General features: G+C 69.2%; 99 protein-coding genes, 1 tRNA gene and 1 pseudogene. 73 read left to right on the plus strand and 28 right to left on the minus strand.

Annotated elements, in window-relative coordinates; genetic code table 11:
* Window positions 1–127: 127 nt before the first annotated feature.
* Window positions 128–454 carry a hypothetical protein gene (locus ACWDA7_RS13645; protein ID WP_450604296.1) on the minus strand — a complete coding sequence of 109 codons (327 nt, stop codon included), beginning with the start codon at window positions 452–454 and terminating at the stop codon, window positions 128–130.
* 336 nt (window positions 455–790) lie between these two features.
* On the opposite strand from ACWDA7_RS13645, the gene ACWDA7_RS13650 reads away from it, so the two are divergent.
* The 5 genes from ACWDA7_RS13650 to rbsD all read left to right on the plus strand — a co-directional run bounded on the left by ACWDA7_RS13650 (window position 791) and on the right by rbsD (window position 6,769).
* Window positions 791–1,888 (plus strand): LacI family DNA-binding transcriptional regulator, encoded by a 1,098-nt coding sequence (locus ACWDA7_RS13650; RefSeq protein ID WP_450604298.1) that lies wholly within the window; start codon window positions 791–793, stop codon window positions 1,886–1,888.
* Window positions 1,885–3,414: a sugar ABC transporter ATP-binding protein gene (locus ACWDA7_RS13655; RefSeq protein ID WP_450604300.1), complete on the plus strand. Its 1,530-nt coding sequence runs from the start codon at window positions 1,885–1,887 to the stop codon at window positions 3,412–3,414. Before ACWDA7_RS13650 ends, ACWDA7_RS13655 begins: the two co-directional genes overlap by 4 nt.
* On the plus strand, window positions 3,404–5,353 hold the full coding sequence (locus ACWDA7_RS13660; RefSeq protein ID WP_359391482.1) for an ABC transporter permease/substrate-binding protein: 1,950 nt from the start codon (window positions 3,404–3,406) through the stop codon (window positions 5,351–5,353). The genes ACWDA7_RS13655 and ACWDA7_RS13660 overlap by 11 nt, the downstream gene beginning before the upstream one ends.
* A 130-nt stretch (window positions 5,354–5,483) precedes the next feature.
* A complete protein-coding gene (locus ACWDA7_RS13665) occupies window positions 5,484–6,383 on the plus strand; it encodes a ribokinase (RefSeq protein ID WP_450604302.1) in 900 nt (299 codons plus the stop codon).
* Window positions 6,380–6,769, plus strand: a complete 390-nt coding sequence (gene rbsD, locus ACWDA7_RS13670; RefSeq protein ID WP_450604303.1) for a D-ribose pyranase — start codon at window positions 6,380–6,382, stop codon at window positions 6,767–6,769. Before ACWDA7_RS13665 ends, rbsD begins: the two co-directional genes overlap by 4 nt.
* Window positions 6,770–7,098: 329 nt before the next feature.
* On the opposite strand, the gene ACWDA7_RS13675 is transcribed toward rbsD, so the two are convergent.
* Genes ACWDA7_RS13675 through ACWDA7_RS13685 form a run of 3 tightly spaced genes read right to left on the minus strand, consistent with a single transcriptional unit; the run spans window position 7,099 to window position 10,231 of the window.
* Window positions 7,099–7,935, minus strand: coding sequence for a sugar phosphate isomerase/epimerase family protein (locus tag ACWDA7_RS13675; RefSeq protein WP_450604305.1), 837 nt, complete (start codon window positions 7,933–7,935; stop codon window positions 7,099–7,101).
* On the minus strand, window positions 7,932–9,083 hold the full coding sequence (locus ACWDA7_RS13680; RefSeq protein WP_450604306.1) for a dihydrodipicolinate synthase family protein: 1,152 nt from the start codon (window positions 9,081–9,083) through the stop codon (window positions 7,932–7,934). Before ACWDA7_RS13680 ends, ACWDA7_RS13675 begins: the two co-directional genes overlap by 4 nt.
* On the minus strand, window positions 9,080–10,231 hold the full coding sequence (locus tag ACWDA7_RS13685; protein WP_450604307.1) for a Gfo/Idh/MocA family protein: 1,152 nt from the start codon (window positions 10,229–10,231) through the stop codon (window positions 9,080–9,082). The genes ACWDA7_RS13680 and ACWDA7_RS13685 overlap by 4 nt, the downstream gene beginning before the upstream one ends.
* Window positions 10,232–10,649: 418 nt before the next feature.
* On the opposite strand from ACWDA7_RS13685, the gene ACWDA7_RS13690 reads away from it, so the two are divergent.
* From ACWDA7_RS13690 to ACWDA7_RS13705, 4 genes are all read left to right on the plus strand, one after another.
* Window positions 10,650–11,690: a LacI family DNA-binding transcriptional regulator gene (locus tag ACWDA7_RS13690; protein ID WP_450604308.1), complete on the plus strand. Its 1,041-nt coding sequence runs from the start codon at window positions 10,650–10,652 to the stop codon at window positions 11,688–11,690.
* Window positions 11,691–11,862: 172 nt separating this feature from the next.
* Complete coding sequence (locus tag ACWDA7_RS13695; RefSeq protein ID WP_450604310.1) at window positions 11,863–12,798, plus strand: GNAT family N-acetyltransferase; 936 nt, start codon at window positions 11,863–11,865, stop codon at window positions 12,796–12,798.
* A gap of 44 nt (window positions 12,799–12,842) precedes the next feature.
* Window positions 12,843–13,643 (plus strand): sugar phosphate isomerase/epimerase family protein, encoded by an 801-nt coding sequence (locus ACWDA7_RS13700; protein WP_450604312.1) that lies wholly within the window; start codon window positions 12,843–12,845, stop codon window positions 13,641–13,643.
* A gap of 91 nt (window positions 13,644–13,734) precedes the next feature.
* Window positions 13,735–15,018 (plus strand): MFS transporter, encoded by a 1,284-nt coding sequence (locus ACWDA7_RS13705; protein ID WP_450604313.1) that lies wholly within the window; start codon window positions 13,735–13,737, stop codon window positions 15,016–15,018.
* A gap of 149 nt (window positions 15,019–15,167) precedes the next feature.
* Here the strand turns inward: ACWDA7_RS13705 and ACWDA7_RS13710 are convergent.
* Window positions 15,168–15,491 (minus strand): annotated as a pseudogene (locus ACWDA7_RS13710) (ATP-binding protein); the annotation flags it as partial.
* On the opposite strand from ACWDA7_RS13710, the gene ACWDA7_RS13715 reads away from it, so the two are divergent.
* On the plus strand, window positions 15,490–15,633 hold the full coding sequence (locus ACWDA7_RS13715) for a hypothetical protein (RefSeq protein ID WP_450604314.1): 144 nt from the start codon (window positions 15,490–15,492) through the stop codon (window positions 15,631–15,633). The pseudogene ACWDA7_RS13710 and the gene ACWDA7_RS13715 sit on opposite strands and share 2 nt — an antisense overlap.
* Window positions 15,630–15,845, plus strand: coding sequence for a DUF397 domain-containing protein (locus ACWDA7_RS13720; RefSeq protein ID WP_450604316.1), 216 nt, complete (start codon window positions 15,630–15,632; stop codon window positions 15,843–15,845). The genes ACWDA7_RS13715 and ACWDA7_RS13720 overlap by 4 nt, the downstream gene beginning before the upstream one ends.
* On the opposite strand, the gene ACWDA7_RS13725 is transcribed toward ACWDA7_RS13720, so the two are convergent.
* Window positions 15,746–16,393 (minus strand): GNAT family N-acetyltransferase, encoded by a 648-nt coding sequence (locus ACWDA7_RS13725; protein ID WP_450604318.1) that lies wholly within the window; start codon window positions 16,391–16,393, stop codon window positions 15,746–15,748. The two genes, ACWDA7_RS13720 and ACWDA7_RS13725, sit on opposite strands and share 100 nt — an antisense overlap.
* A 427-nt stretch (window positions 16,394–16,820) precedes the next feature.
* Here ACWDA7_RS13725 and ACWDA7_RS13730 point away from each other — a divergent pair, with 427 nt between their 5' ends.
* Window positions 16,821–18,647: a glycoside hydrolase family 3 protein gene (locus ACWDA7_RS13730; protein ID WP_450604320.1), complete on the plus strand. Its 1,827-nt coding sequence runs from the start codon at window positions 16,821–16,823 to the stop codon at window positions 18,645–18,647.
* 135 nt (window positions 18,648–18,782) lie between these two features.
* On the plus strand, window positions 18,783–19,367 hold the full coding sequence (locus ACWDA7_RS13735; protein ID WP_450604322.1) for a hypothetical protein: 585 nt from the start codon (window positions 18,783–18,785) through the stop codon (window positions 19,365–19,367).
* 25 nt (window positions 19,368–19,392) lie between these two features.
* On the opposite strand, the gene ACWDA7_RS13740 is transcribed toward ACWDA7_RS13735, so the two are convergent.
* The 5 genes from ACWDA7_RS13740 to ACWDA7_RS13760 all read right to left on the minus strand — a co-directional run bounded on the left by ACWDA7_RS13740 (window position 19,393) and on the right by ACWDA7_RS13760 (window position 27,358).
* On the minus strand, window positions 19,393–20,814 hold the full coding sequence (locus tag ACWDA7_RS13740) for a S28 family serine protease (RefSeq protein ID WP_450604323.1): 1,422 nt from the start codon (window positions 20,812–20,814) through the stop codon (window positions 19,393–19,395).
* Between the two features lie 120 nt (window positions 20,815–20,934).
* Window positions 20,935–21,321, minus strand: coding sequence for a hypothetical protein (locus ACWDA7_RS13745; RefSeq protein WP_450604325.1), 387 nt, complete (start codon window positions 21,319–21,321; stop codon window positions 20,935–20,937).
* 158 nt (window positions 21,322–21,479) lie between these two features.
* A complete protein-coding gene (locus ACWDA7_RS13750; RefSeq protein WP_450604326.1) occupies window positions 21,480–25,211 on the minus strand; it encodes an ABC transporter ATP-binding protein in 3,732 nt (1,243 codons plus the stop codon).
* Between the two features lie 116 nt (window positions 25,212–25,327).
* Complete coding sequence (locus ACWDA7_RS13755) at window positions 25,328–26,371, minus strand: esterase-like activity of phytase family protein (RefSeq protein WP_450604328.1); 1,044 nt, start codon at window positions 26,369–26,371, stop codon at window positions 25,328–25,330.
* A 66-nt stretch (window positions 26,372–26,437) separates the two neighbouring features.
* A complete protein-coding gene (locus tag ACWDA7_RS13760) occupies window positions 26,438–27,358 on the minus strand; it encodes a serine hydrolase (protein WP_450604329.1) in 921 nt (306 codons plus the stop codon).
* A gap of 230 nt (window positions 27,359–27,588) precedes the next feature.
* Between ACWDA7_RS13760 and ACWDA7_RS13765 the strand changes: the two genes are divergently transcribed.
* A complete protein-coding gene (locus tag ACWDA7_RS13765) occupies window positions 27,589–28,209 on the plus strand; it encodes a DUF7691 family protein (protein WP_450604331.1) in 621 nt (206 codons plus the stop codon).
* A gap of 82 nt (window positions 28,210–28,291) precedes the next feature.
* Here the strand turns inward: ACWDA7_RS13765 and ACWDA7_RS13770 are convergent, their stop codons facing one another.
* From ACWDA7_RS13770 to ACWDA7_RS13780, 3 genes are all read right to left on the minus strand, one after another.
* The gene (locus ACWDA7_RS13770; protein WP_450604332.1) at window positions 28,292–29,977 is read right to left on the minus strand and encodes a thiamine pyrophosphate-binding protein; all 1,686 of its coding nucleotides are present in this window, start codon (window positions 29,975–29,977) and stop codon (window positions 28,292–28,294) included.
* Window positions 29,974–30,978 (minus strand): agmatinase, encoded by a 1,005-nt coding sequence (speB, locus tag ACWDA7_RS13775; protein ID WP_432928042.1) that lies wholly within the window; start codon window positions 30,976–30,978, stop codon window positions 29,974–29,976. Before speB ends, ACWDA7_RS13770 begins: the two co-directional genes overlap by 4 nt.
* 105 nt (window positions 30,979–31,083) lie before the next feature.
* A complete protein-coding gene (locus tag ACWDA7_RS13780; protein WP_450604334.1) occupies window positions 31,084–32,544 on the minus strand; it encodes a sodium:solute symporter in 1,461 nt (486 codons plus the stop codon).
* A gap of 195 nt (window positions 32,545–32,739) precedes the next feature.
* Between ACWDA7_RS13780 and ACWDA7_RS13785 the strand changes: the two genes are divergently transcribed.
* Both ACWDA7_RS13785 and ACWDA7_RS13790 read left to right on the plus strand, forming a co-directional pair.
* Window positions 32,740–34,368 carry a PucR family transcriptional regulator ligand-binding domain-containing protein gene (locus ACWDA7_RS13785; protein ID WP_450604335.1) on the plus strand — a complete coding sequence of 543 codons (1,629 nt, stop codon included), beginning with the start codon at window positions 32,740–32,742 and terminating at the stop codon, window positions 34,366–34,368.
* Between the two features lie 66 nt (window positions 34,369–34,434).
* Window positions 34,435–35,223, plus strand: coding sequence for a phosphatase (locus ACWDA7_RS13790; RefSeq protein ID WP_450604337.1), 789 nt, complete (start codon window positions 34,435–34,437; stop codon window positions 35,221–35,223).
* Between the two features lie 177 nt (window positions 35,224–35,400).
* Here the strand turns inward: ACWDA7_RS13790 and ACWDA7_RS13795 are convergent, their stop codons facing one another.
* The 3 genes from ACWDA7_RS13795 to ACWDA7_RS13805 all read right to left on the minus strand — a co-directional run bounded on the left by ACWDA7_RS13795 (window position 35,401) and on the right by ACWDA7_RS13805 (window position 38,190).
* Entirely contained in the window at window positions 35,401–36,267 is an 867-nt protein-coding gene (locus ACWDA7_RS13795; RefSeq protein WP_450604338.1) for an acyl-CoA thioesterase, read from the minus strand.
* A gap of 35 nt (window positions 36,268–36,302) precedes the next feature.
* A complete protein-coding gene (locus ACWDA7_RS13800; RefSeq protein ID WP_432939184.1) occupies window positions 36,303–37,460 on the minus strand; it encodes an acyl-CoA dehydrogenase family protein in 1,158 nt (385 codons plus the stop codon).
* A 121-nt stretch (window positions 37,461–37,581) separates the two neighbouring features.
* On the minus strand, window positions 37,582–38,190 hold the full coding sequence (locus tag ACWDA7_RS13805; protein WP_450604340.1) for an SACE_7040 family transcriptional regulator: 609 nt from the start codon (window positions 38,188–38,190) through the stop codon (window positions 37,582–37,584).
* A gap of 86 nt (window positions 38,191–38,276) precedes the next feature.
* Between ACWDA7_RS13805 and ACWDA7_RS13810 the strand changes: the two genes are divergently transcribed.
* From ACWDA7_RS13810 to ACWDA7_RS13855, 10 genes are all read left to right on the plus strand, one after another.
* Window positions 38,277–39,893 (plus strand): carboxyl transferase domain-containing protein, encoded by a 1,617-nt coding sequence (locus tag ACWDA7_RS13810; protein ID WP_450604341.1) that lies wholly within the window; start codon window positions 38,277–38,279, stop codon window positions 39,891–39,893.
* A 9-nt stretch (window positions 39,894–39,902) separates the two neighbouring features.
* Window positions 39,903–41,852, plus strand: coding sequence for an acetyl/propionyl/methylcrotonyl-CoA carboxylase subunit alpha (locus ACWDA7_RS13815; protein ID WP_450604343.1), 1,950 nt, complete (start codon window positions 39,903–39,905; stop codon window positions 41,850–41,852).
* On the plus strand, window positions 41,849–42,787 hold the full coding sequence (locus ACWDA7_RS13820; protein ID WP_450604344.1) for a hydroxymethylglutaryl-CoA lyase: 939 nt from the start codon (window positions 41,849–41,851) through the stop codon (window positions 42,785–42,787). The genes ACWDA7_RS13815 and ACWDA7_RS13820 overlap by 4 nt, the downstream gene beginning before the upstream one ends.
* Window positions 42,788–42,792: 5 nt before the next feature.
* Window positions 42,793–43,953, plus strand: a complete 1,161-nt coding sequence (locus tag ACWDA7_RS13825) for an acyl-CoA dehydrogenase family protein (protein ID WP_450604346.1) — start codon at window positions 42,793–42,795, stop codon at window positions 43,951–43,953.
* A 345-nt stretch (window positions 43,954–44,298) separates the two neighbouring features.
* On the plus strand, window positions 44,299–45,348 hold the full coding sequence (locus tag ACWDA7_RS13830) for an ABC transporter substrate-binding protein (RefSeq protein ID WP_450604348.1): 1,050 nt from the start codon (window positions 44,299–44,301) through the stop codon (window positions 45,346–45,348).
* A 37-nt stretch (window positions 45,349–45,385) separates the two neighbouring features.
* Window positions 45,386–46,228: a siderophore-interacting protein gene (locus ACWDA7_RS13835; RefSeq protein WP_450604349.1), complete on the plus strand. Its 843-nt coding sequence runs from the start codon at window positions 45,386–45,388 to the stop codon at window positions 46,226–46,228.
* Window positions 46,229–46,361: 133 nt separating this feature from the next.
* Window positions 46,362–47,822: a lysine decarboxylase DesA gene (gene desA, locus ACWDA7_RS13840; RefSeq protein ID WP_450604351.1), complete on the plus strand. Its 1,461-nt coding sequence runs from the start codon at window positions 46,362–46,364 to the stop codon at window positions 47,820–47,822.
* The gene (locus ACWDA7_RS13845; protein WP_450604353.1) at window positions 47,806–49,083 is read left to right on the plus strand and encodes a lysine N(6)-hydroxylase/L-ornithine N(5)-oxygenase family protein; all 1,278 of its coding nucleotides are present in this window, start codon (window positions 47,806–47,808) and stop codon (window positions 49,081–49,083) included. The genes desA and ACWDA7_RS13845 overlap by 17 nt, the downstream gene beginning before the upstream one ends.
* Window positions 49,080–49,622 (plus strand): GNAT family N-acetyltransferase, encoded by a 543-nt coding sequence (locus ACWDA7_RS13850; RefSeq protein WP_450604354.1) that lies wholly within the window; start codon window positions 49,080–49,082, stop codon window positions 49,620–49,622. Before ACWDA7_RS13845 ends, ACWDA7_RS13850 begins: the two co-directional genes overlap by 4 nt.
* The gene (locus tag ACWDA7_RS13855) at window positions 49,619–51,391 is read left to right on the plus strand and encodes an IucA/IucC family protein (RefSeq protein WP_450604355.1); all 1,773 of its coding nucleotides are present in this window, start codon (window positions 49,619–49,621) and stop codon (window positions 51,389–51,391) included. Before ACWDA7_RS13850 ends, ACWDA7_RS13855 begins: the two co-directional genes overlap by 4 nt.
* A gap of 66 nt (window positions 51,392–51,457) precedes the next feature.
* Here ACWDA7_RS13855 and ACWDA7_RS13860 read toward each other — a convergent pair whose 3' ends face one another.
* Together ACWDA7_RS13860 and ACWDA7_RS13865 are read right to left on the minus strand one after the other, a co-directional pair.
* Entirely contained in the window at window positions 51,458–53,002 is a 1,545-nt protein-coding gene (locus ACWDA7_RS13860; RefSeq protein ID WP_450604356.1) for a beta-N-acetylhexosaminidase, read from the minus strand.
* Window positions 53,003–53,305: 303 nt separating this feature from the next.
* Entirely contained in the window at window positions 53,306–54,871 is a 1,566-nt protein-coding gene (locus tag ACWDA7_RS13865) for a fibronectin type III domain-containing protein (RefSeq protein WP_450604357.1), read from the minus strand.
* 166 nt (window positions 54,872–55,037) lie between these two features.
* On the opposite strand from ACWDA7_RS13865, the gene ACWDA7_RS13870 reads away from it, so the two are divergent.
* Entirely contained in the window at window positions 55,038–55,295 is a 258-nt protein-coding gene (locus ACWDA7_RS13870; RefSeq protein WP_450604359.1) for a hypothetical protein, read from the plus strand.
* Between the two features lie 52 nt (window positions 55,296–55,347).
* A complete protein-coding gene (gene glmS / locus ACWDA7_RS13875; protein ID WP_450604360.1) occupies window positions 55,348–57,165 on the plus strand; it encodes a glutamine--fructose-6-phosphate transaminase (isomerizing) in 1,818 nt (605 codons plus the stop codon).
* A 147-nt stretch (window positions 57,166–57,312) separates the two neighbouring features.
* On the opposite strand, the gene ACWDA7_RS13880 is transcribed toward glmS, so the two are convergent.
* Together ACWDA7_RS13880 and ACWDA7_RS13885 are read right to left on the minus strand one after the other, a co-directional pair.
* Window positions 57,313–57,879, minus strand: a complete 567-nt coding sequence (locus tag ACWDA7_RS13880; RefSeq protein ID WP_450604361.1) for a GPR1/FUN34/YaaH family transporter — start codon at window positions 57,877–57,879, stop codon at window positions 57,313–57,315.
* 265 nt (window positions 57,880–58,144) lie between these two features.
* The gene (locus tag ACWDA7_RS13885) at window positions 58,145–58,672 is read right to left on the minus strand and encodes a universal stress protein (protein ID WP_450604362.1); all 528 of its coding nucleotides are present in this window, start codon (window positions 58,670–58,672) and stop codon (window positions 58,145–58,147) included.
* Between the two features lie 359 nt (window positions 58,673–59,031).
* Here ACWDA7_RS13885 and ACWDA7_RS13890 point away from each other — a divergent pair, with 359 nt between their 5' ends.
* The 5 genes from ACWDA7_RS13890 to ACWDA7_RS13910 all read left to right on the plus strand — a co-directional run bounded on the left by ACWDA7_RS13890 (window position 59,032) and on the right by ACWDA7_RS13910 (window position 63,365).
* Window positions 59,032–59,352 (plus strand): hypothetical protein, encoded by a 321-nt coding sequence (locus ACWDA7_RS13890; protein WP_450604364.1) that lies wholly within the window; start codon window positions 59,032–59,034, stop codon window positions 59,350–59,352.
* Between the two features lie 379 nt (window positions 59,353–59,731).
* Window positions 59,732–60,964 carry a helix-turn-helix domain-containing protein gene (locus ACWDA7_RS13895; protein ID WP_450604365.1) on the plus strand — a complete coding sequence of 411 codons (1,233 nt, stop codon included), beginning with the start codon at window positions 59,732–59,734 and terminating at the stop codon, window positions 60,962–60,964.
* A gap of 239 nt (window positions 60,965–61,203) precedes the next feature.
* Entirely contained in the window at window positions 61,204–61,806 is a 603-nt protein-coding gene (gene orn / locus ACWDA7_RS13900) for an oligoribonuclease (RefSeq protein WP_359391528.1), read from the plus strand.
* Between the two features lie 126 nt (window positions 61,807–61,932).
* Window positions 61,933–62,005: transfer RNA gene (locus tag ACWDA7_RS13905), tRNA-His, on the plus strand.
* Between the two features lie 112 nt (window positions 62,006–62,117).
* Window positions 62,118–63,365, plus strand: coding sequence for a tyrosine-type recombinase/integrase (locus tag ACWDA7_RS13910; RefSeq protein WP_450604366.1), 1,248 nt, complete (start codon window positions 62,118–62,120; stop codon window positions 63,363–63,365).
* Between the two features lie 59 nt (window positions 63,366–63,424).
* Here ACWDA7_RS13910 and ACWDA7_RS13915 read toward each other — a convergent pair whose 3' ends face one another.
* The 3 genes from ACWDA7_RS13915 to ACWDA7_RS13925 form a co-directional block, all read right to left on the minus strand.
* Window positions 63,425–63,697 (minus strand): helix-turn-helix domain-containing protein, encoded by a 273-nt coding sequence (locus ACWDA7_RS13915; protein ID WP_450604367.1) that lies wholly within the window; start codon window positions 63,695–63,697, stop codon window positions 63,425–63,427.
* A gap of 87 nt (window positions 63,698–63,784) precedes the next feature.
* Window positions 63,785–64,387 (minus strand): hypothetical protein, encoded by a 603-nt coding sequence (locus ACWDA7_RS13920; RefSeq protein ID WP_450604369.1) that lies wholly within the window; start codon window positions 64,385–64,387, stop codon window positions 63,785–63,787.
* A 195-nt stretch (window positions 64,388–64,582) separates the two neighbouring features.
* On the minus strand, window positions 64,583–64,828 hold the full coding sequence (locus ACWDA7_RS13925) for a hypothetical protein (protein WP_361824255.1): 246 nt from the start codon (window positions 64,826–64,828) through the stop codon (window positions 64,583–64,585).
* Between the two features lie 62 nt (window positions 64,829–64,890).
* Between ACWDA7_RS13925 and ACWDA7_RS13930 the strand changes: the two genes are divergently transcribed.
* Window positions 64,891–65,607, plus strand: a complete 717-nt coding sequence (locus ACWDA7_RS13930; RefSeq protein ID WP_450604371.1) for a TIGR02391 family protein — start codon at window positions 64,891–64,893, stop codon at window positions 65,605–65,607.
* Between the two features lie 246 nt (window positions 65,608–65,853).
* Here ACWDA7_RS13930 and ACWDA7_RS13935 read toward each other — a convergent pair whose 3' ends face one another.
* Window positions 65,854–67,083, minus strand: a complete 1,230-nt coding sequence (locus ACWDA7_RS13935) for a hypothetical protein (RefSeq protein WP_450604372.1) — start codon at window positions 67,081–67,083, stop codon at window positions 65,854–65,856.
* A 438-nt stretch (window positions 67,084–67,521) separates the two neighbouring features.
* On the opposite strand from ACWDA7_RS13935, the gene ACWDA7_RS13940 reads away from it, so the two are divergent.
* Genes ACWDA7_RS13940 through ACWDA7_RS13975 form a run of 8 tightly spaced genes read left to right on the plus strand, consistent with a single transcriptional unit; the run spans window position 67,522 to window position 71,300 of the window.
* Complete coding sequence (locus ACWDA7_RS13940) at window positions 67,522–68,583, plus strand: hypothetical protein (protein WP_450604373.1); 1,062 nt, start codon at window positions 67,522–67,524, stop codon at window positions 68,581–68,583.
* Window positions 68,583–68,834 carry a hypothetical protein gene (locus ACWDA7_RS13945; RefSeq protein ID WP_450604374.1) on the plus strand — a complete coding sequence of 84 codons (252 nt, stop codon included), beginning with the start codon at window positions 68,583–68,585 and terminating at the stop codon, window positions 68,832–68,834. The genes ACWDA7_RS13940 and ACWDA7_RS13945 overlap by 1 nt, the downstream gene beginning before the upstream one ends.
* Window positions 68,831–69,076 carry a hypothetical protein gene (locus ACWDA7_RS13950; protein ID WP_450604376.1) on the plus strand — a complete coding sequence of 82 codons (246 nt, stop codon included), beginning with the start codon at window positions 68,831–68,833 and terminating at the stop codon, window positions 69,074–69,076. Before ACWDA7_RS13945 ends, ACWDA7_RS13950 begins: the two co-directional genes overlap by 4 nt.
* The gene (locus ACWDA7_RS13955) at window positions 69,076–69,450 is read left to right on the plus strand and encodes a hypothetical protein (protein WP_450604377.1); all 375 of its coding nucleotides are present in this window, start codon (window positions 69,076–69,078) and stop codon (window positions 69,448–69,450) included. Before ACWDA7_RS13950 ends, ACWDA7_RS13955 begins: the two co-directional genes overlap by 1 nt.
* A complete protein-coding gene (locus ACWDA7_RS13960) occupies window positions 69,450–69,581 on the plus strand; it encodes a hypothetical protein (RefSeq protein WP_450604378.1) in 132 nt (43 codons plus the stop codon). The genes ACWDA7_RS13955 and ACWDA7_RS13960 overlap by 1 nt, the downstream gene beginning before the upstream one ends.
* The gene (locus ACWDA7_RS13965; RefSeq protein WP_450604379.1) at window positions 69,578–69,916 is read left to right on the plus strand and encodes a ribbon-helix-helix domain-containing protein; all 339 of its coding nucleotides are present in this window, start codon (window positions 69,578–69,580) and stop codon (window positions 69,914–69,916) included. The genes ACWDA7_RS13960 and ACWDA7_RS13965 overlap by 4 nt, the downstream gene beginning before the upstream one ends.
* Before the next feature lie 13 nt (window positions 69,917–69,929).
* Window positions 69,930–70,589, plus strand: a complete 660-nt coding sequence (locus ACWDA7_RS13970; RefSeq protein ID WP_450604381.1) for a hypothetical protein — start codon at window positions 69,930–69,932, stop codon at window positions 70,587–70,589.
* Between the two features lie 6 nt (window positions 70,590–70,595).
* Entirely contained in the window at window positions 70,596–71,300 is a 705-nt protein-coding gene (locus ACWDA7_RS13975; RefSeq protein WP_450604383.1) for a hypothetical protein, read from the plus strand.
* 83 nt (window positions 71,301–71,383) lie between these two features.
* On the opposite strand, the gene ACWDA7_RS13980 is transcribed toward ACWDA7_RS13975, so the two are convergent.
* Window positions 71,384–71,605: a hypothetical protein gene (locus ACWDA7_RS13980; protein WP_450604384.1), complete on the minus strand. Its 222-nt coding sequence runs from the start codon at window positions 71,603–71,605 to the stop codon at window positions 71,384–71,386.
* A gap of 460 nt (window positions 71,606–72,065) precedes the next feature.
* On the opposite strand from ACWDA7_RS13980, the gene ACWDA7_RS13985 reads away from it, so the two are divergent.
* The 5 genes from ACWDA7_RS13985 (at window position 72,066) to ACWDA7_RS14005 (ending at window position 74,446) form a co-directional block, all read left to right on the plus strand.
* Window positions 72,066–72,629, plus strand: a complete 564-nt coding sequence (locus ACWDA7_RS13985; RefSeq protein WP_450604385.1) for a hypothetical protein — start codon at window positions 72,066–72,068, stop codon at window positions 72,627–72,629.
* A gap of 66 nt (window positions 72,630–72,695) precedes the next feature.
* Window positions 72,696–73,253, plus strand: a complete 558-nt coding sequence (locus ACWDA7_RS13990) for a hypothetical protein (protein ID WP_450604386.1) — start codon at window positions 72,696–72,698, stop codon at window positions 73,251–73,253.
* Between the two features lie 63 nt (window positions 73,254–73,316).
* Window positions 73,317–73,823, plus strand: coding sequence for a hypothetical protein (locus ACWDA7_RS13995; RefSeq protein WP_450604387.1), 507 nt, complete (start codon window positions 73,317–73,319; stop codon window positions 73,821–73,823).
* 132 nt (window positions 73,824–73,955) lie between these two features.
* Entirely contained in the window at window positions 73,956–74,168 is a 213-nt protein-coding gene (locus tag ACWDA7_RS14000; protein ID WP_450604388.1) for a helix-turn-helix domain-containing protein, read from the plus strand.
* A 74-nt stretch (window positions 74,169–74,242) separates the two neighbouring features.
* The gene (locus tag ACWDA7_RS14005) at window positions 74,243–74,446 is read left to right on the plus strand and encodes a hypothetical protein (RefSeq protein WP_450604389.1); all 204 of its coding nucleotides are present in this window, start codon (window positions 74,243–74,245) and stop codon (window positions 74,444–74,446) included.
* Between the two features lie 43 nt (window positions 74,447–74,489).
* Here the strand turns inward: ACWDA7_RS14005 and ACWDA7_RS14010 are convergent, their stop codons facing one another.
* The gene (locus tag ACWDA7_RS14010) at window positions 74,490–74,831 is read right to left on the minus strand and encodes a hypothetical protein (protein WP_450604390.1); all 342 of its coding nucleotides are present in this window, start codon (window positions 74,829–74,831) and stop codon (window positions 74,490–74,492) included.
* 218 nt (window positions 74,832–75,049) lie between these two features.
* Between ACWDA7_RS14010 and ACWDA7_RS14015 the strand changes: the two genes are divergently transcribed.
* Window positions 75,050–75,277, plus strand: a complete 228-nt coding sequence (locus tag ACWDA7_RS14015) for a hypothetical protein (protein WP_450604392.1) — start codon at window positions 75,050–75,052, stop codon at window positions 75,275–75,277.
* Between the two features lie 14 nt (window positions 75,278–75,291).
* On the opposite strand, the gene ACWDA7_RS14020 is transcribed toward ACWDA7_RS14015, so the two are convergent.
* The gene (locus tag ACWDA7_RS14020; RefSeq protein WP_450604393.1) at window positions 75,292–75,702 is read right to left on the minus strand and encodes a hypothetical protein; all 411 of its coding nucleotides are present in this window, start codon (window positions 75,700–75,702) and stop codon (window positions 75,292–75,294) included.
* A gap of 136 nt (window positions 75,703–75,838) precedes the next feature.
* Between ACWDA7_RS14020 and ACWDA7_RS14025 the strand changes: the two genes are divergently transcribed.
* The 25 genes from ACWDA7_RS14025 to ACWDA7_RS14145 all read left to right on the plus strand — a co-directional run bounded on the left by ACWDA7_RS14025 (window position 75,839) and on the right by ACWDA7_RS14145 (window position 97,455).
* On the plus strand, window positions 75,839–76,357 hold the full coding sequence (locus ACWDA7_RS14025) for a hypothetical protein (RefSeq protein WP_450604394.1): 519 nt from the start codon (window positions 75,839–75,841) through the stop codon (window positions 76,355–76,357).
* Entirely contained in the window at window positions 76,335–77,621 is a 1,287-nt protein-coding gene (locus ACWDA7_RS14030) for a PBSX family phage terminase large subunit (RefSeq protein ID WP_450604395.1), read from the plus strand. Before ACWDA7_RS14025 ends, ACWDA7_RS14030 begins: the two co-directional genes overlap by 23 nt.
* Window position 77,622: 1 nt before the next feature.
* The gene (locus ACWDA7_RS14035) at window positions 77,623–79,221 is read left to right on the plus strand and encodes a phage portal protein (protein ID WP_450604396.1); all 1,599 of its coding nucleotides are present in this window, start codon (window positions 77,623–77,625) and stop codon (window positions 79,219–79,221) included.
* Between the two features lie 79 nt (window positions 79,222–79,300).
* Entirely contained in the window at window positions 79,301–79,954 is a 654-nt protein-coding gene (locus tag ACWDA7_RS14040) for a hypothetical protein (RefSeq protein WP_450604397.1), read from the plus strand.
* A gap of 22 nt (window positions 79,955–79,976) precedes the next feature.
* Window positions 79,977–80,813 carry a phage major capsid protein gene (locus ACWDA7_RS14045; protein ID WP_450604399.1) on the plus strand — a complete coding sequence of 279 codons (837 nt, stop codon included), beginning with the start codon at window positions 79,977–79,979 and terminating at the stop codon, window positions 80,811–80,813.
* 12 nt (window positions 80,814–80,825) lie between these two features.
* Window positions 80,826–81,191 (plus strand): hypothetical protein, encoded by a 366-nt coding sequence (locus ACWDA7_RS14050; RefSeq protein ID WP_450604400.1) that lies wholly within the window; start codon window positions 80,826–80,828, stop codon window positions 81,189–81,191.
* A complete protein-coding gene (locus tag ACWDA7_RS14055; protein WP_450604402.1) occupies window positions 81,191–81,517 on the plus strand; it encodes a hypothetical protein in 327 nt (108 codons plus the stop codon). Before ACWDA7_RS14050 ends, ACWDA7_RS14055 begins: the two co-directional genes overlap by 1 nt.
* A gap of 15 nt (window positions 81,518–81,532) precedes the next feature.
* Window positions 81,533–81,868 (plus strand): hypothetical protein, encoded by a 336-nt coding sequence (locus ACWDA7_RS14060; RefSeq protein WP_450604403.1) that lies wholly within the window; start codon window positions 81,533–81,535, stop codon window positions 81,866–81,868.
* Between the two features lie 16 nt (window positions 81,869–81,884).
* Window positions 81,885–82,286 (plus strand): hypothetical protein, encoded by a 402-nt coding sequence (locus ACWDA7_RS14065; RefSeq protein WP_450604404.1) that lies wholly within the window; start codon window positions 81,885–81,887, stop codon window positions 82,284–82,286.
* A gap of 3 nt (window positions 82,287–82,289) precedes the next feature.
* Window positions 82,290–82,631, plus strand: coding sequence for a hypothetical protein (locus tag ACWDA7_RS14070; protein ID WP_450604405.1), 342 nt, complete (start codon window positions 82,290–82,292; stop codon window positions 82,629–82,631).
* Entirely contained in the window at window positions 82,631–82,921 is a 291-nt protein-coding gene (locus tag ACWDA7_RS14075; protein ID WP_450604406.1) for an HK97 gp10 family phage protein, read from the plus strand. The genes ACWDA7_RS14070 and ACWDA7_RS14075 overlap by 1 nt, the downstream gene beginning before the upstream one ends.
* Before the next feature lie 3 nt (window positions 82,922–82,924).
* Window positions 82,925–83,179, plus strand: coding sequence for a hypothetical protein (locus tag ACWDA7_RS14080; protein WP_450604407.1), 255 nt, complete (start codon window positions 82,925–82,927; stop codon window positions 83,177–83,179).
* 15 nt (window positions 83,180–83,194) lie between these two features.
* Entirely contained in the window at window positions 83,195–83,623 is a 429-nt protein-coding gene (locus tag ACWDA7_RS14085; RefSeq protein ID WP_450604408.1) for a hypothetical protein, read from the plus strand.
* A 101-nt stretch (window positions 83,624–83,724) separates the two neighbouring features.
* Window positions 83,725–84,300: a phage tail tube protein gene (locus ACWDA7_RS14090; RefSeq protein ID WP_450604409.1), complete on the plus strand. Its 576-nt coding sequence runs from the start codon at window positions 83,725–83,727 to the stop codon at window positions 84,298–84,300.
* Between the two features lie 122 nt (window positions 84,301–84,422).
* Window positions 84,423–84,824: a hypothetical protein gene (locus ACWDA7_RS14095; protein WP_450604410.1), complete on the plus strand. Its 402-nt coding sequence runs from the start codon at window positions 84,423–84,425 to the stop codon at window positions 84,822–84,824.
* Entirely contained in the window at window positions 84,821–85,360 is a 540-nt protein-coding gene (locus ACWDA7_RS14100; protein ID WP_450604411.1) for a hypothetical protein, read from the plus strand. The genes ACWDA7_RS14095 and ACWDA7_RS14100 overlap by 4 nt, the downstream gene beginning before the upstream one ends.
* A 12-nt stretch (window positions 85,361–85,372) precedes the next feature.
* Window positions 85,373–88,903, plus strand: coding sequence for a hypothetical protein (locus tag ACWDA7_RS14105; protein WP_450604412.1), 3,531 nt, complete (start codon window positions 85,373–85,375; stop codon window positions 88,901–88,903).
* Window positions 88,904–88,918: 15 nt separating this feature from the next.
* Window positions 88,919–89,857, plus strand: coding sequence for a phage distal tail protein (locus ACWDA7_RS14110; RefSeq protein WP_450604413.1), 939 nt, complete (start codon window positions 88,919–88,921; stop codon window positions 89,855–89,857).
* Between the two features lie 9 nt (window positions 89,858–89,866).
* A complete protein-coding gene (locus ACWDA7_RS14115; RefSeq protein WP_450604414.1) occupies window positions 89,867–91,042 on the plus strand; it encodes a siphovirus ReqiPepy6 Gp37-like family protein in 1,176 nt (391 codons plus the stop codon).
* A 13-nt stretch (window positions 91,043–91,055) separates the two neighbouring features.
* Window positions 91,056–92,081: a hypothetical protein gene (locus ACWDA7_RS14120; protein WP_450604416.1), complete on the plus strand. Its 1,026-nt coding sequence runs from the start codon at window positions 91,056–91,058 to the stop codon at window positions 92,079–92,081.
* Between the two features lie 28 nt (window positions 92,082–92,109).
* Entirely contained in the window at window positions 92,110–93,798 is a 1,689-nt protein-coding gene (locus ACWDA7_RS14125) for a polysaccharide deacetylase family protein (RefSeq protein WP_450604417.1), read from the plus strand.
* Window positions 93,799–93,807: 9 nt separating this feature from the next.
* Window positions 93,808–95,226, plus strand: coding sequence for a hypothetical protein (locus ACWDA7_RS14130; protein ID WP_450604418.1), 1,419 nt, complete (start codon window positions 93,808–93,810; stop codon window positions 95,224–95,226).
* Between the two features lie 32 nt (window positions 95,227–95,258).
* Window positions 95,259–95,444, plus strand: coding sequence for a hypothetical protein (locus ACWDA7_RS14135; protein ID WP_450604419.1), 186 nt, complete (start codon window positions 95,259–95,261; stop codon window positions 95,442–95,444).
* Window positions 95,445–95,547: 103 nt separating this feature from the next.
* Window positions 95,548–96,510 (plus strand): hypothetical protein, encoded by a 963-nt coding sequence (locus ACWDA7_RS14140; RefSeq protein ID WP_450604420.1) that lies wholly within the window; start codon window positions 95,548–95,550, stop codon window positions 96,508–96,510.
* Window positions 96,511–96,594: 84 nt separating this feature from the next.
* Window positions 96,595–97,455 (plus strand): hypothetical protein, encoded by an 861-nt coding sequence (locus tag ACWDA7_RS14145; RefSeq protein WP_450604421.1) that lies wholly within the window; start codon window positions 96,595–96,597, stop codon window positions 97,453–97,455.
* The last annotated feature ends 17 nt before the right edge of the window (window positions 97,456–97,472 follow it).

Genomic DNA, 97,472 nt, shown 5'->3' on the forward strand with positions numbered 1-97,472 from the left:
GGATATTGCCCTGCGCATCCGCCGACGCACCCGTGTCATACGACCGACGATCCGCACCCGAACCCGCCATCCCACACCACTCCCCGTAAGAAGACCTCAGCCCAACAACCGTGCGTCACATAGAACTTCAGCGGAACCGCGCCCCGTCGAAGTTCGCCGCGCCCATCTGACGCCGCGCGTTCTCACCCTGCTCCTGGTCACCCGAAGCGAACGCCGAGTCCATCCCCGACTGACCACCCAGGATCGCCGCCAGCGAACCATTCAGCTCCTGAGCGATACCATCCGCCCGCCCCTTGAACTGATCGAACACCGCACGCCCCGCACCGTTGAACTTCCCCTCCAACGGCTGCGCCGCCTGCACCAACTGACGGATCAACGACCCCAGATCCTCGCTCGACCCACGCGAGCCCTTCATCAGCGTCGACAGGGTCTGCGCCCCCATGTCGAACTTCATCGTGCCTCCCCCTGCGGTGAGTTGGTCCCACCGAACGATTCTCCAGTCACCATGTTCACGTCCAGGCGTCGCACTCGCAACCACCTGACGTCACAGCCCCGCTACAGAGGACGGACCGCCTCACAGGCCACGCGGGGCGGCGCCACGCCCCCATCAAGCCCCAACGGACGCGGACATGAGACCTGGATCACATGGGTCACAATCCGGTCTCGGCGTCGTTCACACCCTTGATTCACCTCCATGTAATCGATTCCAATCCTTCATGTCAGTCATGGAAACGATTCCACGGACTCACAAATGCACCCATAACGGATCCACAAGGAGGTGGTCCAGGCGATGGCGAGCATCAAGGACGTCGCCGCCGAGGCGGGCGTTTCCGTCGCCACGGTGTCGCGCGTCCTCAACGACCACCCATCGGTCAGCGCCGACGCGCGCACCCGCGTGCTGGCCGCCGTCGAGACGCTGGGCTACCGCCCGAACGCCGTCGCCCGGTCCCTGCGCACCGACCAGACTCGCACCCTCGGCCTGGTCATCAGCGACGTACTGAACCCCTACTTCACCCACCTGGCCCGCTCCGTCGAGGAGGAGGCCCGCGCGCTCGGCTACAGCGTGATCATCGGCAACGCCGACGAGCGGCCCGATCTCCAGGACCACCATGTGCGGACCCTGCTGGACCGGCGGATCGACGGACTGCTCGTCTCGCCGACCGACGGCGGCTCGCCGCTCATGCTGGACGCCGCGCGGAGCGGCACACCCATGGTCTTCGTCGACCGCTGGATCCCGGGCGTCGACGTACCCGTGGTGCGGTCCGACGGAGGCGCCGCCGTCCACGATCTCGTCGCCCATCTGCACGGGCTCGGGCACCGCAGGCTCGCGATCATCACGGGGCCCGCGGCGACCACGACCGGCCAGGAGCGCGTCGAGGCCTTCCGGCGGGCCATGGGCGCGTACGGGCTTCCCCTGCCGGACGACTACATCGGCCAGGGCGACTTCCAGGCCGAGAGCGGGCGCCGGGCCACCGAGCGGTTCCTCGACCTGGAGGAGCCGCCCGAGGTCGTGTTCGCCGCGGACAACCTGATGGCGCTCGGCGCGCTGGACGCCATCCGGGCGCGCGGGCTGCGGGTCCCGGACGACATCGCGCTCGCCGCGTTCGACGACATCCCGTGGTTCGTGCACACCGCACCGCCGATCACCGCGATCGCCCAGCCCACGGGCGAACTGGGGCACGCCGCCGTGCGCGCGCTGGTCGACCGCATCGAGGGGCGGCCACCGGAGTCCGTCACGCTCCCCGCGCGACTCGTCGTACGCCGCTCGTGCGGCGAGCCCGCTCCCCAGGGGCAGCCCCGGCCGCCCGCCCTCCCAGGGCAATCCGCTCCGCAAGAGCCGCCGGCTCGCACGGAGCCGTCCCCCGCAACGAACAGGAGCCAGTCGTGAGCAACGCGGACGAGTTGCTGCGCATCGAAGGCATACGCAAGACCTTCCCCGGTGTGGTCGCGCTCGACAGCGTCGACTTCGATCTGCGCCGGGGCGAGGTACATGCGCTGCTCGGTGAGAACGGTGCGGGCAAGAGCACCCTCATCAAGATGCTCTCCGGCGCCTACCGCCCCGATGCCGGGCGGATCCTGGTCGGCGGCGAGGAGGTGCGCATCCACGGCGCGCAGGACTCCGAGCGCCTCGGGATCGCCACCATCTACCAGGAGTTCAACCTCGTTCCCGATCTGACCGTCGCCGAGAACATCTTCCTCGGGCGCCAGCCGCGCCGGCTCGGGATGATCGACCGGAAGAAGATGGAGGCCGACGCCGCCGAGCTCCTCGAACGCGTCGGCGTGCAGGTGTCCCCGCGCGCCCGGGTGCGTGAACTCGGCATCGCACGGCTCCAGATGGTCGAGATCGCCAAGGCACTGAGCCTGAACGCGCGCGTGCTCATCATGGACGAACCGACGGCCGTGCTCACCTCCGAGGAGGTCGAGAAGCTCTTCGCCATCGTGCGCACACTGCGCGAGGACGGCGTCGGGATCGTGTTCATCACCCATCACCTGGAGGAGATCGCCGCCCTCGGAGACCGGGTGACCGTGATCCGCGACGGCAAGAGCGTCGGGCAGGTACCGGCCTCCACGCCCGAGGACGAGCTCGTACGCCTCATGGTGGGGCGGTCGATCGAGCAGCAGTACCCGCGTGAACGGCTCCAGGCGGGCACCGCGTTGCTCACCGTCGAGGGGCTCACCCGGGACGGGGTCTTCCACGATGTGTCCTTCGAGGTGCGGGCCGGTGAGGTCGTCGGCATCGCGGGGCTCGTCGGCGCCGGCCGTACGGAGGTCGTGCGGGCCGTGTTCGGTGCCGATCCGTATGACAAGGGCACCGTGCGCGTCGCGGGTGCGGATGTGCGGCGGCACGACGTGAACGCCGCGATGGCGGCCGGGATCGGTCTGGTGCCCGAGGACCGCAAGGGCCAGGGACTCGTCCTCGACGCGTCCGTCGAGGAGAACCTGGGGCTTGTGACCATGCGGGCCGCGACCCACGGCGGGCTCGTCGACCGCAGGGGACAGCGGGTCGCCGCGGCCGGGGTCGCCGAGCAGCTCGGTGTGCGGATGGCCGGGCTCGCCCAGCACGTACGCACGCTCTCCGGCGGCAACCAGCAGAAGGTCGTCATCGGCAAGTGGCTGCTTGCCAACACCAAGGTGCTCATCCTCGACGAGCCGACACGCGGTATCGACGTCGGCGCCAAGGTCGAGATCTACCAGCTGATCAACGAACTGACGGCCGCGGGCGCCGCCGTCCTGATGATCTCCAGCGATCTGCCCGAGGTGCTCGGCATGAGCGACCGGGTCCTGGTGATGGCCCAGGGCCGGATCGCGGGCGAACTGACCGCCGACGAGGCGACCCAGGACTCCGTCATGGCGCTCGCCGTCTCCACACCCACCACATCTGTCAACGGAACGGAGGCCACCCGTGGCCACTGACACGCTCAAGGGCCGAGCGGGCGCCGGTGGCGCCACGGGGGTCCGCCGTCTCCTGCTCGACAACGGCGCGCTGACCGCGCTGATCGTCCTCGTCATCGCGATGTCGGCGCTGTCCGGCGACTTCCTGACGACGGACAACCTGCTCAACATCGGCGTCCAGGCGGCGGTGACCGCCATCCTCGCCTTCGGCGTCACCTTCGTGATCGTCGCGGCGGGCATCGACCTGTCGGTGGGTTCGGTCGCCGCGCTGTCGGCCACGGTCCTCGCCTGGAGCGCAACATCGGCGGGGATACCGGTCGCGATAGCCGTGCTGCTCGCGATCGCCACGGGCCTCGCCTGCGGTCTCGTCAACGGCATCCTGATCTCGTTCGGGAAGCTGCCGCCGTTCATCGCGACGCTCGCCATGCTGTCGGTGGGCCGCGGTCTGTCGCTGGTCATCTCGCAGGGCTCCCCGATCGCCTTCCCCGCCTCCGTCTCCCACCTGGGCGACACGCTCGGCGGCTGGCTGCCGGTGCCGGTCCTGGTCATGGTCATCATGGGGCTGCTGACGGCGTTCGTGCTGGGCCGTACGTACATCGGGCGCTCGATGTACGCGATCGGCGGCAACGAGGAGGCGGCGCGTCTGTCGGGTCTCCGAGTGAAGAGGCAGAAGCTCGCGATCTACGCGCTGTCGGGTCTGTTCGCCGCCGCCGCGGGCATCGTGCTCGCCTCGCGTCTGTCGTCGGCGCAGCCGCAGGCCGCCAACGGCTACGAGCTGGACGCGATCGCCGCGGTCGTCATCGGCGGCGCCTCCCTCGCGGGCGGCACCGGCAAGGCGTCCGGCACGCTGATCGGCGCGCTGATCCTGGCGGTGCTGCGCAACGGCCTGAACCTCCTTTCGGTGTCGGCCTTCTGGCAGCAGGTCGTCATCGGTGTCGTGATCGCCCTGGCGGTGCTGTTGGACACCGTGCGGCGCAAGGCGGGGGCCACCCCCGTGGCGGCCGGTACGACGTCCCCGGGCGGCAAGGGCAAGCAGGCGGCGACGTACATCCTGGCCGCCGTGGTCGCGGCGGCCGTGGTGGGCGGGGTCTCCTTCCTGCACGGCGGCTCGTCCTCCACGACGCAGAAGGTCGGCCTGTCGCTCTCCACCCTCAACAACCCCTTCTTCGTGCAGATCAAGTCGGGTGCGCAGGCCGAGGCGAAGAAGCTGGGCGTCGACCTGACCGTCACGGACGCGCAGAACGACGCCTCGCAGCAGGCCAACCAGCTGCAGAACTTCACCAGCGAGGGACTGGGTTCGATCATCGTGAACCCGGTGGACTCGGACGCCGCGGGCCCGTCGGTGCGGGGTGCGAACAAGGCCGGCATCCCCGTCGTGGGTGTCGACCGCGCCGTCAACAAGGCGAACACGGCCGCGCTGGTCGCCTCCGACAACATCGAGGGCGGCAAGCTCGCCGCCAAGGCGCTCGCCGAGAAGCTCGGCGGCCAGGGCAAGATCATCATCCTGCAGGGCCAGGCCGGCACCTCCGCCAGCCGTGAGCGCGGGGCGGGGTTCGCCGAGGGGCTCAAGGCCTATCCGGGCATCCAGGTCCTGGCCAAGCAGCCCGCCGACTTCGACCGGACCAAGGGTCTCGACGTGATGGCGAACCTGCTCCAGGCGCACCCGGACGTCCAGGGCGTGTTCGCCGAGAACGACGAGATGGCACTCGGCGCGATCAAGGCGCTCGGCTCCAAGGCCGGCACCTCGGTCCAGGTGGTCGGCTTCGACGGCGAGCCCGACGGCCTCGCCGCGGTCAAGGCGGGCACGCTGTATGCCTCGGTGGCGCAGCAGCCGACGCAGCTGGGCCGGATCGCGGTCGACAACGCGCTGCGGGCCGCCGAGGGCAAGAAGGTCGAGCAGACCGTGAAGGTTCCGGTGAAGGTGGTCACGAAGGAGACCGTGGCCGGGTTCAGCGGCTGACCCCCGCGTTCCCCCGGTCGCCACGGGCCGGGGCCGCGCCGCGCGGACGAACGACAGCGCGCGCGGACCCCGGCCGTGGCACCGGCTTTCATCGCTGTGAGGATCCACGGGGATCCGTTGGGAGACAGTCATGTACGACTACGACCTCCTGGTCGTGGGATCGGCCAACGCCGACCTCGTGATCGGGGTCGAACGGCGCCCGGCGGCCGGGGAGACGGTGCTCGGCTCCGACCTGGTCGTCCACCCGGGCGGCAAGGGCGCGAATCAGGCCGTCGCCGCCGCCCAGCTCGGTGCCCGTACGGCGCTGCTGGCCCGGGTCGGCGACGACGCGCACGGACGGCTTCTGCTGGACTCGCAGCGCAAGGCGGGCGTCGACACCGTGGGCGTGCTGGTCGGCGGCGCGCCCACCGGGGTCGCACTGATCACGGTGGACCCGTCGGGGGACAACAGCATCGTGGTCTCGCCTGGCGCGAACGGCCGGCTCGTGCCGAAGGACGTACGGGCCGCGGGCAGCCTGCTGGAGGCGTCCCGCGTGGTCTCGGCGCAGTTGGAGATCCCTCTGGAGACGGTCGTGGAGGTCGTACGGACTCTGCCGTCCGGCACCCGTTTCGTCCTGAACCCCTCACCGCCGAGGCCGCTGCCCGCGGACGTGCTCGCGGCGTGCGACCCGCTGATCGTCAACGAGCACGAGGCGCGGGTCATCGCGGGCGACGACCTGGGCGGCACGCCCGAGGACTGGGCGGCCGCGCTGCTGGCGCTCGGCCCCCGTTCGGTCGTGGTGACGCTGGGCGCGGAGGGCGCGCTGGTGGCGGACGCCGAGGCCATGACCCGTGTGCCGTCCGTGAAGGTGGAGGCGGTGGACACGACGGGCGCGGGCGACGCGTTCACGGCGGCGCTGGCGTGGCGTCTCGGCACCGGCGAGACGCTCCCGGAGGCGGCGGCGTACGCGGCCCGGGTGGGCGCGGCCGCGGTTACCCGTCCCGGAGCTCAGGAGTCGTTCCCCACCTCGGAGGAGGTGGCGGCGCTGTGAAGAAGAGCGGCATTCTGAACCGTCATCTCGCCGGCGCGCTCGCGGAGCTGGGGCACGGGCAGAGGGTGCTGGTGTGCGACGCGGGCATGCCGATACCGGCGGGCCCGCGGGTGGTGGACCTGGCGTTCCGCGCGGGGGTGCCCTCCTTCGCCGAGGTGCTGGACGGCCTGCTGGACGAACTGGTGGTGGAGGGGGCGACGGCGGCGCACGAAGTGCGGGACGCGAACCCGGAGGCCTCGTCCCTGCTCCAGGCCCGCTTCCCGGATCTCGAACTGATACCGCACGAGAAGCTCAAGGAGCTGACGGCGGGCGCACACCTGGTCGTCCGCACCGGTGAGGCCCGCCCGTACGCGAACGTGCTGCTGCGCTGCGGGGTCTTCTTCTAGCGGCGGTTCAGAGCGCCGGGAAGGCTGGGCGTACGCCGACCTGCCGCTCAGCGGGCGCTCGGCGGCCCGCCGGGGCCGGTGATCCGGGCGGGAACGATTCGAGGGGGCCCGGTCGACCGACCGGGCCCCCTCGCGTTCCCCCCCCGTATCAGAACCCCCGCGATCCCCCCAGATCCCTTCCCCCACAAGAATTCTGACGCCCAGTACGACACCCGGGGCGGAGGGAGGGTTGCACAGCCTTCGCGGATTTTTCTCCGGAGCCGACGATGCTGCCGGCGCGGCGGGCGCACCAGCACGGCCCCCGCGCCAGGCCCCCGTTCCGACCGTGGTCAGGCCACGTGCTCGGTGAAGCGGGCCACCGTCTCGGCGAGCACCTCGCGCCCGTCGCGGCCCCACAGCGCCTCGTTGAACAGCTCGACCTCGATCGGCCCGGCGTAGCCGGCCGCCTCCACGTATCCCCTCCACTCGCGCATGTCGATCACCCCGTCGCCGATCTGGGCGCGTCCGTTCAGGACCCCCTCCGGCAGCGGGGTGGTCCAGTCGGCGAGCTGGAAGGCGAGGATGCGGCCGCCGGCGCCGGCGCGGGCGATCTGCTCGGGGGCGGTGTCGTCCCACCAGAGGTGGTACGTGTCCACGGTGACGCCGACCTGCTGGGCCGGGAAGCGCTCGGCGAGGTCCAGCGCCTGGGCCAGCGTCGAGACCACACAGCGGTCCGAGGCGTACATCGGATGGAGCGGTTCGACGGCGAGCCGCACCCCCCGCTCGAACGCGTACGGTCCCAGCTCCCCGAGGGCGTCCGCGATCCGCTCGCGTGCGGCGCGCAGGTCCCTGGAGCCGGCCGGCAGCCCGCCCGACACCAGGACCAGCGTGTCCGTGCCCAGCGTCGCCGCCTCGTCGACCGCCCGGCGGTTGTCGTCCAGAGCGCGGGCCCGCTCCTCCGGGTCGGCGGCGGTGAAAAAGCCGCCCCGGCACAGCGTCGTCACGCTCAGACCGGCGTCGCGGACCAGTTTCGCCGTGGCGTCCAGTCCGTACGACCGGACGGGCTCCCGCCACAGGCCCAGCCCGCGTACACCCGATTCGAGGCAGGCGTCGACCAGTTCGGGCATGCCGAGCTGCTTCACCGTCATCTGGTTGATGGAGAAGCGCTCCGGGGCGGTGCCGCTCATCGGTCCGCTCCGTAGAGGGACAGCAAGGTCCTCATCCTCGTCTCCGCGCGTTCCGGGTCGGGGAACAGCCCCAGACCGTCGGCGAGTTCGTAGGCCTTCGCGAGGTGCGGCAGCGATCGCGCCGACTGCAGGCCGCCCACCATCGTGAAGTGCTCCTGGTGGCCCGCGAGCCAGGCCAGGAAGACCACACCGGTCTTGTAGAAGCGGGTCGGCGCCTGGAACAGGTGGCGCGACAACTCCACTGTGGGGTCGAGGAGTTCCCGGAAACCCTGCACGTCGCCCGTGTCCAGCCCCCGTACCGCCTCGGCGGCCGGTGGAGCCAGTGGGTCGAAGACGCCGAGCAGCGCGTCGCTGAAACCCTGCTCGTCGCCCTCGATCAGTTCGGGGTAGTGGAAGTCGTCGCCCGTGTAGCAGCGCACGCCCGGCGGGAGCCGGCGGCGCAGATCGATCTCGCGCTGCGCGTCGAGCAGCGAGATCTTGACTCCGTCCACCTTGTCCGGATGGCCGGCGACAACCTCGAGGAACACCTCCGTGGCCGCGTCCAGGTCGCCCGAACCCCAGTAGCCCTCGAGCGCGGGGTCGAACATGGGGCCGAGCCAGTGCAGGATCACCGGATCGGCCGCCTGGCGCAGCAGGTGGCCGTAGGTCTCCAGGTAGTCCTCCGGAGCCTTCGCCCTCGCCGCCAGCGCACGCGACGCCATCACGATCGCCTGCGCGCCCGCCCCCTCGACCACGGCGAGCTGCTCCTCGTACGCCGTGCGGATCTCCTCGAGGGAGCCGGCGGCGAGCTGGTCGGTGCCGACTCCGCAGGCGACACGGCCGCCGGCCGACCTGGCCTCGGCACAGCTGCGGCGGATCAGTTCCGCCGCGCCCGCCCAGTCCAGGCCCATCCCGCGCTGGGCGGTGTCCATGGCCTCGGCGACACCCAGCCCGTACGACCACAGGTGGCGGCGGAAGGCGAGCGTCGCCTCCCAGTCGACAACGGCGGGTGAGTCGGGCGACACGTCCGCGTAGGGGTCGGCGACCACGTGCGCGGCAGCGAAGACCGTACGGGAGGTGAAGGGGACGCCGGTGGAGACGGCGAGGGGTTCGCGGCGGGGCTCGTACACCCGCAACCGGCCGTCGGCGCCGGGGAGCCGGATCGTCACAGCGGGATCTCCGGTACGTCGATACGGCGGCCCTCGGCCGAGGACTTGAGGCCCAGTTCGGCGAGCTGGACGCCGCGCGCGCCGGCCCGCAGGTCCCAGTGATAGGGCGCGCCGGCGTAGACGTGCCTGAGGAACAGCTCCCACTGGGCCTTGAAGCCGTTGTCGAACTCGGCGTTGTCCGGGACCTCCTGCCACTGGTCGCGGAAGGCCTCGGTGGCGGGCACGTCCGGGTTCCAGACCGGCTTGGGGGTGGCGGAGCGGTGCTGGACACGACACCTGCGCAGTCCTGCGACGGCCGAGCCCTCGGTGCCGTCGACCTGGAACTCGACGAGTTCGTCGCGGTTGACGCGCACGGCCCAGGAGGAGTTGATCTGGGCGATCGCGCCGCCTTCCAGCTCGAAGATGCCATAGGCGGCGTCGTCGGCCGTGGCCTCGTACGGCTTGCCGTTCTCGTCCCAGCGGCGCGGGACGTGAGTGGTCGCGAGTGCCTGGACGGACGTCACCCGGCCGAACAGCTCGTGCAGCACGTACTCCCAGTGCGGGAACATGTCGACGACGATGCCGCCGCCGTCCTCGGCGCGGTAGTTCCAGGAGGGCCGCTGGGCGGGCTGCCAGTCGCCCTCGAAGACCCAGTAGCCGAACTCTCCGCGGACGGACAGGACACGGCCGAAGAAGCCGCCGTCGACGAGCCGCCTCAGTTTCAGCAGGCCGGGCAGGAAGATCTTGTCCTGGACGACGCCGTGTTTGACGCCCTTCGCCCGCGCGCGGCGGGCCAGGTCCAGGGCTCCCGCCAGGCCCGTCGCCGTCGGCTTCTCGGTGTAGATGTGCTTGCCGGCGGCGATCGCCTTCTTGATGGATCCCTCGCGCGCGGACGTGATCTGGGCGTCGAAGTAGATCTCGACCTCCGGGTCGGCGAGGACCATGTCCAGATCGGTCGACCAGTGGTCCAGTCCGTACTGCTCGGCGAGCGCCTTCAGGGCGTGCTCGCGGCGGCCGACGAGGACCGGCTCGGGCCACAGCACGGTGCCGTCGCCCAGGTCGAGGCCGCCCTGCTCGCGCAGGGCCAGGATGGAGCGGACAAGGTGCTGCCGGTGGCCCATGCGTCCCGTCACACCGTTCATGGCGATCCGCACCGTCTTGCGTGTCACGTCGTTCCCTCCGTACACGTCCGGCGCCCCGTACGCCCCCGGGGAACAGCAAACGCTTTCTACGCAAGAAGACGCTAGCCTCTGTCCGGCGGGTCGGACAAGACCGCGGGAATGACGGGATTGTGCAGGTCCGTGCACGGCGTGGCACAGGGCGACACGACGGACACGGGACGCTGAAGTCGGTCGGTCCCTCGAACAAGGGGAACCGCGGGCCTGTACACGGAGGTCCGAAGACCGGTAGATGGACGTCTGCGGAGAGGGGCGGACCGCAGGACCGCACGAAGGTCTCCCCGCCCCTGAGCACGACGACAACGACGACAGCGGCAACGACAGACAGCCACAGCGACGACGAGCACGACGATCGGCGGCAACGACGATCGGCGAGTACGGCGAGACGCCCGACCGAAGGACGACGACGATGACGGTGACCCTGGCGGACGTGGCGGCGCGCGCGCAGGTGTCGCCCGCCACCGTGTCGCGCGTACTGAACGGGAACTACCCCGTGGCGGCGTCGACCCGGGAGCGGGTACTGCGCGCGGTGGACGAACTGGACTACGTCCTCAACGGCCCGGCGAGCGCACTCGCGGCGGCCACCTCGGACCTGGTCGGCATTCTGGTGAACGACATCGCCGACCCGTTCTTCGGGATCATGGCAAGCGCGATCCAGTCGGAGATCGGGGGCCCGGGAGGCCGGGCCGGCGGCGAACGGCTCGCCGTGGTCTGCAACACCGGCGGCTCTCCGGAGCGGGAATTGACGTATCTGACGCTGTTGCAGCGTCAGCGGGCGGCGGCCGTGGTGATGACCGGTGGCGCGGTGGAGGACAGCGCGCACGCGGAGGCGGTCGGCGCCAAACTGCGCAAGCTCGCGGCGGCCGGGACCCGGGTGGTCCTGTGCGGCCGCCCTCCCGCGGTCGAGGCGATCGCGCTGGCCTTCGACAACCGGGGCGGCAGCCGGCTGCTCACCGAGCACATGACCGGGCTCGGGCACCGGCGGCTCGGCTACATCGCGGGCCCGGAGGAGCGTACGACCACCCGCCACCGGCTGGAGGGACACCGGGCGGCACTGGCCGCCGCCGGGATCGAGGACGACCCGCGGCTGACCATGCACGGCTCCTACGACCGCCGCTCCGGTTACGAGGCGACACTGGAACTGCTGCGCCGGGAACCGTCGTTGACGGCGATCGTGGCGGCGAACGACACGGTGGCACTGGGCGCGTGCGCGGCGCTGCGGGACTCGGGACTGCGCATTCCCGAGGACGTCTCGGTGGCCGGCTTCGACGACCTCCCGTTCGCGATCGACGCCGTACCGGCCCTGACGACGGTACGGCTGCCGCTCGCGGAGGCGGGCGCCCGGGCCGGCCGGATCGCGATGGGCCGGGAGGAGCCGCCGCCGGGCGGGATCGCCACGGTGCGCGGCGAGTTGATGGTGCGCGGGTCGACGGGTGCACCGCGCAGATAGGGGCGTCGCGCCGCCGCCGGCCGCCGCGCTCACAGGTCCGCCGCCAGGAACGGGCCCGGCAGCGCGAGCAGCCCGATACGGCGTGCTGCGACCCATGGACGGCGGCCCCGAGCCGACGTACGCTCGTTCCGTACCTCTGACTGAGTCAACCATCGGACAGCAGGGGCCGGCCATGACCGTCCAGGACATCCGCACGTTCAACCGCTTCTACACCAACGTCATCGGCGCGCTGGACTACGGCCGCCACCTCTACGCCCCGTACACGCTCACGGAGTCCCGTGTGCTGTACGAGCTGGCGCACGCGCCGCGCACCGACGCGGCCGACCTGCGGGGCGAACTCTCGCTCGACGCGGGCTATCTGAGCCGCATCCTGAACAAGTTCGAGCGGGACGGCCTGGTCGAGCGGGCCACCTCCGACACGGACCCGCGCCGTCGGCGGGTCACGCTCACCACGCGCGGCCGCGAGACGGCAGGCCTGCTGGAGGAGCGAGCCCGCGAGACCGTCGCCGCGCTGCTGGACACCGTCGCCCCCGCCGACCGGCCGCGCCTGGCCGAGGCCATGGGCACGATCCGCTCGCTCCTCTCGGACGGCCGCGCCGCACGCCCCGAGGACGTGGTGCTGCGCGACCCGGCGCCCGGCGACCTGGGCTGGATCGTGCAGCGCAACGCCGCGCTCTACGCCGCCGAGTACGGCTGGAACGCCGACTACGAGGGGCTGGTCGCGCGGATCGTCGCCGACTTCGCCGAGGACCACGACCCTCATCTGGAGCGGGTGTGGATCGCCGAGACCGGAGGAGGGCGGCCGGTCGGGTGTGTGATGTGCGTACGGGACGAGGCCCCGGCCACGGCCCGGCTGCGGCTGCTGCTCGTCGAGCCCGACGCGCGCGGCCTCGGCATCGGCGACCGCCTGGTCGAGGCGTGCGTGGACTTCGCGCGCGGCGTCGGCTACCGCGAGCTCGTCCTGTGGACGAACGACGTCCTCGCCGCCGCCCGGCGGATCTATCTGCGCCACGGCTTCGTCCTCGTCGCCGAGAAGCCCCACCGTTCCTTCGGCAAGGACCTGGTCGGCCAGGACTGGCGTCTTGACCTGCTCGGCGTCCGGGAGTGAGGACGAGGGGCGCCAGGCGCGAGTGACGAGTAGGGTCCAAGAACATGAAGCTGGCGTTCTCCACCCTCGGTGTCCCCGGTCTGCCCGTGCCGGACGTGGTCCGGCTCGCGGCCACGAACGGCTACCACGGCGTCGAACTGCGCGCACACCCCGAGGAGCCGGTGCACCCCGGCATCGGCCCGGCCGCGCGGGCCGAAGTGGCCGCCGAGTTCAAGGCGGGGGGCGTCGAGATCCTGGGACTCGCGGGGTACGCGCATGCCGCCGCCCCCGGGGACGACGGGCCCGTGCTGGACGAGATGCGCCAACTGCTCGAGCTTGCGCACGATGTGGGCGCGCCCTCCGTCCGCGTCTTCCCGGGCGGCGGCACGGATCAGTCCCCCGAAGAGGCCGACGCCACCGCCGCGCGGCGCCTGGCTACCGCCGCGGAGTACGCCGCCGACCTCGGCGTCCGCATCCTGCTGGAGACCCATGACTCGCATCCCACCGGCGCTGACCTGATGCGCATCCTCGGCACGGTGGGACACCGCCAGGTGGGCGCGCTGTGGGACGTGATGCACACCTGGCTGGGCGGCGAGCAGCCGCAGGAAACGTACGCGGACCTGTGCCCGCACCTCGGCTACGTGCAGGTCAAGGACATCGCGTCCGCCGAGGACAAGACGCCCCTGCCGCTGGGCCACGGGGTCCTCCCGCTCACCGAGTGCGTGGAGGTCCTCTCCCGCCACCACTGGGACGGCTGGCTGTGCTGGGAGTACGAGAAGGGCTGGTACGAGGCGGCACAGCCGCTGCCGGAGCTGCTCGGACCGGGCCGGGAGCACCTGACCCGGCTGCTGAGCGAGTCGGCCTGACCGCCTGATCCCGCCCGTTATTCGGTGGCCAGGGGGACAACGGGACGGTTAGCCTCCGCGCCGTGATCCAGCACCTCCGGCCCGCCGCCTCATGAACCTTTCCCGTGCGTTGATCGACGTGCGCCCGCTGTGGACGTCCCCGGCGTTCCGGCGGCTGCTGATCGGGCGGACGGTGTCCGTGCTCGGCGGATTCATGGCCTTGGTCGCCGTGATGTACCAGGTCTGGGACATGACGCACAGCACGGTCTGGACCGGTGCGGTGGGGCTGGCGCAGGCGCTGCCGATGGTGGTGTTCGGGCTGTTCGCCGGCTCCTGGGCGGACCGGGGCGACCGACGGCGGATCTTCCTCGTCGCCACCGTGGGCCAGGCGTTCTGCTCCCTGCTGCTCGCGGTGCAGGGCTTCCTCGGGCACGTGCCGGTGGCGGGCGTGCTCGCCCTGCTGGCCGTGCACTCCGGTTTCGGTGCGGTCGGCGGACCGGCGTCGGGGGTGTTCGTGCGCCGGTTGCTGCCCAAGGAGGAGGTGGCGGCCGGACTCGCCCTCAACCAGATCTCCTTCCAGGCGATGATGCTCCTCGGCCCGGCGCTCGGCGGTCTGGTGCTCGGCTGGGCCGGCGTCGGCGTCTGCTACCTGCTCGACGCCCTGAGCTTCGCCGTCGCCTTCTACGCCGCCTTCCGGCTGCCCGCGCTTCCGCCCGAGGGCGAGCCGTCGCGGACCGGGCTGCACGGGGTGGTGGACGGGTTGCGCTTCCTCGCCTGGCACCGCGTGGTGCGCGGAGCGTTGATCACCGACCTGGCGGCCACCGTGCTGTCCATGCCCATGAGCCTGTTCCCGCTGGTCAACGCCGAGAGGTTCGGCGGCAACCCGCGCACCCTCGGCCTCTTCCTGTCGGCCGTCGCCGTCGGCGGTGTCGCCGGCTCCACCCTGTCGGGCTCGATCACCCGCTGGGGACGCCCCGGACTGGTGATGCTCTGCGGCGCCGGGACCTGGGGAGTGACGCTCGCCCTGTTCGGTCTGACCACCGACCCCTGGGCCGGGCTCGCCCTGCTGGTGCTGGCCGGGGCCGCCGACACCACCTCGGTGATCTCGCGCGGCACGATCGTGCAGACCCGCACCCCGGACATGCTGCTGGGCCGGGTCACGGCCGCCGAGCAGATCGTCGGCCAGGCGGGCCCCAACCTCGGCAACCTGCGCGGCGGCCTGGTCGCCGGCTGGACCTCCGGCGCGACCGCGCTCGTCAGCGGCGGGCTGCTGTGCCTGCTCGCGGTCGTGTTCGTGGGGTCGAGCACGCCGGAACTGCGCGAGGGGACCTCGCCGGATCGGCACGACGATGCCGCGCCGCAGCTGCGGGACGCGGCCACGCCGGACGCGCCGTGAGCGCGGTCCGCCGGCTGTCGGTCAGACCAGGATCCGCGCCCACACCGTCTTCCCGACGCACCGGTCCCTGCCCCCCACGACTCCGCCGGCGCGGCGACCAGCAGAAGTCCACGACCCGATGTCGCCTCCGGATCCGGGTCCTCCAGGTGCGGCCGGTTCGGGGCAGCGTCGGCGACCTCGACGTCCACGGCCTTCTCGCCGTCGTACGTCATCGCGACCTCGAAGTAGCGGCCGGGTACGCGCCCGTGACGGACCGCGTTGGTCGCCAGCTCCGAGACGACGAGTTCGACGATCCCGCGGGCGTCGGCCGGTACGGCCCAGGAACGCAGGACGCAGCGGGCGCCGCGACGGGCCTCCACCACGTTGCGCGGGGTGGGCGCGAACCGCAGCCGCCAGGTGCGGAGCCCGAGGTTTGCGCCTGCAAGGGCCGATGAAGCTGGTCGAGACCCCGAGCAGACCACCCTTGTGTACATGGAAGGAAACAGGCACAGCACGCTCGTGGCCAAGCCGGAAGACGTCGGAGTACTCGCTCGTCGCTATGCAATGATCAGAAGCCACGCCCTCCGGCTGGAGGAAACCACCGTCCTGATCGAGCAGTTGGCGGGTGAGCTATGACCGAGCTGGCGTGGTTCAAGAGCAGCTACAGCGATTCCGGAGGCGGTGATTGCGTCGAGGTCGCCGCCACCACCGCCATACACATCCGCGACTCCAAGGCCCCCGACCGCCCCTACCTCACCGTCTCCCCCGCCGCCTGGGCCGACTTCCTCGCCACCCTTGTCTCCAGTCGTGACCGGCACTCCGGCCACTCCTCCGCCGTGATCGAGTAGATCGCGGAGTCCCGGAGCCGGTCCTCCTCGCCCGGGGCCCAGGAGCGGGACCAGTTGCGCAGGACGCCCTCAAAGCGGGCACCGATACTCTCGATGGCCGCACGGGAACGGCTGTTGCGGGCGTCGGTCTTCAGGTCGACCCGGGAGACGCCCCACTCCTCGAACGCGTGGCGGCACAGCAGCAGCTTGGACTCGGCGTTCACGCCCGTGCCCTGGGCGGAGCGGGCGAGCCAGGTGAAGCCGACCTCGATGGCGTCGAGTCGGTCGTCCGACAGCCAGGAGCGCGGCTCCCAGTACGACGTGGCGCCCACAGCGCGTCCCGTGCCGAGGGAGATCTGGGCGTACGGCGCGAGCCGGCCCGTCGCCGCGCGGGCGAGTTGCGCGTCGATGTAGTCCCCGACTTCGTCGCCCGCCGGCACCCATGTGTACGCGTAGGTGTCCCGGTCCTCCTGCGCCGCCACCGCCAGGTCGGCCGCGTGCCGGTGCTCCAGCGGCTCGAGTCGTACGAGCGTGCCCTCCAGGACCGGCCCCTCCAGCTTGAAAGTCAACGCCCTACGCCTCTCATGGTTCACGGCTCCGCGAACGCCTCGTGGAAGCCCGGGAGATTCTCGCTCATGCACCCGGGGCCATCAAACGAAAATCCCGGCGCACATATGCCCTCGACCACTCCCGCATCGACTTCCGGAATCGGCCGCTTTCGCGGGAACCTCGCACGACCGCGCTTCGTCCAATGCGCACGCCGCCGGATGAGTCTCCGCGATGCGGTGTCGGCCCTCGCTGCCGTCTGCGATCGCCGACCACCCCCTCCGCCGCACGCGACCGGCAGCACACCGCCGCCATCGGCGCGCCCCCTCCTACAGCGCCGATGGCGGCCACCCGCCGGATACCGTGCATTCCCTTGACTGGCAGAAACTTCCGGGATAGTGGTGACTCTTCGGAAGTTTCCTTCAGCGATCTCCTCCGGAAGGAGCGCAGGTGCACGACGCCGGCACGGGAAGCACCCCGACCCCCTCCAGACGTACGGTCCTCGCCACCACCGCGGGCCTGACCGCGGCTCTCGCCCTCACCCCCGGCACCGGCCACGCCGCCGTGCCCGCCGACGACCGGCTGCGGACCCTCATCTCCCGTATGACCCTCGAAGAGAAGGTCGGTCAGCTCTTCGTGATGCGGGTCTACGGCCACTCGGCGACCGAACCCGACCAGGCCGACATCGACGCGAACCTCGCGGAGATCGGCGTGCGGACGGCCGCCGAGCTGATCGCGAAGTACCGCGTGGGCGGCATCATCTACTTCACGTGGGCACACAACACCCGTACTCCGCACCAGATCGCGGACCTCTCGAACGGGATCCAGAAGGCGTCGCTCGCGCAGCCCCGAGGACTGCCCGTGCTGATCGCCACGGACCAGGAGCACGGGATTGTGGCGCGCGTGGGCAAGCCCGCCACCCTGTTCCCCGGAGCGATGGCGATCGGCGCGGGCGGTTCGCGCTCCGACGCCCGTACGCTCGGCCGGATCGCCGGTGCCGAGCTGCACGCCCTCGGCATCCGCCAGGACTACTCCCCCGACGCCGACGTGAACGTCAACCCGGCCAACCCGGTGATCGGCGTACGGTCCTTCGGCGCCGATCCGGAGGCGGTGGGCGGCCTGGTCGCGGCGGAGGTGAAGGGGTATCAGTCGTCGGGGGTCGCGGCGACCGCCAAACACTTCCCGGGCCACGGCGACACCGCCGTCGACAGCCACTTCGGCTTCCCGGTCATCACGCACAGCCGCGAGCTGTGGGAGAAACTCGACGCGGTGCCGTTCCGGGCGGCGATCCGGGCGGGGATCGACGCCATCATGACCGCGCACATCATGGTCCCCGCGCTCGACGACTCCGGTGACCCGGCGACCCTCTCGCACCCGATCGTCACCGGCATCCTGCGCGAGGAACTGGGCTATGACGGGGTCGTGGTGACGGACTCTCTGGGCATGGAGGGTGTGCGCCAGAAGTACGGTGACGACCGCGTGCCGGTGCTCGCGCTGAAGGCGGGCGTGGACCAGTTGCTGAACCCGCCTTCCCTGGACGTCGCGTGGAACGCGGTGCTGAAGGCCGTACAGGGCGGCGAACTGACCGAGGCACGGCTCGACGAGTCGCTTCTGCGCGTCCTGCGGCTGAAGGCGAAACTGGGGCTGCTGGACCGGCCGTACGTCACCGACAGCGGCGTCGACCGGACCGTGGGCGTCCCGGAGCACCTGCGCGCGGCCGACCGCGTCGCGGACCGTACGACCACGCTGCTGGTCAACCAGCAGGCCCTGCTGCCCCTCTCGCGCCGTACCCATCCCCGTCTGCTGGTGGTCGGCGCGGACCCGGCGTCGCCGTCGGGCACCGACGGACCGCCCACCACGGTGCTGGCGAACGCCTTCACCGGCCTCGGTTTCACGGCGACCGCGCTGTCCACCGGCACCGCGCCCTCGTCGGCGGCGATCGACAACGCGGTGGCGGCGGCGGGGAACGCGGACGCGATGGTGGTGGCCACGTACAACGTGACCGCGACCAGCTCCCAGCGGACCCTGGTGAACCGTCTGATCGCCACCGGCAAGCCGGTGATCGCGATCGCCGTCCGCAATCCGTACGACGTGGCCCAACTCCCCGATGTAGGGGCCTGCTTGGCCACCTACTCCTGGACGGACGTGGAACTGCGCGCGGCAACCCGGGTCGTCGCAGGCCAGGTGAAGCCATACGGGCGGCTGCCGGTACCCGTCCAACGAGCAGACGACCCGGCACAGGTTCTGTACCCCATCGGCTACGGAATGTCGTACTGAACGTACGTCTCACACCGCGCATCTCGCACCCGAATGCCGCAAAACATCCAACATGTCTGGCGTGTCTCGTGATCGCGGGTCACGCTGGACCGGATGTTTGCGATGCGAAAAGGACAGGCGTGGGCGGGTGCGCTGATGACCGCTGCGCTGACGGTGGCGGGGCTCTCCGGATGCCAGACGTCCTCGGAGACGGACGGGAAACGGCCGGGCCAGGGTGGAAGGTCGCCGCAGCCGTCCGGATACGGGGCCGAGTTCCTCGCGGTGGACGAGTGCAGTTCCTTCGGGACGACGAGCTTCACGGAGGTTCCGTGCACGAGCGAACGGGCGGCGGCCCGGGTGATCGCGCGGTACGACGGCCCCATGGAACAGGGGCCTCCCTGCGCGGCGACCACGGACTTCGTCCTGAACATCAGCAAGTCCACGCCGGCGCCGGACACGGGCAAGGCGGTGCCGCAGGGGTACGCGTGCATGCGGAACCTGGAGCCGCCGCACCCGGGGGACCCCGGCGGCGGTGGCGGACCGCTCACCATCGTGGGTGACTGCGTGTACGGGGCGGGCGGCGGCGAGGTCCGGGAGACGGCCTGCGACGGCGGGGGCGCCCACGCACCCGAGTACCAGGTGACGTCGGCCGTCGCGCAGCGCTCCCAGTGCCCGGCGTCGACTGCGCTCTACGTCCAGCTCGGCGGCGACAAGCCGGTGGGCTGCGCCCGTCCGCTGTGAGCACCGGCCGGGCGCAGCGGGGGACTTACGGCCGGAGCCCCGGCTCGCGTTCCACGTCCCGGCGGTCCAACTTCGCGTCGTACGAGGCGAGTGGCTTCGCCGCCGACGGGTTCCGCTGCACCGCCGTCGAGGCGACACCCGCCCAGTCCAGGATGCGGGCGGTGGCCAGGGTCTTCTGGTCGGAGACCAGGCCGGCCACGTTCGCACCGTGGTTCAGGCCGGGGGCCGTGAAGACGTACGCATCACGGGCGCCCGAGCCGAGCCGGAAACGCTCGGCACCCCACGGGTCGTTCTGGCCGTAGACGAAGAGCATGTGGTGCGCGTGGTGCCTGACCCAGGTGTCCACGTCCCGCATCGCCGACGGCTGGAACTTCATCGGGATGGCGCGGGGCACGAAGTTCCGGGGCGGCTGGTAGCCGTAGCGGACGTACTTCTTCTCGATGTACGGGAAGTGGATCGTGGGCGCGCCCAGCTGAGTACCCGCCTGGTAGTAGTACGGCGTGTACGGCTCGAGCCCCTGGTCCGTGTAGAAGGAGAAGCCGGAGATCGTGTCCACGGAGTTCCAGATCTCGTCGTCCGTGGCGTTCTTCGCGTCCGCCGGGATCGTGTCGCAGTCCTTCAGCAGGCTGTACTGCCAAAAGCCCCACACGTAGTCGAGGACGACGGCCTCGTAGGCCCGGTCGAGGCTGCCGATGGTGTTGAAGGTGTAGCCGTTGTCCGCCGCGTACTGCGCGTACTTCTTCTCCAGCGGCTCCCGGCGCACCAGCGCCTCGCGCTGCACGGCGTTCAGGCGGTCCCGGCACTCCTTCGTACCCACGCTCGTGAAGAAGCGGTCGTAGGCGGAGTCCTCGTTGTTCACGACGTCGTTCGGCGCGACGTACGCGACGACGCCGTCCATGTCCCGGGGGTAGAAGCGCTCGAAGTACGTCGCCGTCATACCGCCCTTGGAGCCGCCCGTGGCGATCCAGTTCTTGCTGTAGATCGGCTTGAGCGCCTCGAAGATGCGGTGCTGGTCGCTCGCCGCCTGCCAGATGTCGAGCTTCGACCAGTCCGCGGGCTGCGGACGGGAGGGGGTGAAATAGCGATACTCCATGGAGACCTGGTTGCCGTCCACGATCTGGGTCGGCTCACGGCGGCCCGGGGTCGTGGAGACGTTGTAGCCACCGGTGTAGAAGACGGTCGGCCGGGAGACGTCCTTGTGCAGCACAGTGATCCGCTGCTGGAACGTGCCCTTGGACGGGTGCCGGTGGTCGACCGGCTGGGTGTAGTTCAGGACGAAGAAGCGGTACCCGGCGTACGGCTTCTCCTCGATCAGGCTCATGCCGGGTATGGCGAGCAGCCGGTCCTTGATGTCCGTGTCGGCTGCGGCAGCGGTGGCCGCCGTCGCCGTACTCAGCGTGCCTATGAGCACTACGAGCGCCAGCAGCCATCTGAGCGCCTTGCGCATGCACTCTCCCCTTCAACGCGGATGTCCGCCGGAACCTAGCGGAGCAACCGCCCTGGCACCAGGGGAGGTTGGGGGAACCTGTGAATTGGCCAAAAGGGCCCTGACGGCTTCAGCCGCGCGTCAGCACAGGATCCAGCCCGAGCTGACCGAACCCGAGTCCACCGAACCGCGCACCCACACGCACCGGTGTCCGGCGTGCACGGTCACGGGACCCGCGTGGTGCCGGTACCGGCCGATGTCCGCCGCGGGGCGGCTGCCGCGCGCCTGCACACTGACCGACATGGGCCTGAGGCCGGACACCTTCTTCGCCACGGTCATCGCGCACACATAGCCGTCGCGCTTGTAGATCCACACCGAACCGGTGGAGAACGGGAGCGTGCGGACCTTGCGCCCGGAACAGAAGTCGGCCGCCTGCGCGTTCCCCGGGCTCGCCACCGCGAGCAGACCGGAGGCCGTCAGCACGGCCAGACCGAGCGCCAGGCGCCGGCGTATCGCACCACTGTCCACTGTTGCCCTCCCCGTGACGATCAGCGTACTGGTGTACGGACGCAGGACGTGTGCCGGATGGTTGCGTCGCGACGGTCCCGGACGGCGGTTCTTACGGGTTCCGGACGAAATCACCGCACTCCCGTCGTCCGGCCGGCCGAACGACGGGAGTGCCGGCGTCATGCCGTGGAGCCCACCGGCTCCTCCTGCTCGGGCTCGCCGATGAACGTCTGCCACAGCTGCGCGTACCGACCGCCGATCGCCAGCAGTTCCTCGTGGGTGCCGTCCTCGGTGACCCGCCCGTGGTCCATCACGACCACGCGGTCGGCGCGGGCGGCCGTAGTCAGCCGGTGGGCGACCACAAGCGTCGTACGGCGGCCGGCGAGACGGTCCGTCGCCTGGTTGACCTGCGCCTCGGTGGCCAGGTCGAGCGCGGCGGTCGCCTCGTCGAGCAGCAGGACGTCGGGGTCGACCAGTTCCGCGCGGGCCAGCGCGATCAACTGCCGCTGTCCGGCGGACAGGTTGCGGCCGCGCTCGGCGACCTCGTGCAGATAGCCGCCCTCCAGGGTGGCGACCATGTCGTGCGCGCCGACGGCCCGCGCCGCCGCCTCCACCTCGGCGTCGGTCGCGTCCGGACGTCCGTAGGCGATGGCGTCCCGGACGGTCCCCGCGAACAGGTACGCCTCCTGCGGGACGACGCCGAGCCGGTGCCGGTAGGAGGAGAGGTCGAGGGAGCGCAGATCGGTGTCGTCGACGAGCACCCGGCCGCGCGTCGGGTCGTAGAAACGGGCGACGAGCTTCACCAGGGTCGACTTGCCCGCACCCGTCTCGCCGACGAAGGCCACGGTCTGCCCGGCAGGGATCCTCAGGTCGACACCGCTGAGCGCCTCCTCGTCGTCGCCGTAGGCGAAGTCGACGCCCTCGAAGGTGATGTCGCCGCGCAGCGACGGCACCTCGAGCGGCTTCTCGGCGGCCTTCGTCGTGGTCGGCTCCCGCAGCAGTTCCTGGATACGGCCGAGCGAGACCGAGGCCTGCTGGTAGCCGTCGAAGACCTGGGACAGCTGCTGCACCGGCGCGAAGAACAGGTCGATATAGAGGAGATACGCGACCAGCGCGCCCGTCGTCAGTGTCCCCGCGTCCACCCGGTGCCCGCCCACGATCAGGACGGAGGCCGCGGCCACCGAGGACAGCAGCTGTACGAAGGGGAAGTACACAGAGATCAGCCACTGGCCGCGGATGCGCGCCTGGCGGTAGCTGTAGCTGCCCTCCGTGTACCGCCGCCCGCCGTCCTCCTCGCGCCTGAACGCCTGCAGGATCCGCAGCCCGGACACCGACTCCTGGAGATCCGCGTTGACCGTCGACACCCGCTCGCGGGCCAGCTCGTACGCCTTCACACTCGCCCGGCGGAAGAAGACGGTGGCCACGATCAGCGGCGGCAGTGTGGCGAAGACGACGAGCGCGAGCTGTACGTCGATCACCAGCAGCGCGACCATGATGCCGAAGAAGGTGACGACGGAGACGAAGGCGGTGACGAGGCCCGTCTGCAGAAACGTCGACAGCGCGTCCACGTCGGTCGTCATCCGGGTCATGATCCGGCCCGCCAGCTCCCGCTCGTAGTAGTCGAGTCCGAGCCGCTGGAGCTGGGCGAAGATCTTCAGCCGGAGTGCGTAGAGCACGCGTTCACCGGTTCGTCCGGTCATCCGTGTCTCACCGATCTGCGCCGCCCACTGCAACAGGACGGCGAGCAGCGCGAGCAGGGACGCGGCCCAGACCGCGCCGACGGCCATCCGGGAGACGCCCTGGTCGATGCCGTGCCGGATCAGGATCGGCAGCAGCAGGCCCATGCCCGCGTCGACGGCGACCAGGCCGAGGCTGGCGAGGAGGACCAGGCCGAAGCCGCGCAGCAGCCGGGTCAGTCCGTACGACTCCTCGGGCCGGATCGCACTTGCCTCGTCGATCTCCGGGGTGTCGTCGGCCGGCGGCAGCTTCTCCACCTGGGCGAGGAGCTCGGGAGTGGCGGGGGTGCCGGTCAGCGCGGGGTCCTTGGGCTCACGGTCACCGGTCCACAGGTGCGGCGTGACCCCGCGCTCGGCGTCGAACTCGGCGTCCAGCTCCTCCCGGACCGTGGTGTCCTCCTGCGGGGAGACGAGCGGCACATGGCCCGGGGAGACGCCGCCCAGCTCGTCGGGATCGGTCAGCAGCCGGCGGTAGAGGGCGGACCGCTCCTGGAGTTCCTCGTGCGTGCCGATGTCGGCGAGCCGGCCGCCGTCGAGGACGGCGATGCGGTCGGCGAGGTTGAGGGTCGAGCGCCGGTGGGCGATCAGCAGGGTCGTCCGGCCCTGCATGACCTGCTTCAGCGCCTCGTGGATCTCGTGCTCGACACGGGCGTCCACCGCGGAGGTCGCGTCGTCCAGGACCAGCAGCCGCGGGTCGGTGAGGATGGCACGGGCCAGCGCGACGCGCTGGCGCTGGCCGCCGGAGAGGGTCAGCCCGTGCTCGCCGACCGTGGTGTCGTACCCCTCGGGCAGCTCGGTGATGAAGCGGTCGGCCTGCGCGGCACGCGCGGCCTGCCGGATCTGTTCCTCGGTGGCGTCGGGGCGGCCGTAGGCGATGTTGTTGCGGACCGTGTCGGAGAAGAGGAAGGAGTCCTCGGGGACGAGGCCGATGGCGGAGCGCAGCGACCCGAGGGTCAGCTCGCGCACATCGTGGCCGCCGACAAGGACGGCGCCGTGCGTGACGTCGTAGAAGCGCGGCAGCAGCAGCGAGACCGTCGACTTGCCCGAGCCGGAGGAGCCGACGACGGCGAGGGTCTCACCGGGGCGGATCTCGAAGGAGAGGCCGTCGAGGACCGGCCGCCCGTCGCGGTAGGCGAAGGAGACGTCGTCGAACTCGACGGTCGCCGGAGCGTCGGCGGGCAGTTCCTTGGTGCCTTCCTTGAGCGAGGGCTCGGTGTCGATCAGTTCCAGCACCCGCTCGGCGCCCGCACGGGCCTGCTGGCCGACGGTGAGGACGACCGCGAGCATGCGCACCGGGCCGACGAGCTGGGCGAGGTAGGAGGAGAAGGCGACGAACGTGCCCAGCGTGATGTGGCCGTGCACCGCGAGCCAGCCGCCGAGCGCGAGCATGGCGACCTGGCCGAGGGCGGGCACGGCCTGCAGGGCGGGGGTGTACTTCGCGTTCAGCCGGATGGTGCGCAGCCGCCCCGCGAAGAGCCGGCGTCCGACTTCCCTCAGCTTCCCGGTCTCCTGCTCCTCCTGTCCGAAGCCCTTCACCACGCGTACGCCGCTGACGGCGCCGTCGACCACACCCGCCACGGCCGCGGCCTGGGCCTGGGCGTACCAGGTGGCCGGGTGCAGCCGGGTGCGGCTGCGCTTGGCGATGAACCACAGGGCGGGCGCGACGGCCAGTGCCACGAGCGTCAGCGGCAGTGACAGCCACGCCATGATCACCAGAGAGATCAGGAAGAGGAGGAGGTTCCCGATCGTCATCGGGAGCATGAACAGCAGTCCCTGGATCAGCTGGAGGTCGCTGGTGGCGCGGCCGACGACCTGGCCGGTGGACAGCTCGTCCTGACGCCGTCCGTCCAGCCGGGTGATCGTCGTGTACATCTCCGTCCGCAGGTCGTGCTGGACGTCGAGGGCGAGCCGTCCGCCGTAGTAGCGGCGGATGTAGGTGAAGACGTAGACGAGGACGGCCGCGCCGATAAGGGCGCCGGCCCAGGGCGCCATGGACCGGGTGTGCTTGCCGACCACGTCGTCGATGATCACCTTGGTGACCAGCGGGACGAGCGCCATGACGGCCATGCCGCCGAGGGAGGACCCCAGCGCGAGGACGACATCCGCCGGATGACGCCAGGCGTAGCCGGCGAGCCTCCACGCCCAACCTCGCGTTTCCCCCTGGTGCGCTGTCACGCCGGTGCCCTCCTCGAGACCTGATCTTCCGGAAGGCACCAACGCGAACCGAAGCGGATTTCATCCCTCCGCAACAATTCCGAGACCAAGGTCCCAGGAAGGGTGGTGCCCCGGACCTAGGACGCCGTGGCGTGCGGGAGACGGACGCGCAGGGAGTACAGACGGGTGATCTGTGCCGCGTTCTGGTTGTCGTCGCTGACCAGGAGGACGTTCAGCCGACCGTGCGAGGCGCCCGTGATCGTCATGCCCTCGATGTTGTCGAGGAGCGGGTTCGGCTGGGGCTGCTTGGCCGTCGCTCCCAGTGACGGGCAGTTCACGATGTCGGCCAGGAGCGTCTTTTTGACCAGGCGTACGCCGGTCTGCCCCGTGAGGTTCTCGATGCCGCTCGTGTCGGTGGCGTGGCGCAGGTCGGCCAGGTAGAGGCGGACGGTGTTGCCGTACCCGGCGGTGAACCCGCGCTCCAGGACCAGCAGACGCCCGTCGGGGGTCGCCGTGGTCTCGGAGACGCCGAGACCCGCATCCGCGCGGTAGCCGTACTGGGCCGCGAGCGCGAAGTGCCGCCCGTGCCGCGACCAGGTCTGGAAGCGCACGGTGCGGGCCGTGTCGCCGCTCAGCGAGCCCTCCATGCCGGCGAGCAGCCGGTGCCCGCCGGGCAGCAGCGTCAGGCCCTCGAAGGTCTGGTTCGAGGTGGCGCGCCCAGCCGGGGCGACCCGGAGGGAGTCCGGCACCGGCAGACGGTCGAGGATCTTGCCGTCGCGGGAGTAGCGGCGTACGGACGGCTCGGTCTCGGAGGTGACGAGACGGGTGCCGTCGCGGTCCACGACCAGCCCCTCGGAGTCGAGCGCGGCGCCGTTCTCGTCGGCGAGGTTCACCACGCTCGTGGGCGCGAAGGTCTTGCGGTCCAGGGTGAACAGCGAGGAGCGGTCGGAGAGCGCGGCGATCCGGCCGTCGCTGTCGATGGAGAGCGCGGAGAAGTTGCCGACGAACGTACCCTCGTACGTCGTCTTGTCCAGGGCGTCGGAGAAGCCCTTGATGTCGACGGTGGAGGAGCAGGCGTGCGCGGCCGTGCCGGTCGCTACGGCGGCGGGCCTGGCGGCGGCCGGCCAGGCGGCCGCCGCCAGGGTGGCGGTGACGGTGGCGAGAAGCATGCGCAGGCGCATGGCGCCACCGTAGGGCGAGCCGGTGGAGCGTGCATGGACTCGCCGTGAATCGACGGGAGCCGGACGTCAGCTCGCGGGAACCGCGGGCATGACCTCCTGCGGCGTGCTCGTGGGCACGTACGCGGTCGTGGCGGTGGTCGTCGGCACCAGATCCTTGTGGATGGCCTTGGCTACGTTCTGGATGGTGGTGACGCCGTAGCTCATGGTGCTGTTGTCCTGGGTGAGCACGGTGATCATGTAGTCGTGGCCGCGCCCGTTGAACGTGCCGACGCTGTGGATCCGCCAGCCGTGCGTGGCGCGCTGCAGCCAGCCGTTCTTGACGTGCACGGAGACGCCGGACGGGGCGCCCGCCGGGGTGCCCCAGCGCTGCGAGGAGATGACCTTCCCCATCAGCTTCAGGATGTACGCGCGGGAGTTGTCGCTCAGCACGGTGTTCTTGGCGGTGACGAGCTTGAGCAGCTTCTGCTCGTCCTGCACGGTGATCTGGGTCAGGCCCCAGTAGCCGTTCGCGCCCGGCTTGGTCTGGGTCATGCCGGCGGCCGTGAGGAAGCCCTTGATCTTCGTCAGGCCGAGCTGCTTCCACAGCGCGCTGGTGGCGTTGTTGTCCGACTTGGTGATCATCGCCGTGGTGAGGCTGACCTCACGAGAGGTCAGATAGCGGTTGTGCTTCTTGGCGTCCCACAGCAGCGTGGCGAGCACAGTGACCTTGACGACACTGGCCGAGTCGTAGGCACTGGTGGCGCGTAGCGAGCAGGTGGTGTTGGTGGAGCGGTCGTAGAGGCCGACCGCGACGGTCCCCTTGCGGCCCGCGAGCGCTGCGGTGATGTCCTTCTGCAGTTTGGCGGCCAGGCCCGCCTTGCCCGACGTACAGGCGACCGTCGGCGTGGCGGCAGCGGCCGGCGCGGCGCTCGCCACGAGCGGTATGAGCACCCCGGCACCGAGGCTCGCGCAGAGCACACGGGCGCGCCGGGACATCCGGTGAGTCATGGAGTCCCCATCTTCTTGGTGGAATCGGACGTGCCCCGGCACGTCCGAACTCATGACGCACGGACACGGGTGAATGGTTGTACGGAGGACGGCGCTTTCCCCGCTCCGCGCCCGCGGCTCCCTCTGCCGGCGGGGACGCCGCCCGGCGGCGCGCCCCTGACCCCCGTCCTGCCGGGGGCTGTTGCGATCATGGGCGGACGCGTCCGGAGCACGGGGAGGAAGAGGAAACAGTGAGCTATTGCCTGGAGATGAGCACCGGCGACATGCGCAGCGTCATGCGGCTGCTCACCGCGGTGGAGCCGACGCCGCAGCAGGAACGGCTGCTCGGGATCGTGCGTGAGAGGTGCGCGAAGACCGACGCCCGGTTCCACGACCAGGGCATCGATCTCGGAGTCTCCGTCGGCCAGGCGCTCGAAGAACTGCTGGAGGGCGCACCCAGCGTGGACGTGAGCCCCGCGTACACGTACGCCTTCCACGAGGTGGTGGCGTGCCACTTCTCCGACACCGTGGACCTCGGGTCATGGCGGCGGATGTCCTGGTTCCACTCCGTGGACGACGAGCTGGCCCGGCACGGCGTGCCGTCGGATCTGCGGCCGGGCACGTTCTTGTTCAGCGGGCCGCCGGTGGGGCTGCCGCACCCCGGCGACATCGTTCCGCAGATCGGCGTCCTGCCGGCCCCCCGTGCCGCCGCGCTCTGCGACGCGTACGAGGCGGTGCTGGACCGGCTGGATCCCGACCACCAGGGGACGGTCCGCAGGTTCGCCGAGGTGCTGCGTGTCGAGGCCGAGGAGTGGGAGAGTGCCCGGAGCCTCGGCCAGACGAACGACACGATCTTCTTCTGGTTCCGCTGATCCCGTCCGGGCCCTTGAATCCGTCTCCGGCGGTCCGATCCCTTGAGTCCGTCTCCGGCGATCAGGTTCTGGTCGGGCTGCGTCACTCCAGGTGCGTCGGGGCGAACATCCGCAGGACCGCCGGGAGGACGACCACCGAGGGGCCCGGCTGGGCAAGGGCCTTCGTGAGGTCGTCCTGAAGGGACTCCGGGGTGGTGCGGACCCCCGGGACACCGAAGGACTCGGCCAGCGCCACATAGTCAGGGCGGGCCAGCTCCGTCCCCGTGGCCTCACCGAAGGCGTCCGTCATGTACTCGCGCAGGATGCCGTAGCCGCCGTCGTCCACGATCAGCCACGTCACGTTCAGGTCGTACTGCCGTGCCGTCGCCAGCTCGGCGATGGAGTAGAGGGCTCCCCCGTCGCCCGAGACCGCGAGGACCGGGCGCGTCGGGTCCGCTACGGCCGCGCCCAGCGCCGCCGGGAAGCCGTAGCCGAGGCCGCCGGCGCCCTGCGCCGAGTGCATGGTGTTGGCGCCTCGCGGGTCGAAGGCCGACCACGCCCAGTACGCGAGGATCGTCATGTCCCAGAAGGACGGGGAGCCGGAGGGCAGGGCACGCCGCACCGACGCCAGCACCTGCTGCTCCAGGGTCAGTTCCTGGGACGCGATCCGCTCGGCGACCCGCGCCAGCAGCGCCCGCACGCGCTCGGGGGCCGCCGCGTCCTCCCGTACGGACACCGTTTCCAGCAGGGCCTGCAACGCCAGGCGTGCGTCCGCGTGGATGCCCAGGGCCGGCTGGTTGGACTCCAGCTTGCCGAGGTCCGCCTCGATCTGGATCACCCGGCCGCGCGGCTTGAACGTGTAGTAGTTCGAGGACAGTTCGCCGAGTCCGGAGCCGACCACCAGCAGGACGTCCGCGTCCTCGAGGAAGTCCGTGGTGTGGCGGTCCTCCAGCCAGGACCGGAGGGAGAGGGGGTGCTCCCAGGGGAAGGCGCCCTTGCCGCCGAAGGTGGTCACCACCGGGGCCTGGAGCCGCTCCGCGAGCGCCAGGAGCTTTCCGGAGGCGTCCGCCCGGACCACTCCCCCGCCCGCAATGATCGCCGGACGGGCGGCCTTGGAGAGCAACTCGGCGGCCACAGCGGTCAGTTCGGGGCGCGGCATCAGTTCCTTGGGGGCCGCGTCCATCGCCGTCACCACCGGCAGGCTCGTCTCCTCCAGCAGCACGTCCTGCGGGATCTCCACCCACACCGGCCCGTGCGGGGCCGTCAGCGCCGACGTCCACGCCTCCGCGATCGCCGACGGGATCTGGGACTGGGTGCGGACGGTGTGGACGGACTTGACCACGCCACGGAACGAGGCCGCCTGGTCGGGAAGTTCGTGGAGGTAGCCGTGGCGGCCGCCGCCCAGGCCCGCGGTCGGGATCTGGCTGCTGATCGCGAGGACCGGGGCCGAGGCCGCCGCCGCCTCCTGGAGCGCGGCCAGCGAGGTCAGCGCGCCGGGGCCGGTGGACAGGAGCAGCGGTGCCGCCTCGCCCGTGATCCGGCCGTACGCGTCAGCCGCGAAGCCCGCGTTGTTCTCCACCCGCAGTCCGACGTACCGCAGATCGGAGCGGCGCAACGCGTCGAACATGCCGAGTGCGTGCTGGCCGGGCAGTCCGAAGACCGTCGTCGCGCCCAGCCCGGCCAGCGTCTCCACGACCAGGTCCCCGCCGTTGCGGCCGGGGGGAGGGTTCAGCGCGGCCTCGGTCTGCGCCGCCGTCGGACGGAGGACCAGGTCGTGGTCGTGGGTCACTTGGTCTCGGTCTCCTCACCGGCGCGGGCGGCCGCGATCTGCCGGGTCATGATGGTCGTGAGTTCGTACGCGGTGTGCGACGCGGCCACCGACGTGATCTCCGCGTGGTCGTATGCGGGCGCCACCTCGACGACGTCCGCCGAGACGAGGTTGCAGGAGGCAAGGCCGCGCAGGATCTCCAGCAGCTCGCGCGAGGTCATGCCGCCGGCCTCGGGCGTGCCCGTCCCGGGGGCGTGGGCCGGGTCGAGGCAGTCGATGTCGATGGAGATGTACAGCGGGCGGTCGCCGATGCGCTGGCGGAGCTGGTCGGCGACCTCGTCCGCGCCGCGCCGGTAGATGTCGGCGGAGGTGACGATGCCGAAGCCCATCTTCTCGTCGTCGGTGAGGTCCTGCTTGCCGTACAGCGGGCCGCGGGTGCCGACGTGGGAGAGCGCGGAGGTGTCGAGGATGCCCTCCTCGACGGCGCGGCGGAACGGGGTGCCGTGCGTGTACTCGGCGCCGAAGTACGTGTCCCAGGTGTCGAGGTGGGCGTCGAAGTGCAGCAGTGCCACGGGGCCGTGCTTCTTCGCGACCGAGCGCAGCAGGGGCAGCGCGATGGTGTGGTCGCCACCGAGCGTCATCAGGCGGGCGCCCGTGCCGAGCAGCTCGTCGGCGGCGGCCTCGATGGTCTCCACCGCCTCGTTGATGTTGAAGGGGTTCACCGCGATGTCGCCGCCGTCCGCGACCTGGGCCAGCGCGAAGGGGGAGGCGTCCTGTGCCGGGTTGTACGGGCGCAACAGGCGGGACGCCTCACGGATCGCGTTGCCGCCGAAGCGGGCGCCGGGACGGTAGGAGACGCCCGAGTCGAACGGCACGCCGACCACCGCGACGTCGGCGGTGCCGACCTCGTCGAGGCGGGGCAGCCGGGCGAAGGTCGCCGGACCCGCGTACCGCGGGATGCGGGACGAGTCGACGGGGCCGCGGGGCCGGCTCGCGCCTGCGGTGTTCTCGGTGCTGCTCATCGTCGGACTCCTCCGGGTCTTGCGTGATTCTTCCAGTGTCGCGGACGCCACGGCGGGGCCCGCACGGCCCGGCAGCCGCCGGGCTGCCGGGCCGAAGCAACGGGGCTAGACGCCCACGGCCGCCGGCTCCTCCGTGTGCGCCGCGCCGCGTCCCGCCAGCCGCTCGCGCCAGGTGGCCAGCACCGCCTCGTCCGTCGGCTTCGTCGCGAGCGACACCACGACGTACGCCGCCAGCGACGCCAGCAGTCCGTAGTAGACGGGCTCGTTCGCGAGGATGCCGTAGGACGCCATCAGGCCGATGACGGCGAGACCGCCGACCACCACCGAGGCGAGGGCGCCGTGCACGGTGCCGCGCTTCCAGAGCAGTCCGCCCAGGATCGGCACGAGCAGGCCGCCGACGAGCAGGTTGTACGCGACGGTGAGCGCCTCGACCACGTTGTCGATCGCGATGGCCGTACCGATGACGCCCACCCCCATGATCAGGATGAAGGCGCGGTTGCCCTTGACCTCGTCGTGCACGCCCTCGTCGCCGCGCACGGCACCGCGCAGCCGCGACCAGATGTCGTTGTTGGCGACAGTCGCGCACGCGATGAGCGCGCCGGAGGAGGTCGACATCACCGCGGCCAGGGCGGCGGCCAGCACCAGCCCCCTGACACCCACGGGAAGTTCGTGCTTGACGATGGTCGCGAAGGCGTCGTCGGGGCTGCCCAGGTTCGGGTAGAGGACCTTGGTCGCGGTGCCGATGACGGCACCGGCGAGCGCGTAGGCCAGGCAGTAGGTACCGGCCACCGTGCCGCCCCACTTGGCGGTCTTGTCGCTGCCCGCGGTGAACACGCGCTGCCAGATGTCCTGCCCGATCAGCATGCCGAACGTGTAGATCAGGACATAGGTGAAGATCGTCTCGCCGCCGATGCCCAGCGGGTCGAAGTACGTGGTCGGCAGCTTGGCCTTCATCTCGCTGAAGCCGCCGGCCCTGACGACCGCGACGGGCAGCAGCAGGAGCAGGACGCCGATGGTCTTCACCACGAACTGCACCATGTCGGTGAGCGTGATGGACCACATGCCGCCGAGCGTCGAGTACGCGACGACGATGGTGCCGCCGAGGATGATCGCGACGGTCCGGTTCATGTCGAAGAGGACGTCGAAGATGGTGGCGTAGGCGATGGTCGAGGTGACCGCCAGCATGAGGGTGTACGCCCACATGACCAGGCCCGATATCACCCCGGCCCGGCCGCCGTACCGCAGGTCGAGCATCTCGGAGACGGTGTAGACCTTCAGGCGGGCGATGCGCGCGGAGAAGAAGACCGACAGGGCGAGCAGACCGAGGCCGATGGTGAACACCATCCACGCGCCGGAGAGCCCGTACTGGTAGCCGAGACCGACGCCACCAATGGTGGACGCGCCGCCGAGGACGATCGCCGCCATGGTGCCGGAGTACATCGCGGGCCCGAGCCGGCGGCCCGCGACGAGGAAGTCACTCTTGGACTTGGCGCGGCGCATGCCCCACCAGCCCATGGCCAGCATGCCGGCCAGATAGACGACGATCACTGTGTAGTCGACGGCCATGCGGGGTCTCCTTCGCGCACTTTCCGGTGGCGTGTCGTGCAGATGCGTGGGGGGCGGGGGGCGCCGGCAGCTCCTCGCGGGGACATCCGCCCGTACCCGCGGCTGCCGGTCTGGACCGACCCTAGGTGGCCGGAAAGCGACTGCGAAGTGTACGTTTCATCCATTCAAGCGGACGGGGATGGAGGGTACGCACACATGCCGGACGCATCCTCACCAACGGTGCCGCCCACCCCGCCCATCCCGCTGTCGGCGCTGCTGGCCCGGGAGGACCTGGCTCTGCGCCAGATCGCCGGACCGGCCGACCCCGGCATCGTCATCCACTGGGCGCACACATCGGAGATGGCCGACCCCTACCCGTATCTGCTCGGCGGCGAGCTGCTGCTGACGGCGGGCGTGCACGTGCCCGGGCCGGCCGGCTCGGGCGGCTACTTCGACGAATACGTCTCCCGGATCGTGGCGGCCGGCGGCGCGGCCCTCGGTTTCGGCCTCGCCCCGGTGCACGACACGGTGCCCCGGACCTTGGTGACGGCCTGCGACGCGCAGGGGCTGCCGCTCCTCGAGGTGCCGCCGCAGACCACCTTCTCCGGCGTGGCCCGCGCCGTCTGGCAGCTGATGGCCCAGGCCCGCCTGGCCGAGCTGCGCCGGGTGACGGAGGCCCAGCAGAGTCTGGCGGCCGCCGCCTCCCGCCCGGACCCGGTGCCGTCCGTGCTGCGGCAGCTGGCCCAGCGGGTGGGCGGCTGGTCGGTGCTCTACGGGCCCGACGGGAGCCGGACCGCGGCGGCGGGCCGGGAGCCGGGGCCCGAGGCGCGGGCGGCGATGGCGGAGCTGGCGCAGGTCGTGCGGCCCGCCGGGGCGGCGCCACGGCCGCCGTCCCGTTCCGCGGCGGCCGAGCAGCCGGACGGTCCCGCGGGGGCGGTCCGCCCGCAGCCGGCCGGGAGACCTGCGCCGTCCTCCGCCGCCGACACCGTCGCCGGGACCCATCTGGCCGCCTACGCCCTCGCCCCCGGTCAGGGCTTCGTCCTCGGTGTGGCCTCCCCGCAGCGCGACACCGGTGACCACACCATCGCCTCGGTGGCCGCGGTCCTCCTCTCCCTCCTCACCGGCGAGCACCGGAGCGGCACGGGTGCCGCGCGTTCGTCGGCGCTCGTTCGGCTGCTGCTGGGAGCCGCGCCGGAGGAGGTGGCGCCGCTGCTCGGGACCGAGCGGTGGCTCGTCGTCCACGCCCGGCCGGACGCACCGCCCGCCGGGGCCACCGGGCCGCGCCCGGCCGGCACGGACCCCCACGGCGGCATGCCCGTCTCCGCGCTCGGCGCCGCGCTCGGATCCACACTGATCGACGTCACGGAGGGGATCGTCAGGGTCCTCGTCCCGGCCGACCGCGAACCGGCGCCGCAACCCGGCTGGACCCTCGGCATCAGCGCTCCCGCCGCCCCGCACGACTGGCCCTCCGCCGACGCCCAGGCGGCCCGCGCCCTGGCCCGCGCCCGCGCCACCCGCGCGGCCCTGGTCCGGCACGGCAACCGCCACGGCCTCGCCGACCTCGTCCCCCGCGAAGAGGCCGAGGCGCACGCCCGCGCCCTCCTCGCCCCGATCGACACCACCCCCGCGCTCACCGAGACCCTGCGCACCTGGCTCTCCCTGCACGGCAGCTGGGACCGCACCGCGGTGGCCCTCTCGGTGCACCGCAACACGGTCCGGCAGCGCATTGCCCGCTGCGCGACGCTACTGAACGCGAACCTGGATGATCCGGACATACGGATGGAACTGTGGTTCGCGCTGAAACAGCCGGGACAGGGCTGTCGGACCGACCTTGCCCGGCGCTGAGTGACGCACGTCCCACGGTGCGGAACGCCGGCCGGCCACGCGGAGCGCACCGGCAGAATGGGGGGCATGCCGATACCCGGGACCCCCAGCCGCGCCGAGCTCGTCGACCACCTCGTACAGACCCGTATCGCGGGCGACGTCGCCACGCCCCGCGAGAACAACCTCTCCCACTACCGCAAGCTCGCGAACGGCGACCGCAACTTCTGGCTGGGCCTGGAGCTCGGGGACCGCTGGACCGACGAGCAGGACGTGCTCGCGGTCATGGCGGAGCGCTGCGGCGTCAACGACGACCCCGAGTACCGCTACGGGCAGGACACCATCGATCCCGAGCTGACCGTCGACGCCCTCGACCGCTTCGCGGCCCGTCTGCGCAAGGCCGCCGCCGGCGAGCAGCGCGTCCTGCTGGCCACCGGCCACCCCGGCGGCCTCCTCGACGTCCACCGGGCCACCGCCGCCGCGCTGCGCACCGCCGGCTGCGAGATCGTCGTCATCCCGGAGGGCCTCCAGACGGAGGAGGGCTACGTCATGCAATTCGCCGACGTGGCCGTCCTGGAGCACGGCGCCACCCTCTGGCACACGCACTCCGGCGAGCCGATGCGCGCGATCCTGAAGGGCCTGCAGGCCGAGGGCCGCGCCCTGCCCGACCTGGTCGTCGCCGACCACGGCTGGGCGGGCTGCGCGGGCCAGATGGGCATCGACTCCGTCGGCTACGCCGACTGCAACGACCCGGCCCTGTTCCTCGCCGAGGCCGAGGGCACGGTCCAGGTGACGGTCCCTATCGACGACCATGTCACGAGCCCCCGCCACTACGACCCGATGACGGCGTACCTGCTCAATGCGGCGGGGCTGGCCTGAGCGATCCGGAAGGTCGTACTCCGACCAGCCGACGGCTAGATCATCGCAAGCTTGCCTCTCGCTCGTCGGGCCCCGTATCGACCCGGAGTTGATCCGGCGCGACTGAGCCGACTCCGGGTCGGGGCAACACAACGGGGGGGCGCCCGAGCGGGCGAGCCCCCTTCCGGCCTCGCGGCGTCACCGCGGGACCCGGACCACACCTTCCTGGATCACCGAGATCGCCAGCCGCCCGTCCTGGGTGTAGATGCGGGCCTGGCCGAGGCCGCGGCCGCCGTACGCCGACGGGGACTCCTGGTCGTACAGAAGCCACTCGTCGGCCCGGAACGGGCGGTGGAACCACATCGCGTGGTCCAGCGAGGCCCCGACGACATCGCCGACGGCCCAGCCGCCGCGTCCGTGCGCGAGCAGGACGGAGTCGAGGAGCGTCATGTCGGACACGTATGTGGCGAGGACGACATGCAGCAGGGGGTCGTCGACCAGCTTGCCGTTGGTACGGAACCACACCTGGGAGTGCGGTTCGCGCGGCTCGCCGAACTTGCCGTACGGCGGCTCGTCGACATAGCGCAGATCGACCGCCTCGCGCGCCTCGCGGAACCGTTCCACCACATCGGGCGGAAGGTGGTCGTAGCCGCGCATCCGCTCGTGCGAGGTGGGCAGCGTCTCCGGGTCGGGCGCGGGCGGCATCGGGGCCTGGTGGTCGAGGCCTTCCTCGTACGTCTGGAAGGATGCCGAGAGGTGGAAGATCGGCTGTCCGTGCTGGATCGCCACGACACGGCGCGTGGTGAAGGAGCGGCCGTCACGGATGCGGTCCACGGTGTAGACGATGGGCGCGCCCGCGTCCCCCGGACGCAGGAAGTACGCGTGCAGGGAGTGGGCGGACCGGTCGTGGGGGACCGTCCGTCCGGCGGCGACCAGCGCCTGGGCCGCCACCTGCCCGCCGAAGACGCGCGGGACGACGGCGGACCGGGACTGACCGCGGAAGATGTCCTCCTCGATCTGCTCCAGGTCGAGCAGATCGAGGAGGGACTGCAGTGCCTGACTCATGAGGTCAGTTGTATCCGGCAGACTTTTCGCGGACCTTACAGGCCCATGTCCTTGGCGATGATCGTCTTCATGATCTCGCTGGTGCCGCCGTAGATGCGGTTGACGCGGTTGTCGGCGTACAGACGGGCGATCGGGTACTCGTTCATGTAGCCGTAGCCGCCGTGCAGCTGGAGGCAGCGGTCGATGACGCGGTGCGCGACCTCGGTGCAGAACAGCTTGGCGCTCGCGGCCTCGGCCGGGGACAGCTCACCGGCGTCGAGGGCCTCCAGGGCGCGGTCGGCGACCGCCTCGGCGGCGTCCACCTCGGCCTGGCAGCCGGCCAGCTCGAACTTGGTGTTCTGGAAGTGGGCGACCGGCTTGCCGAAGACGGTGCGGTCCTGCACGTACTGCTTGGCGAACCGGACGGCGGCCTTGGCCTGCGCATAGGCGCCGAAGGCGATGCCCCAGCGCTCGGAGGGCAGGTTGGCCCCGAGGTAGTAGAAGCCCTTGTTCTCCTCGCCGAGGAGGTCCTCGACCGGGACCTTCACGTCGACGAACGCCAGCTCGGCGGTGTCGGAGGTCTTCAGGCCGAGCTTGTCGAGCTTGCGGCCGACGGAGTAGCCCTCGGACTTGGTGTCCACGGCGAACAGGGAGATGCCGTGGCGGCGGTCCTCGGCGGTCGCCGGGGAGGTACGGGCGCAGACGATGACCCGGTCGGCGTGCACGCCGCCGGTGATGAAGGTCTTGGCGCCGTTGAGGACGTAGTGGGTGCCGTCCTCGGAGAGCTTGGCGGTGGTCTTCATGCCCGCGAGGTCGGAGCCGGTGCCCGGCTCGGTCATCGCGATGGCCCACATCTCCTCGGCGGAGACGAACTTCGGAAGGAAGCGCTTCTTCTGCTCGTCGGTCGCGAGCATCTTGATGTAGGGCAGGGCGAGCAGCACGTGCACGCCGGAGCCGCCGAAGTTGACGCCCGCGCGGGCGGTCTCCTCGTACTGGATCGCCTCGAACTTGTGCGTGTCCAGGCCGGCGCCGCCGAACTCCTCCGGGACGTTGATGCCGAAGAGTCCCAGCTCGGCCAGCTTGTAGTAGAACTCGCGCGGCGCCTGGCCGGCGGCGAACCACTCGTCGTAGACCGGTACGACCTCGGCCTCGATGAAGGCGCGCAGGGTCTCCCGGAATGCCTCGTGATCCTCGTTGAACACCGTACGGCGCACCGCCGCCACCTCCACCTGGCTCTGTCTAAGCGCTTGCTCAGACTGAACCGTACCGGCGGGTACGGACACCCGTCCAGGGGAGCAGACCCGTAACGCTCGTCACGCTTGCGGAGCAGCCCGCTCAGTCCTGCCTGGCCGCCGCGAACGCCCCCCTCGCCATCCGGTGCAGCAGCTCGGCCGTCACCGCACGCCCCGGCAGGGCACCCGGCCGCCCGAGGTGGGGAGTCGAGTTCAGCAGGCCGAACACCGAGTGCACGGCCGAGCGGGCGGTCGGCTCGGTCAGGCCCGGATACACCTCACGGACGACCTCCACCCACAGCTCCACGTACTGCCGCTGAAGCTGCCGCACGAGCTTGCGGTCGCTGTCCCGGAGGCGGTCCAGCTCCCGGTCGTGCAGGGTGATCAGGGGACGGTCGTCGAGCGCGAAGTCGATGTGCCCCTCGATCAGCGAGTCGAGGACCGTCTCGGGGTCGCGCCCCTCGGGTCCCCCGTCGGCCTCGGCGACCCGTCGCCTCGCCCCGGTCAGCAGCTGCCCGCTGATGCCCACGAGCAGCTCGGCGAGCATCGCGTCCTTGCCCGCGAAGTGCCGGTACAGACCGGGTCCGCTGATGCCGACCGCGGCCCCTATCTCGTCGACCCCTACACCGTGGAAGCCGCGCTCGGCGAAGAGCCGGGCGGCCTCTTTCAGGATCTGCTCACGACGGGTGGGTGCGTCGGTTCTCGTGGCCATGAAATCGATTCTAGACAGGGAGGTTAGCGCTCGTTAACCTGGAGGAAATGCGTTAACGCTCATTAACAAGGTGAGGGGACCGCAGGATGCTGGAGGCACCGGAGCTGACGAGCGCGGCCGATCCCGCGTCGGAGGCCTGGCGGGCCAATGAAGAGGCGCACCGCGCGCTCGGCGAGGAGCTGCGGGCCAAGCTGGCCGCGGCCCGGCTCGGCGGCGGCGAGAAGGCCCGTGCGCGCCACACGGCGCGCGGCAAGCTGTTGCCGCGCGACCGCGTGGACACCCTGCTGGACGCGGGGTCGCCCTTCTTGGAGCTGGCGCCCCTCGCCGCCGACGGGATGTACGACGGGCAGGCGGCCGCCGCCGGGGTGATCGCCGGGATCGGGCGGATCAGCGGCCGCGAGTGCGTGGTCGTGGCCAACGACGCCACGGTCAAGGGCGGCACCTACTACCCGATGACGGTGAAGAAGCACCTGCGCGCCCAGGAGGTGGCGCTCGAGAACCGCCTTCCCTGTGTGTATCTGGTCGACTCCGGAGGCGCCTTCCTGCCCATGCAGGACGAGGTGTTCCCCGACCGCGAGCACTTCGGGCGGATCTTCTACAACCAGGCCCGCATGTCCGGCGCCGGCATCCCCCAGATCGCCGCGGTGCTCGGATCCTGCACGGCCGGCGGGGCGTACGTCCCGGCGATGAGCGACGAGGCCGTGATCGTGCGCAACCAGGGCACGATCTTCCTGGGCGGCCCGCCCCTGGTGAAGGCGGCCACCGGTGAGGTGGTGACGGCCGAGGAGCTGGGCGGCGGCGAGGTCCACTCGCGGGTGTCGGGCGTGACCGACCACCTCGCGGAGGACGACGCGCACGCGCTGCGGATCGTGCGGACCATCGTCTCGACCCTCCCCGCGCGCGGGCCGCTGCCCTGGGAGGTCGTCCCGTCGACGGAACCCAAGGTCGATCCGTTCGGCTTGTACGGTGCGGTGCCGGTCGACTCGCGCACGCCCTACGACGTACGCGAGGTCATCGCGCGCGTGGTGGACGGTTCGCGCTTCGCCGAGTTCAAGGCGGAGTTCGGGCAGACGCTCGTCACCGGCTTCGCCCGCATCCACGGCCACCCGGTCGGGATCGTCGCCAACAACGGCATCCTGTTCTCCGAGTCCGCCCAGAAGGGCGCCCACTTCATCGAGCTGTGCGACCAGCGCGGCATCCCGCTGGTCTTCCTGCAGAACATCTCCGGCTTCATGGTCGGCCGCGACTACGAGGCGGGCGGCATCGCCAAGCACGGGGCCAAGATGGTCACGGCGGTCGCCTGCACACGCGTACCGAAGCTCACGGTGGTCGTCGGCGGCTCGTTCGGCGCGGGCAACTACTCGATGTGCGGCCGGGCGTATTCGCCGCGCTTCCTGTGGATGTGGCCGAACGCGAAGATCTCGGTGATGGGCGGCGAGCAGGCCGCGTCGGTCCTCGCGACCGTCAAGCGCGACCAGTTGGAGGCCCGCGGGGAGTCCTGGCCCCTGGAGGACGAGGAGGCCTTCAAGGCCCCGATCCGCGCCCAGTACGAACAGCAGGGGAACGCCTACTACGCGACGGCCCGACTGTGGGACGACGGCGTGATCGACCCGATGGAGACCCGGCAGGTGCTGGGCCTGGCCTTGACCGCCTGTGCCAACGCCCCACTGGGCGAACCCGGCTTCGGCGTCTTCCGGATGTGAGGGGGATCCATGTTTGACACGGTGCTTGTGGCCAACCGGGGCGAGATCGCGGTGCGCGTCATCCGTACCCTGCGCTCGCTCGGCGTGCGCTCGGTGGCCGTCTTCTCCGACGCGGACGCCGACGCCCGGCACGTCCGGGAGGCCGACACGGCGGTACGGATCGGGCCGGCGCCCGCGGCCGAGAGCTATCTGTCCGTGGAGCGGCTGCTGGAGGCCGCGGCACGGACCGGCGCCCAGGCGGTGCACCCGGGGTACGGCTTCCTCGCGGAGAACGCCGCGTTCGCGCGGGCGTGCGCGGAGGCGGGCCTGGTCTTCATCGGGCCTCCCGCGGAGGCGATCTCGCTCATGGGCGACAAGATCCGCGCCAAGGAGACGGTGCAGGCGGCCGGGGTCCCCGTCGTCCCGGGATCGAGCGGGAGCGGGCTCACGGACGCCGAGCTGGCCGACGCCGCCCGGGAGATCGGCATGCCGGTGCTGCTGAAGCCGAGCGCGGGCGGCGGCGGCAAGGGCATGCGGCTGGTGCGGGAGCCGGAGAAGCTCTCCGACGAGATCACCGCCGCGCGCCGCGAGGCCCGGGCGTCCTTCGGCGACGACACACTCCTCGTGGAGCGCTGGATCGACCGGCCCCGCCACATCGAGATCCAGGTGCTGGCCGACGCCCATGGGAACGTGGTGCACCTGGGCGAGCGCGAGTGCTCCCTCCAGCGCCGCCACCAGAAGATCATCGAGGAGGCACCCAGCGTCCTCCTCGACGAGGCCACCCGCTCGTCGATGGGCGCGGCGGCCGTTCAGGCGGCCCGCTCGTGCGGCTATCGCGGCGCGGGCACGGTGGAGTTCATCGTCCCGGGCGGCGACCCCTCCGCGTACTACTTCATGGAGATGAACACCCGCCTCCAGGTGGAGCACCCGGTCACCGAGATGGTCACCGGTCTCGACCTGGTGGAGTGGCAGCTGCGGGTGGCCGCGGGAGAGCCCCTGCCCTTCGGGCAGGAGGACGTCACGCTCACCGGACACGCGGTGGAGGCCCGTATCTGTGCCGAGGACCCGGCCCGCGGCTTCCTCCCCTCCGGCGGGCGGGTGCTGTCGCTGCACGAGCCGCAGGGCGACGGGGTGCGCACCGACTCGGGCCTGACCGAAGGCACCGAGGTGGGCAGCCTGTACGACCCGATGCTGTCGAAGGTCATCGCGTACGGCCCGGACCGCGCGACCGCGCTGCGCAAACTGCGGGCGGCCCTGGCGCAGACCGTCACCCTGGGCGTGCAGACGAACGCCGGTTTCCTGCGCCGTCTGCTGGCCCATCCGGCGGTCGTGGCGGGCGAGTTGGACACCGGGCTGGTGGAGCGCGAGGTGGACGGCCTGGTACCGGCCGAGGTGCCGGACGAGGTGTACGAGGCCGCGGCGGCCGTCCGCCTGGAGGCACTGCGACCGCGGGGCGAGGGCTGGACGGATCCGTTCTCCGTGCCGAGCGGCTGGCGGCTGGGCGGCGAACCCAAGCCGGTGTCCTTCCCGCTGCGGGTCCTGGAGCCGCTGGAGTACGCACCCCGGGGCAGCCACACGGTCACCGAGGACTCGGTGTCCGTCGTCCTGGACGGTGTCCGCCACACCTTCCACCGCGCCGCCGACTGGCTCGGCCGCGACGGCGACGCCTGGCACGTGCGCGACCACGACCCGGTCGCCGCGTCGCTCACCGGTGCCGCCCGCTCCGGTACCGACTCGCTGACCGCGCCCATGCCCGGCACGGTCACCGTCGTGAAGGTGGCCGTCGGGGACGAGGTGGCCGCGGGGCAGAGCCTGCTGGTGGTCGAGGCGATGAAGATGGAGCACGTCATCTCCGCCCCGCACGCGGGGACCGTCGCGGAACTCGACGTCACCCCGGGCACGACGGTCGCCATGGACCAGGTGCTGGCCGTGATCGCGCCGCACGAGGACGACAGCGTGGAGACGGAGGGGAAGGAATGACCGCTCAGGGACTTCCCATGGTCGTACCGTCCGAGGACCTGCCCCCACGGGTCAGGATCCACGAGGTGGGCGCGCGTGACGGACTGCAGAACGAGAAGCGCACGGTCCCGACGGAGGTGAAGGCGGAGTTCATCCGCCGGCTCGCCGACGCGGGCCTGACCACCATCGAGGCCACCAGCTTCGTCCACCCCGAGTGGGTGCCCCAACTCGCGGACGCGGAGGAGTTGTTCCCGCTCGTCCACGAGCTGCCGGTGGCCCTTCCCGTCCTCGTCCCGAACGCGCGCGGGCTGGACCGCGCCCTCTCGCTCGGCGCCAAACGGATCGCCGTCTTCGCCAGCGCCACCGAGTCCTTCGCCAAGGCCAATCTCAACCGCACGGTGGACGAGGCCCTGGCCATGTTCGACCCGGTGGTTCGGCAGGCCAAGGACCGCAAGGTGCACGTCCGCGGCTATCTGTCGATGTGCTTCGGCGACCCCTGGGAGGGCCCCGTCCCCATCCACCAGGTCGTCCGGGTCAGCAAGGCGCTCATGGACATGGGCTGCGACGAGCTGAGCCTCGGCGACACGATCGGCGTGGCGACACCGGGCCATGTCCTCAACCTGCTCTCCGAACTGAACGAGGAGGGCGTGCCGACCAGCACGATCGGTGTCCACTTCCACGACACCTACGGCCAGGCGCTCGCCAACACCCTGGCCGCGCTCCAGCACGGCGTGACGACCGTCGACTCCTCCGCGGGCGGCCTCGGCGGCTGCCCGTACGCGAAATCCGCCACCGGAAACCTCGCCACCGAAGACCTCGTGTGGATGCTTCAGGGCCTCGGCATCGAGACCGGGGTCGATCTGGGCCGGCTCACCGCCACGAGCGTGTGGATGGCCGCCCACCTGGACCGGCCCAGCCCGTCCCGCACCGTCCGAGCCCTCTCCCACAAGGAGTGAATCCCATGGACCACCACCTCTCCCCCGAGCTGGAGGAACTCCGGCGCACGGTCGCGGAGTTCGCTCGCGACGTCGTGGCACCCAAGATCGGCGACTTCTACGAGCGCCATGAGTTCCCGTACGAGATCGTCCGCGAGATGGGCCGCATGGGCCTGTTCGGGCTGCCGTTCCCGGAGGAATACGGCGGCATGGGCGGCGACTATCTGGCGCTGGGCATCGCGCTGGAGGAACTGGCCCGTGTGGACTCCTCGGTGGCCATCACCCTGGAAGCGGGCGTCTCCCTGGGCGCGATGCCTCTGCACCTCTTCGGCACCGAGGAGCAGAAGCGCGAGTGGCTGCCCCGGCTGTGCGCGGGCGACATACTGGGCGCCTTCGGCCTCACCGAGCCGGACGGCGGCAGCGACGCCGGAGCGACCCGTACGACGGCCCGCCTGGACGCGGACACGAACGAGTGGGTGATCAACGGCACGAAGTGCTTCATCACCAACTCGGGCACGGACATCACGGGTCTGGTCACGGTCACGGCGGTCACCGGCCGCAAGCCGGACGGCAAGCCGCAGATCTCCTCGATCATCGTCCCGTCCGGCACGCCTGGCTTCACGGTGGCGGCGCCGTACTCGAAGGTCGGCTGGAACGCCTCGGACACCCGTGAGCTGTCCTTCCAGGACGTCCGCGTCCCCGCCGCCAACCTGCTCGGCGAGGAAGGCCGCGGCTACGCCCAGTTCCTGCGCATCCTGGACGAGGGCCGCATCGCCATCGCGGCGCTGGCGACCGGTCTGGCCCAGGGCTGCGTGGACGAGTCGGTCAAGTACGCCAAGGAACGCCAGGCCTTCGGCCGGCCGATCGGCGCCAACCAGGCCATCCAGTTCAAGATCGCCGACATGGAGATGAAGGCCCACACGGCCCGACTGGCCTGGCGCGACGCCGCCTCCCGCCTGGTCTCCGGCGAACCCTTCAAGAAGGAGGCGGCCCTGGCGAAGCTCTACTCGTCCACGGTCGCCGTCGACAACGCCCGCGACGCCACCCAGATCCACGGCGGCTACGGCTTCATGAATGAGTACCCGGTGGCCCGCATGTGGCGGGACTCCAAGATCCTGGAGATCGGCGAGGGCACGAGCGAGGTGCAGCGGATGCTGATCGCCCGGGAGCTGGGGCTGGTGAGCTGACCCACCCGCGACCGCGGGTTCACCGCGCGCGGAGCGTGGAGTACGCGAAGATGCGCGCGATCGCCGGCGAACGCACGGCGTAGGCGAGGCACTTGAAGGGGTCGGACGGCCGGGATCGGCCGTCCGACCCCTTCCTGGCTGTGGCAAGCCTGATGAAGCGCCCTCAGCCGTGTATCCGCAAGCAGCCGGACGTGGGTTCGCCCCTCACCACCCCGGCCCAGCACAACGGACTGTCGGGTTTTCCGCCGTCCGGACCCCTGCCCTCTCGACAAAAACTAAGGTTAGGCTAACCTTCCTTTGACCCAATCGGCGGACGCTCCGCCCCGTTCGAAGGCAGCCACACTCATGTCCCATGCTCGTGCCACCCGTCTCTCCCGCCGCGGCATCCTCGCCGCCGGCGGCGCCCTCGGCCTCGGTGCCGCGCTCGCGGCCTGCGGTGACGACAAGGGCAAAAGCAGCGGCTCGGGCGGCGGGAAGGCCGCGGCCACGTCCGGACCCTGGTCGTTCAAGGACGACCGCGGGCAGACGGCCAAGGCGGACAAGACCCCGTCGAGCATCGTCGCCTTCGTGGGCGCCGCCGCCGCCCTCCACGACTACGGCATCGACGTGAAGGGCGCCTTCGGGCCGACGAAGACCAAGGACGGCAAGGCCGACGTCCAGGCCGGCGACCTCGACATCAGCAAGGTCACGATCCTCGGCAACGAGTGGGGCCAGTTCAACATCGAGAAATACGCGGCCCTCACTCCCGACCTGCTCGTCACCACGATGTTCGACGATGCGGGCACCCTCTGGTACGTGCCCGACGAGTCCAAGAAGAAGATCCTCGCCGTCGGTGCGCCGAGCGTCGGCATCTCCGTCTACGACCGCCAGATGACCGAGCCGCTGCAGCGCATGCTCGACCTCGCGAAGTCGCTCGGCGCGGACACCGCTTCGGCGAAGATCACCCAGGCGAAGAAGCGGTTCGAGGACGCGGCCGCCCGGCTGCGGGCGGCCACCAAGACCAATCCCGGCATCAAGGTGCTGGCGGGCTCCGCGAGCCAGGACATCTTCTACGTCTCCGGCTCCAACCTCTCCATCGACCTGGAGTACTTCAAGGCACTCGGCGTGGACTTCGTCGAGCCCTCCGCCTCGGTGCTCAAGGCCAGCGGCGGCTGGTTCGAGAACCTGAGCTGGGAGAACGTCGACAAGTACAAGGCCGACATCATCATGATGGACAACCGCACCTCGGCCATCCAGCCCGCCGACATCACCGAGGCGACCTGGAAGAAGCTCCCCGCGGTCAAGGCGGGCCAGGTCATCGCCCGCAACCCCGAGCCCATCCTGTCGTACGACAAGTGCGCCCCGCTGCTCGAGGACCTCGCCAAGGCCATCGAGACGGCCAAAAAGGTCGGCTGACCCGTCCCGACCCGTTTCCTGACGCTCAGGAGCATTCATGACGACGGCCGTGGCCGCCCCGTTCCGCTTCTTCTCCCTCCAGGTCGTACGGACGAGGCGGCTCGGCCCGTCCCTGGTCCGAGTCACCTTCGCGGGGGAGGATCTGCGCGCGTTCCACTCCAAGGGATGCGATCAATCCCTCTCGCTGTTCCTCCCGCACCCCGGCCAGCCGGAGCCGGTGATCCCCATCGAGCTCGGCGACGACTGGTGGCGGGGCTGGCGCGAACTCCCGGACGACGTACGGGCGGTGATGCGCTCGTACACACTCCGGGCCCTGCGGCGCGACCCGGACGAGATCGACATCGACTTCGTGCTGCACGGTGTGGAGCCGGGGGCGACCGTCCCGGCGGGACCGGCCTCGGTCTGGGCCTCCCGCGCCGCCCCCGGGGACCGCGTCGTCCTCCTCGGCCCGGCGGTCGCGGACAACCGTGCCATCCGATTCCGTCCGCCCGAGGACACCGATCTGGTGGTGATCTGGGCCGACGAGACCGCCGTACCCGCCGCCTCCGCGATCCTCGAAGGGCTGCCCGTGGGCATCCGCGTCCGCGCCTGGCTGGAGGCCCGGTACGCCGGTGACATCCAGGACCTGGTGACCGAGGCCGACGCCGAGATCAGCCGGCTCGTACGCAGCGAGGGGTCTCCCGCCGCCCTCGCCACGCTACGGCGGACCGAACTCCCCTTGGCCGACGCCCCGTACATCTGGATGGCGGGCGAGTCCGGCCGCGTCAAGGAGCTGCGCCGGCACTTCGTCGGCGAGCGCGGGATCGACCGGCACCGCGTCACCTTCGTGGGGTACTGGCGGCTCGGGCTGAGCGAGGAACAACTGCGCGCACAGGAGTGACGGCGGTCATGAGGAGGGTGGCATTGTCGTGATCAAACTTAGGTTAGGCTAACCTAAGTTAGACGCGATCCCGCCCTCTTCTGCCCCGTCTCTCCTGCCCCGTACGGACTGTCCCCACCGGGAGGACCCCCACATGCGCTCGCACCTGCTCAATGACCTCACCGCGGAGCACTACCGCCGCTCCGTGACCGAAGGAGTAGAGCGGGTGGCCGCCAAACTCGCCGCCACCGACCGTCCGTTCACCGGCGCCACGGTCGACGCCCTCGCTCCTCGGATCGAGCGGATCGACCTGGACCGCCCGCTCCACGACACCTCCGCGGTCCTCGACGAGCTGGAGGAGCTCTACCTCCAGGACGCGATCTACTTCCACCACCCCCGCTACCTCGCCCACCTCAACTGCCCGGTCGTCATCCCGGCCGTGCTCGGCGAGGCCGTCCTGTCCGCCGTGAACTCCTCCCTCGACACCTGGGACCAGTCGGCCGGCGGCACCCTGATCGAGCGCAGGCTCATCGACTGGACCGCCGAGCGCATCGGCCTCGGGCCCGCCGCCGACGGCGTGTTCACCTCCGGAGGCACCCAGTCCAACCTCCAGGCGCTGCTGCTGGCCCGCGAGGAGGCGGCCAAGCCCGGGCCGGAAGGCGCGGCCTCCCTCGCCGAACTGCGCATCTTCGCCTCCGAGGTCAGCCACTTCAGTGTGCAGAAGTCGGCGAAACTGCTCGGCCTCGGCCTCGAGTCCGTGGTCTCCATCCCCGTCGGCTCCGACAAGCGCATGCAGACCGTCGTCCTCGCCCATGAACTGGAGCGCTGCGCACGGGACGGACTGACCCCGATGGCCGTCGTCGCCACCGCGGGCACCACCGACTTCGGCTCCATCGACCCGCTGCGGGAGATCGCCGAGCTGTGCGAGCAGTTCGGCGTGTGGATGCACGTGGACGCGGCCTACGGCTGCGGACTGCTCGCCTCGCTCCAGAACCGGGACCGCCTCGCCGGCATCGAGCGGGCCGACTCGGTCACCGTCGACTACCACAAGTCCTTCTTCCAGCCAGTGAGTTCGTCCGCGGTACTGGTCCGGGACGCCGCCACCCTGCGCCATGCGACTTATCATGCCGAGTACCTCAACCCACGCCGCATGGTCCAGGAGCGCATTCCCAACCAGGTCGACAAGTCCCTCCAGACCACCCGCCGCTTCGACGCCCTCAAGTTGTGGCTGACCCTGCGCACCATGGGCGCCGACGGGATCGGGCAGCTCTTCGACGAGGTCTGCGAGCTGGCGCAGGAGGGCTGGAGACTGCTGGCCTCCGACCCCCGGTTCGACGTGGTGGTGCGTCCGGAGCTGTCCACCCTCGTCTTCCGCTACATCCCGGCGGCCGTCACCGACCCGGCCGTGATCGACCGCGCCAACCTGTACGCCCGCAAGGCACTGTTCGCCTCCGGCGACGCCGTGGTGGCGGGTACCAAGGTCGCGGGCCGCCACTACCTGAAGTTCACCCTGCTCAACCCCGAGACGACGGCGGACGACATCGCCGCCGTGCTCGATCTGATCGCCGGCCACGCCGAGCAGTACCTGGGAGAGTCCCTTGACCGCGCTTCCTGAAGCCACCGCCAAGACATACGACTTCGTGGGGATCGGGCTCGGCCCCTTCAACCTCGGCCTCGCCTGCCTCACCGAGCCGATCGCCGCGCTCGACGGCGTCTTCCTCGAGTCCAAGCCGAACTTCGAGTGGCACGCCGGGATGTTCCTGGACGGGGCCCACCTCCAGACCCCGTTCATGTCCGACCTGGTCACCCTGGCCGACCCCACCTCCCCGTACTCCTTCCTCAATTACCTGAAGGAGCAGGGCAGGCTGTACTCGTTCTACATCCGCGAGAACTTCTACCCGCTGCGCGTCGAGTACGACGACTACTGCCGCTGGGCCGCCTCGAAGCTGCGCAGCATCCGCTTCGGCACGACGGTCACCGAGGTCACGTACGCGGACGAGGTGTATGTCGTCCGGACGCAGACCGGGGACACTTACCGCGCCCGGCATCTGGTCCTCGGCACGGGTACCCCACCGCACATCCCCGAGGCCTGCCGCGGCCTCGAAGGCGAAGTCGTCCACAACTCACGCTATCTGGACCACAGGCACCGGCTCCAGGCCATGGATTCGATCACACTGGTCGGCAGCGGCCAGTCCGCCGCGGAGATCTACTACGACCTGCTCGGCGAGATCGACGTCCACGGCTACCGGCTGAACTGGGTCACCCGCTCCCCGCGCTTCTTCCCGCTGGAGTACACCAAGCTCACGCTGGAGATGACCTCTCCCGAGTACGTCGACTACTTCCACGCACTGCCCGAGCGGACCCGCTACCGCCTCACCGAGCAGCAGAAGGGCCTGTTCAAGGGCATCGACGGCGACCTGATCAACGAGATCTTCGACCTGCTGTACCAGAAGAGCCTCGACGGCCCGGTCCCCACCCGCCTGCTCACCAACTCGGCGCTCACCAGCGCCCGCCGCAAGGACGGCAGCTACACCCTCGGCTTCCGCCAGGAGGAGCAGGGCAAGGACTTCGAGCTGCGCTCCCAGGGACTGATCCTCGCCACCGGCTACAAGTACGTCGAGCCGGCGTTCCTGAAGCCCGTCCGCGACCGCCTGCGCCACGACGAGCACGGCAACTTCGACGTGGCACGCAACTACTCCATCGACCTCTCGGGCCGGGGCGTCTTCCTGCAGAACGCGGGCGTCCACACGCACAGCGTCACCAGCCCCGACCTGGGCATGGGCCCGTACCGGAACGCGTACATCATCCGGGAACTGCTCGGCACCGAGTACTACCCGGTCGAGAAGACAATCGCCTTCCAGGAGTTCGCAGTATGAGCACGACCGCCCTCGGCACCCTCGCCTTCCGCCCCGTCGACCCCCTCGAGGACGCCGTGCTCCTGCACGGCTGGGTGACGCACCCCAAGGCGGCCTTCTGGATGATGCAGGACGCCCGGCTGGAGGACGTCGAACGCGCCTATATGGAGATCGCGGCCGACGAGCACCACCACGCCCTCCTCGGACTGCACGACGGCGAGCCCGCCTTCCTGATGGAGAAGTACGACCCGGCCCACCGCGAGCTGGTCGGGCTGTACGAGCCGGAGCCCGGCGACGTCGGCATGCACTTCCTGGTCGCGCCGACCGACACACCCGTGCACGGCTTCACCCGGGCCGTCATCACCGCCGTGATGCGCCACCTGTTCGACGACCCGGCGACCGAACGAGTCGTCGTCGAACCCGACGTCCGCAACACCGCGGTGCACGCGCTGAACGCCGCCGTCGGGTTCGTGCCGGCGCACGAGGTCCAGAAGCCGGAGAAGACGGCGCTGCTCAGCTTCTGCACCCGTGAGCAGTTCGAGCGGGCGGTGACGGCATGACCCTCGCCGACGCCGTCTCGCACCTGTCCCCCGAGCACTGGGAGAAGGCCAACCGCCTTCTCCTGCGCAAGGCGCTCGCCGAGTTCGCGCACGAACGGCTGATCACCCCCGAACAGGAGGGCGACGGCCACTACGCCGTCCGCAGCGACGACGGACTCACCCGCTACCGGTTCACGGCCACCGTCCGCGCCCTCGACCACTGGCAGGTCGACCCGGACTCGATCACCCGCCACCGGGAGGGCGGCGAACTCCCACTCGAGGCTCTTGACTTCTTCATCGAGCTGCAGCGGTCCCTCGGGCTGAGCGCCGAGGTGCTCCCGGTGTACCTGGAGGAGATCTCCTCCACCCTCTCGAGCACCTGCTACAAGCTCGGCAAGCCGCAGATCACCGCCGCCGAGCTGGCGCGCAGCGGGTTCCAGGACATCGAGACCGGCATGACCGAGGGGCACCCCTGCTTCGTCGCCAACAACGGGCGGCTCGGCTTCGGCATCCACGGGTACCTGTCGTACGCGCCCGAGACCGCGAGCCCGGTCCGGCTGGTGTGGCTGGCCGCGCACCGCTCACGGGCCGCGTTCACGGCGGGGACCGGGATCGCGTACGAGTCCTTCCTGCGGGACGAGTTGGGTGAGGCGACGGTCGAGCGCTTCCACCGGCGGCTCACGGACCAGGGCCTGGACCCGGCCGACTACCTCCTCATACCCGTCCACCCCTGGCAGTGGTGGAACAAGCTCACCGTCACCTTGGCCGCCGAGGTCGCCCGGCGGCACCTCGTCTGCCTCGGCGAGGGCGACGACGAGTACCTGGCCCAGCAGTCCATACGGACCTTCTTCAACAGGAGCAGTCCCGAGAAGCACTATGTGAAGACGGCCCTGTCCGTCCTCAACATGGGCTTCATGCGCGGGCTGTCGGCCGCCTACATGGAGGCCACCCCGGCGATCAACGACTGGCTGGCCCGGTTGATCGAGAGCGACCCGGTCCTCAAGTCGACCGGTCTCACGATCATCCGCGAGCGCGCGGCCGTCGGCTACCGCCACCTCGAGTACGAGGCCGCCACCGATCGCTACTCCCCGTACCGCAAGATGCTCGCCGCCCTGTGGCGGGAGAGCCCGGTGGCCTCGCTCCAGGAGGGCGAGACCCTGGCCACCATGGCGTCCCTCGCCCATGTCGACCACGAGGGCTCGTCCTTCGCCGGAGCGCTGATCGAGCGGTCCGGGCTGGTGCCCAGGGAGTGGCTGCGCCGCTATCTGCGCGCCTACCTCACCCCGCTGCTGCACAGCTTCTACGCCTACGACCTGGCCTTCATGCCACACGGCGAGAACGTGATCCTCGTCCTGAAGGACGGTGTCGTGCAGCGGGCGGTCTTCAAGGACATCGCCGAGGAGATCGTGGTGATGGACCCGGACGCGGTGCTGCCACCGGAGGTGGCGCGGATACGCGCCGAGGTCCCGGAGGAGATGAAGCTCCTGTCGATCTTCACGGACGTCTTCGACTGCTTCTTCCGCTTCGTCGCGGCGAACCTCGCCGCCGAAGGGGTCCTGGAGGAGGAGGACTTCTGGCGGACGGTCGCCGAGGTGGTCCGCGCGTACCAGGACGCGGCTCCGCACCTTGCCGAAAGGTTCCGGCAGTACGACATGTTCGCCCCCCGGTTCGCCCTGTCCTGCCTCAACCGGCTCCAGTTGCGGAACAACAGGCAGATGGTCGACCTGGCGGATCCGTCAGGGGCGCTTCAGCTGGTGGGGGAGCTGCGGAACCCCGTCGCGGGGCTGTAGCGCCGCGCACAGACGGGCGGGCACCCCGGTGTACGGTCCACCGGGGTGCCCGTCGTGATGCTCGGCCTACCGCGTCGGCCAGGGCACCTGCGGCGACCGGTAGTACCCGATCCCCATCGCCTCCCAGCGGGGTCCCTGCGCGGCGAGCCGCACCCGGTAGGCGTTCCAGTCGTGGGTGGAGGCGGGCGACCAGCCCAGTTCGGCCACTCCGGGCAGCCGTGGGAAGGCCATGTAGTCGATGTCGGCGTTCCGGACGATCGTCTCGGTCCACAGCGGCGCCTCGACGCCGGCGATCGCCGAGGCCGGCACGCCCGGAAGGTAGGCGCCCGGGTCCCAGTCGTAGGACCGCTGGACCTCGACCAGTCCCGCCCAGTCCTGACCGAGCGGCGTGTCCTCGGTGTACTTCATGTCGAGGTAGAACCGGTCGGCCGGGGACAGGATCAGCCCGGTGCCGTTCTGCGCGGCCTTGGCGACCTGTGCCTTCTCGGCGGCGCTGGTGTCGTCGAGCCCCCAGTACTGCGCGAGCGCGCCCTTGGCCGGGTGCGCACCGGTGATCTGGTGCCAGGCGATCACGGTCTTGCCGTACTTCGCGACGATCGGCTGCACCCGGTCCATGAACTTCACATAGTCGTCGTGGCTGGTGGAGTGCGCCTCATCGCCACCGATGTGGATGTAGCGGCCCGGTGTGATCGCGGCCAGCTCGCGGATGACGTCGTCGAGGAAGTCGTACGTCACCTGCTTGGGCACGCACAGCGAACTGAAGCCGACGTCGGTGCCGGTGTAGAGCGGAGGCGCGACGCCGTCGCAGTTGAGTTCGGGGTACGAGGCGAGGGCGGCGTTGGTGTGGCCCGGCATGTCTATCTCGGGGACGACCTCCAGGTAGCGGGAGGCCGCGTAGCGCACGATCTCCTGGTACTGCGCCTTGGTGTAGTGGCCGCCCGTGCCGCCGCCCACCTCGGTCGAACCGCCGTAGGTCGCGAGGCGAGGCCAGGAGTCGACGGCGATGCGCCAGCCCTGGTCGTCGCTCAGATGCAGATGCAGGGTGTTGATCTTGTAGAGGGCCAGCTCGTCGATGTAGCGCTTGACCTGCGCCACGGTGAAGAAGTGGCGGGAGACGTCCAGCATGGCACCGCGGTAGGCGTAGCGCGGGGAGTCCTTGATGGTCCCGCCCGCGATCGTCCAGGGCCCGGGCTGCGCGGTCCTCTTCTCGACGGACGCCGGCAGGAGCTGGCGCAGGGTCTGCACTCCGTGGAAGAGCCCGGCGGGCTTTCGGGCGGTGATCGTGACCCCACTGGGACCGCTGTCGAGGCGGTAGCCCTCGTCGCCGAAGCCTCCGCCGTCCAGGCGGAGCCGGATGCCGCCGCTGCCGTGCGTGGTGACCGACAGGGGATAGCCGGTCGAGGGCCGCAGGACGCCGGCGAGGTACTCGCCGACCTGACGGACCGCGGGAGAGTCGTCGACGCGGATGTGCGTGCCGCGGGTGATCCGGTACGGGGATCCCGCGGGCTCCACCGAAGCGGGCGCCGGTATCACCCGGCCGAGAGGCTCGGCGACCGGGCCGGTCGCGGCGGGTGCCGATCCGACAGCGAGGGAGAGTCCGGCAGCCGCCATGAGCAGCAGCGTACCGAGGAGGCGGGGCGTTCTGTGGTGCGGTCTCACATGCGCTCCCTTCCACGAGCGTTCACGGGCTCGTCCGGCCCGGGACCCGATGGGTATAGACCACTCTCTCGCACAGCGGGCCGAAGCACCCCCCTCATGGCGGAAATCACCGGGAGGGAGGCAGGCGGATCGCGGCGGCGAGCGGGTGCGCCTCGGGGTGGAAGAGGAGTTCACAACGGCGAACAGGCGGCCCTCGCCCCGAAGGGAGGACCGCCTGCCGTCCGTGCGCCCTGCCGTGCGGGCGCGCGAGTGGCCTTACTTGGCCCGGCGCGCCACCGTGAAGTGGTCGACCTGCTCACCGGTCTCGGCGATGCCGCGCACCGTCAGCGTGGCGTAGCGGCCCTTGGACGCCGGGGTGACGTCGACGCGCAGGAACGAGTAGTCGAGGTAGCGCACGCGCGACCAGGCGACGGTCTCGTTCTGCTTGCCGTCCTTGACGTTGATGAAGGAGGCCACGGAGTCGACCTCGTTCTCGTGGCCCTCGTAGGACAGCGGGGCGCTGAACGCGTACAGGCTGCGGCCGGCCGCGCCCGCCGTCACGTAGACGACACCCTCGGTGTCGGAGTACGCGGTGCCACCGATCGGGAGCTTCTTGACGACCGAGTTGCCCTTGAGGACGTCGGTGCGCTCGTACTGGTGGTTGTGGCCGTTGATGACCAGGTCCACCGTGTACTTGTCGAACAGCGGCACCCACTCCTGTCGCACGCCCCCCTCCGAGGCGTGCGCCGTGGAGGTGCAGTACGCGCAGTGGTGGAAGAAGACGACGATGAAGTCGATGTCGTCGCAGGCCCGGTACTTCTTGAGTTGGGCCTCCAGCCACTTGGTCTGGGTGCCGCCCGAGATGCCGAGGTTGGCCGGGATCTCGAAGGAGATGTCGTTGGCGTCCAGCGAGATGACCGCCGTGTTGCCGTAGACGAAGGAGTAGACGCCGGGCAGGTTCTTCTTGTCCGGCCCGTTGTCCGGCAGGGTCCAGCGGGCTTCCTCGCCGCCGTAGCCGTTGGGCGAGTACCAAGCCTCCATGTCGTGGTTGCCGTAGGCCGGCATCCACGGGACCTGCTTGGCGACGGACTCCGTCTGGTACAGGAACTGGTCCCACACACGGGAGTCGAAGCCGGTGTCGTCCTTCCGGCCCTGGCCCGCCGGGTCGCCGTAGGCGATGTCGCCGGCGTGCAGGTGGAAGGCCGGGTTCTGGCCGAGCAGCAGGCTGTTGTTGGCCAGGGCGTGGTAGCTGACGCCCTCGTCGCCGAAGGCCGTGAAGGTGAACGGCTCGGAGTGCGTGGGGGCGGTGGTGAAGGTGCCGAGGGTGCCCAGCAGGTGGCGCTCGGCCGGGTCGAAGCCCGCGTGGCCGACGCCGTAGTAGTAGGTCTTGCCGGGGCGCAGGTTGGTGAGCTTGGCGTGCAGGTAGTACTGCGTGTGGTCGCCGCTGGCGCCGACGCCCGCCGGGGTGTAGAGGGTGCGGATCTCAGCGGGGATCTTTCGGGAGAGGTCTGTGGGGTGGGCGCCGATCCGGATGAACGGGTTCTTCACGGCGACCGGGACCTGCCAGGAGACAGTGATCTCGGTGCGCGGGTCGTTGCCGAACGCCAGGTGACGGCCGAAGGGGGCGACGAGTGCGCCGTCCACGGACTCGACCGCGGGGGCCGTGCTCTGGGTCGGGACGGCGGCCTGGGCCGTGGCGCCCGACACGAACGCGCCACCGGTGACGGCACCGAGGGTGACGGCGCCGCCTCTCATCATCGTGCGCCGGGAGAATCTCGCGCGCAGGTACTCGTGCTGCTCCGCGATGCTCATATCGGCCGCGAGCTTCTCAGGTACTCCCATACGAGGTATGTCCATGTGGCCAGAAGTTCCTCCACATAAGGAACGTGGCACAGGACACAGGCTAAACAGATCTCAAACAGGACCCCATAAGAGCTTCAACCGACACCCTGCCCGAAATCGGGCACGATTCTTGCGATTCCGACGCTCGTGCTTCAGGATCTACCGGGTGCACGACGAACTCGTTGATCATCTGGCGCGGTCCACGACCCTCAGCAGGGGCGAGGCGCTGCGCGTGGTCCAGGACGTGCTCGCCTACTTCGACGAGACGACCGAGGATTTCGTCCGCCGCCGCCACCGTGAACTGCAGGCCCGGGGCCTGGTGAACGCGACGATCTTCGAGCGGATCGAGGCGGATCTGAAGTATCGCGCGGTCGCACCGCCCGAGCTCACGCTCCGGCAACTGCGTCGCATCGTCTACGGCTGAGACGCCGAGGCTACTTCATCGCAACGGAGAGAAAAGGGACTTAGGGAATCATATGTGCGGAATCGTCGGATACATCGGCAAGCGTGATGTGGCCCCGCTGCTGCTGGAGGGCCTGCAGCGGCTGGAGTACCGCGGCTACGACTCGGCCGGCATCGTCGTCACCTCGCCGAAGACCGCGGGCCTGAAGATGGTCAAGGCCAAGGGCCGGGTCCGCGACCTGGAGGCCAAGGTCCCCGCGCGCTTCAAGGGCACGACCGGTATCGCCCACACCCGCTGGGCCACCCACGGCGCCCCCTCCGACGTGAACGCCCATCCGCACCTGTCGGCCGACCACAAGGTCGCCGTCGTCCACAACGGCATCATCGACAACGCCGCCGAGCTGAGGCGGAAGCTCGAGGCGGACGGCGTCGAGTTCCTCTCCGAGACCGACACCGAGGTCCTCACCCACCTGATCGCGCGCTCCCAGGCCGACACCCTGGAGGAGAAGGTCCGCCAGGCGCTGCGAGTCGTCGAGGGCACCTACGGCATCGCCGTCATGCACGCCGACTTCCCGGACCGCATCGTGGTGGCCCGCAACGGCTCCCCGGTCGTCCTCGGCATCGGCGAGAAGGAGATGTTCGTCGCCTCCGACGTCGCCGCGCTGGTCGCCCACACCCGCCAGATAGTCACCCTGGACGACGGCGAGATGGCCACCCTCAAGGCCGACGACTTCCGCACGTACACCACTGAGGGCACCCGCACGACCGCCGAGCCGACCACCGTGGAGTGGGAGGCCGAGTCGTACGACATGGGCGGCCACGACACGTACATGCACAAGGAGATCCACGAGCAGGCCGAGGCCGTGGACCGGGTGCTGCGCGGCCGTATCGACGACCGGTTCTCCACCGTGCACCTGGGCGGCCTGAACCTGGACGCCCGCGAGGCCCGGCAGATCCGCCGTGTGAAGATCCTCGGCTGTGGCACCTCGTACCACGCGGGCATGATCGGCGCCCAGATGATCGAGGAGCTGGCCCGCATCCCGGCGGACGCCGAGCCGGCCTCGGAGTTCCGGTACCGCAACGCGGTCGTCGACCCCGACACGCTGTACGTGGCGGTCTCGCAGTCCGGCGAGACCTACGACGTGCTGGCCGCCGTCCAGGAGCTCAAGCGCAAGGGCGCGCGGGTGCTGGGCATCGTCAATGTGGTCGGCTCCGCGATCGCGCGTGAGGCGGACGGCGGTATGTACGTCCACGCGGGACCCGAGGTGTGCGTGGTGTCCACCAAGTGCTTCACCAACACGACGGTCGCCTTCGCGCTGCTCGCGCTGCACCTCGGCCGCACGCGCGACCTCTCGGTGCGCGACGGCAAGCGGATCATCGAGGGCCTGCGCAGGCTGCCCGAGCAGATCACCGAGATCCTGAAGCAGGAGGAGGAGATCAAGGCGCTGGCCGAGCAGTTCACCAACGCCCGCTCGATGCTCTTCATCGGACGTGTGCGCGGCTACCCGGTGGCCCGCGAGGCCTCGCTGAAGCTGAAGGAGGTCTCGTACATCCACGCCGAGGCCTACCCGGCCTCGGAGCTGAAGCACGGCCCGCTGGCACTGATCGAGCCGGCCCTCCCCACGGTCGCGATCGTGCCGGACGACGACCTTCTGGAGAAGAACCGCGCGGCCATGGAGGAGATCAAGGCCCGCAGCGGCCCGATCCTCGCGGTCGCCCACCAGGAGCAGGAGAAGGCGGACCACACCATCGTGGTCCCGAAGAACGAGGACGAGCTGGACCCGATCCTGATGGGTATTCCGCTGCAACTCCTCGCCTACCACACGGCGCTGGCGCTGGGCCGGGACATCGACAAGCCGCGCAACCTGGCCAAGTCGGTGACGGTGGAGTAGCAACCCGCCCGCGCGGGCCCGGACATGAACGACCCCCTGTGTGCCACCAGCACAGGGGGTCGCTCTTTTCAGGGGCCGGGGCCGCCCTCCCCCGAGTTCACGGCTCCGTTCGAACTGGGGGACCCTCGTCCCCGGCCGGGCGCTGCGTCAGCCGGCGGCCGTCACCCCCCGGCCCGCAGCACGTCGCGGAAGGGCCGTCGGCCACTTGGCCAGTACGGCCGTCGCCGCATACCAAGCGACCAGGCCCGCGGCGACCGCGAACCAGCCGGCGATCTTGCCCAGTGAGTCGTTGCCCGCGAAACGCGCGATGGCGAGCAGCAGCATGGAGACGAAGAGCAGCCCGTAGGTCCCCTGGTCGAGGACTCCGCCGGTGGCTCCGAGCGCGAGGCTGAGCGCGACGAGGGCGAACAGCAGGAGAAAGAGTCCTGCCGCGTTGTCCGACATTTGGTTGCCGGCCGTGACGGCCCAGGTGAACCACAGGGCGCCGAGCGCCGAGAAGGCCGTACCCGTGGCGGTGTCGCGGTCGCGGAAAGCGAGGAGGCCGACAAGGAACAGGGCCACGCCGCCGACATAGTGGGCAAGTGACGCGGCGTCGGCCGTCGTCACGCCGTCGATCACCTTGGTGGATCCGAGACCGAACGCCAGCAGCGTGATGCCCAGCGCAAGCCGGCCGACGGTCGAGGTGGTGCTTCCCGCAGAGACGTCATTGTCCACGGCGGGCTCCCTTCTGTCCTGCATGTAGGGCTGTGCGGTGACCGGTATATGCCCTTCACAAGGGCACAAACACCTCTACGCGCGAGTAGCTTTGTCCGGCCACGCAAGGGAGTTGGCGGTACCCACGGGGCATCTCACCTGGGCCAACGTCGAGTTGCGGAATGACAACAGCTGGGTTGCGATACCACGCCGGACAGCAGGCACCCGGCAGTCGTACAACGCGGTGCACCGACTGCAGAAACGGGCCCGCACCGGCGCCGAAGGCTCAGGGGATGACGATCACGGGACGCTGGGCGCGCTTGGCCAGACGCCCGGCCACCGAGCCGAAGATGCGGCCGACGATGCCGTGGGTGGAGCCGACGACGATCGCGTCCGCCTCGTACTCCCGCCCCACCTCTTCGAGTTCATGGCAGATGTCGCCGCCGCGCTCGACCAGGATCCAGGGGACCTCGGCCAAGTGCGCCGCACAGGCGAGCTCGAGCCCGAGAACCTCCGTGCGGTGGTCCGGCACGTCGACGAAGACAGGTGGCTCACAGCCGGCCCACACCGTGGTGGGCAGCCGGTTGGCGACATGAACGATGATCAGGCCCGAGCCGGAGCGATGGGCCATGCCGATCGCGTACGCCAGCGCACGCTCGCTCGAGGTCGAGCCGTCGAAGCCGACCACCACCCCGTGCTTGAAGGCGGGGTCGCAGGATGGGCGTGTCTCTTCCGCCGCCAAGGGCTCGGCCGCCGTGGGATCGGCGACGGGGCGCTTGCGGTCCGCGGGATCCAAGAATTCGTGACCGGCCATGAGTGTCTCGGCGTTGTGATCCTCGTGGGTGGGACGACAGTATGCGGCGGAGCTGTGTCCGGGAATCATCTTCCCAACCCCATACCCCCAAGGGTACGGCGGCACGCCTCCTTAGCCCAGATCCCGCGCAACCGCACGGGTTCCAGGGAGCATGCACGAGGGGGCGCCTGTAACGCAATGGTTGCTGTCCCGTACAGGCGGTTTGCACAGGGTTCACCCAGGAATCAGGAAGGACCACGCGCCGGCGGCTCCCCGGGGCCGTGCGCCGGAGCGCGGACCCGTGCGCCGCTCCACCCGCGAGTGACCCACCGCTCGAACGGCCGTTGAATCCGGTGACCCACCGCCGTAGGGAGCACGCCGTGTCCCAAACCCGCACCGCCCCCCAGAAGCACCCCGAGCCGGACACTACGGGCGACCTGCTCCGCTGGGCGGCTTTCTGCTGCGTCCTGGTACCCGTGGTCCTGGTCTGGTACGGCACCTCACCGGCCGCCGCGATCAGCGCCGCACTCGGTCTGGTGACCGTCACCGCCGCGTGCCGCGCGCTGCTGCGGCAGTCCGAACGGGGCGCGGCGCAACTGCGGGCCAAGGAGAGCACCCCACACCGGGGATGCGACGGGAGGACCGGAACGGGGGCGCACAGGGGCGGACGGCACACCGGGGGAAACACTCCGGTCGACTGACCGGTTTCCGCGCACGCGCCCGCTTCTTTTCAGCCAACTTCCCGGCCCGCCGCATACCTGGGCCCCAGGACCCCCCACCCCCCGTTCGACCTGCGCCGAAAGGGTCCTGGAGGGCGCGCGCACCCTATGGGGATTGGCCACTGGGACGAGGCGCACTTCCCTGCACGGCTCGCGAGTGCAACGCTTCGTGATCGAATGCTTCACGCCAAGTTGCCATGTCGACAATGTGCCGGATGGTGAACTGGTTCACGTCGGCACCGGGGGACCCAGTAGATTCGATCATGACTGTCTGACGGCGGGGGACTCGTGCAGGACCAAGGGGAAACGTGCAGGAGCGACACAACCGAGGAGCCGCGACCACTGAGGGGGGCTTAGCAGGATGAGCCACGACTCCACTGCCGCGCAGGACGCCGCGGCCCGGAAGCTGTCCGGGCGACGGCGCAAGGAGATCGTTGCGGTGCTGCTGTTCAGCGGCGGCCCCATCTTCGAGAGCTCCATACCGCTTTCGGTGTTCGGGATTGACCGCCAGGACGCCGGAGTGCCGCGCTACCGATTGCTGGTGGCTGCCGGCGAAGAAGGCCCGCTGCGGACCACAGGGGGCCTGGAACTGACCGCGCCGTACGGCCTCGAGGCGATCTCGCGGGCGGGCACCGTCGTTGTGCCGGCCTGGCGGTCCATCACCTCGCCGCCGCCGGAGGAGGCGCTCGACGCACTGCGCCGGGCGCACGAAGAAGGTGCCCGCATCGTCGGGCTGTGCACCGGGGCCTTCGTACTGGCCGCCGCCGGACTGCTGGACGGCCGGCCGGCCACCACGCACTGGATGTACGCGCCGACACTGGCCAAACGCTATCCATCGGTGCACGTCGATCCACGCGAGCTGTTCGTGGACGACGGGGACGTGCTGACGTCGGCGGGTACGGCGGCCGGTATCGACCTCTGCCTCCATATCGTGCGCACGGACCACGGCAACGAGGCGGCCGGCGCGCTCGCCCGGCGTCTGGTGGTCCCACCGCGCCGCAGCGGCGGTCAGGAGCGCTACCTCGACAGGTCTTTACCGGAGGAGATCGGCGCCGACCCGCTCGCGGAGGTCGTCGCCTGGGCTCTGGAACACCTCCACGAGCAGTTCGACGTGGAGACACTCGCCGCGCGCGCGTACATGAGCCGGCGGACCTTCGACCGGCGCTTCCGCTCGCTCACCGGGAGCGCGCCGCTGCAGTGGCTGATCACCCAGCGGGTGCTCCAGGCCCAGCGGCTGCTGGAGACCTCCGACTATTCGGTCGACGAGGTCGCCGGGCGCTGCGGTTTCCGCTCCCCGGTCGCGCTGCGCGGGCACTTCCGGCGGCAGCTCGGCTCGTCGCCGGCCGCGTACCGGGCCGCGTACCGGGCGCGCCGTCCGCAGGGTGAGCGCCCTGGGGACACCGACGGTCCCGTGGGTCCGCCGGTACCGCAGGTTCCGCAGGAGGCGGCGCCGTTGCCGATGCAGACCCGCCGCACGGCCGCCGCCAGCTCCCTGGGCCCCGCGGCGTCCCTGTCCACGGACCACGGCAGGCACGTCCCCGAGCTGTACGCGGCGAGGGGCCCGAGCCTGCCCGGACAGCGCAGCGCGCACTAGCACCGCGGCACCGCAGCGGGCGGGCCCGTGGTGCGTACGAGGCCGTACGCACCACGGCTCCCGCCTGTCCGTAGTCCTGGGGCCGGCCCGCGCATGCCCGTGACGCGTCCGCCTGAGCCGGTCCCGCGCACGTCTCCTGCTCCCGGGGGTGCTTCCGGAGTTCTTCTCGTCCCCCGGCCGTCCCTCCGTGCACGCACGGGCAGGTCCGTCCGGCCCGGCCGGGCCATAAGGTGGGACACATGAACGATCGCATGGTGTGGATCGACTGCGAGATGACCGGACTCTCGCTGTCCGACGACGCGCTCATCGAGGTGGCCGCGCTGGTCACCGACTCAGAGCTGAACGTACTCGGTGAGGGGGTGGACATCGTGATCCGGCCGCCGGACGCGGCGCTGGAGACGATGCCGGAGGTGGTGCGTCAGATGCACACCTCCTCGGGACTGCTCAACGAGCTGGCGGGGGGCACGACGCTCGCCGACGCCGAGGAGCAGGTCCTCGCGTACGTACGGGAGCACGTCAAGGAACCCGGCAAGGCCCCGCTGTGCGGCAACTCCGTCGGCACCGACCGCGGCTTCCTGTCCCGCGACATGCCGACGCTGGAGGACTACCTCCACTACCGGATCGTGGACGTCAGCTCGATCAAGGAGCTCGCCCGGCGCTGGTATCCGCGGGCGTACTTCAACAGTCCCGAGAAGAACGGCAACCACCGGGCGCTGGCCGACATCCGGGAATCCATCGCGGAGTTGCGCTACTACCGGGAGGCGATCTTCGTGCCGCAGCCGGGGCCCGACTCCGACACGGCACGCACGATCGCGGCCCGGCACGTGGTGCCCGCGAAGTAGCCGTTCGCCGAGGCCCTGACGAGACCCTGACGGACCTCGGAGAAACGCTGGCGCGAGCACCCCTTCGGACCCTGTACACTTTTTCTCGGCCGATGCGGAAAGCCACTTGGACAACCGCGGGTCATGGTGGGTGTAGCTCAGCTGGTAGAGCACCTGGTTGTGGTCCAGGATGTCGCGGGTTCGAGTCCCGTCACTCACCCTCTGTATAGAGGCCGATGACCTGCGGTAATGCGGTCATCGGCCTCTCTCGTTGCCCCTGTGGCCACACCGGTGGCCACCCGGGATCTTCAGAAGGGCCCTACGGTCCCCATATGGCGAGCATCCGTAAGCGCGTCCGCAAGGACGGCAGCACCGCGCATCAGGTCCGCTGGCGTGAGGGCGGCTCCCGCGAGGGCGCCCCTCAGTCCGAGGTCTTCGACTCCGAGCCGGAGGCGATTCAGTTCAAGGCGCTCGTGGACGCCCACGGGCAGCAGTGGCCCCCGGGGTGGGTCAAGGGCGAGGGCTTCGTCACACCCGGCGAGGACGACGCGGCCAAGAACGTCGTGACCTTCGCCACGTGGGCGGAGCACTTCGTGGAGACCCTCACCGGTGTGGAGGTCCGCACCCGGCACGACTACCGCCGGGACATCCGCAACCACGTCCGCCCCTTCTTCGGGGAGAAGGACATCTGTGACCCTGACGCGATCACCCCCAGCGACATCCGCCGGTGGGTCAACGCTCTGGAGTCCGGAGAGCGGGACCCAAAGAATAGGGAGAAGTGGGTCCGGAAGCCGGTGAGCCCGAAGACCATCGCGAACCTCCACGGCCTCCTGTACGGGATCTTCCAGTCCGCTGTGGAGGCCCAGCCCGCGCTGAGGGCCGCGAACCCCTGCTCCAAGACCCGCCTCCCCCGTGTGGACGACGGGATCGAGGACGAGATGGTCTTCCTGGAGCGCGAGGAGTTCGATCTCGTCCGCGCCGCCATGGAGACGATCTGCAAGGGCGACGCGCTCGACCTGATCGACGTCATGGCGGGCACCGGACTGCGCTGGGGCGAGATCTCCGCCCTCCAGGTCCGGGACATCACTCTCCGGGGCGCCCACAAGGTCCTGCGGGTCCAGCGGGCGTGGAAGCGCCAAGAGGACAACAGCTTCCGCCTCGGCAAGCCCAAGACGAAGAAGTCCCGCCGCTCCGTCGTCCTCTCCCCCGCCCTGGTCGAGATCCTGGAGCGGAACATCGAGGGCAAGAAGGCCGAGGACTTCGTCTTCACCACGGCCTGGGGCAACCCCTGGCGGCACGGGAACTTCTACAACCGCCGATGGCTCCCCGCCGTGGCGCTGGCCCAGAAGGAGGGCTTGACCAAGAAGCCCCGGCCGCACGACCTTCGGCACACGCACGTGTCCTGGCTCATCGCCGCGAACGTCCCGCTGCCCGCCATCCAGGCCCGCCTGGGCCACGAGTCCATCACGACCACCGTGGACCGGTACGGGCACTTGGTGCAGCAGTTGGACGACGAGGTGGCCGCAGCCGTGGAGGCCGCCATGACAGGCGAGAGGCCGGCTCTGCGCCTGGCCTCCTGATCCTGAGCACAACGAAGCCCCTGACCGGGAGAGTTCGGTCAGGGGCTTCGTCGTGTCCGTCAACCCGTCTTACGTCGCCGGGCTCTGGAGGGGACGAGCCCGGGGAGCGGCACCACGGGGACCGGAACAGGGGGAGCTTGGGGAGCGTCCACGGGAGCCGAGCGGACACGGCAGATCTTGAGGATCGCCTCTATGTCCTCGTCCGTGAACAGGACCTGACGGCCGATCTTGACGTGCGGAAGCTTCGAGATGTTTCGACGCAACCACCAGTCCGACGGCTGCCGAAGAACCTCGGCGGCCTCTGGATAGGTGTAGAAGACCGGGCTCGTCATGGACAGAGAATGCCACCCATTCGAGTGACTCTGCAAACTCCCCATTGACGGCGTCGAATTCCTCCAAGAAATGCTGGAGAGAATGGCTCAGGAGACGACCTTCCGCTCGGGAAAGTCCATCCGCAGGATCCGGTTGATGATGTCGCCTGGGTTGAAGTCCTGGTGCTTCGGATCGAACGTGACGAACGTGCAGCCGAGCCGGTCCTCGACGTAGACCCGCCGCCAGAACTCGGCATCCCGGTCGAACCTCGGGTCGTGGAGCCGGTCGTACTCAATGACCACGCCGAGGCCCGGGAAGAAGCCGTCCACGACGTAGTCGCCGACCCGATGCTCCTCCACGAACTCCACCGGCCTCAAGGCGGCGGCGACGATCCTCAAGACCTCCGACTCCTGGGTCGGGACGCACACCAGATCCATGCCCAATTCCGCCGCAAGATCCCGGGCGGCAGCCCTCTTCGAGTGCGCCACCAGGTATTTCAGGCCGGTCAGGTTCACGGCCGTCGTCAAGGTGCGCGCCTGAGGTCCGGTCTCGCCGAAGAGCTCCCAGCGGACGCGCTTCTTCGCTCCCCGGGGGATCTTCCGGTGGGCCACAGCGTATGAGCTGTAGCCCAACGTCCGAACGGCATCCCACAGGGAATAGTGCAGCTCATCGTCTAGCTCTGCTGTGCGAATGCGGCTAAGATCGCCCATGGGTTCCCCAAACCTCGGATGTTACAGCACCCGATAGATCTCTCGCCAGAGATTTAAAATCCTGAGGGCCCACCTCTCCCCAGAGGTGGGCCCTCAGTGTGCGGCCGTCATCATGTAGCCGTTTGAAGTGACGGGGCGCGACCTCTCCACTACTTGGCGCATTCGCTCGGTGGCGGATTCCCGGAGGAGAGGAATTTAAATTCCTGAGCGGTGCACCTCGGCGGCGAAAGAGTCGATCTGGATGCACCTCGCGTACTCCCACCGGAGCGGATCCTCGGGGCTCAGGGCGAGGATCCGGGTCGCCTCCGCGTCTCCCTGCTTCCGCAACTCCAGGGCCCGCTTGGAGGCCTTCTGGAAGCCGCGCATGGCCAGCTCGAAGCCGTCCTGGGTCTCCTTCAGACCGTGGCGCTCCAGGACCTCTTGACGCTCTTCTGGACGCACACTCTCTCCAACCTTGTCTTGGATAGAGCCACCCGAAGGACTTGGCCCCGTACCCTTCGATCGTGGATCACGCATACGCCGTTGAGAAGTTGACCAAGTTCATAGAGGGCATCGACGCCCACTTGGATGCCATCGACGACAGTAACTCCTACAACTGGCCAGATCCCCCACGATGGCTGGAAGTGGAGGAGGTCCGCGCCCGGTTGATCGAGAACGCCTACGAACCCGGGCTGGGCGATTACGAGCAGTCGGGGAACCGCCGCGACCTGTGGGTCCAAGCGCGGTACCCGGCTATCCAGGCCTTGGGGCGAGCCCAGTCAGCCGAGGAGATGGCGGCGTTCCTGCGCCCAACGTCCCCAGCCCTGACGGCCGACACCCTCCATCCCTGGGTCTGGGAGCCAGCCGCTCCCCTATGGGCCGCTGAGGCATACCAGGACGCTGTCCTTGCCGCTGCCCGTACAGTCAACCGTCGCCTTCAGCAGAAGCTCGGCCGCCATGACGTCGGAGAAACGGATCTCTGTATGCAGACCTTCGACATGAAGGCACCCGTCGAGGGGAAGCCCCGCCTCCGCTTCGACGGGGACCGCAGCACCCCGACCTGGAGGGCTCGCCAGGACGGCGCGAAGTACACCTCCGCCGGGGCCTTCTTGGCGATCCGCAACCTCGCCGCCCACGAGGACGAGGTCAACTGGTCCCAGCAGGAGGCGCTGGAATACCTGGCGACGTTCTCGGTCATAGCGCGCTGGATCGAGGAGTGCACGGTCGAAACGGCTCCGTGAGCGCTTCGAGAATCTTGCTCCGACATCCATGTCTGCAAGGGGCCCGGGAGCCGTAGAGGGTGAAGAAGATCCTCAGCCCGGAGGCACCATGCACATCGCGCAGCACACCTGGCCCCTGTACTACCCCGGCTCCGACGAGCGCTCCGTGCTCCCCGAGCTGCTGGACGAGGTGCGGAAGGCCGAGGAGGACGGCGGTGTCGTCGCCCTCCTCCGCTGCGAGTCCTCTTGGCACATCATCCACGCGCGTCAGGCCGAGCCGATCCCGGACACCCTCCGACGCATGGCGGCCAGGGTTTCCTGCTGGTCCTGCTCGGAGAGGGCCATGAAGCGCTGGGTCCCCAAGGATTCCTGAGCCGGCCGGGCCACCGCGGCCTTCTCCACGAGGGCCTCAGGGGTGCTGGGGACCGAGCCCGCCTCCTTGGCCTGGGCCACGAGGTGCTCGTACATCTCCATCTCGTCGCCGCGCTCCACCAGCTCCCGCCAGACCTGGTCCGCGTCCCTGGGGAGGTCGTCCAGGAACGCCTGGCGCGTACGGGGGTTGGCGGCCTTCCAGGCGATGGCGCCCTCGGGAGTGCCCCGACGGGCCGCCGTGGCACGCTCCTTGGCGTCCTTGGCCATGGCCGCGTTGAGCTTGGTCTTGTCGCCCAGGTGGCCGCAGAACGTCATCCCGTCCGGGTCGAGCACCGAGTGGAACAGGAGCGTGTAGACCTTCGTCCGACCGACCTTCGCCTCGACGGCCAGGCGCATCGAGCCCTTCTTCCAGCGGTCCAAGAGGCGCCGGACCGGGCGCTCCGCCAGTCCCGTGAGGGCCATCAGGTCCGTCTGGGTCACGAAGATGTCCCGGACCCCAAAGAGGACGGCCAGACGCCACGCGTGCTTGCCCAGAGCGTCGTTCCCCTCCTCGGCCCAAACGTCGTTGGACGGGTCGAGGATCGTCATCAGGGTGTGGGACCAGGACCTCGGAGAGCCCCAGTCCGTCAGCTTTTCGAAGTCCTCATGGGCGTTGACCAGGTCGTTGACCAGCTCGTCAGCGATACCGGTCGTCTCCCGCCCATTACCCCTCTGAGGGTCCTTATCCTCCAAGATCCTTTCGGTCCAGGGCCCAGAGGGGATGGTGTTCTTAGAGAGGTACTGGGCGGCAAACGACCGGTATCCGGTGGCCCCCAGAGGAGTCCAGGACCTCCCGGCCAGAGAGTTGAACCGGAGCTGCATGTCCTCGCGCTCCTCCGGGTCGACGGAGGAGGTGCCGCGCCTGGCCGTGTAGAGGAGCTGGTGCCTGGACACACCGCCCTCCTTGGCCGCCATCTCCTGGACGGTCTCCTTGTGCTGGTGGGTCCAGCGGGCGATGCCCCGAGTCCCGGACAGGAACGGGTGGACCTCCAGGGCCCAGGCGACGTGCGCCTCGTTCAGGGACTTCGGGTCGACCAGGAGACGCTGGCGGATCTCGTTGAGGTGGTGGCCGGAGACGCGCTCCACGGACTCCTGGAGATCGGTTCGAACAAAAACATCACGGTCGCTAGAATTGCGGGACAACTTCATTGGTGCTCCGGATGCGTGATGGCGGACGGAGTGCCGGTTCGGAGAGGTTGAGCGACCTCCCGGACCAGCCGGGAATTTAAATTCCCTGACGCAGGCCCTTCGGTTCCCGCCGGAGGGCCTCGTCGCGTCTAGGTGTCACAGGATACGCACGCGCGGGCCCCACGCGCCAACTCCGAATTCCTCCAACAATTCCCGTAGTAACCATCTCTCCAGGAATTGTTGGAGGAATTCAGGCACCCCCATGGATACGGCCAACGGTTCCTCCATACGGGTTTTGGCTGCTATTATTGAGGCATCGCCACCGAGGCGATACGACTCCGCTGGAGGACCCCTGCACGGGGATGTCCTCCGTGCGTTGAGTCGAAGGGATAGCGGATGTCCGCCATCACTGCGCGCGTCAACAATGAACTGGTCCTGACGGAATCCCGCACGATGCGGGCCCAGACCATCGAGTGCACTGATGTGCTCGACAAGGTCAAGACCCTGGTGACCCTGCCGGACTCGTTCCATGTCACGACCGAGATGGTGGCCTCGTACTACGAGGTCCCGCTCTCGACCATCGACACTCTGGTCTCCTCCAACTTCGAGGAGCTCACCGGCAACGGTCGACGCGTCCTCCAGGGTCAGGAGTTGACAGCGTTTGCGACTCCGTTCGGCGGAGTCGCAAATCTGGGGCTGAGCTCCAAGGCCCGCTCCCTGGCGGTCTTCAGCCGGAAGGCCGTCCTTAACGTCGGCCAGCTCCTGACCAAGTCGGAGGTGGCCCGCCAGATCCGGACCTACCTCCTGGAGTCCGAGGAGGCCGCGTCCACTCCCCGCATCCCCACCTCCTTCGCCGAGGCGCTGGAGCTGGCCGCCGTTCAGGCCCGGGAGCTGGAGCAGGTCAATGCGGTGGTACAGGAGCTGGAGCCCAAGGCCGCCGTGGCCGACGTGATCAGCAGTTCCCTGGGCCTCAGCCTGACCGAGTTCCACAGCTGCTACTTCGTCGCCGTGAAGTACCGGGACTTCTTCGAGCACCTCTACGCGGCCGACTACTGCCGCGACGAGCGCGGGAAGCGCTGGAGCGAGAGCAAGCAGAAGTGGACCAACGGGTTCCAGCACCTTCACCCGAAGGCCAAGGGTCGCCCGTTCCTGTACGTCACCGGCGACTTCATCGACGAGAAGCAGCGCCGCCACCAGCAGGTGCGTGTCCGGCCCGGAGAGCCGGAGCTGGACTTCGTCCGGGCCCTCGTCCGTGACGGGCTGCCGCTGAACCCCGCCAAGACCATCCCGGACCTCCCCGAGCGGAGGAAGACGCGGAAGCCCAAGGCCATCGAGGCCCCGACCGCGACCCTCCAGGAATCCCTGGAGCCGGCCGAGGAAGCCCTCATCGACTTCGACAAGTTCCGGCGCCCGGTGGTCGTGGGTCTCGTCGCCCAGAAGATCCGGAGGGGTGCCTGATGACGCGCCTGAACCCCGAGCCGGTGGACACCAAGGAGATCCACGGTGTCATGACGGACCAGGACCTCACCTTCACCGCGAGGGTCGTCTGGGCATTCATCAAGGCCGTCTCCGACCCGCAGCGCATCAAGCCCATGGCCGAGCTCCTCGGGATGGCCGAGAACACCGTCTGGCGATCCCTGACCGCCCTGGAGGCCAAGGGCCTGGTCCGCAAGGTCAGCGGCGTCTGGCTCGCCGAGGAGGGCCGATGAGCATCTTCGACGACGTGATCGTGGGCTACGGCCCGGAGCAGCTCGTGGACATCGAGGTCCACGAGAAGCCCGACGGGACCTCGGTGATCGAGACGGTCAGCTACAAGCCCGTGAAGGTCTTCCAGAAAACCGACAGCGGGCTGGTGGAGCTGTTCGGCGAGGCCAAGGACCGCGCGCTGGAGGCCTTCTGGGCGGCGGTCGACAACGACGAGATCAACAACGACAACGGGGAGAACTACTGATGACCGTCTCGCTCAACCTCAACAACTTGATCCGGACCCGGCTGGTAGAGGTCGCCGAGGCCGCCTGGCGTGACCACCGCATCATGCCCATCGGCGACAGTGACGGACGTGTCCTGGAACTCGGTTCGGCTGCGACCCGGGAGCGCTGGGTCTGCGGGGCCGACCATGGGCACGGCCCGTGCAACGAGCCGCTGCTGACCCACCGGCAGGCCGCCGAGCTGCTGGGGCTGCTCAATGAGGACGAGCCGGTCCTCGACCCGCAGCTCCCCGTGACCGATGTCGAACTGCTCGACGAGCAGGTAGGCGGCTTCACGTGCGGCTCGCTCTTCCACTGGAGCGACATCCGGACCGAGTTCCAGAAGGCGCAGGGCTGATGCTCACCTGGAATCACGCCCAACTGGCCCTCCACGTCCTGGCCGCCGCGATCGTAATCGCCTGGATCGTCGCGTTCGTCCGCAACGAGCGGCCTCAGCCGGCCCCGGTCAAGCGCGAGGAGGACCGGTGACCGACTCCAAGAACCCGATCCGAACGACGGTCTCCTTCTCCTCGGAGACCGAGCGTCGTCTCCGTGAGGCGTCTCAGAAGAGCGGGCTGTCGATGGCTCTGCTGATGCGGCAGGGCATTGAGGCGCGGGTCGCCCAGGTCATCGGCGAGGAGCCCGAGATCGCGATCAGAACGACCGCTCACGACCTCATGGAGGCCCGGGAGCAGTTCGGCCTGCTGTTGGACGCGGTGGACGGCGTGCGGGCCGACATGGAGAAGCGGGGCTGGTCGTCCGAGACCGCCCAGGGCGTCGCCATGGTCTGGTTCCTGTCGGCCATGGGCCTCAACGGCCAGTGAGGGAGCAACATCCATGAACATCTACGAGTGCTTCGTCTGCGGGGCCCCGCAGGAGACCAAGACGTGTGACCGGTGCCGCAGCCGGATCCGCGGGCTCCTCGGCCAGCTCCCCGAGCAGTTCGCGTGGCTCCACCTGAGCCGTCAGCGGGTCCAGGGAGGAGGCGGGGACGGACGGTCGTCCAAGCGCCTGCACGCCCCCACGCCGGGCGACGAGAGGGTCCTGAACATGCTGGGCCCCGCGAGCCGTCAGCCCGTCACGACCCTGCTCGACCAGGTGGGCGAGACGCCCTTTCTGGAGGTCCTCTGGAGCTGGTGCGAGGCGGTGACCGAGGAGCGTGGGCTCAACCCCGTCAGGAAGCACGTGACGACCATGACGGCCCGGCTGACGGCCCACCTGCCGTGGATCGTCGAGCAGCCCTGGGTGGCCGAGTTCGCCGACGAGATCGGTGACCTCGTCAGGACCTGCCAGCGGATCACCCTGACGGAGCCCCGCCGGGAGCTGCTGAGGGGCGTCACGTGCCCGTCGTGCGACGGCCTGACCCTGGTCCGGTACTACCCGGGCGATTGGGCGGCAGAGTGCTTCCTGTGCCCGTCGGTCCGCTTGGACTCGCACGACTACCAGCAACTCGTCCAGGAGGCCTACCAGGCCGTTAGCACGCCCCGGGAGGGCTGATGCCCCATGAGCGTCCGCAAGAGCCCCGCGTCATCCAACGGCGCGGGGCCTTCCCCATCTCTGTCCCTCACCGACCGGATCCTGCTGGCGGTCGCCTTGATCGCCGGGATTGCGGTGACGGCCGTCGGCGAATGGGAGCTGGCCCGTCAGGTCGGCATCTCCCCTACGGTCGCTCCCCTACTGGCCGTCGTGATCGACGTCTACGTGATCGCCGCCGTACGGGCCGGAAAGGGCGGGGACGTCGCCGCTGCCCTGACGATGATGGGCGGTGCCCAGGTGGCCACCCATCTGCTGAGGACGGGTCACATGAGCGCCTCGGTGCCCCTGGTGGCCGCCGTCAGCCTGGTGGCGCCCGTCGTCATCTGGAGGGTCCACGCCCTCGCGGGGGCCGGAAGGGTCCCGGAGGTCGCGAAGCCCGTGGTGGACCTCATCCGGGTCGGCACTCCCCCGTGTCTGACGCCCCGTCCAGAGGTTGTGACGGCCCGCGTCGGCCCGGAGGCGGAGGAGGTCGCCCAAAGCTCGGAGAAGCCGTCGGCGGACCAGATCGTCCGAGGGCTCTACGACCAGCTCGGAGGGATGCGCCCTGGGACTGCCCACATCCGTGACGCCCTGAAGGCCGCGGGACTCCCTTGCTCTGACGGGACTTGCCGGGAAGCGCGCAAGCGGGTGGAGGCGAAGGAGCCGGAGTTGAAGGTGCTGCCGCCCGCCTGACGGATGTGGGGATGACGTCTATGCGTCCGAAGGGCGGCATTAGTGGTGACCCCGCACCGGCTGGGCGGGGCCACCACGACCTGTTAGTCCTCGAACAGCTTGTTGAAAGCCTCCCGCAGCATCTCCCGCGCAAAGCCCTCGGCGGCACCCCGCGCGATGGCGTTACGCAGTTCGTTGCCCTGGCCGGTGCGGACGACATCGGTAGATGCTGCCTCGTTGACCTCGGCCTGAGGTGCTACGGCGGCTTCCGTGCTCTCCGGGGCCTGAGCCAGCCGCTTGCGACCGAGCTTCCAGAGACGGAACATTGATCTCCCCTTGGGAATCGAACGCAAGGGGCGAAGAGGCGCGTTGCTAGAGCCCTCCCGGCGGGCACGCGTGACCCCTCCCCGCACCCATGGCACGGGGAGAACTCTTAACTGCGAGTCGCAACAGCTTGGCGGGGCCCGGCGCGACGAGTAGCGCGTCGCCGGGTCGAGGGCCGCCAACCAGACGGACCGTCGACGAGCACCATGAGGAGGGCTCGGACCACCGCAGACGTCTGTGCAAGCCCGAGAAGCACCCGCAGCAGGGGCTCAGCCCAGTCGGGTTCACGCTTCGAGGTCGGGTCATGCACGCTTCCATAATGCACCATCGCCCTCGCCACCCGGGCGGACTTTCGCGGCTTCCGGTCAGTTCACGTCGAGACGAGCCCCTGAGCGACAGCCGGCCGCCGGGACTTCACGGGATCAGCCCCATACGGGTTGGTCCCGTCGGCATGATGCGGACATGGACGCAGGGGTGTGGGTCGGTGCGGTCTTCGGGGTAGTCGGCACGCTCATGGGTGGCGGGCTCTCGATCTGGGCGACGGTCATTGCTCAGCGTCAGCAGGCACAAGCAGCAAGGCAACTCGTGATCGCCCAACGGGTCGACACAGCCGTGGACTCCGCGATTCAGATGTTCTTCCAGATCAAGCAGCACGTCCGTGGGAGGCCGTCCGAGTTCCAGGAAGGGGCACGGCAGCGCATCGAGGTCTGGCAACGGGCCCTACAGCAGCAGGTGAACAAGCTGGAACCGGTCTTGCTGAGAATCCGTGATGAGTCCTTCCGGCTCCGGCTCAGCAAGATCGCGGAGTTCCTGGCATGGCCGGAGGTGTCGGAGCCGGCTCTTGAAGGATCTGCTGGGATCCTCTCCGAACTCTGTGATCACGCGCTGGATTGCTTGGGCGCCTCCGTTCGAGATGAACCGCTACCTCCGGAGGGCATCGGACTGACCCGGGCCCGCAGGGTCGAGACGCTCTATGTGGCGTACATGGAGGAGTTGGCGCTGGAGCACGAGGAAGGGCGCCACTGACTATCCCCCAGGGGAGTTGTACGCGATCGGCCCCCGGACTTCCCGTCTCCCGGCAGGATGATCGCCGTGCAGACGGAGACGTTGGTGGGGCTGATCAGTGGTCTGGGCGGTGCTGCAATCGGCGCCGGAGGGGCCCTGCTGGGCGGATGGCTTCAGCAGCGCCACCAGGTCAAGACCGCACGAGAGCAGAAGATCGGCGACCTGGGCAGAGCGGCCGGTGACAAGCTCCTTGCAGAGCTGTACGGCCTGCGTCGACTCGTCATGGATTGCAGCTACGAAGAGTTCCGTGAAGAACATCCACAGTGGCGCAAGACGGCCGTGAACCACGTGGATGCGGTTGAGCTCGCGGTGGGGCTGATACCCCAGGCGCCGGGCGTCCGGACGAGGGTCAAGGAAGCGATGGACCTGGCCGAGTCCGGAACGCTCTACGCGATGCGGGCCGATTTGGGTCCGCGCAGGGAGCTACTGCATCTGTTCGGAGGATGCAACGAGGCCATCGAGATCGTCTCGGCCTTCATGCGCGGTGACCCCATCCCGGCGCCCTCGCGTTGGGTGGCCAGACGCAAGGCGGAGGAGCAGCGTGGCGAGGGGAGAAACTGGGAGCCACCGGGTACCCAGACCTAGACCAGACCCCGTCATGACGCCCGTCAGAGCACGCACGCAAAGGATCTTGGTGGGGGTATAGGGGTGCAGGCAGAGACGTTGGCGGGGCTGATGGGTCTCGCGGGTGCCGTGGTGGGTGCGGCGGTCTCCACGGGGGCGGTGATCTGGCAGCAGCGGAAGACCGCCCATGAGGCGGAGCGGACACACCTGCTCGGGCTGTCCGAGGCGGCTGCCAACGAAGTCATCCGACTGAGCTACGAACTCCAGGACCACTTCGCCAAGGACGTAGAGGCGGACCCCTTCAGCAGTGAGTACTGGGCCTGGGCCTCCCGCCTGGGAGAGCTGAACCGCTCCCTAGAACAGCAGGCCCTCAGGTTCGCGGATCCGCAGGTCCGACACTTCCTTGAGTGGATTCACGCCAAGATCGACCACCATGGGGTGAGGCTCCGCCGAGACGAGGAGGGCTTGCCCATCGCCCCATACGAGCTCTTGTGCGCCGATCTCAGGACCGTCATGGGCACCGTACTGCGGCGGCAGCCGTATCCCCCGGACCTATGGACCAACTACCCGGACGCCTTACCCCCGTCATGATGCCCGCCCGACGGGTGCTTGCGTTTTGAAACACCTGCCCGCATAATCAAGATCAGCAGGACACGTACGTCCTCATGCAGGCCCCGACGCCACTGGCGGACCGGGGCCTTTCGCATGCTCGGGAGGGCTTCAGTGGAGGACGAACTCTGGCTGACGGTCCGGGAGGCCGCCGAGCTGACGGGCGTCAGCATCGTGACGGTCTACTCATGGGTCCGCCGAGGCCACCTGAAAGTCGAGGGCCTCGATCACCGAGGCCAGAAGCTCTTCCGTCATCTGTCCGTCGCCCAGGCCGAGAAGGCCACCCGGGCCCGTGCTCCCCGGCGGAACTTCCAGATCGCCGCTTGACGGTCACCGCGGAAACGAGAGGATGAGGGCGAACACCGCCGTCGCCATCTCGCGAACCTGGAGTGCACCACACCATGAGCGCTACCGGTCCCACCCTCTGCCTGTGCGGCTGCGACAGCGTGATCGCCGAGGGCAGCACCTTCGCCTCCGGTCACGACAGCACGTACTTGTGGCGCGTCCTCCGAGAGGACTTCGGCGACGGCAAGGGCGTCAGCGAGCGCTTCCTCAACTGGTATCTGGAGAACCGACCGGCCCGTGGCACATCGACGTCGGTCTGACGCGTCACGACACCCGTCGTCATGCCGGTCGTAAGCGGCGCGCCTACTTCGGTAGTACCTGACCCTGGTCCGTCACGTAGTAGCTGTTCTTGCACTCCATGAGCGCAGACTCCGACACGTTGTACGGACCGCCAGCCTGTTGATTGCAGAACCTGTTCAAGATCTGAAACTTCTGGGCGACGGTCACACCGACAGGCTGGTTGTTCTGCTGCTGGTTGTTCTGCGACTGGTCATCCAACTGCCCCTGCACCCACGGGTCCGGGGATGTGGTACCCGAGCCGCCATCAGAACCCAGGACCGCACCGCCCAGGAAGAACGAACCGACGGCGATGACGACGACCCCTCCCACGATGGCCACCGGCCGCTTCCACCAAGGCGTCTCCATCCGCCTCAGGATGGTTCGAAACTCCGGGTCGTTCTCGTACTCGTTCCGCCACCGAATCCGATTCACTGCAACCCCCAGGCCCGACTGGCAACTTGATCGTGCGCGGAGAGCCGGGCGGCACAGAGTATGCACCAGACATCCATGAGATCTACACATGAGCCCCATCTTTGATCTGGCCATGAACATCTGACGGCCTTCACATACCCACGGAGACCCGCATGGCCACCGTCGACAACATCAACCTCTTCGCCCTGTACGCGGAGATGGGGACGATGACGGACCCCCGCGAGAGCGAGCCCTCCGAGTCCCTCATGAGGATCACCGCCGGGGAGCTCGTGGACTTCGCCGATGCCGTCAGGGCCTACGAGCGCTGCCTCACCGAGGGCGGCGACTACGAGGAGGCCCGGGAGACCGCCCAGGCCCACTACAACGACTCCCGCCGCTGACGGGGCTCCTGCGGTTAATCCAGTGTCCGCAGCTCGGGCCACCACAGGGGGTGCTCACTGAGCAGATCGCGGATGGCGGGACTGTGATCGCGAATGAATCGGGAGTAGTCGCGCCAATCCTCGAAGGACTCCGTCTCGGGGATACGGCGAGTCGCCACCAAACCGGTCTCGATCACGTCCGCTAGCGCCTCAGCGATCAGCAAGACCCGTTCCCGCTCGGCCCCGTCAGCCGGGCACGGCGCATCCTCATAGAAGTGCTTCCGCATGCCGGGGTACTCCAGCATCTTGAAGTAGATCTCGCGCACGTTGTTCAAGGCCAGGTCGAGCCCGTTCGTGCCGCTCAGGTTGTTCGCGATATGAACCTGCTGCGACACGGCCCGCGTCTGTATGCCCACGAAGGCCAAGGTCGCGACCAAGCTGATCAACCCTGCGATTGTGGTAACCGTGGACAACACGGCGTTCCCCCCTCTGGTCGGCCGAGGTGAAGCATTCCCCTCCTGACGGCCATCAGCACGTGACCGGTCACCCGTCACCACACGCGCGTGAGGGGGTGAGCCGGCCGTGGCCCGAACCTTCTCCGCAGAGGACGAGGGGACCCTCCGTCAGCTCCACGCTGACGGGCTCCCGAGGAACGAGATCGCCCGTCAGATGGGATGGGCCGTCGGGACCATCACGAACCACGCTCAGCGCCTCGGGCTGTCCTTCGACAGGGAGGCCGTCAGGGCCGCCACTGACGCCCGTCAGGTCGACCTGAAGGACAGGCGTCAGCGTCTCCAGGAGCGCCTGCTGGATCTTGCCGACCTCCAGATCACCCGGGCCCAGAACCCCTACCGGCTGACGGGCTTCGACCACCTCGGTCAGTTCGTGGCCCAGATCGTTGACCAACCCCCGGCCAAGGAGACCAAGGACCTGACCCTGGCGGCCTCCAGCGCCCTCACGAGCGCTCTGAAGCTCGCCCAGGTCGACGCCGGAGACGAGGGACGGGAGAACGCTCGCGGACTCCTGGCGACCCTCGGGGAGGCCATGACGACCGCTGCCCGAGAGCTTGGGGGCGACGATGCCGACGAGTACGGCTCGTAGCACCCAGTTCCTCCTGGAGCGCTTCTCCCCCAAGCAGATCCGCAGCATCGCGGCGGCCAACCGGAGGATCAACCTCTGGGAGGGCGCGGTCTCCTCCGGCAAGACCATCGCTTCGGCGTGGGCCTGGCTGCTCTTCGTCCCCCAGGCGTCCACGGCGGGCGAGCTGGTGATGATCGGCAAGACCCGGGACGCCGTGTACCGCAACGTCCTCCAGCCGATGATGAACCCCGACATCTTCGGGGAGCTGGCGACCCAGGTCGACTACAACTCCGGGGCACCGACCTGCCGGATCTTCGGCCGCCTGGTCCACGTGATCGGCGCGAACGACATCAAGGCCGAGAACAAGATCCGAGGCATGACGTGCGCCGGTGCGTACGTCGATGAAGCCACGCTTCTCCTGGAACCCTTCTGGGACATGCTCCTGACGCGTATGCGCGCCCCTGGGGCGAGGATCTACGCGTCGACCAACCCCGACAGCCCGGCCCACTGGCTGAAGGCCCAGTTCATCGACAACCCGGACCGCCGGACGTCCATGAAGGTCTTCTCCTTCGAGTTGTACGACAACGTCCACCTGGACCGCGAGTACGTCGAGCACACCAAGGCGAGCTTCAGCGGGCTGTTCTACAAGCGCTTCATCCTCGGCGAGTGGTGCGTGGCCGAGGGCGCGATCTACAGCATGTTCGACGAGTCCCGCCACGTCGTGGACATCGTCCCGACCATCGACCGCTGGATATCCCTGGGGGTCGACTACGGCACGGCCAACCCCCTGCACGCGGTCCTCGTGGGCCAGGGGACAGACGGCCGGCTCTACGTCACGAGCGAGTGGCGGCATGACGGCCGGGCCTCGATGCACCAGCTCACGGACCTTGAGTACTCCGAGCGGCTGCGGGGATGGCTGTCCACGCTGAAGCCGCCGGGCTCCCAGTTCCAGGGCGTCCACCCACAGTTCGTGGTGGTCGACCCCAGCGCGGCGAGCTTCATGCAGCAGCTCCTTCGCGACCGCCTCACGCCGTACCCGGCCGACAACAGCGTCCTGGATGGCATCCGCACGGTCAGCTCACTGCTGGCCACAGACAGGCTCCTGATCCACCGCTCGTGCACCGAGCTGCTCAAGGAGATCCAGGGCTACGTCTGGGACCCCAAGGCCGCCCTCCTGGGCGATGACAAGCCTCTGAAGCTCAATGACCACGGCGTGGACGCTCTGCGCTACGCCATCCAGACCACCGAATCCGTCTGGCGGAGTCGGATGAAGGAGGTGGCCTGACGTGCCCCTGCCCCAGAGCAACATCGCCTGGCCGCCTGCTGACCTTCGGTGCGTGTACGACAAGCTGGCCGTCTGGTCGGCCTGGTACTCCGGCGACCCCGACGAACTCTCCGGCGTCTACGGCGGCTCACAGAGCTACGACACGAGCGGCTTCTTCGCCTCGGAGCGGGGAGGTTTCCGGGCGCGTGTCTCCCGAGCCCTGCAACGCTTCTGGTGGGGCGAGCGGGTACCTCCTGGAGAGCGCCGGACGAAGCTCCACGTCCCCATCGCCGGGGACATCGCGAGCATCTCCGCGGACCTGCTCTTCAGTGAGCCCCCGGCCCTCAAGGCCGAAGACGATGCCACCCACAAGCGCCTGGACGAGCTGATCGACGACAACACTCACGCGGCCCTCCGCGAGGGTGCCGAGATCGCCGCTGCGCTCGGAGGCGTCTTCCTGCGGGTCGTGTGGAATGCGGACCTGGCGGACAAGCCCTGGATCTGCGCTGAGCACCCCGACGCGGCCGTCCCCGAGTTCCAGTGGGGTCGGCTGTCGGCCGTCACCTTCTGGCAGGTGATCCACGACGACGGAAACAGCGTCGTACGCCACCTCCAGCGGTACGAGCCGGGGCGCATCCTGCACGGCCTGTACGTGGGAGACCGGGACTCCCTGGGCATCCCCGTGCCGCTGACGGACTACCCGCAGACTGCCTCCCTGGCCCCGATGGTCGACGCCGAGGGCGCGATCGTGACGGGCACCCGGGGACTGGCGGTCGTCTACGTGCCCAACGTCCGGCCCAACCGGCTCTGGCGGCACCTTCCTGCCGCCGCTCAGCTCGGGCGCAGCGACTACGCCCAGCTCGAAGGTCTGATGGACAACCTGGACGAGGCCTGGTCCGACTGGATGCGGGACCTCCGGCTCGCCAAGGCCCGTCTGCTCGTCCCTCAGACGATGCTCGACAGCCACGGACGAGGCCAGGGCGCGTCCTTCGACTTGGACCGCGAGCTGTTCACGGGCCTCGAAGGGATGCTCCAGCAGCCGAGCGAGAATCCGATCACCCAGGTTCAGTTCGCCATCCGCACCGAGGAGCACAAGGCCCTCACCGAGTCGCTCACCGAGCAGATCGTCCGGGGCGCCGGGTACTCGTTGCAGACCTTCGGCATGAACGGCGACGTCGCGGTGACCGCCACCGAGGTGACCGCTCGCGAGCGGAAGTCGATCACCACGCGAGGCCGGAAGATCAATTACTGGAAGCCCGCCCTGGCCGAGATCCTGGAGGCTCTCCTCGGGATCGACCAGGTGGTGTTCCGCAGTGGCGTGACGCCCCAGAAGCCGACCATCGAGTTCCCCGACGCGGTGGCCGAGGACCCGAAGGACCTCGCCATGACGCTGAAGATGCTCGCCGACGCGAGGGCCGCCTCCACCGAGACGCTCGTGGAGATGCTGCACCCCGACTGGGACGAGCTCCGGCGCCGCGAAGAGGTCAAGCTCATCGAATCGTCGACCGCTCCGGCTCCGGTCCCCTCCACGCTGCCGCCGAACGGCCCGCAGACAGGCCCGCAGCAGCCGGGAGACCCCAACGCTCAGCCGGGTCAGGACGGGCCTCCACAGGCCGCTTGAGTCGCGCTGAACCAGCCCGCCACGTGCGGGCTTTCTTCATGCCCGCAACGGGCGCCACCACCCGCAATGGGAGATCCGCATGAGCACGCCTGCTGAGCCCACCACGCCCGCAACGGGCCCGGAGCCCACTGGCACCACCGGCACTGACCCCCAGCCGGCTCAGCCGTCCACCGCGTCCGCAACGGACAACGGCGACACGACGGACTGGAAGGCCGAGGCCCAGCGCCTCAAGGCCGAGGCCGACCGCTGGAAGGCCAACAGCCGCAAGAACGAGAACGGCAAGAAGGCGAACAGCGACCTTCTGGCCAAGGTGGCCGAGGCCCTGGGCCTCGATGCGGGCACCAAGCCCGACGCCGACCAGCTCACCCAGCAGCTCTCCGCCTCCCAGGCCGAGGTCCGCCAGAGCAAGGTCGAGGCCGCCGTACTGCGAACCGCCGCACGCCTGGGAGTGGACGGAGACGCGCTGCTCGATAGCCGCTCCTTCGTGGACTCCCTGGCCGAGCTGGACCCCTCGGACTCCGCTGCCGTCGAGGCGGCCGTGAACGCGGTCAAGTCCCGGTTCCAGAAGGCCGACACCGGCGCTTCCGCGCCCACTCCCCCGGCGCACTCCGGCGCTCCGATCTCCGGATCTCCCGGCGGCTCCAAGCCGATCACGGAGACCGAACTCGCCCAGATGACCCCCGACCAGATCGCCAAGGCGTACGAAGACGGCCGCCTTGCGCACCTGATGTAGGGCTGAAAAGAGAGGTTCCATCGTGGCCATCACCAGGTTTCGTCCTGAGATCTGGTCCGCACTCCTGCTGTCCAGCCTGAAGAAGGCCCACGTCTACGCGGCGCTCTGCAACCGCGACTACGAGGGCGAGATCCAGGCGGCCGGTGACACGGTGCGGATCACCTCGATCTCCCGTCCGACCATCAACAACTACACGCGCAACGCGGACATCCAGTACGAGGAGCTGACCGACGCTCAGCGGACCCTGGTCGTCGACCAGGAGAAGTACTGGGCGTTCTCGGTCGACGACGTGGACGCCGCTCAGGCTCGCGGCAACGTCGTTCCCGAGGCCATGTCCGAGTCGGCGTACGGACTGGCCGACGTCGCGGACCAGTTCCTCGCAGGCCTGTACACCGGCGTGTCCTCGGCCAACACCATCTCCACCACGGCCGTCACCACGGGCGACGCCGCATACAACTCGCTCGTCGATCTCAAGGTGAAGCTCGGTGAGGCCAACGTCCCGAACGCGGGTCGCTGGGTGGTCGTGCCCGAGTGGTACCACGGCCTCCTGCTGAAGAACCCGAACTTCATCAACGCGGAGAAGGCGGCCGACAACGGTCAGGCCCTGCGCAACGGCATGGTCGGCCGCGCGGCGGGATTCGACATCCACGTGTCGAACAACGCCCCGCTGGTCACCGGCGACGACTACGCCGTGATTGCGGGTGTCCCGCAGGCGATCACCTTCGCCGAGCAGATCGTCAAGACGGACGCTCTGCGCTCCGAGCTCCGCTTCGCCGACCGCGTCCGTGGCCTGTACGTGTACGGCGCCAAGCTCGTCCGCCCCGACGCCCTGGCGGTCCTGACCGCTTCCCGGACCTGAGAGGACTGACCCATGGCGCGCACTGCCGTTCCGTACTCCAACCTCGTTGCGAACGGGTCCCTGGCTGCTCCGTCGGGCACCACCCTGGACGCCACCAACGACCACGTCATCACTGGTGCCAAGCCGGAGCTGACCGTCCTGGTCGTCACCAACACCGACACCAACCCTCACACCGTCACGGTCAAGGCGGGCACGTACCCGCCCGCTCTGGCGGCTGGACAGGGTGACAAGACCTTCAGCGTGGCGGCCTCCAGCACCACGTACTTCGGTCCGTTCGAGTCCGGCCGGTTCCTCCAGGGTGATGGCTCGGTCCAGATCGACATCGAGCCGGGCCACGCGGGGAAGATCACCGCGCTGCTCGTGCCGAGGAACACCTGATGAACGCCGAGACCATCTTCGTGAAGGGCGAGGGCGGGGCCGTCTTCAAGATGGACCTGCCCCTCAGCGAGGGCATCGCCCAGCGCCTGGAGCGCGGCGAACTGACCCGCGTCAACGAGGACGGGTCGCCGTTCGAAGAGCCCGCGGATTCCTCGCTTCAGGAATCCGCGGAGCCGGCCAGCACCCAGGAACCTCCGAAGAAGCCGAACAAAGCGTCCTCGAAGGCCGACTGGGTGGCCTGGGCCGTCCATCAGGGAGCGGACCGGGAAGAGGCCGAGAGCCTGACCCTGGCCGCTCTGATCGAGCGCTTCCACAGCGCCGAGTAGTCCAGGAGGACCACCATGGCGCGTACCGCGCTCACACCGCAGATGTTCACCACGCTGGGCCTCGCCCCGACGTACGTGGCCCCGGACGCTGCGGGCGTCTCCTTCCGCTCCAGCGGCAAGCAGGTGCTCCACGTGAAGAACGCCTCGGGCTCCTCGATCACCGTCACGCTGAAGATCGGCAAGACGGTGGAGGGCCAGGCCGTCACCGCTCCCACCGCCACGGTGGCTGCCGGTGCTGACAAGTTCTTCGGCCCGTTCTCGGACAGCTACGACCAGCCGGACGGCACGGACACGGTCTTCGTGGACCTCAGCGCCGTGACCTCGGTGACGGTCGCCTGTCTGTCGCTCTGAGCCGGAGGAGGCGTCCATGGCGTACGCCACCGTCGATGAGTTCACCGCGTTCCTCGATCCGGACTCCGTACCGGCCAACGCCCAGCGGCTTCTGGACCGGGCTTCCACGAAGCTCGACCAGCTCCTGATGGGCGCTGTGTACGAGACCGACGCTGACGGCCTCCCCACGGACCCCGCGCTCGCGTCGGTCTTCCGGGAGGCCGTCTGCCTTCAGGCCCAGTACATCGACGCCCTGGGGGACGAGACGGGGGCCATGGCCAACGTCTCCCAGATGACCCTGGGGAATCAGAGCATCACCCGGTTCTTCGGGAGGCCGAACTCCCCGTCGGCGGTCAAGACCCCTCGCGTCGCCCCGGACATGCTCGAACTGCTCCAGGTCAAGGGCCTCTTGCCGGTGCACCCGTATACCTGGGGGTGAGCCGTGCTGCTCCTCCCCACGCACGCGATCACGATCCTGACCCGGCCGGAGCCCACGAGGGACCGCCAGAACAACCGGACCTTCGACTGGTCGACGGCCACCAGGACGTCGTACCAGGGCCGTACGGAGCCGCTGAGCTCCACGGAGACGGTCCAGCAGGGCGACCAGGTCATCACGTTCCTGGACTGCTTCCTGCCCCCGTCTGCGGCCGTCACGGCGTACGACCGGGCCGAGGTCGACGGTGTCACGTACGAGGTCGACGGCAGGCCCGACGTCTACACCGGCCACGGGCCCCTGAAGGCGCTCTCGTACCAGCGGCTGACCCTCAAGCAGGTCACCGGCTGATGGGCGCCTTCAAGCCCGACGAGGCCGCCATCGCCTCGCTGGTCCATGAGGACTTCGTCCAGGCCGACCTGCACGAGCGGGCCGACCGAGTGGTGGCCGCCGCTCAGGCCAACGCGCCTGTGGAGACGGGTCGGTACCGCGACTCCATCCACGCCGAGGACGGCCCGGACGGCTCGGTCCTCATCGTCTCGGACGTCGAGTACGCGATCTACATCGAGTACGGGACCAGGGAACGCAACCACCCCGCCCACCACACCATCGGCAACGCTCTCGACGCCGCAAGGGATTGATCCATGGCCACGTTCAAGCTCGCCTTCGCCTATCAGGGCCACCAGCCCGGTGACGTCGTGGACGTGCCGGACCAGGCCGTCAAGGAACTCGTGAGGGCCGGGGTCGGCCACCTGGAGGGCGCTGAGCCCGTCCTGCGGCTCGGTCACCTCCCCGAGGTCGCCCAGCCCCAGACCCCGGCTGAGGAGACCGCAGCGGGCGACACAGAGCCTGCCCCGGTCAAGCGGAGTCGCAAGGCTGCAACCAAGCCTGCCGAGTAACAAGGGGAGGCCGCGGTGCCCGTATTCATCCCCAGCGCTCCGCCGCCGACCACGCCGGACCCGGAACAGATGGTGGTCAACCACCTGATCTCCCGGCTCGGCTACCAGGCTTCAACGGAGCGCCCCGAGTCGCTGACCGGGATCCTGCCGTACGTGCAGGTCACCCGCATCGGCGGCGCCAAGGCGGTGCAGACCTGGCAGGGGGCGCGGCTCTTCGACGAGCCTCGTCTCTCCCTGGACGTCTGGGCGGCCGACCGCATCGCTGCAACCGACGCAACGGCTGCTGTCCGTGCCGCCTTCGAGCAGATGCACGGAATCTCCCGGGACGGCGGTCTCGTGCAGCGCACCTGGGAAGAGACGGGCCCGGCACTGCGGCCGGAAGAGCCCAACACCAACGTCGTGCGGATCGGCCTCACCGTCGGCCTCCGCGTCCGACCTGTCTGACCCGCGACCCCTCCTGGGCCAGTCCGGCCCGCCTTCCTCATGCCCTGATCGGAGTTGGCATGCCCATCTTCGTGACGGCGTCGAACACAGGAGTTAATTCCATGTCTGCTGACAACACGCAGGTGCGGGTTGGCGTCGAGGGCGCGGTCTACATCGCCCCGGTCGGCACCACCGCTCCCACCGACCCCTACTCGCCGTGGGGCACCGGGTGGATCGACTGTGGCTACGTCACCGAAGACGGCCTGACGGAAGCCCTCAACGAGAACCGCCAGGAGTTCAAGGCGTGGGGCTACAACGCCGCGATCCGTACCCAGGTCACCGACCGGACGTCCACGTTCAAGATGACCTTCCAGCAGACCAGCGCGTACACCGCGTCGCTGTTCTACGGCGTGGACATCGCGGACATGGTGTCCTCGGGCACCGGCGCCACGCAGTTCCTGTCGTTCAACGACCCGCAGAACAGCGAGCCGCAGTACTGGGCGCTGGGCATGGACGTCGTGGACGGCAACTACCCGCGCCGGATCATCGTCGCGCGTGCTGAGGTCACCTCGAAGGGCGACATCGCCTACAAGTCGGACACGGCCGTCATGTACGACCTGACGTTCACCAGCCTCCAGGCGGCTTCCGGCGGCGCGTCCATCACCCGCCACTTCGGCCTGGTTCCGCTCCCCTCCTGATCTGGGGCGTTCCTTCCAAGCTCACCGGCCGGGGAGACCTTCGCGGGTCTACTCCCCGGCCGGTGACCAGCCGCTACGGCTGACAGACCCGCGAAGACCCGCGAGATTCTGGAGAAAATCCCATGTCCCGTCCCAACCGCAAGCGCCTCAAGCTGGCCACCATCGACGCTCAGATCCTGGAAGCCCAGGGCGACAAGTACGTCGAGGTCGTCTTCGAGGACGCTGACGGTGACGAACAGACCGTCCGCTTCCTGCGCCAGACCTGGTGGCCGCTGCCCCTGGTGAAGCAGTTCACCAGCGGTGCCCCGATCACCGACTCCGACGATGAGACGGAGCTGTCGGAGGTTCAGTCCGCGCTGGACCTCTCGATCGCCACCCTGCGCAAGGTCGCCCACGACAAGGGCATGTTCGACCGGTTGAGCGAGCAGCTCACCCTCGGCCACTTCAACGCGATCGTGGAACTGGTCACCGGCGGCGACGAGCAGGCGATGAGTGAGGGGGAATCCTCCAGCTCCTCGGAGTGATCGAGGAGCACCCCTCCGAGCTGCGAGCGGACATCGCCCGGTACTTCCCCGGGCGGTCCCTCAACGAGTTCCACCGCCTCACCGAGGACGGAACCGCCGGTTCCATGTCGTGGCTGGAGCTGTGGGAGTTCTACCAGGCGCTCCCACTCGGCTCGATGACCAGGGCTGCCCTTGTAGGAGACCACGACTACAGGCGCTGGACCGAGACGGACTACATGCTGCGGGAACTGATCACCCGCATCGACTTCGGCAACCGGATCATGTGGGCCGGGAACCAGATGCAGGGCAAATACCCGGAATTCCCCCAGTGGCCTATGCCGGACCTGCGGTCTCTGGAGGACCGGGAAGCCGAGGCCCATGCCAAGGCCGAAGCAGCGCGCAAGGCACGGCGCTTCTACGACTCCATGAAGCCCGGGGCGCAGCAGAACACCGAGTACGCACAGAAGCTGGCGGCTGCCCGCGAAGAACACCTGCGGAGAGTCGCCGAACAGGCACGCCGCGAAGCGGGTGAAAAGGCGCCGTCCACCGGTAACTGAATCGGAGGGGCGATGTCCACCAACGTCGGCCGCGTTGAAGCGTCCATTGTTCCCAACGTCTCGGGGTTCGCCGCGCAGGTGGACGCCGAACTGACGCCGATCATGGACCGGATGGGCCGGAATCTGGGGCAGAGCCTCACCCGGTCCATCAACTCGGCGCTCGACTTCTCCGGCCTCAACCGCCGACTTCAGGAATCCCTGGACCAGGCGGAACTACAGGCCCTGCGCTCCGGGCGCAACGCCGGTCGGAACTTCGCCACGGCGTTCCGCTCGGAGGTGGAGCCCCGGCTGCGGAACCTGCCCGACGTGAACGTGGGGCTCAACCTGGATCCGGCGACCCTTGCCGCGTTCCGGGCGCGCATGGCGGATCTGACGCAGAACCACACCGTCACGATCCACGTCCGCACCGACAACCAGAACGCCCTGATCCGGCTGCGCACCCTCGCTGACGGGGCCACCCGGTCCCTGGGAGGTTCCACCGGTTCCGGTGGGGCTGGCGCGGCTGCTGGCGGTATCGGCCTGATGGGCGCCCTCAAGGGCGTCGCCGTGGTGCTGGGTGTGTCCCTGCTCCCGGCGATCGGCGCTGCGGTCCCCATGATGGCCGGTGCTGCGCTCTCTGCGGGCACCCTGAAGCTGGCCTTCTCCGGTGTCGGCAAGGCCCTGGAAGCGGCGGGGCAGGGTCATAAGCAGTACGAGAAGGCCCTCCAGAAGCTGACTCCGGAGCAGCGCAAGTTCACCGAGAACCTCATCAGCCTCAAGAAGGAATTCGCGCCGATCGGCAAGGAGATCCAGAAGGCTGCCCTGCCCGGCTTCACCAAGCTGGTCAAGGGCGCCGCGCCGATCGTCAAGATCCTCGGCGACAACATGACCCGCCTCGCGGGCAGCTTCGGCGATCTGGCGGCCAAGGCGGGCAAGGCCCTCAAGGACTCCGGGTTCCAGAAGACCCTGAACACGAACTTCAAGCTCGGGGTCGGCTTCGTCAACGGTCTGGCCGGCTCCTTCGGCACCCTGACCCGGTCCCTGCTGGACTTCGGCGCCAAGTCGAAACCCACCCTGGACGGCTTCCAGAATCTGATCGGCGGACTGCTGAGCAGGGGACTTCCGAGCCTGTTCAAGGGCCTGGAGCCGGGCATCAAGGGTGCCTCCCAGGTACTCAACGGGCTCGACTACCTGCTGAACTCCAAGCTGCTGCCCTCGATCGGCCGGTTCGCCGGTGCATGGTCCGAGGCGATGGGCCCGTTCGTGCAGCAGACGCTGAAGTTGTTCGGCGATGTGGCCGGGACCGCCTTCGACCTCCTGGCGAGTGGGCTCCGCAAGGCTTCCCCGCTCCTGCACGATCTTGCTGCGGGTCTGCACGGCCTGCGGATGGTCTTCGCCGACATGGCGCCGACGTTCAAGGATCTCGGTGCGACGATCATCGAGGCGTTCCTGCCGGTCGGCGGTGGCGGCAAGGGGCCTCTCGCGAGTCTGGCCGACTCCATCAACAACAACAAGATCGCGATCCAGGAAGCTGCCCGGGTCTTCGCCAATGTGGTGATCGACATGGTCCGGGTCGGCGTCAACTCGCTGTCGATCCTCGTGCATGCCTTCCACATCATGGCCTCCGGGGTCATCGCGGCGCTCGGAGCGGTTCTCACCGCTGCGGACAACGCCTGGGGATGGCTCCCGGGTATCGGCGGCAAGATCCATGCTGCACGGCAGGCGTTCGACGGGTTCGCCGCAAACTTCAACTCGAAGCTGGGTGCTGCGGATGCGGCGGCCAGCGCTTTCGCGGCGTCGGTGGGGCCGAAGCTGGACTCTGGCCAGCTGAAGCTGAACATCTCCAACTGGACGCAGCAGATCGCTACGGCCAAGCAGCAGCTGTCGGACAAGAACCTGCCGCCGGAGAAGCGGGTTCAGCTTCGGGCGATCATCGCCGACCTTGAGGCGAAGATCCACAACGCCAAGGGTCAGCTGGCGGCGATGCCGGACTCCCGGCAGTCCAAGATCCGGGGAAACCTGGCGGACTTGCAGGCCAAGCTCAAGACGGCTGAAGGCCGGTTGGATCACGTGCCGGACTCCCGCCGGGCTGCGATCCGCGCGGAAATCTCGGACCTTGAACGGAAGATCCGAGCGGCTCGGGGCGAACTGGCCAGCCTGCACGACAAGACCGTCACCGTGACGATCAACGGGCGGGCGACCGGTATCAACCCGGCGCAGTACTACTCGCAGGGCCCGCACAAGAGGAACGGCGGCCTCATCCCGCGCTACGCCTCGGGCGGCAACGTCCAGGTGTTCCCGCACGGCGGCTACATCCAGGGCCCCGGCACCGGAACCTCGGACTCGATCCTGGCGTTCATGGGCTCCGGCGCGATGGCTCACGTCTCCAACACCGAGTACGTGATCCGGGCGGCGGCGGTCAAGAAGTACGGTGTCGCCTTCCTGGACGCGGTCAACCAGGGCGTCTTCAACGCGAAGAAACTCGCCACCGGCGGCCTGGTTCCGCGCCTCGCGTCGGGCGGCACCACCAAGAAGCAGAAGCCCCTGCCGAAGAACACGGTGCTGTTCAACGGTCAGCGGGTGTCGGAGACGTCGATCATCTCCGCGATCGGAATCTCCTTCATCCGGGGCCTGGAAGGCACGACAGCCCAGATCCAGTCGGCTACCGACCGGGTTGTCCAGGCGATCCAGAACGCCTTCCGGGGCGTGCGGACCACCGTGGACGACCGTGTGATCAAGATGCTGACGACGCAGGCGGGCAAGCTGAAGGAGCTGGCGAAGGCCCGGGACGCCGTCGCGGCGAAGATCGCTGCGGCTCAGCAGTTCGCGGCCAACACCCGGTCCGGGGCGCAGCAGTTCGCGTCCCTGGCGTCCCTGCCCAACAGCGGGGCCGGATTCGGTGCGAGCGGGATCCTCAACGGCTTGCTAGTCCGCCTGGCGCAGCTGAAAACCTTCTCCGGCAACATCTCGAAGCTGGTCAAGATGGGCCTGTCCAAGGGCCTGATCCAGCAGATCATCGCGATGGGCCCGGATCAGGGAGCGGCGTATGCGGCGGCTCTGGTGGCGGCGACCCCGTCCCAGCTGAAGTCGATCAACTCCACGCAGGCGGCGATCGACAAGACCGCCACGTCCTTCGGCAACAACGCCGCCGACATCCTGTACGACGCGGGCAAGCAGGCGGGCAAGGGCTTCCTGACCGGCCTGAAGGCACAGCAGGCGTCCATCGAGAGGTCGATGTCCGACCTGGCCAAGGCGATCCAGAAGGCGATCAAGCACGCGCTGGAGATTCACTCGCCGTCCAGGGTGATGTTCCGTCTCGGCGCGTTCACCGGCCTCGGCTTCAAGGGCGGCCTGGACTCCACGCACCAGGCGATCGCCACCAGCGCCAACCAGCTGGCGGGAGCCGTCCAGCGCGGTGTGGGCATCGAGCCGGCTGCCCGAACAGGCGGTGACACCCACTACTACGCGAACGTCACTGCGAACGTCACGGACAAGCCGACTCGGCAGGTCATCATGCACGCCCTCCGAGACACCGTAGCGCTCCACTCCCCGCTCATCGCCTGACCCGGAGGGGCATACATGGCTATCTTCGTACCCCCCTCCGGGTCGGTCCCGGGCGGCGGTATCAACCCGCCACCGATCGACCCGATGGAGGTGCCCAGCCTGTCCTGGACGGACAGACGGGGGCGCACGACGCTCCTGTCCGACTGGGAGAACGGCTGGCTCCTCCAGCCCGGCGTCCGGGGCCTGGACCTTCCCTCGTTCGACTTCTACACCGACGAGTCCCCGCAGATCGACGGCAACGCCCTGCGGGGGACCCGCGCCCAGGCCCGGGAGATCTTTCTCCCGATCGCCATCTTCGACACCGACCGGGCCAGCTTCCTGGCCCGCAAGCGGTCCTTCATGGCGAGCCTGCATCCGAAGCTGGGCGAGGGGATGCTGACCGTCACCGAGGCCGACGGATCAGCACGGACGATCGGGGCGTACTACGTCTCCGGCCTTGAGGGCGATACGGGCCAGGACTCCTCCGGCCTGCACTGGCAGGTCGTCGGCCTGACGTTCTCCTGCCCCAGTCCGTACTGGCTCGGCGATCACATCATGAGGACCTTCTCCACCGGCGCCAGCGGGAACTTCTTCCCGGTGCAGTTCCCGGTGCAGGTCCAGGACTCCCAGGTCCTCGGCAACACCACGATCGACAACCCCGGCGACGCCGAGAGCTTCCCGATCTGGACGATCCACGGGCCCGCCACGTCGGCGGTCATCTCGAACACTACGACGGGCCTGAGCTTCTCTGTGACGGCCTCTCTCGGCTCCTCGGACGTCCTGGTCGTCGACACCCGTGAACGCGTCCAGACGGCCGTCCTGAACGGCACGACGAACTGGTGGCCCAACCTCTCCACCAGCTCGGATCTGTGGGCGCTGGAGCCCGGTGAGAACGCCGTCTCCCTGGCCCTGGTCGGCGCCACCAGCAGCACCGTGGTCCAGGTCGACTACCAGCCGTGCTTCCTGAGCGCGTAGGGGGTGGAGATGCCCATCCCTGACGCGGTGACCGTCCAGGTTCGGGATCAGAACCTCCGCATCCTCGGGGTGGTCAGCGACTTCACCTCGCTGACCATCACTCCGCGGTTCAACGCCGTCGGGGCGTACGTCCTGAACATCTCTGCGGCCTCACCCAATGCGGACTTCCTGATCCCCGGCAACGGCCTGGTGATCCGCAGGGGTTCGAACGTGCTGATGTCCGGCCCAATCCGGGAGCCGAACTGGTCCTCGGGCGACGGCGGAAGCGGCACGCTGACGGTCAACGGGGTCGACGACATGACGCTCCTCGCCGGGGCGACCTGCTGGCCCACCCCGACGGCCGCAGACAGCGCCCAGACGGACCCGATGTACAAGGTCTCCGGGGTCGCGGCTGAGACGGCCATGCGGACCCTTGTGAATCTCAACATCGGGCCCGGCGCCCAGGCGGCCCGGAAGGTCTCGAACCTCACGCTGGCCGCAGACGGTGGTCACGGGGCGGCCGTCACCAGGCAGGTCAACCAGTTCGACAACCTCTTGGCCGTCCTTCAGGACATCGCCAAGACGGCCGGGCTGGGCTTCCGGATCGTCCAGGTGGGGACCAGCCTCCAGTTCCAGGTCTACGAGCCGGCTGACCTGTCGGCCTCCGCGAAGTTCTCCTTCAAGCTCGGCAACCTCCTGGACGCCTCGTACTCCGTGACGGCCCCGACCTGCACCAAGGCCGTCGTCACCGCCGGAGGCGGCACCAGTCCCCGAGTGGTCAAGGTGTACACCCGGGCAGACGCGGCCTTCCCCGGCGCGTGGATCGAGCAGTTCGTGGACCTGACGAGCGTCGACACCGCGTCCGTGGACCTCACGGCCCAGATGGACCAGGCGGCCGACGAGGCCCTGACCTCCGGGGCGGCCCAGGGCAACCTGACCGTGACGCCCATCGACACGCCGCTCCTCCAGTTCGGACGGGACTACACGGTGGGCGACCAGGTCTCGTGCCAGGTGAGGGACGACTTCATCTCGGAGGTGGTCCGCGAGGTCAACATCACCTTCGACGCCCAGGGCGGATACGTCGCCAAGGCCGTCATCGGCTCCTCGGACTCCACGAACAACCAGGACGTCCTGGCCCGGCAGTTCCAGTACATCGCCCGCATCTTCAACCGGCTGAGGCGCCTGGAAACGCGCAAGCCCTCGTGACCAGGAGGTCTCCATGGCGCAGTCGTCGTTCCCCTTCGGTTCCTCTCAGATCGCCACGGAGGACCAGTGGTCCTCGATGTTCCGCATGGTTCAGGTGGACGGCGTCTTCGCCACCAGCGAGACGGGCACGGACCTGAAGGTCACCGGCTCCAACGCCTCCACCGTGTCGGTCGCGGCCGGAGAGGCGTGGGTCCAGGGGACCTACTACAAGAACGACGCAACCCTGAACGTGAGCGTCCCCACCAACTCCGGTGGCGCCTCGGCCCGCAAGGACCTGATCGTCCTGCGCCGGGACCCGTCAGGCGACTCCACGACGGTGCAGTACAAGACGGGCGGCACGAGCTTCCCGTCCCTGACGCAGACCACGAACGGCACCTGGGAGATCCCGCTCGCGCAGGTCACGGTGGCCGCTGGAGCGTCCGTCGTGCCGCCGTCGAACGTGACCGACACCCGGTACTTCCTGGGCCGTCCTGTGGTCCTCGCAGGCGCCGCAGACATGCGTGCGCCGGTGCGTGGCCAGCTCAAGGTCGTCAACGGCACGGACATCTACATGGGCGACGGCGCGGCCTGGAACTTCGTGGGCATCGCCGAGGGCCCTGCCTCCAAGACCTACACCCCAGTGTGGAGCGCGGGCGCCACGACCATCAACTGGGGCTCCGGCAGCCAGAACATCGGCCGCTACAAGCGCCTGTCCGGCAACCTCTACTGGATCAAGATCCAGCTCATCCCCACCGGTAACCCCCCGGCGTACTCCGACCCGATCGGCGTCACGCTGCCCTTCCCCACCAGGGGCGAAAGCCGTGACCTGTTCACGGTCAACTTCACCCAGGACCAGGCCAACGGCGGCCAGTCGGCACTCGGCACGGCCATGGTCTTCCCGACCGAAGGCACCACCAAGATCTCCCGCATCAGGTTTCCGCTGGCCGACGGCACCTCGCTCTCGTCGAAGATCAACAGCCGGAACATGTGGACCAACGACCCCTTCAACGTCAGGGCGAACGACTGCCTGACCATCACCGGCACCTACGAGATCGCCTGACCCCGACCCGCACAACGAAGGAGGGGCCATGGCCCGTCATCTCTTCGGTCTCTCCCCGGCCGACGTCACCGTCTCGCAGTCCGGCACCTCGCTGGTTCTGGAGCCCGGCTCGATCGGCACTGCCTGGGACGCCCGGGTGGGCGGTACCCAGATCACCGACCTCACCGATCTGGCGGGCACCCCGATCACCCAGGTCACCTCCGACACGTACTCGGTGATCGGCTTCTACGGGCCGGACGGCGTGACGAACCTGTACCTGGACTTCGGCTTCGCCGGGGGCCGCACCCTCATGCAGGCGACTGACCTCGGCGCCTCGATCACGGACCTTCAGACCAACAAGCTCGACGCCACGGCCGATCTGAGGTCTGGTGGCACCGTCACAGGCGACCTGGTGGTCACGGGCCATCTCACCGCCGGGAGCTTCGCGCTGCCGGTGCTCACGCCCTCTGGACGGCGCCCCGCCTACCGCAAGGCCACCTGGTCCCAGCAGTTCCAGACGGGCCACGGCTGGACCGTGGGCGGCACGGGCACGGCCAGCTCGAACGTGAACGACACCACGGACTTCGTGCGCGGCACCCAGGCCCTCAAGGTCACCACGGCCGCGAACGGCATCCAGTCCCAGGTCCGCAAGCTCGCCGGGCCCGCCATGGACCTCACGGGCAAGCTGGTCCGCCTGATCCTCAAGGTGGACGACGTCACGCACCTGAACCGCCTGGAGTTCCTGATCGGAACCAGCTCTTTCACGAACTTCTACCGGTGGACGGTGCACACCCACAGCGGGGTGAACCCGAACTACGTGCAGAGCGGCGAGTGGGTCACGGTCCACCTCAACTGGGCGGATGTCACGGCCTCCGGCGGTACGTACACGCTGAACGCCAGCGGCACCCCGAGCAGCCGCTCCGGCTTCACGGACATGCAGGTCAACTGCTACGACGATGCAGCCGGCCCGGTGACGTACCACCTCCAGGCCGTGGAGCTGGTCCCGGACACCACGGAGACCTTCCCCAACGGCGTCATCACGATCAGCTTCGACGACTCGTACGCCTCGGTGTACGACCTCGCCCGACCCAAGATGGACGCCCTGGGCTTCTCCGGCTCGATGTTCAACATCGCCGAGGCCATCGGCTCCAGCGCGGTGTACCTGAACACGACCCAGATGCGGTCCATGCAGGACTTCAGCGGCTGGGAGATGGGCGGCCACGCCTACGGCACGGCGGCTCACGCGGCCCGGTACACCACGATGACCGAAGGGGACGTGGCCGACGACTTCCGCAAGCTCCGCTCGTGGATGGTCCAGAACGGCTTCACCTCGGAGCACTTCGCGTACCCGGGCGGCCAGTTCGGCAAGACCACGGACGGCGTCCCGGTCGACCACATCGCGGCCCGGTACTTCACCTCGGCGCGCTCGATCATCTCCGAGAACGTCGAGTCCTTCCCGGCGGCCATGCCGTACCGGCTGAAGGCCGTCACCGGCATCAACGACGGCACCAGCATCGGCGGCGTCACGGTGTCCTCCCTGACGACTGCCGGAGGAAAGCTCGACCGCTGCCTGAACAACGGCGACTGGCTGAACCTCTGCCTCCACAAGATCGTGACGGGCACGCCCGCCGACTCGACAGAGATCAGCCAGACCGGTTTCAACACCCTGATGGACGCGATCAGCTCGCGCGGGATCCCGGTGGTCACGGTCTCCGAGGCCATGCGCTACTACAGCTAAGGAGGCGCGATGACCCTCCGGGACATCGACCTGAAGTACGTCAACGGGGCGCTGGTCAGCGGTAAGAGCATGCGTGTCGGCTCTGCACCCAACGCCTCAAGCAACCTTCCGGCGGGCTATGGCGGGTCGGCCACGGCCACGGGCCTGTCCATCTCCTCCTCCTACGCGGGAGGGGACGACGACGGCACGGGCACGGACTCCACTGGCCGGCTCAACCTGTACTCGTACCAGCGAGCGAACAACTACAGCTTCGGCGAGAACATCCGGCACTTCATCATGAGGTCGGACGCCAAGACGATGCAGGCGTTCTACATCCCGGTACAAACCTCGAACTCGAAGGGCGGGTATGACGCGACGTTGCGTGACCCGCTGGCCTCGGGGATCAACTGGAAGCCGGTGGTCTGGCAGGGAGCCCATTACGAGGCGAACGACCACGGCTCGATTCACGGCCACTGGGAGCTGGAGGTCGCGGACTCCACCGGTGCGCTCCAGGGCCGCCTGGAGATCCCGTTCATCGACCAGTCGAAGCTGAGCAACGGCATCGACACCACGACGATCGGTCTCGACTACACCAACATCAGGACCAACCAGGCTGACTTCTCCGTCCGAGCCCAGAACATCACCACCGGCGACTACGCAGGTCAGACCACCTGTCTGCGCGTCGGCGGCGGGAACGACAAGGTCAAGGACATCCGGCTGTCCATCAGCTCGGACATGCTGGCCTCGGGTGACCGCTGGAAGATCCGGGCGAACACCGACACCGAGTCCGGCTCCAACGCGGGCACGAACTTCCAGATCATCCGCTGCGCCGACGACGGAACCCAGCTCGGAACGCCCCTGTTCATCCAGCGCTCGGACGGCCAGATCACCAACGGCGCCCCGTCGGCCAAGAGCGCCCGGTGGGCGGCCGCCTGGGGCACCTCGGGCATCCACGGCTTCTCGGCCCAGCCCTCGGCCACGATCGGCTCTGCTGCGGCCTTCGACGCCGTGATGTCGGCCAACACCGAGCGGGCCTTCCAGGCCAATGTCACCGGTGACGCCAACCGGCGCTTCGTCGTCTTCGCCGACGGCAAGACCGAATGGGGCGACGGCACGGCGTCCCGGGACGTCAACCTCTACCGGTCTGCTGCGGGCACCCTGGCCACGGACTTCTCGCTCACTGTCGGCGGCACCTTCCGAGCCCCGACGATGCGCGGATCCATCTCTGCCAGCGGCACCCTGACGTTGCAGTCCACCAGCAACGCCACCAAGGGCACGATCAACATCGGCTCGTCCCAGTGGAACGACGGCACGAACGTGATCCTCGTGGCCAACACCACCGCCGCTCCTGCCTCGAACCCCGTGGGCGGCGGCTATCTGTACGTCGAGTCCGGCGCCCTGAAGTTCAGGGGCTCGTCCGGCACCGTCACCGTCATCGCCCCGGCCTGATCCGGGCTCGAACCACACCCTTGGAGAACACCATGCAGATGACCCCTGAGCAGCTCGTCGAGGAGTACCGGGACACCGTCCTGGAGCTGCACCTCACCCGGCGCCGTATGGCCGTCCTGGAGGCCGAGAACGCCTCCCTGCGGGCCCAGCTCGCCCCCGCCGAGGAGCACGGCCACGCGCACCCCCACGAGGACGAGGCGCACCCGCACGGCTCCTGACACAGGCCCCCGGCCCCGGGAGTTCCTGGGTGTGGTTCGCCCTGGGGCCGGGTCTTTTTAAATTCCATCGCACCTGTAGTACAGGGGCGGTTACCGTCCATCCATGGACGATTCGCTCTCGTACGAGAGTCTGCTCGCCGGAGCGAAGAAGTTTGCCGGGCTGGCGCTACAAGCACATGACCGGGACGAAGAGGTGTTCGTCCTGCACACAGGCGTCAGTATCGAGCGTCTGATGAAGGCGGCCCTGGCCAAGACCAACCCGGTGCTGCTGATGGAGACCGGTGCCGCCAAGAACGACCATGTGCTCCTGCACTTCGCGGGTCTCCGACCGCACTCGGAACGGGTCCGCACCATCAGCGTCTCGGCGGCTCTCGCACGCATACGGTCGGCGGGGTGGCTGACGGATGACTCGAAGTTGGACGAACTGATCGAGCTGCGCAACGGAGTCGTCCACCTCGGGCCTACCACATTGGACAGCGCGGACGTCCTGGCGACGTTCAGCCGCACGACCAACACCCTGCTGGCCCATCTCGGAATCGCCCCCGTGGATTACTGGGGCGACCGGCACCGCATGATCGAAATTTCACTGAACGATCAGCTCGAAAGGGTTGAACGCGACGTCAAGCGGCTCATTGAGCAGGCTCGCCTTCGCTTCAAAGAACGGACGCGCGGGTTGCCCTCGGCAGCCGTACAGGCCCTCACGGACAGGGCCGTGCTAACGGGTCTGACGTACCCGACCGAGCGAGATGGCCAGTTCGCCGTCGGCCACGTCGTCTGTCCCGCGTGCGAAAACCCGCACGCCGCCGTAATGCTCTTCACAAACGGGGTGGAGAGCGACCGCGCTTCAGCAGTCGAACGGCGTGAGTCCTACGCCGGGTACACGTGCACGCTGTGCGAGCTGCCATTGGTGACCATCGAGCATGTCGAGGCAGCCGGGATTGACGTCATGGACGCTCGGCTGCCCGACGCTGTGGTGAGGGTGGCGGAAACCGCGGTCAAGGAGCTCCTGAGAGCACTGGAAGCCGTTCCCCTGCTCCGTAAGCCACCCCAACCTGTTTCTGAGTAGTCCTGCCAGAGCCCCGGCTCCCCGGCCGGGGCCAGGCCCATGAAACCCATCGCCCTGTAGTACAGGCGCCGCTACCGTCCCCTCATGGACGATTCGCTCTCGTTCGAGAGCCTCCTCAAGGGCGCCGGGAAGGCCGCGCGCAAGGCCATCGAGGACCATGCACGCAGCGAGTACGACGAGTTCGCCCTCCATGGCGGCGTCGCCGTCGAGCGACTCGCCAAGGCCGTCCTGATCAAGAGGAACCCGGCCTACCTGGTCGAGATGCGCAACGGCAACTCGGACATGCTGCTGTACTTCGGCGGCGACCTTGACCTGGATGTGGACCAGGTCCGCACCGTCGGCGCCAAGGAGGCCCTACAGCGGCTTCGGCGCCTGGAGGTCCTCCCGAAGAAGGATGCTCAGCTTGATCAGTTGATCGACCTTCGTAACGGCACGGCACACACGACTGTCGGTGATCAGGCGAAGGCTCTGCTGCCGTCGCTCGCCGAGACCGTCGCGCTCCTGCTGAAGGAAGTCGACCTCTCGGTAGAGGGGTTCTGGGGCCATTGGACAAGCATGGTCAACATGGCAGTCGACAAGCAGCGGAGCGAGATCGAGCGGAACGTACAGATCCGGATCAGGCAGGCCCGGCACCTCTTCGAGGGCCGATTCAAGGGCCTGCCCGACAGCGTCAAGGAGCGTGCTCTTCAGGAGCCCGATGACGGGGCCCGTCTTGTCTCGATCATCGATGGGGACGACGACGGGAAGCTACTGGTCATGATCTCCACACTGCCCTGTCCCGCGTGTGGCGCCGAGGCAAACGTTCAGCTCTTGCCGGTCAAGTTTTCGACCACGGGAGTGGAGCTGATCGCCGATCTTCTTAGTTGCCAACACCGTTGCGTTTACTTCCGTGAGCGGTTCGCGAGCCCGTGCTCGAAGAACGTGATGGCGGTGTGGATGGTGTAGTTCTGGCTGGTCGTGGG

This window comes from Streptomyces sp. NPDC001156 (assembly GCF_053598275.1).

Coding starts and splice junctions, on each gene's coding strand:
- ACWDA7_RS13665 (WP_450604302.1), top strand. CDS start 5,484: ATGTACGACTACGACCTCCTGGTCGTGGGATCGGCCAACGCCGACCTC.
- ACWDA7_RS14015 (WP_450604392.1), top strand. CDS start 75,050: ATGGCCACCGTCGACAACATCAACCTCTTCGCCCTGTACGCGGAGATG.
- ACWDA7_RS13835 (WP_450604349.1), top strand. CDS start 45,386: ATGACGACGGCCGTGGCCGCCCCGTTCCGCTTCTTCTCCCTCCAGGTC.
- ACWDA7_RS13945 (WP_450604374.1), top strand. CDS start 68,583: ATGACGCGCCTGAACCCCGAGCCGGTGGACACCAAGGAGATCCACGGT.
- ACWDA7_RS14110 (WP_450604413.1), top strand. CDS start 88,919: ATGGCTATCTTCGTACCCCCCTCCGGGTCGGTCCCGGGCGGCGGTATC.
- speB (WP_432928042.1), bottom strand. CDS start 30,978: ATGAGCAGCACCGAGAACACCGCAGGCGCGAGCCGGCCCCGCGGCCCC.
- ACWDA7_RS13650 (WP_450604298.1), top strand. CDS start 791: ATGGCGAGCATCAAGGACGTCGCCGCCGAGGCGGGCGTTTCCGTCGCC.
- desA (WP_450604351.1), top strand. CDS start 46,362: ATGCGCTCGCACCTGCTCAATGACCTCACCGCGGAGCACTACCGCCGC.
- ACWDA7_RS14055 (WP_450604402.1), top strand. CDS start 81,191: ATGAACGCCGAGACCATCTTCGTGAAGGGCGAGGGCGGGGCCGTCTTC.
- ACWDA7_RS13985 (WP_450604385.1), top strand. CDS start 72,066: ATGGACGCAGGGGTGTGGGTCGGTGCGGTCTTCGGGGTAGTCGGCACG.
- ACWDA7_RS13675 (WP_450604305.1), bottom strand. CDS start 7,935: ATGAGCGGCACCGCCCCGGAGCGCTTCTCCATCAACCAGATGACGGTG.
- ACWDA7_RS13975 (WP_450604383.1), top strand. CDS start 70,596: ATGAGCGTCCGCAAGAGCCCCGCGTCATCCAACGGCGCGGGGCCTTCC.
- ACWDA7_RS13915 (WP_450604367.1), bottom strand. CDS start 63,697: ATGACGAGCCCGGTCTTCTACACCTATCCAGAGGCCGCCGAGGTTCTT.
- ACWDA7_RS14125 (WP_450604417.1), top strand. CDS start 92,110: ATGGCCCGTCATCTCTTCGGTCTCTCCCCGGCCGACGTCACCGTCTCG.
- ACWDA7_RS13815 (WP_450604343.1), top strand. CDS start 39,903: ATGTTTGACACGGTGCTTGTGGCCAACCGGGGCGAGATCGCGGTGCGC.
- ACWDA7_RS14080 (WP_450604407.1), top strand. CDS start 82,925: ATGGCCACGTTCAAGCTCGCCTTCGCCTATCAGGGCCACCAGCCCGGT.
- ACWDA7_RS13690 (WP_450604308.1), top strand. CDS start 10,650: ATGACGGTGACCCTGGCGGACGTGGCGGCGCGCGCGCAGGTGTCGCCC.
- ACWDA7_RS13785 (WP_450604335.1), top strand. CDS start 32,740: ATGCCGGACGCATCCTCACCAACGGTGCCGCCCACCCCGCCCATCCCG.
- ACWDA7_RS14050 (WP_450604400.1), top strand. CDS start 80,826: ATGGCGCGCACTGCCGTTCCGTACTCCAACCTCGTTGCGAACGGGTCC.
- ACWDA7_RS14030 (WP_450604395.1), top strand. CDS start 76,335: ATGCCGACGAGTACGGCTCGTAGCACCCAGTTCCTCCTGGAGCGCTTC.
- ACWDA7_RS14130 (WP_450604418.1), top strand. CDS start 93,808: ATGACCCTCCGGGACATCGACCTGAAGTACGTCAACGGGGCGCTGGTC.
- ACWDA7_RS13705 (WP_450604313.1), top strand. CDS start 13,735: ATGAACCTTTCCCGTGCGTTGATCGACGTGCGCCCGCTGTGGACGTCC.
- ACWDA7_RS14060 (WP_450604403.1), top strand. CDS start 81,533: ATGGCGCGTACCGCGCTCACACCGCAGATGTTCACCACGCTGGGCCTC.
- ACWDA7_RS14065 (WP_450604404.1), top strand. CDS start 81,885: ATGGCGTACGCCACCGTCGATGAGTTCACCGCGTTCCTCGATCCGGAC.
- ACWDA7_RS13695 (WP_450604310.1), top strand. CDS start 11,863: ATGACCGTCCAGGACATCCGCACGTTCAACCGCTTCTACACCAACGTC.
- ACWDA7_RS13740 (WP_450604323.1), bottom strand. CDS start 20,814: ATGCGCAAGGCGCTCAGATGGCTGCTGGCGCTCGTAGTGCTCATAGGC.
- ACWDA7_RS14115 (WP_450604414.1), top strand. CDS start 89,867: ATGCCCATCCCTGACGCGGTGACCGTCCAGGTTCGGGATCAGAACCTC.
- ACWDA7_RS13980 (WP_450604384.1), bottom strand. CDS start 71,605: ATGTTCCGTCTCTGGAAGCTCGGTCGCAAGCGGCTGGCTCAGGCCCCG.
- orn (WP_359391528.1), top strand. CDS start 61,204: ATGAACGATCGCATGGTGTGGATCGACTGCGAGATGACCGGACTCTCG.
- ACWDA7_RS13940 (WP_450604373.1), top strand. CDS start 67,522: ATGTCCGCCATCACTGCGCGCGTCAACAATGAACTGGTCCTGACGGAA.
- ACWDA7_RS13810 (WP_450604341.1), top strand. CDS start 38,277: ATGCTGGAGGCACCGGAGCTGACGAGCGCGGCCGATCCCGCGTCGGAG.
- ACWDA7_RS13850 (WP_450604354.1), top strand. CDS start 49,080: ATGAGCACGACCGCCCTCGGCACCCTCGCCTTCCGCCCCGTCGACCCC.
- ACWDA7_RS13950 (WP_450604376.1), top strand. CDS start 68,831: ATGAGCATCTTCGACGACGTGATCGTGGGCTACGGCCCGGAGCAGCTC.
- ACWDA7_RS14075 (WP_450604406.1), top strand. CDS start 82,631: ATGGGCGCCTTCAAGCCCGACGAGGCCGCCATCGCCTCGCTGGTCCAT.
- ACWDA7_RS13960 (WP_450604378.1), top strand. CDS start 69,450: ATGCTCACCTGGAATCACGCCCAACTGGCCCTCCACGTCCTGGCCGCC.
- ACWDA7_RS13895 (WP_450604365.1), top strand. CDS start 59,732: ATGAGCCACGACTCCACTGCCGCGCAGGACGCCGCGGCCCGGAAGCTG.
- ACWDA7_RS13885 (WP_450604362.1), bottom strand. CDS start 58,672: ATGGCCGGTCACGAATTCTTGGATCCCGCGGACCGCAAGCGCCCCGTC.
- ACWDA7_RS13805 (WP_450604340.1), bottom strand. CDS start 38,190: ATGGCCACGAGAACCGACGCACCCACCCGTCGTGAGCAGATCCTGAAA.
- ACWDA7_RS13755 (WP_450604328.1), bottom strand. CDS start 26,371: ATGCGCCTGCGCATGCTTCTCGCCACCGTCACCGCCACCCTGGCGGCG.
- ACWDA7_RS14105 (WP_450604412.1), top strand. CDS start 85,373: ATGTCCACCAACGTCGGCCGCGTTGAAGCGTCCATTGTTCCCAACGTC.
- ACWDA7_RS13720 (WP_450604316.1), top strand. CDS start 15,630: ATGACCGAGCTGGCGTGGTTCAAGAGCAGCTACAGCGATTCCGGAGGC.
- ACWDA7_RS14095 (WP_450604410.1), top strand. CDS start 84,423: ATGTCCCGTCCCAACCGCAAGCGCCTCAAGCTGGCCACCATCGACGCT.
- ACWDA7_RS13795 (WP_450604338.1), bottom strand. CDS start 36,267: ATGAGTCAGGCACTGCAGTCCCTCCTCGATCTGCTCGACCTGGAGCAG.
- ACWDA7_RS13970 (WP_450604381.1), top strand. CDS start 69,930: ATGAACATCTACGAGTGCTTCGTCTGCGGGGCCCCGCAGGAGACCAAG.
- ACWDA7_RS13790 (WP_450604337.1), top strand. CDS start 34,435: ATGCCGATACCCGGGACCCCCAGCCGCGCCGAGCTCGTCGACCACCTC.
- ACWDA7_RS14005 (WP_450604389.1), top strand. CDS start 74,243: ATGAGCGCTACCGGTCCCACCCTCTGCCTGTGCGGCTGCGACAGCGTG.
- ACWDA7_RS14040 (WP_450604397.1), top strand. CDS start 79,301: ATGAGCACGCCTGCTGAGCCCACCACGCCCGCAACGGGCCCGGAGCCC.
- ACWDA7_RS13820 (WP_450604344.1), top strand. CDS start 41,849: ATGACCGCTCAGGGACTTCCCATGGTCGTACCGTCCGAGGACCTGCCC.
- ACWDA7_RS13735 (WP_450604322.1), top strand. CDS start 18,783: ATGACCGCTGCGCTGACGGTGGCGGGGCTCTCCGGATGCCAGACGTCC.
- ACWDA7_RS13920 (WP_450604369.1), bottom strand. CDS start 64,387: ATGGGCGATCTTAGCCGCATTCGCACAGCAGAGCTAGACGATGAGCTG.
- ACWDA7_RS13825 (WP_450604346.1), top strand. CDS start 42,793: ATGGACCACCACCTCTCCCCCGAGCTGGAGGAACTCCGGCGCACGGTC.
- ACWDA7_RS13855 (WP_450604355.1), top strand. CDS start 49,619: ATGACCCTCGCCGACGCCGTCTCGCACCTGTCCCCCGAGCACTGGGAG.
- ACWDA7_RS14090 (WP_450604409.1), top strand. CDS start 83,725: ATGTCTGCTGACAACACGCAGGTGCGGGTTGGCGTCGAGGGCGCGGTC.
- ACWDA7_RS13780 (WP_450604334.1), bottom strand. CDS start 32,544: ATGGCCGTCGACTACACAGTGATCGTCGTCTATCTGGCCGGCATGCTG.
- ACWDA7_RS13865 (WP_450604357.1), bottom strand. CDS start 54,871: ATGGGAGTACCTGAGAAGCTCGCGGCCGATATGAGCATCGCGGAGCAG.
- ACWDA7_RS14145 (WP_450604421.1), top strand. CDS start 96,595: ATGGACGATTCGCTCTCGTTCGAGAGCCTCCTCAAGGGCGCCGGGAAG.
- ACWDA7_RS13715 (WP_450604314.1), top strand. CDS start 15,490: ATGGAAGGAAACAGGCACAGCACGCTCGTGGCCAAGCCGGAAGACGTC.
- ACWDA7_RS13830 (WP_450604348.1), top strand. CDS start 44,299: ATGTCCCATGCTCGTGCCACCCGTCTCTCCCGCCGCGGCATCCTCGCC.
- ACWDA7_RS14120 (WP_450604416.1), top strand. CDS start 91,056: ATGGCGCAGTCGTCGTTCCCCTTCGGTTCCTCTCAGATCGCCACGGAG.
- ACWDA7_RS14135 (WP_450604419.1), top strand. CDS start 95,259: ATGCAGATGACCCCTGAGCAGCTCGTCGAGGAGTACCGGGACACCGTC.
- ACWDA7_RS13700 (WP_450604312.1), top strand. CDS start 12,843: ATGAAGCTGGCGTTCTCCACCCTCGGTGTCCCCGGTCTGCCCGTGCCG.
- ACWDA7_RS13760 (WP_450604329.1), bottom strand. CDS start 27,358: ATGACTCACCGGATGTCCCGGCGCGCCCGTGTGCTCTGCGCGAGCCTC.
- ACWDA7_RS13645 (WP_450604296.1), bottom strand. CDS start 454: ATGAAGTTCGACATGGGGGCGCAGACCCTGTCGACGCTGATGAAGGGC.
- glmS (WP_450604360.1), top strand. CDS start 55,348: ATGTGCGGAATCGTCGGATACATCGGCAAGCGTGATGTGGCCCCGCTG.
- ACWDA7_RS13955 (WP_450604377.1), top strand. CDS start 69,076: ATGACCGTCTCGCTCAACCTCAACAACTTGATCCGGACCCGGCTGGTA.
- ACWDA7_RS14140 (WP_450604420.1), top strand. CDS start 95,548: ATGGACGATTCGCTCTCGTACGAGAGTCTGCTCGCCGGAGCGAAGAAG.
- ACWDA7_RS13860 (WP_450604356.1), bottom strand. CDS start 53,002: ATGGCGGCTGCCGGACTCTCCCTCGCTGTCGGATCGGCACCCGCCGCG.
- ACWDA7_RS13910 (WP_450604366.1), top strand. CDS start 62,118: ATGGCGAGCATCCGTAAGCGCGTCCGCAAGGACGGCAGCACCGCGCAT.
- ACWDA7_RS14010 (WP_450604390.1), bottom strand. CDS start 74,831: ATGGAGACGCCTTGGTGGAAGCGGCCGGTGGCCATCGTGGGAGGGGTC.